Raw genomic sequence first — 112,345 nt, 5'->3', positions numbered from 1 at the left:
TTGCGCGCGCCTCGGCGCAATCGGTGGTGGCCATGGACTACATCGAGGCGGCCCGTCTGCGCGGGGAGGGGCTTGGTTGGCTTGTCGTGAAGGAAGTTCTGCCCAACATCGCGTCCACGCTGGTGGCGGAGTTCGGCCTGCGCTTCTGCTTCGTCTTCCTGTTTATCGCGGCCTTGTCCTTCCTTGGGCTGGGCATCCAGCCGCCGACGGCTGACTGGGGCTCGATGCTGAAGGAAAATGCGACCTTGATCTCGTTCGGCGACATCACGCCGCTCCTGCCGGCGGCGGCAATCGCACTCCTGACCGTATCGGTCAATTTCGTCGTCGACTGGATGCTGCATCGCTCCAGCGGATTGAAGGACTGAATGATGGAAGGCAGCCGGAAAGCGGATTCGCTGTTGCTCACGATACGGGACCTGTCCATCGAAGGCAGGTCGGCCAACGGATGGACCCGGCTGGTGGACGGGATCGACCTCGACCTGCATCGCGGCCAGGTACTCGGCCTTATCGGCGAATCCGGCGCCGGCAAGTCCACGCTGGGGCTCACCTCAATGGGCTATACCCGTGACGGATGCCGCATTGCATCGGGGTCTGTCCGCTTTGACGGAATTGATCTGGTGGCCTGCGGCGAGCGGGTGCGCCAGGATCTGCGTGGAAAGCGCATTGCCTATGTCGCCCAGTCGGCGGCCGCGTCCTTCAATCCCGCTTACCGGCTCATCCGGCAACATTGCGAAGTGCCGGTGGTGAAGAAGGTGATGACGCCTGATCAGGCGCAGGCGGATGCGATCGATCTCTACACCAAAATGCGCCTGCCGGTGCCCAACGAGATCGGCTTCCGCTATCCGCATCAGGTATCGGGCGGCCAATTGCAGCGGGCCATGACGGCGATGGCGATGGCCTGCCGACCAGACCTGATCATCTTCGACGAGCCGACCACGGCTCTTGACGTCACCACTCAGGTCGAGGTGCTGGCGGCTATCCGCAATATCGTGGAGCAGTTCGGAACCGCCGCGATCTATATCAGTCACGATCTGGCGGTGGTGGCGCAGATGGCCGACCGCATCATGGTCCTGAAGAACGGGCACATGGTCGAACAGGCCGAGACCCGCACGATGCTTGCCGCCCCGCGCGAAAACTACACGAAATCGCTATGGGCTGTACGCTCGCTCGCCCGAGAGGCCCAGGCGCCTGCGGAGCCTTCCGCGACGCCCGTGATTTCCCTGACGGGCGTGGATGCGGCCTATGGATCGGCCAGGGTTCTGCACGACGTTTCCTTCGATATTCATCGCGGGCGGACCGTGGCGGTGGTGGGCGAATCCGGATCGGGAAAATCGACGGTCGCGCGCGTGATCAGCGGGCTGCTGAAGCCTTCGCGCGGCGAAATCCGCTTCGAGGGCCACACATTGAAAGCCGACTATCTGGCGCGCGGTCGCGACGACCTGCGTCACGTGCAGATGATCTATCAGATGCCGGATACGGCGCTGAACCCGCGCCAGACCATTCGCGACATCATCGGGCGGCCGATAGAATTCTATCTTGGCCTCAAGGGGCGCGCGAAGGAAGAGCGCATTTGCGCCTTGCTCGACCAGATCGAACTTGATCCGAAGATCTATATCGACCGGCGCCCGACCGAGCTTTCAGGCGGGCAGAAACAGCGCATCGGCATTGCCAGGGCGCTGGCGGCGGAGCCAAAATTCATCATCTGCGACGAGGTGACTTCCGCACTCGACCAGCTGGTTGCAGCGGGAATCCTGAAACTGCTGGAGCGGATACAGAAGGACTTCGAACTGGCGCTGATGTTCATCACCCACGACCTCGCCACCGTAAAGGCGATCGCTGACGACGTCGTGGTGATGCAGCATGGCCGGATCGTCGAGAAGGGTCTTGTCGAGCCGATCTTCTCGAACCCCACGGATGCCTATACGAAACGGCTGTTGCAGTCCGTGCCGGAAATGGATCCCGAATGGCTGGACAGGCTGTTCGCCGGGCGACGCGAGGGTGATCGATAACTGCGGCGATCAGGTCGAACCTTCTTCATAAAAAACCTGCTGACCTGCGAGCAGCCATATGACTTTCACGCAGTGCCATCATGCTCAACAAATAGCTGGAGTCTGATGACACGTCGAGAAAACGTCATCAGACTCCAGCCATGACCGTCAGCCAGCTGCCTTTTCCATTTCCAGTCGCATGGCACGAAGGCGAGCAGTCTTTCTTTCGCGTTCCTGCTGTTCTGCAAGTATATATTGTCGTGCAATCCTGTCTGCGCGCTCGTGGCGGTTTTCGGCTCTTTTCTTATCGGGCATGGACATCAGCAATTCCTCTTTTGATCTCGACATTTAATATAGGAATTTGAAAAATTATTTCAAACTTCCAAGAAATGGCGTCACAGGAAGAGAAATTGCCGGGATAATGTCTTCATTCGAGCCGCGAAGGATCGGCAACACGAGCAATGCCGCCGGCGCTGGGGTTTGCTCGGGAGAGCAGCGTTTCACTCTCCGGCGAGGAGCATCCGGCGAGGCGTCTGCGTCAGGCGACGGCCACCCTCGGGCGTGACCACCACGCTTTCCGAGAACCCCAGCCCCTCAGCCGTCGTGTAGACGTGGAAGACCATGTTCTCTTCCAGTGGCCAGTGCTGGTCTGGCAGGAAGACGCGCGAGAAATCGCTGCTTCTGGGTGTGCGGATATAAAGGCCGAGCGTATAGGCGCTGACATTATCATACTCGGCGCGCAAGCCCGCATCGAGCACGCCCTGCCGCACGATGCGGTCGACATCGGAAGCGATGGCGCCGGGTCTCATAGCCACGATCTGGGCGTCCTGAAGCCGGACAAGTTCTTCCGCGACCTCGTTCTGGCGCGCAGTGGGCGCGCCGATCAGGATCGGGCGCATGATCCGCGCGCCGTAATGTGCGACGCGCGGGATCAGTTCGACATGCAATATGTCTCCGGGAGCGAGTTCGTCGGTGCGGAAAAGACCATGCAGGAATTCGTGGCTGCCGCTGCCGCGCACGATGGGTCCGGTCTCGCCTGTGTCCGCGCCTTCGCGCAGGAATGAAGCGGCGGCGATGGCGGCCGCCTCGCGGGTGGTGAAGCCGGGGCGCGCGGCGGCCGCGACCTGAGCCATGGCGCTGTCGGCGATGGCGGCCGCATTGGCGATCTGCGCGATCTCATGGGCGGACTTCACCCAGCGCAGCGAATCCGTTGCGCCCACGAGGTTGACGAACCGGGCTTGCGGCAACGCGGTGGTAAATACCTGCGCGCGCGCGGGGTTCCAGCTTACCGAGTTGAAATCGACCCCGATGCGCGCATCCGCAAAGCCGCGTCTGCGCAGTTCCTCGACCATGAACGTCTCGGGTGAGGCGGTATCGGGATAACCTGACACATCGGTGATCCAGCCGCCTTCACGGCAGGGCGCTTCATCGAGCGCGCGCAGGATGAACCACGGCGCGCCCTCGCGCGGCAGGAAAACCGCGCGATACATGGTTTCCGAGACCGTATAGCCCGAGATCCAGGCGAGGCTCTCGCCGCTGTCGAGGATCATCAGGTCGCAGTTCTCGCGCGCCATCAGGGCGCGTGCGCGCTCGACCCGCCAGGCATACTCCGCCGGGACGATCTCAGTCATTGTCGTCCACGCCGCAGATGTTCAGGATGGTCAGCATGTAGACCTTGATCATGTCGATATAGTCGACAATGTCCACGCGCTCGTCCGGCATGGTGTTGTAGCGGCCGCCGCAGCCGCAGACGATGCCTTCCATTCCGCCGAGTTCGTAGAGATGCCCCGCATCCGAGCCGTAGAAGCGCGTCGGCGTGATTGCTCCGGTGGGCTGGGTCTCGCCGCGGACTTCCTCATAGGCGGAATTGATCGCCTGAACGATGGGACTGTCGCGCTTCACCTCGAAGGGCGGCATCAGCGAAATGCCGTTGCGGTCCACGGTGGACAGTTCGGCCCTGAGGCCTGGGAAGCGCGCCTCCAGCGCATCGAGCTCCTTGCGCATGTCGGCCAGCACGCCCTCGCGCGTCTGTCCCGGCGCATAGCGGGCCGAACCCTTCAGGCGCACGAAATCGGCGACCTGCGGCGGCCGCCACTCTTCCAGATCGCGGCCGAGCGCGCCATGCACCACGCCGACATGGCAGCGGTTCACGCCTTCATGATCGGGGCCGAGCGCGCCCGAGAAGGTCATGGCGTTGAGGCGCGGGATCAGGTCGCAGGCCGCCACGATCGCATCGACCGATTCCTCGCGCTTGGACAGGTGACGGGTGTCGCCGGTCAGTTCGATCGAGAAGGTCAGCGCGGCGGAGTGCATGGTCACGGCGACCAGATCGCTCGGTTCGCAATTGACGAAATAGTCGGCGCGCAGCCCGTCCTTCAGCAGCGCCTCGGTTCCCACGCCGCCCTGCAACTCGCCGACGACAAAGGTCAGGATGACGTCGCCCTTCAGCTTCACGCCCGCCTGCTTCAGCGTCCTGACGGCGCAGAAATAGGCCGCGTCCGAAGCCTTCATGTTGGAGACGCCGATGCCATAGATGAACTTGTCATCGACGAGCCCGCCCCAGGGATCGACGGTCCAGCCTTCCGTCACCGGATTGGTGTCGAGATGGCCGTTGAAAATCAGGCTTTTGCCGCCACCGCTGCCCCTGAAGGTGCCGACGGCATTGGCGCGGCCCTTGTCGCCGAAGGGGCGCATGTCGGCATCGAGGCCGATCGCCTTCATCTCCTCGACCATGCGGCGGACGAGAACGGTCTCGCCCTCGGTCTCGGAATAGGTCTTGTGGCGCACCATCATCGACACGATGTCGAGGCAGGCCTTCTCGTCCACGCTTGCAAGCAGCGCCTTGCGGTCCATTCTTGGTCTCCGGGAAATCGGGGCGGGAGCCCCTTGGTCATGCAGTCAGGGTGAGTGATGCAGGCGGCGTTACCGCTGCCAGCAATTCGCGGGTGTAGGGGGCACGGTCGGGAGCGGCGATAGCCTCGGTCGCAACGACCTCGATCAGGTCGCCGCGATACATGACGGCGATCCGATGGGCGATCTGCCGGATCAGATTGATGTCATGGGTGATGAAGATATAGGCAGCACCGGTCTGTTGATGCAGTTCCATCAGAAGCTCGATCACCGAGGCCTGCACCGACACGTCGAGCGCCGATGTGATCTCGTCGCAGATCACCAGGCGCGGGTTCGACAGGAAGGCGCGGGCAATCGCGATGCGCTGCTTTTCACCGCCGGAAAGCTGATGCGGGAAGCGGTCGATATAGGTTGCGGGCAGGCGCACGCGTTCCAGCATCTCCTCGATCTGGCGGCGGCGCGGCAGCCCGTCGCGGCCGCCGTAAAGCCTGATCGGCCGTGCGAGGATTTCGGAGATGCGCTGACGGGGGTTCAGCGAAGCGTCGGGATGCTGGAACACGATCTGGACGTCACGGCGATAATCGCGGCCCATATCCGACAATCCGCGCACCGGCTTGCCGTCGAACTCGATCAGCCCGTCAAATCGGTTCAGCCCCGTCATCGCCTTCGCAAGCGTGGATTTGCCGGACCCGGATTCGCCGACGATGCCCAGGATTTCGCCTGGCTTGATGTCGAGCGTCACCGCACGGTTGCCCACGACCGGCGTGAAATCGCGGCGCAGCAAGCTGTCGAGCAGCGACTTGCGCCCATAGTTCACGCTGACGCCGCGGACCTTGACCAGAGGGGCTGCTTCGGGCGCGGGATCGGCCTTGACCAAACGGCGATCGGGGCGCGGCACGGCGCCGATCAGCGCCCGCGTGTAGGGGTGTTGGGGTGCGCGGAACAGCGTGACCGTATCGCCTTCCTCGACGATCTCACCCTTCTGCAGCACGGCAACTCGCCTGGCTGTCCGTGCCACCAGCGCAAGGTCATGTGAGATGTAAAGCGAAGCGACGCCGGTTTCGGCCTGAAGCCCGGCGAAGAGGTCGAGTATCTGGCGCGAGGTGATCACGTCCAGCGCGGTCGTCGGCTCGTCGAAGATGATGAGTTCGGGATTGCAGGCGAAAGCGGTGGCGATGACCACGCGCTGCTTTTCCCCGCCGGAAACCTCGTGCGGCAGGCGGTGCATCATCTCGGCGGGGGACTTCAGCCCGACATGGGCAAGACGCTCCTCGCCGGCCTTCCAGGCCTGCGCGGATGTCAGCCCCTGATGGCGCATCAGCACTTCGGCCAGTTGCTCGCCCAGTTTCAGGGTCGGGTTCAGCGCGGTTGCCGGGTCCTGGAAGACCATGCTGACGCGGCTGCCGCGCAGATCGGCCAGCTGGCGTGGGGTCTGCGCGCGCAGATCGGTAGCGCCCAGATGGATCGCGCCCGCATTCTCGATCGCGTTCGGCGCGAGATAGCGCATGATCGCTGAGGCCATCGAGCTTTTGCCCGAGCCGGATTCGCCGACAAGGCCAAGGATCTCGCCGCGGTTGATCGTCAAGTTGATGGTCTTCAGGACGCTCAGAGTGTCGCTGCCGACCTTGTAACCGAGCGAATAGTCGCGGACCGAAAGCACGGGTTTCTGATCTTGGGGCATGTCTGTCTCTCAGGTCCGTGGGTTCAGCGCGTCGCGCAGACCGTCGCCGAGCAGGTTGAAGCCGATGGCCGTGATCGCGATGACGACGCTTGGCCAGATCAGGATCCAGGGGCTGCGGTGCAGGTATTGCCGCGCCTCCGAGACCATCAGGCCCCAGTCGGCGGCCGGCGGCTGCGCGCCGAGGCCAAGGAAGCTCAGCGTGGCGAACAGCATCACCGCGAAGGAAACGCGGATCGTCATCTCGACCACGATCGGCGCGATGACGTTGGGCAGCATTTCGCGCAGCACGATATAGAGACTGCCCTCGCCACGCGCGACCGCCGCACTGACATAATCCTGCTTGCGCACGGTCAGGGCCACGGCGCGGGTGATGCGGGCCATGCCGGGCATGAAGGCAATGGCAACGGCCAGAAGCGCATTTGCCCCGCTTGCGCCCAGAAGCGATACGACCAGCAGCGCCATCAGAAGGGAAGGGATCGCCATGACGGCATCGACGGTGCGCATGATCGCCTCGTCCCAGCGTCCGCCAAGATAGGCCGAACCGGTTCCGACGACCGCCCCAAGCAGCGTGCCGAGCAGCGTCGCCAAAAGCGCCATGGTGACGGTCGAGCGCGCGCCGGAAAGAATGCGGCTGAGAATGTCGCGGCCGTACTGGTCGGTTCCCAGAAGATAGTCTCCTCCCGGCGCCTTGTAGCGGGCCAGCGCGGCCATTGCGTCGGGATCGTGCGGGGCAAGCCAGGCCCCGGTCAAGGCGGCAAACAGGACAAGGACCACGACCAGCGAGCCGATCAGTCCCTGCGGGGTCGCAAGCAGGCGGCGCAGGAAATCAGTCATACTGGATCCTCTTGTCGAGCCACGCATAGATGAGGTCGGCGGCGAAATTCACGATGCTGTAGGTGGCGGCCATGATGAGGACGCCGGCCTGGATCACGGGCAGGTCGCGGGCCTGGATCGCGGCCATCAGCGCACGGCCGATGCCGGGGATCGAGAAGATTTCCTCGACGACGATCACGCCGCCCAGAAGATAGCCGACATCCAGCGCAACGATCGTGATGGCCGGCAGCAGCGCGTTGCGCAGCCCATGGCGCAAAAGGATGCGGCCGCGGCTGAGGCCCTTCAGATGCGCGGCGCGGATATAGTCCGTATGCAGCACATCCACGAGTTCCGAGCGCACCATACGCGAGACATGCGCGATCATGATGATCGAGACGACCACGACCGGCAGGACGAGGTGGCGCAAGCCTTCGACCGGATTCTGGCTCAGCGGGACATAGCCGGCGGGCGGCAGGATTCCCCACCAGTCGGCGATGAACAGCACCGCGAGCGTCGCTGTCACGAATTCGGGAAGGGCGACGCCGATATAGGACAGGAAGCTCACGAAAAGATCGGTGGCTTTCCCGCGCCGGATCGCGGCGACCACGCCCATCGGCAGCGCCAAAGCGAGCATGAAGGTCAGCGAGAAGACCGCCAGCGTCAGCGAGGTTCCCAATGCGGAGAAAAGCGCTGGCCCTACCGGCTGGCCGGTGCGCAGCGACGTTCCGAAATCGCCCTGCACGACGCCGCCGATCCAGCGCAGATACTGCATCCAGATGGGATCGTTGAGGCCCATGCTGTTGCGCAGCGCCTCGAGCGCCTCGGTGGTGGCGTTTTCGCCCAGCATCATCACCGCCGCATCGGCCGGAAGCACCTGCGTGATCCCGAAAACCAGCAGTGAGACGATGAACAGCGTATAGAAGATCAGCGCGATGCGCTTGAGGATGTAGCTCGCGGACAAAGCAGTTTCCCGTTGGATGGCCCGTCGTCAGGCCCGGCCCCGGAAGGGGCCGGGCGATGGCAGGGCTCAGGCGGCCCTTGTCGGTGAATTCGCATCCAGCCAGGCGAAGTCGAGCCGGAACATCGAGGCGCGCGGATGGATCGCATAGTCATGCATCCAGGCGCGCTTGGCGCCCAGCACGTCGAAGAAGGAGGGGATCAGCGACGGCACGTCCTCATGCATCAGTTCCTGCGCTTTGGTGTAGACCTCCGTCCGCTTGACGGGATCGAGAATGCCGCGCGCTTCCTCGATCAGCGCGTCGAACGCCTTGTTATTCCAGCGCGTCTCGTTCCATGCGGCGTCCGACGTGAACAGCAGCTTGAAGATGCCGTCCGGCGTCGGCTGCATATTGTAGAAGCCGATATAGAAGGCGCCCTTGGTCCAGACCTGATCAAGGTAGGTCGCGTGCGGCATGGTGCGGACATTGATCGTAATGCCCGCTTCCTTGGCCATTTCGCGCAGCGCGATGGCGAGCTGGGTGCGGATGGCCGGGCGATCCGAGGCGATCAGTTCGGCCTCGAAACCGTCCGGGAATCCGGCTTCCGCCAGGAGTCGCCTGGCCTCGGCAATATCGGCTTCGCGCTGCGGCAGCGCCTTGAAGAACGGGTAGGATTTGTTCAATGGCGTGTCATTGCCCTTGATGCCGAACCCTTCGGTCATGAAATCGACCATTGCTTCACGGTCGATGGTCAGGGCAAGCGCGCGGCGCACGCGGGCATCGTTGAACGGTGCGATGTCGGTTCCAAAGTTCACGTTGCAGAACTGGCCGGAGGCCGCGCGCAGCGTATCTACCCCGTCCGCGCCTTCCAGACGCATGAAGTCGTTGGGCTCGACCGTCGCCACCAGATCGATGTCGCCGGCCATCAGCGAGGAAACCTGTGCGCCAAGATCGGGGAAGACCTTCAGTTCCACCCGGTCCACATAAGGACGGGCGGGATCGTAATAATCGGGGTTGCGCTCGAACACGACCAGACGGTCGGGCTCGTAGGAGACCAGCTTGAAGGGGCCGGTGCCGTTGGCAGCGCTGCGCAGGCTTTCGAAATTGCCGGCAATCACCGAAGCCGGAATGATGCGGGCATTGTTGTAGGCGACCGCGGCCGGGAAGTCGGCATAGGGCGTCGAGAGGGTGAATTTCACCGTCTGCGGGTCGACCGCCTCGACCTTCTCGATCGGGCCGACATTGTTCTTGCCGGGCGAGGCAAATTTGGGGTCCAGGATCGCCTCGAAGCTTGCGACCACATCGGCCGAGGTGCAGTCCGATCCGTCATGGAACTTGAGCCCGTCACGCAGCTTGAAGGTCCATTCGGTCAGCGTGTCATTCGCATTCCATTCCGTCGCCAGGTCGGGCTCGGCCTGCATCCCCACGGTCAGCCGGGTCAGGGAGGAATAAAGCAGTTCGGCCGCAAGATATTCCGGGTTCACGCGGCTTAGCAGCGGATGCAGCACGCTGACCGCCTGATCGATCGCGACGCGCAGCGTGCCGCCTTTCTCCGGGGTGGCCTGGGCCAGCGCCATGGCGGGAGCATATACGCTCAACGCGGTGGCGGCGGCCGTCGAAAGCAGGAAAGTACGTCTGTTGAGGCGCAAGATGAGATCTCCCTGGGGTTTGGTTTGATGTCAAAGGTCCGGGTTCAGCCGGAGCTCGAAGCCGGCGGACAGATAAGTCAGAATGGTTTTGGTCAGCGCGGCCAGATCGGCGCGGGTTGTGTGTTCCTCGGCGCCATGGGCATTGGACGAGGGGCGGATGAGGCCGCCGAGAATGATCTCCTGCGCCACACCGGCCTGCTGGACATAACCCGAATCCGAGGCGCTGGCCGCTCCCCATTTGGCAAAGTCGTCCGGCTTGTAGCCGAAGCCTTCCTGCACCGCCCTGATCCAGCGCGGATAGTGCGGGCCTTCGGGATCGGCGGTTGGGGTCAGGTGCCCGACAAGGTCGAAGCGTAGCCGGGCTCCTTCGGGCGCTGCTGCGCGAATGGCGTCCTCGATCTCGGTGCGTGCGGCAGCGAAGCTTTCCTCCGGCGCATAGCGGCGCGAGACCTGAAAGATGAACCGGTCGGGCACCTGCCCGCCGCAGGTTCCGCCATTGGCGACCGTGATCGAGACCTGCGCGGCCAGCGGCGCCGCCCCCGGTGCCGGCGGCAGGGCCGAAATCCGCGAGGCGACCGCAGGGCGCAGAACCTGCACCGCCTGCATCATCGGCAACGCCGCTTCGATCGCATTGACGCCGCGTCCGGCGCGGTTGCCGTCGGCGGCATGAACGGCGTGACCTTCGACCGTGACCTGAAGGTTGAAGCTGCCGAAGCAGCCGCCCCAGATTCGTGGTGTGGCGGAGCCGTTGAAATTCAGCAGATGCCCGGCAATCTCGCCTTCTTCAGCGAGGTAGCGGATGCCGGGATAAAGCCCGCCCTCCTCATCGGTGCAAAGCAGGAATTGCGGGCGATAGGCCAGTTCCAGCCCCGTCTCCCGCGCGATGCGCACGGCATGAACCGCAGCCGCGATCGCGCCCTTCATGTCCGCCGCGCCAAGCCCGTAGAGGACGCCGTCTTCCTCCGTCAGCCGGAAGGGGTCACGGGTCCAGCCGGTGGCCGCGCAAACGGTATCGACATGGAAATACAGCGAACAGGCCGGCTTCTCGCCGGGGATTTCGGCAACCAGGTTGATGCGCGGGCCAGAGGCCGGGCCGCCCTCGACTTTCCACAATGCCTCGGGGACGGTGACGCGGCGCATCCGGAAGCCCAGTGGCGCCAGCACGTCCTCCATCAGCGTTGCGAAGGCGTCATAGCCTTCGCCGGGCGGGAAGCTCGTATCCACGGCGATCATCCGGCCAAGCTCGGCCACGGTCCGGTCCAGGCCGGCCTCGATGCCAGCCAGCGCGTTCGCATGGGCGGTCCCGAAACAGACTGGCGCGGTTTGATCAGCCATGGTTCACCTCCCGAAAATGACTGGCTCTGATAATAACTGTAAACTATATAGAAATAGCAACAACTTTATTGAGGCGATCCACCATTGCGCAGCGCGACATGACGCCGCTAAGCTCCGGCAATTGCTTTCAACGACCCTGCGGGACCGAATTTTGCCTGACCTTTCAACACATTCGCCCATCTATCGCGCCGTCGCCGCTCAGATCACCGAAAGGATCACATCGGGCATTTGGCCGGCAGGAACCGTGCTTCCTTCGGAAACCGCGCTTGCCCAGGAGTTCCGCGTGGCGGTGGGAACGATTCGCCGCGCGCTGGGAGAGCTGACGGCCGAGGGCTCTCTAGTCAGGCGCCGTAAAACGGGCACTGTTGTGACGGGGCGAACGCCGAGGCACAATCTGCGCTTCTATTTCCACTATTTCCGTCTGAACAAGCGCTCGGGCGAAATGCAGAATTCGGTGCCTCATGTCACCGCTGTCACGCGCCGCGTTGCGACCGCCCATGAGGCGCAAAGCCTGGCCATCGACGAGACAGATCCGGTGATCCATATCCACCGCGTGCGCGCGGTGGACGGCCGCCCGGTCATGCATGAGGAAGTGATAATTCCCGCCGCGCTGGTTCCGGAATTTCCGCTCACAGCAGCTGACGTGCCCGAGCGGCTTTATCCGATGTTCTGGGAACGCTACGGGATCAAGATCGCGGCCATTCGCGAGCAGATCGAGGCCGAACTTGCGACGCAGGAAGATTGCCGCCATCTCGGCTTGACCGCCCCGGCCGCCGTGCTGGTGATCCACGAGGTCGCCTATGACGAACAGGCTCGACCGGTTCTGATGAACATTCATCGCGCGACGACGGCGAACGACGTTTACGTCAACGAAATCCAGTAACCGCCCAAGGCTCTTCGCTGTGGCGACTGCGCGTGTGGGTGCTGACAGTGTCGCGCGGCAAAGGCAGGCAGCCGCCGTTCTGCGTGGGCGGAGGGGTTTCGACAGAAGCGTGCAGCCGGTTGCCGGCTGCACTCAGCGTTTGCGGACGAACTCGGTTCGCAGCACGAGACCCTTGATCGCGTCGTGCCGGCAGTCGATCTCTTCAGGATTGTCCGTGAGCCGGATCGATCGGATGACAGTGCCTTGTTTCAGGGTCTGCCCGGCGCCCTTGACCTTGAGGTCCTTGATCAGCACCACGGCGTCGCCGTCGGCCAGCACGTTGCCGGAGGCATCACGTGCCGCATTTTTCGCCGCAGCTTCCGCGGCAAGCTCCGAAGCCGGCCGCCATTCGCCGGTCGCCTCGTCGTAAACATATTCATCGTCGTCGCTGGTCATGTGCGGTGCTATCGCAGATGCGGGTCGATTTGCCAATACTCATGGCGCAATTCCGGCCGGTGCCCGTACGCCGAGGCGATCAGCCGGCGTGGCGAAGCGCATTAAGATGAAAATATCTGATTGCATATCTGATGCATCAGTTGTAGGTAATTTCTTCCGGTCGGACCATCTGATTATCCGCTTCGTGTCTTTGCGTCAGGGTATGGCAGAATCGTCGGTGCGGGCGGCGGAAAGACACTCTGGCGCATGAGGGGGAGTCTCGCGCATGTCTTCAATCACTCGTCGTGATCTCATGGCAGCGGCCGCTGCCACCGCTTTGGCTACATCATTGGCCGCGCCGGCGCTGGCGCAAAGCCTGCCGCAAGTGGAGTTTCTCTATTCTCCCTACGCCGACTACGCGCCCTTCTTCGTGGCCAAGGAGTTCGGCTTCTTCGAGGAATTCGGCGTGGATGTCACGCTCTCGCCCAAGGGTGATACTGCCGAAACCATCCAGATGCTCGCCTCCGGCAATATCGAGGCCGGCAGCGCGACCTGGGCCTCCAGCCTTTTCAATGCGCTCGACCGTGGCGCCACGGTTGCGATCATCGCCACCTCGGCGCGCATGCCCTCCACCGTTCCTTCGCCTTCCCCTTTCATGGTCTCGCAGCTTGCCTGGGATGCAGGGGTGCGCACCGTCGCCGATCTCAAGGGCAAGCGCATCGGCATTCCCGGTCCGGGCGGCTTTGGCATGTTCTCCGTCGGCAAGGCTCTGGAGAAGGGCGGACTGACGTTCGAGGATGTCGAGCCGATCTTTTTGCCGCCGCCGGCAACCGCCGCCGCGTTTGCCAATGGCGCGCTTGACGCGGGCTGGAGCATCGAGCCTTTTGCCCAGCAGCTTGAAAAGCAGGGACTTGGTCGACGGCTGGTCGAGGACCACACTTTCGGCACCGAACTTGGCCTGATCGCCTTCAATCAGGATTTCGTGACCGAAAACGAGGATGCGGTGGTAGAGTTCATGGCGGCCTACCTAAAGGCCGCCCGCTTGCTCGACACCGGTGGCTGGAACGACGACAAGGTCCTCAGGGCCGTGGCGAAATACACCGGGACCGAGCCCGATTCCCTGCGCGGCATCCCCTACACCATCCGCTCCGAGGATGGCGCCATCGACATGGCTTCCGTGCGTGAGCAGGAGGAGTTCTTCCGCAGCCGCGGCGCCCTCGAATATGATGGCCCTGTCGATATTGAAGGGGTCTATCGTCTCGATCTTTTGAAGCGCGCCAACGAACTCCTCGCAAACAAGAAGTGATGGCTACCGTGCAGGAGACAGTGCATCCGTCTGCGGTGAAAACGGCTCCGCCGGCCATCGAGGTCAGCCATCTGACCAAGGCGTTCTATGACAGTGAAGGCGACCGCGTGACGGTTGCCGTTTCCGACGTCGGCTTTTCCGTGGCGCGCGGCGAGTTCGTCTGTATTGTGGGTCCCAGCGGTTGCGGCAAGACCACGGTCCTGCGCATTCTCGCCGACCTCGAACAGAAGCTTAGCGGCACGGTGAAACTGCACAGCGCCACGCCGCCGGCCATGGTTTTCCAGGAAGCTTCCGTCCTGCCCTGGCTGACGGTGGCGGAGAACATCGCTTTTCCGCTGAGCCTCAAGGGTGTCTCCCGTGCAGAGCAGGAAGCGCGCGTGCGCGACCTGTTGGCGCTGACTGGCCTCACCGAATTCGCCAAGGCCCGTCCCCATCAGCTCTCGGGAGGAATGAAGCAGCGCGTCTCGGTGGCGCGCGCTTTGGTCGACGACCGCGAGATCCTGCTGATGGACGAGCCCTTCGGCGCGCTCGATGAGCAGACCCGCCTCGTGCTGCAACAGGAGCTGCTGCGCATTTGGGAGACGACCGGCAAGACCGTGGTCTTCATCACCCACAGTGTCGATGAAGCGCTGACGCTGGCCGACCGCGTGCTGGTCATGTCGCCGCGTCCGGGCACATTGGTCGCCAACCTGACGGTGCCGTTCGAGCGGCCGCGCGATGTTGTCGAGATGCGCCGCGACAAGCGGTTCTGGGATATGACTTACGAGGTCTGGCGCTTGCTGGCCTCTCCTGCGAGGGACTGAGATGAACGCCGCTCCCATCACGCTGACGAAAGATGAATGGCGCCGGCTCAAGGCGCCGGCCCGCCGCGAACGGATATTCCGCCTCGCTTCCTATTTCAGCCCGCTGCTGCTTCTGTTGCTGTGGGAGCTGTCCAGCCAGTTCAATCTGATTGACCGGCGCTTCTTTCCGGCTCCGAGCGCCATTGCCGGCACCGCGTGGCGCATGACAGTGAGCTTCGAACTGTTCGAGCATATCGGTGCGACGCTGCGCCGCGTCGGCATCGGCTATATGCTGGGCGCGGTGCCCGGCATCGTCATAGGGCTCATTCTGGGTCTGTCGCTACCGGTTCGCCGGCTGCTCGGGCCGATTTTCTCGGCGCTCTATCCTGTGCCGAAGATCGCCATCCTGCCACTGATCCTGCTGATCTTCGGCGTCGGCGACGCCTCGAAATTCGTCGTTATCGCCATCGGCGTGTTTTTCCTGATGCTCTACAACACCATGGGCGGGGTGATGCAGACGCCCCAGATCTACATGGATGTCGCCAAGAATGCGGGCGCGAGCCGGTTCCAGACCTTCCGGCGCATCGCCTTCCCGGCCGCGCTGCCAAGCATCTTCACCGGGTTGAAGCTCGCCGCCGGCTCGTCCTACATCATCATCGCCGCAGCCGAATTCCTCGGCGCCCGCAATGGCGTCGGCTTCTTCATCTGGGCATCGTGGCAGACCTTCGCGGTGTCGCGGATGTTCGTCGGCATCGTGGTGATCTCGGTCATGGGCTATCTCACCATCCTCGCACTCGAGGCGCTGGAACGGCGGTTCGTGCCCTGGGCGAAGCATTGAGGGGCTGAGGCTCATGACTGCCGCCGCCACCGCCCACACACCTGTTTCGGAGCGCATCTATCTGGCGCTCCGCCAGAAGATCATGCGTTGCGAGATCGTACCGGGGACGACGCTCGACGCGGCCTCGATTGCCAGTCACTACGAGGTTTCAAAGACGCCGGTGCGCGATGCCATGCAGAAACTTGCAGCTGACGGGCTGGTGATGATTTTGCCGCGCAGCGGCTATCTCGTCGCCCCCATAACCTTCCAGGCTGTGCACGATATTCTCGATATGCGCGCGGCGATCGGGCCGCATGCGGCCCGGCAAGCGGCACGCTACGCGACGCCGGCCGAAATCGCTCTGCTGCGCCAGATCGTCAGGGAATACGACGCTCCGCTCGATATCGGCGCCATGCAACAGGTGGCGCGCCGTTTTCACATCGCCATCGCCCGCTGCAGCCGCAACAAGCGCGTCGTCGCTCTTTCGGAGAGCCTGTTCGACGAACTCGAACGTCTCTTGCGTTTCGCCATCGATTTCACGGTCAAGACAGGCGAGCATTCCGATGAACACACGGCGCTCGTCGATGCAATCGAAGCCGGCGATGGCGAGCGGGCCGCCGCGATAGAGGCGGCCCATATCAAGCACAGCCGGGAATTCCTGATCGAGCGCCTGATGACGCTGGGCTATCTGTCGGAAAGCGAGATTCGGCTTGGCGGCGCAGCGCGGAGCGCAAGCGAATGATCGCAATTCCTGATGCGGCAGGCCGGCTGTCGACCGCCCTGGGCGGCAGCCCGGCAGCCAGGCTCGCCGCTTCGGCCCTGATCGAGGCCGATGCGCTCGGCCTGTCGCGCTTCGGCATTGCCATGCTCGATGAATGGACAGCCAACGTCGCGCCCGTGCCGAAGAGCGAGAACCTGCGGGCGATAAGCTGGCTCGATTGCTCCTCCTGCTTTGCGCCGCTCGCAGTCGCAGACGCCACACTCGACCTGACCGAAACCGCCCGGCAATTCGGCATCGCCGCCGTTTTCCTGCGTGGTGTCAGGGGGTTCGGTCGGCTCGCTCCCTTCGTTCGCCATCTTGCCGATGCCGGTCTTGTCGGGATTGCAGGTGCCGAGGGTCCGCCTTTCGTCGCGGCGCATGGTGGCACGCGCCCGGTGATCGGCACCAATCCGTTTGCCTTCGCCATGGGCCAGGGCGCCGATCGCGTGGTCATCGACGTCGCCAGCAGCACCGCGACCATGGCCGATATCCGAAATGCCCGTGTTTCCGGCATGTCATTGCCGGACGGGATCGGCCTGGACGGTGAAGGACGGCCGACCAGCGTCGCCGCCGAAGTTGTGGCGCTGTTGCCGCGCGGCGGCCAGATCGGATCCTTGCTCGGGCTCGTGGTCGAACTCATGGCCGGCGTTGCCGGCGGGGGGCGCGGTGATCCGAAAGGGCGTGGCGTATTCATCCTCGCCTTCGATCCGGCCGCGGCCGAAGAACGCGTCGACTGGCAAGCCAGGCTTACCGGGTTGAAGAGCGACTGGACGGATGGTGGCGGTCACTGGCCGCGCGGCGGCGTTCTGCCGCCCGAAACCGTACTGGACGGTGATTTCGCCCAGCGTCTCGACGCTTATCTTGCCCGCATGGCCGGCCAGGCGGGCCGATGATGCGACACTTCACTTTATCTGGCTGGATGGATCCGGCTCACAGCGCCGGCGGCGTCTGTTGCTGGAACTCGATCCGTCGGCAATCACGTCAAGCAGGGCGATCGGGACAAGTCCGGCCGCTCTGCCCGCAGAGATGGACCCTGAATGACAAACCCTGTTTCCGCGCCTGTTTTTTCAATCGATCCTGTCGACGGCCTGATCGACGAGCCGCGCCGGATTGTCGTTTCCGGCCTCGTTCCAGACGAACTTGTCGCCATCTCCGCCCGCACGCAACGGGCGCGTGACGTGGTCTGGATGAGCCAGGCGACCTTCATGGCCGACGCGCAGGGCGTGATCGACCTGACCCGCGACGCGCCTGTTGGGGGAGATTATGCGCAAGTTTCGGCAATGGGCCTGATCTGGAGCCAGCAGCCGGTCGACAGCACGAGCGTCGAACTTTTCCCGGATGACGTCATGGAGCCTCTGCGAACGACGCTGACGGCCGAAACAGCCGACGGCGTCTCCGCCGAGGCAGAACTCTTCCAGCGCTTCGCCATGCCGGGTGTGGAGCGGCAGGAAATCCGCGAAGACGGATTGGTGGGCACGCTGTTCACGCCGGCGGGTCCCGGTCCTCATCCTGTGGTGGTGGTGCTCAATGGCTCCGGCGGCGGCATCAACGAACCGCGCGGCGCGCTCTATGCTTCCCGTGGTTACCAGGCCTTTGCGCTCGGTTATTTCAAGGCGCCGGGCCTGTCGCCTTTCATCACCGAAACCCCGCTCGAATATCTTGAGACCGGCCTGCAGTGGGTGCGGCGCAAACTCGCCCCCAGGGATGGCTTCGTTGCGGTCAGCGGTCAGTCGCGCGGCGGCGAACTCGCTCTCCTTCTTGGCGCAACCTTCCCGGATCTGGTCTCCGCCGTGATCGCTTTCGTGCCCGGAGCGATGGTCCACGGCGCTCAGGGCGCGGGCGACCCGGCGCGCGGGGGCTGGCAAGGTACGACCTGGACCAGGGGCGGCATTCCCCTGCCGCATCTGTGGCAGGACAACAGTGCCGTGCATTGGCACCCCTGGGCCGGTGACGTCCCGCCCAGCCGGCATCACTCGGTCTTCTTCGAGGGGTTGAAGGATACTGCCCTGGCCGCGCGTGCGCGCATTCCGGTCGAGAACATCGCAGGCCCGGTGCTGCTGATCTCGGGTCGCGACGACCGTGCCTGGCCCTCCAGCCTCTATTCGCGCATGGTGGTCTCGACGCTGCGCCGGCACGACCATCCTCATCTGGTCCGCCATCTCGACTTCGATGATGCCGGCCATGCCATCAACCTGCCCTTCGTGCCGACGACACAGTTGAGCCGTGAGCATCCGGTTTCGAAAGTGCCCTACACCAGCGGCGGTACGCCCTCCGGCAACGCCGGGGCCGACGATGGCTCCTGGCGCGGCGTTCTTGCCTTCCTGGACGAGATGACCGGCTTCGGCCCTCAAGGCGCAGCCCGCCCGCAACCTCATGCGCAAGCAGACACCTGAATCCTTCGAAGGGGAGAAGAACATGCCCACAAGAGAACATTTGGAAGGCCAGTGGCGCGAATGGCGCTATGCCCATGTCGCCACGATGTTTCGCCCGTATGGCTGGACCTCGCTGGTTGCCCAGTACTGGCTGGAAGCGGACGATAAAGAGGTAAGCTTTGACCTGCTTCCCGGCACCTGGTCGGTCGAAGACGGTCGTATCATATTCACCCCGCCCGCCTCGGGGCCGACCCTTTCGGTGAACGGCAAATATCCCACGGGCCCCGTCGAAATCATTCCGGGCCGTAACCAGACCTATGGCCATGGCAAGAGTGAGCCGGTTTACTTTGGCGTGAACGAGGTCGAAACGATCCTGCGCAGCAAGCATGATGGCCAATCCCTCTATGGCGTGCGCGTGCGCGACCCGCGCGAGGCGACGAGCGTGGAGGAAGCAGGCGTCACCGCTTTCGACTACGACCCGGCATGGCGCATCCCCGGCGTCTACACGCCGAGTGAGCTGACCGATTTCGAGGCTGAAACGGTGGAAGCCGGTGTGCGTGAATCGACACCGCGCATAGGCACTTTCACTTTCGAGTACAAAGGCAAGAGCTATAGTCTCCTGCTGATCGGCAAGGACACAGCAACCGGCGTGCAGCCCGTAGCCCACATTCGCGACCAGACCAGCGGCCCTGTCACCTATGGCGCCGGCCGGGTCATCGAACTGCAGTTCGCCGATGACACGAACACCCGCATCGACTGGATCGATTTCAACTACGCGGTTGCGCTGCCATGCGCCTTCACGAACTTCGTCACCTGTCCGCTGGTTCCTCGTGAGAACCAGCTCGATTTCGAGGTTCTCGCAGGTGAGAAGCGGCCCTTGCGGGACGTGGTGAGGACAATGACCTATCAGTCCGGAACAAACGGCGGGGCCTGACACATATCGCTGTCAACAAGTATCCATCAAAGCTTGATGGATACTTGTTGCGGCCTTGTACCCCGAGCGTAGCGCAGGCGGGGCCAAGCCTTGTCATTTCCGTCATGCGTGCGCGGCTATCACCGCCAGGAAGGCTGGGCCGTAGCGATCCAGTTTGGCTTCGCCGACACCGGGCACGTTTTCCATCTCGGCGCGTGATGCGGGCCGCGCTACTGCCAGTTCGATCAGTGTCTTGTCATGGAAGATGACATAGGGCGGCACATTCTGTGTGCGGGCGATCTCCAGCCGTTTCTGCCGTAGTGCCTGGAACAATGCGCGGTCGGTCTCCATTATGGCGGACTGCGCTGCGCTGCGCGCAACCTTGTCACGCCGGGCGCGCGCGGCCGGCGGCACGCGCAGCATCAGTGTTGGTTTGTCACGCAGGAAGTCGCGGCCGGGGGGCGCAATCGACAGGCCACCATGGCCGGTGAGGTCGACGTCGACGAGGCGCAATGCGATCAGCTGGCGCAGGATCGCCCGCCATGTGCGGTTGTCGTGCTCGGTGCCGATGCCGAAGGTGGAGATGCTATCATGGCCGAACCGGGCGCTGCGCTCGCTCTCGACGCCGAGCAGCACGTCGACGATATAGGCCTGCCCGAAGCGCTCGCCGGTCCGATAGATGCACGACAGCGCCTTTTGCGCGGCGATCGTGCCGTCGAACAGTTTTGGCGGCTCCGCGCAAGTGTCGCAGTTGCCGCAGGCCTCGCAATGATCGCCGAAATAGGACAGGAGAACCTGCCGGCGGCAGCCCGCCGTCTCGGCCAGCCCCAGCAATGCATCGAGCTTCTGGCGCTCCATGCGCTTGCGCTGCTCGGGCGCGTCCGATTCCTCGATGAAGCGGCTGCGCAGCGCGATGTCCTCATAGCCGTAGAGCATCAGCGTGTCGGATGGCAGACCGTCACGCCCTGCGCGCCCGGTCTCCTGGTAATAGGCCTCGATGCTGCCGGGTAGGTCGATATGAGCGACGAAACGCACATCCGGCTTGTCGATCCCCATGCCGAAGGCGATGGTCGCGACCATGATGACCGCCTCACCATGCTGGAAGCGTTTCTGGTTGGCCTCGCGCGCGGTCTTTTCCATGCCGCCATGATAGGCGAGCGCGTCGTAGCCGAGGCCCTGAAGCCAGGCGGCGGTTTCCTCGGTCTTTCGCTTCGAAAGGCAATAGACGATGCCGCTTTCGCCTTCGTGGCGCTTCAGGAAATCCTTCAGTTGCGCACGCGGATTGTCCTTCTCCGCAATGGCGTAGCGGATGTTTGGCCGGTCGAAGCCGGCCACGAAGGCGTCGGTTTCGGCGATGGCGAGGTGCGACAGGATTTCCGCGCGCGTCGGTTCATCCGCCGTGGCCGTCAGCGCCATGCGCGGCGTGTCGGCAAAGCGCGCGACCACCGCATCAAGCTGGCGATAGGAGGGACGGAAGTCGTGTCCCCATTGTGACAGACAATGCGCCTCGTCGATGGCGATCAGCGACAGCTTCACGCCGTCCAGCCGCTCCAGCACATCCGACCGCAGCAGTGTTTCGGGCGCCACATAGAGAAGATCGAGCGCGCCCATATTGATATCGCGCCATAAAAGGCGCCGCTCGTCCGGCGGCAGATCTGAGTTGAGAGCGGCGGCCCTCACGCCCGCCTGCCGCAAGGCCGCCACCTGATCGGCCATCAGCGCCAGCAGCGGCGACACGACAAGTCCCATGCCGGGTCTTGCGATAGCCGGAATCTGGTAGCAGAGCGACTTGCCGCCGCCCGTCGGCATCAGCACGAAGGCATTGTTGCCGGCAATCACATGCTCGACAATGCGCGCCTGTGGTCCCCTGAACGCATCATAGCCATAAACAGTCTTGAGGATTTCGAGGGCGGTGGCAGTCATCTGTATCAGCAAGGAGAATCACGAAAGTATCCTTCATAGCAGTTTCGCCATGATTGTGATCTTTGATGCCCCACTCCGTTTGCAAAGCGTTCTTGCAGTCGATCGGATAAGGAGGTCACAATTCCGCGTTCCCTTTGATGCGTTTGGAATCGTCAGTAAGTAGCGCTCGCCCGTGCCAGAAGGCCGGGCGGGAAGGTGATGCCGAGTTCCCGGGCCTTGGTGACATGAAGCTCCAGACCGGACGTATCGGGCACATGCACCGGTATCGTACCTGGATCTTCTCCATCGAGCACGCGCTTGATCAGGTCTGCGCCGACGCGGCCCAGCGTTTCGAAATCATAGGCAGCCGACAGTAGCGCGCCATATTCCATCCCTTCCCGCAGTCCGCCAAAAACCGGGATGCCGGCTTCCGTCGCAGCCCTGACGATGGCGGGCATGGCGCTCGTGGTGGTTGAATCGCCCGGTATCTGGATGGCTTCCACACCACTTGCGACAAGGGTTTGGGCAGCCTGCATGGCTTCGCCGGCATTGGCGATAGGTGCCTCCAATGGCACGAGCCCGCGTGCCTTCAGATGCGCGGCGGCCCTTTTGGCCAGATGATCGCCAGCCGGATCGCCGGACTTGTAGATTATACCCACGCGCTTGATCTTCGGTTGGACCTCGATCATCAGATCGATGTCGGCTTCGACGGGTGCAGGGTTCGCCACTCCGGTGAAATTGCCGCCTGGATACGCGATGGAGGAGATCAAGCCGGCTTCCAGTGGCGTGGCCGAGCCCAGAAATACGACCGGGATCGTATCTGTCACGCGCTTGAACACCTGGGCACCCGGCGTGGTGATTGCCAGGATGATCTCGCATCCGCTGCTGACGAAACTCTGAGCAAGCGTTTGCTGCGTGCCTGCATCGGCTTCCGGGTTCTGGATCGTCATTTCCTCGGTCGGGATGCCATGTGCTTTCAATCCGGCCGCTACGCCACGCAGGATGTCGTCTATGACGACGGCGGTGACATAACGGTTGACGCAGATCTTAGGTGCAGCGTCGGCTGCAAGCGCGGGCCCGTTAAACAAAGCCAGCCCAGATGCCAGTCCGGCAAGGAGATGCTTCTTCATTTCTTTGCCTCCATGTGTGCGGCGACGTTATCGATGGCATCTCCCAGCGCCTCCATGAACTGGCTGGCGGGGAAACCGTTAATGATGCGGTGATCGAAGCTGAGACTGGCTCCCATCAGGCTGCCGACGGCCAGCTGACCGTTGCGAACCACCGGCGCCTCGCGGATGCGCCCAAGCGCCAGTATCCCGGCCTGAGGTAGATTGACGAGGGGTGTCTGCCAGAGGGTCCCGCGCACCATGCCGACATTCGTGAGCGTGAAGGTGCCGCCCCTGATATCGGCAAGCCCGAGCTTTCCGTCTGCTGCCAGGCCGGCCAGCCGTCTCGCTTCGACAGCAATCTCGCCGATGGAAAGGCGGTCGGCATTGCGGATGACCGGAACGATTAAATTGCCGTCGGGCAAGGCTGCGGCCATGCCGATGTTGATGTCGTCCAGCACCTGAATGGCGCCATCTTCTATGCTGGCGTTGAGCAGCGGGAACTTGCGCAGCGTGTCGGCAACGAGGCGGATGAGAACGTGGGTGAGGGTCACCTTCACCCCCTCCACCTCGAACCGCCCCTGGTTGCGGGCGGCGATCAGTGCATCGACATTGAAATCGGCAAAGACGCTCACGCTTGCCACTTGCTGGTGGCAATTCGACATATGCTCGGCGATCGCCTTCTTCATTCCCGTCAGCGGTACCGATTTGCTGACGGGAATGCCCTGGCGGGAAAGGGCGCGGCCGTCGGAGCGCGCTTCACAGGTCACGCCGGACCTCCTCGATGGAAATGCGCAAGATCGAGATGATCTCTTCCAGATCGCTTTCCCTGCAGATGAATGGCGGGGCAAGATTGATATGGTCGCCATGAACGCCATCGATCCCGCCCTTGCCGGCGCCGACGATCAAGCCGTTTCTGAACGCCCGGTCGGCGATGCGGCCCGACACGTTGAGGGCAGGCGGGAAGGCGGCTCGCGTCTCCTTGCACTCGACAAATTCGATGCCCATGAAGAAGCCTTTGCCGCGGATATCGCCGACAATATCGAGTTCCAGCAATTCCTGCCCGAGTTCGAAGAAGCGCTCTTCCAGATGTGCGACATTGCCGACCAGCTGATGCTCTTCCATGTATTTCAGAACCGACGCGCCGATGGCGCAGGACAAGGGATTCCCGCCGAAGGTATAGCCATGAGCGAAACCTCGTCCCGTCCTGAACGGCTCGAACACCCTTTCATGCACGATCATGGCACCGAGCGGTGTATAGCCGCTGCTGAGGCCCTTGCCTGTGCAGATGATGTCGGGGACGACGCCCCAGTGCTCGATGCCGAAATTCCTGCCGGTGCGCCCGAACCCGGTGATCACTTCGTCCATGATCATCAGGATGTCATAGCGATCGCAGATATCGCGGATGATGCCGTAATATTCGGGCGGGGCAGTGAGCCCGCCACCGGCAGCGCCCACAACCGGCTCGGCTATGAAAGCTGCGATGTTGTCCGGGCCGGTCCGCAAGATTTCCGCCTCGAGATCATGGGCACAGCGGACCTCGCACGACGGATATTCGAGGCCGAACGGACAATGGTAGCAATTGCAGCTGGCAATATGCGGCATATCGGTGAGCAGCGGCGTGAAGATGTCGCGTCGCACGCGCATGCCTCCCGACGCCAATGTGCCGATGGTGTTTCCATGGAAGCTGTTCCAGCGAGATATTACCTTGTATTTGGAGGTGTTTCCCCGCTCCACATGGTATTGTCGTGCCAGCTTGATAGCGGACTCGTTGGCTTCTGATCCGCCCGAACACAGAAAGATCTTGGTCATGCCTTCAGGAGCAAAGCGGGCGATCCGCTCGCTCAGTTCCATATGCGGCATATTCTTCCAGTGGAACGGGTGCGCAAAGCACACCTTGTCCATCTGGGCAATGGCGGCTTCGCGGATTTCAGGAACATTGTGCCCGATGCTGACCACGCCGACACCGCCCATGCCGTCGATATAGCGCTTGCCATCGACGTCGTAGAGATAGATGCCTTCGGCCCGATCGACGACCGGATTTACCGACCCGGCGCTGCGAAAGAAGATGTGATCGTCAGTGAGGGCCCTGCCTTCAAACTCCATGTTCATTTCGTGTCGTCCTTCACCTTGCGAACCGCGTTGATGATGTCTTGCAGATCGGGCATTGAGGCGCGTGCCAGCGAAAGCGCGAAGGGGCGAGGCGTGTTCTGCAGGGCGGCGCGCGCAATGCGCAGCGGGCCCTCGCCTGCAAGTTCCTCGGCTACGCGGGCGGTCATGTCGGACAGGGGGTCACCAGTCCGCCAGCTCTCGGACACCACCACCAGGCGCCTGGTTTTGCGGACGGAAGCAAGCACGGTGTCGAGATCGAGTGGCACGAGCGTGCGCGGATCGATCACCTCCGCCGATACATCTTCGCCCGCGAGCTTTTCGGCAGCCCGCAAAGAGCGCTGGACCATCATGCCGCTGGCGACGATGGTCACATCGCGGCCATGGCGCTTGATATCGGCCTTGCCAAGCGCGATTGCTTCGCCGGCCGCCGGCACCTCCTGCCTCGGGCCATGGTAGATGCCCATATGTTCGAAGAAGACGATCGGGTTGTTGTCGCGGATTGCCGCCGTCATCAAGCCCTTGGCGTCTCCGGGGCAGGAGGGCATGACCACTTTGAGCCCGGGCACGCCTGCAACAAGGCCGATATAGTCCTCCGCATGACCGCGATGCGGACCAGCGCCACAGAGAACCCGGATGACCATCGGCACCGAAATCTGCCCGTCGGACTTGTACCACATCGCTGCCGCCTCGCAGGCGAGCGGGGTGATGGTCAGGCCAAGAAATTCCGCGAACATGATCTGGACGATCGGGCGCATTCCGCAGATCGCGGCGCCGATGCCGGCACCGGTCATCGCCGTTTCCGATATGGGTGTGTCGATTATGCGATCAGCACCGAACCTGTCGGACAGCCCCCTGGCGGAGTGCATCGCGCCATTGTAGATCGGTCCGATATCCTGTCCGAGATTGAACACGGTCGGGTCCCGCTCCATTTCTTCGACGATAGCGGCAACCACCGCTTCCTGGAAGGTCATCTCGGTCATGCTGCGGCCTCTTCGACCTGGGAGGGACTGTAGAGATCGCTGGTGCCGAGCGCGGACAGATCGGCTTCCGGATCGGCCTGCGCGGCGGCAATGGCGGCAGCGACTTCGGCATGGGCCGCAGCGCGGATTTCATTCAGACGCACCTCGTCCAGTATGCCTTGTGCGGCGAGGTCTGCGCGCAATCGCTGCACCGGATCGCGCGCTATCCATTGTTCACGCTCCTCCGCCGGCTGGTAGAAGTTGGTGTCGCCCGTATAGTGACCGCTCAGTCTGTAGGTGCGGGCATCGATCAACGTCGGGCCTTGGCCGGCGCGGGCGCGCTGCAAGGCGGACTGCACGGCCTCGAAAACCGCCAGCACGTCGTTTCCGTCGACCTGGACACCTGGAACTCCATACCCGCCAGCGCGGTCCGCCACCGAAGCGGCCTTGATTGCATATTCGGTGCGCGTCGACATCGCGTAGCCATTGTTCTGGCAGACATAGACGATCGGGAGCGAGAGGCAGGCTGCCATGTTCAGCGCTTCGTGGAAGCCGCCAATATTGCTGGTGCCTTCGCCGAAGCTGGTGACCACGGCCTTCCCATCGCGCCTCTGCTTCGCGGCAAGTGCCATGCCCGTCGCAATGTTCATCGGGTTGCCCAGGACGCCTGAGAACATGCCGAGCGTACGAAACTGGAAGGGCAGGCAAATGTCGCCCCGCACGCGGCCGCGATTGTAGGAGGTGGCCTTTCCCAGCACTCCCGCAATCAGCCGGTGCAGGTCGGCACCGCGCATGTGAGCGGCCATCAGGGCTCCACGATAGTGAGGTGCGCAGTACTCGTCTTCCGCAAGACCGAAGAAAGACCCCACGACCACGGCTTCTTCCCCCACACCGGCATGAAAGCCGGGGAGTTCGGTGAGTTGTTCCTCCAGTTCCCGGCTTTTGACGAGATTCTGGTACAAGGCCACCTTCAGGTTCTCATCTGGCTTCACGGCAGACCTCCTGACTGGTTGAAAGGATCAATCGGCAATCTCGAACCTGGCGACGAGAACGCCTGGCGATACATCGGCATCGACGTCTGTGACGATTTCCACCAGCATGCCGTCCCATGGGCTCATCACTTCGACATTGACCTTTTCCGTCATCACCTCGAGCAGAAGTTCGTCTTTGGCTACGCGCTCTCCAACGGCCTTGTTCCAGGACGTGACGGTGGCTGACGACACCTGCTCGCCAAGTTCGGGGAGTTGGAAGTCGATGATCATGGAAGGTGACCTCATGGGTTGGTTATGCTCCAGATACGCACAGGAGCCTGATGTTCAAAAGTGTTGTTGCGTTGCCTTTCCGGGTCGAGCCGCCTCAGGCGAGAACGGCGCTGTCGGGGAGCGTTTCTCCGGTAAGACTTTCGAAGCGGCGCAGCAGGTCCGCTACGGTAAGGCCTGCTTTCCCTTCCGAGCCGAGATCCATTGTGATCTGGCCCCGGTGCATCAGGATCAGCCGATCCGAATGCCTGATGGCGTGGCTCATATCATGCGTGACCATCAACGTCGCGACCTTGCGTGCCCGCACGATATCTTCGGTCTTTTCCATGACGATGCGCGCACGCGTCGGGTCAAGTGCCGAGACATGCTCGTCGAGCAGCAAGAGCCCGGGATTGCGGCAGGTCGCCATCGCGACGGAAACCGCCTGCCGCTGCCCGCCCGACAGATTGCCGGCGAGATTGTCGATCCGGTCCTCCAGCCCCATGCCGAATTGCGCGAGCGCAGTACGAGCCAGGTCGCGCACCCGCTGGGTGACCGCAGGCCTGAGATTGAAGCGCTTCGACTTTCCTGCATCCGCCAGCGCGAAATTCTCTGCAATGGTGAGCGCGGAAAAGACGTTGTTCTCTGGATTTTGCCGGACAAGCGCAACCAGCCCGGTGCGCTGCCAGGAGGGCATGTCGGTGACCTCCTGGTCGGCCACGTAGACTTCCCCCTCGTCGGGTCGCTGGCTGCCGGCGATCATCGACAGGAGCGTTGATTTTCCCGAACCGTTGGAGCCTACCATGGCAACGATTGAGCCCGGCTCTATGGTCAGGTTGACGCGGTTGACCGCGGTGAAGAACTCGTGGCGGCCCGGTGTCTTGAAGCGCTTGACAACATTGACGATTTTCAGCGCAGAGCCCACCTCATGTGATGTTGACGACACGGTCATTCTCCAGATAATCGAGATGTTCGCGCGCGGCCTTGCGCGCCCTTTCGGACCCTGGCAAGGCTATGAACCCGAAGCCGTGGCTGCGCATGGCGACGATGATGAAAACCACAATCGCGGTGGCCAGCTTGATGAAGTAGGGGGGCAGGCCGAGCTTCAGCGCGAGCGTGACGACCACGCGATAGATGAAGATGCCGAGGATCACGCCCACAATCGAGGGTACGATGCGCGGGGTTTTGAAGATGCTCATGCCGATCATCAGAGCGGCAAGGCCGATCACGATCACGCCGGTCTGAATCGAGACGTCCATGAACCCCTGGCTTTGTACCACGAGCCCGCCGGTCATCGCAGCCAGCCCGTTGGCAATGATGAGGCCCGCGATCTGGCACATCTCGGTTCGAATGCCCAGGCTGCGCGCGGTCTGAATATTGAGGCCGGCTGCGCGCAGGGACATTCCGTAATTCGTATGCAGGAGCCAGATCAGCGCCCCGGCAATCACCAGCGAAAACACCGCGCCGACGACGATCTGCGACCACTGGCTGGTGAGGCCGAACGAACCAACCCAGTCGAACAGCGTGGCCTGCGACAGGAGCGAGATGTTTCCCGCTCCCATGATGGCGAGACTGATCGACCATGCGGCAGTCGTCATCAAAATGCCGGCAAGCAGCACGTTCATATGCAGATAGACGTGAAGGCAGGCGGTCAGGAACCCCATCGCCATACCGCTCGCCACACCGCCGGCCAGGGCGGTTGCAGGGTCAAGCCCATTCACGAGAAGTATCGCCGTCGTTGCTCCGCCGACACCGAATGAACCTTCCAGTGTCAGGTCGGGTAAGCTCATGACGTTGAGCGCGAAATAGATGCCAAGCGCTAGGGGGCCATATATGAGGCCCACCTGCGCGCCGATGATGAGTGTGTTCAGGATATCCATTTTTTCAGTAAGTCCGGCTTGCGCGCGCCTTCAGATCTTCAGGAATGTCCATGCCCAGCTTGGCGGCTTTCGAAAGATTCAGCTCGAACCCGGAAGCTTTTGGGACAATGACAGGGATGGTTGCGGGATTTTCTCCCTGGAGCACCCGCTTGACGAGATCGGCCGCCTGATAGCCGACGACCTCATAGCTGTAGGATGCAGACAGCAGGCCGCCTTGCTCCACCGCTTCCGTCAGTCCGCCGAAGACCGGCAGTTTCGCATCGTCCGCGACCTTCAGGATGGCCGCCATGGCACTGAGGGTGGTCGAGTCGCCCGGGATCTGAATGGCATCGACGCGACCGACAAGTGCTTGCGCCGATTGTGTGGCTTCACCAGCATTGGCAATGGTCGCCTCGATCGCAACCAGACCCTTGCGTTCGAGATGCGCGATAGCGCGTTTGGCCAGGAAGTCGCCGGCAGGATCACCCGCCTTGTAGATGACTCCGACTGTTTTCATCTGCGGCAGGACCTGCAGCATGGCATCGATGTCCCCTTCCACCGGTGCCGGGTCGGCAACTCCGGTGAAATTGCCACCAGGGGCATCGAAGGATTCCACCAGCCCGGCCTCGACAGGTGTGGAAGAACCGATGAACACGACGGGAATGGAATCTGTCGCACGCTTGAAGGCCTGCGCTCCGGGCGTGCTGATGGCGACGATCACGTCGCAGGCGTCGCTGACAAAACTTTGGGCAAGCGTCTGCTGCGTTGCGGCGTCAGCTTCGGGATTTTGAAGGACCACGTTCGCCTTCGAGATGCCGGCGTCCCGCAGGCCGTTATCGAAACCTTTCAGGATTTCATCAATGACAGTAGCTGAAACATAGCGGTTGACGCAAATTTTGGGTGCGTCGGAAGCCAGGGCGGCATGCGAACCAAGTGCCAGATATGCAAGTCCGACCGAGCTGAGACAGCTCAATAGCGCATTTCTCATGTTCTCCTCCCGTGCCTTCGGCCGACACGACCGAAGCGCCTTTTGCCTTCTGCTATTCCACCGGGGTCCCGGTGTCTCATATCACCGATTGTCCTATTGAATGGAATTCAATCTCAATAAATGGAATACCGATAGCATGTCAATGCGGATCTTCGGTGGTCGGCTTCGAAAGTGCGTAACCATGATGTCCATTCCCGGTCCCTTCGGAGGGAAGCCATTCACTCTGTCCCATTTATCGGATATCTATCCTACTATGTGTGCAGACGATTCTAGGACTGACAGCGACCGCCTTCAGAGCATGCAAAGCCTCGATCGCGCTATGCTGATCCTGCGAGCCGTTGCAGCGAGGCGGAGCCTTGGTGCAAAACTGGCTGACATTTCAAACGAAACCGGTCTGAGCCGCTCCACCGCCCATCGCTTTCTGGGTGCGCTGGTTCAGGCGGGCCTGCTTGAGCAAGAGCCGACCGGGGGCAGCTATTTCCTTGGGCTTGAACTGTGCGAGTTTGGCGCCATCGCGGCCAATCGCTTCGGGTTGCGTGATGCTGCCCACCCCTCGATGGGTCGCCTGACGGAACAAACTCAGGATACCGTTTATATGTCGATCCGGCATAATTATGAGTCGATCTGTATCGAGCGGTTCGAAGGGGATTATCCGATCAAGACACTGACTCTTGATATTGGTGATCGCCGTCCGCTTGGCGTTGGGGCGGGAAGTCTTGCGCTCCTGGCGTTTCAGTCAGACGAATTTGTAAGTCGAGCCATCGCGCTAAATGCGACGGAAGCCGAACGCAAATGGAACCTGAGCGCTACTCAGCTTTTCGATTTTGTCGCAGAAACGCGTCAGCAGGGCTATGCGCTGAATCCCGGTCGCGTCGCACCCGGTATGACGGCGATCGGGGTGCCGATCTTGGGCGAGAAGGGTGAGGCCGTTGCCGCTCTCGGCGTAGGCGCCATTTCCAGCCGGATGGGGTCCGAGCGCTGTCGTCAGATCGTTGCATTGATGCAGGACGAGGCCGGCCAGGTCGCGGAGCGCTTATCCCGCCGCCTCGGTCCGCTAGACACCCAGGTTGTTAATCGAGCCTACCGGGCTGGATTAAGAAACCACCGTTGACAAAGGGCCAGCCGCTGGCATTTTTGTTGTTTCAGCGTTGCCCCGTGCATCTTCTGTCATGCTGAAGCGCCGCCGTCGATGACGATATCCTGCCCGACGATATAGGCGGCCTCATCGGAGGCGAGCCAGAGTGTAGCGGCAGCGATCTCGTCCGTAGCGGCTACCCGTTTAGATGGATTTGTTGCCGCCACCCGTGCATCGCGTGCAGCCCGGTCCTCTCCCGGTCGCATCGAAAGCGGGGTGTCCGTTGGCCCCGGGCAAAGGCAATTGATGCGGATACCATGTTCGACGGCCTCCAGAGCGGCTGTGCGTGTCAGGCTGCTGACAGCCGCTTTGGATGCCGCATATGCCCCCATACCCGGACGAACGATCCGGGCTCCGATGTTTGAGCCGATGTTTACGATGGCTCCGCCGCCGGATGCCTTCATCGCGCGGATTTCATGCTTCATGGCCAGCCACAGCCCCGTGACGTTGACATCGAAAACCCGCTCGAATGCTTCCGCGTTCATGTCATCCAGCGATCCCCCCTGCACGATGCCGGCCGCGTTTACAGCCAGATGAAGCGGGCCGGCATCACGGATTAACTCACTGACTGACCTTTCATTTGCAACATCGGCCGCAATGGCTACCGCCTCGCCCCCTGCAGTGCCGATCATGCGGACGGTTTCTTCCAGTTCCGGCAGCCGTCGCCCGGCCACAACCGTCCTGGCTCCGGCTTGCGAAAAGGCTATTGCAATACTGCGGCCGATACCACTGCCCGCACCGGTAATGAGAGCCGTCCTGCCCGAAAACGCGAAGCTGATCATTGCACGTCCCTTTTTGTGTCGGTCAACACACAATTAGGCAATTGCTTCATGGCTGTCGAGGTATTTATATGATGAACGACACAGAATGAGGATGATATGGCCACAAGAGGACGCCCAAGAACTTTTGACCGTACGCAGGCACTGGACCGTGCGCTGATGGCGTTCTGGCGCAACGGCTTTGAAGCTAACTCGATGAATGATCTTGTCGAGGCGATGGGCATCAATTCACCAAGCATCTATGCCGCATTCGGATCGAAAGAGGCATTGTTCGCCGAAGCGGTGCAACATTACGAGACCGCCTATGCGCATAGCCTGCTCCGGGCACTGAACGCCACGGTGGATGCAGCCAGCGGCATTGAAGCAATGTTCAATGCCGCTGTGGAATTGTTTACACGCTCAGACACACCTGGCGGGTGTTTCATGGTCAGTTCCGTCGCCAGCAATGCGCCGCAAAGTCAGGAAATGGCACAGACCTTGCTGTGTCTGCGACAGCAACGCTCGCAACAGATTTCGGAACGGCTGAGTGGGGACATCCGTAATGGCAGGCTTCGGAATGACACGCCTGTTCAGGAACTGTCCGACCTCTGTGCAGTCCTCCTGCAGGGGCTTGCCCAGGCGGCGCGGGACGGTCTGGAAAAGGAGCGCCTGACAAATCTGGCCAGACATGCCGGAAAGCTCCTTTCCGCATGGGAAATTGACCGCAATATCCCTTAGCTTGAGAGCAGTTTAACCTGCCAGCGGCGGGTTTAGCCGCGCAAAGCCCTCCTGCCGGCGATAAGGGAAATGGGGATAGGGTGCGGTGACGGTGCTGGCCTCGTCCAGCTTTGCGACCTGATCGGATGTGAGGCTCCAGCCGACAGCACCAAGGTTCTGGCGCAGTTGTTCCTCATTTCGCGCGCCGACGATGACCGAGGAAACGGTCGGGCGTTGCAGCAGCCAGTTGAGCGCGATCTGTGGGATCGTCTTGCCGGTTTCCTTCGCCACGGCGTCGAGCGCATCGACAACACGATAGAGGTGTTCGTCGTCCACCGGCGGGCCGAAGCTGGCGGTTTCGTGCAGGCGGCTGCCTTCGGGCAGCGGTGCACCGCGCCGGATTTTGCCGGTCAGCCGGCCCCAGCCGAGCGGACTCCAGACCATCGCGCCAAGGCCCTGATCCTCGCCCAGCTGCATCAGATCCCATTCATAGTCGCGCCCGACCAGCGAGTAATAGACCTGATTGGCGACATAGCGCGGCCAGCCGTAACGGTCAGCGACAGCCAGCGATTTCATGATCTGCCAGCCCGAGAAGTTGGAGACGCCCACATAGCGGACCTTTCCGGTGCGAACGAGGGTATCGAGCGTCGAAAGCACTTCCTCGACCGGCGTGCCGGCGTCGAAGGCATGGAGTTGCAGCAGGTCGATATAGTTGGTCTGGAGACGGCGCAGCGCATCCTCGACGGCCCGGATCAGCCGGAAGCGCGAGGAACCCGCATCATTGGGGCCGTCGCCCATCGGCAGGCTGGTCTTGGTCGAGATCAGCACTGTGTCGCGCCGTCCCTTGATCGCTTCGCCCAGCACTTCCTCGGAAGCACCGTCCGAATAGACGTCTGCCGTGTCGAACAGATTGACGCCGGCCTCCAGGCATATGTCCACGAGGCGACGGGCCTCGACTGCATCGGACTGACCCCAATTGCTGAACAGCGGTCCGGAACCGCCGAAGGTGCCGGCACCGAAGCTGAGAACCGGCGCCTTGAGGCCGGATTTTCCGAGGGGTCGATAGTCCATGAAAATGCTCCTTAGTGAACGGGATTGCATGAGGGCGTGAGGGTGGTGTTTCAGCTCGTCCGCACGGCGATCAGTGCCGTGATGATGGCGAGAAGGGGAAACAGCGCCGCCGTGATCGGCACCATAGCGAGCCCCGGCCCTTCATCGATGACAATGCCGCCCGCCCATGCGCCGAGTGCATTGCCGAGATTGAAGGCCCCGATGTTGATGCTCGATGCGAGACTCTGACCTGCGTCTTTGGCCTGGGAAAGAACCCACATCTGCAGGGGCGCGACGGTGGCGAAGCCGGCCGCGCCAAGCAGGCCGGTGAAGACGATGGCTGCAATCTGGTTGCCAGGGGCAAAGGACATCAGGCCGAGGATGACGGTGAGCACCGCCAGCGTGCCGATGATGGCGCGCATCAGGTTGCGGTCGGCCAGCCTGCCGCCCAGCAGATTGCCCACGACCAGACCGCCGCCGAAAACCAGCAGGATCGGTGAGACGGCGCTGTCGGCAAAGCCGCTGATCTCTGTCAGCAGCGGCGAGATATAGGTGAAGACGGCAAAAACGCCGGCATAACCGAGCACGGTCGTCAGCAGGCCGAACAATACCGGGCGGCGGGCAATGGCGCGCAGATCAGCCCGCCAGTCCGACGCTTCCGGCCGCAATCGGTCCTGCGGTACCAGCGTGGTGAGGACGACAAGCGCGACCAGTCCCACCAGCGTCACCGCCCAGAACGTCGCGCGCCAGCCATAGTGCTGGCCGAGCCATGTGCCGAAGGGCACGCCGAGCACGGTTGCGACCGTGAGGCCCGTGAACATGATGGCGATGGCAGAGGCGCGCTTGTCCTCGGAAACGAGGCTGGTCGCCACCACCGCCCCGACGCCGAAGAAGGTGCCATGCGTCAGCGCAGTCAGCACGCGCGCCGCCATCAGCCAGCCATAGGTCGGCGCGAGCGCGCAGGCCGCATTGCCGACGAAGAAAATGACCATCAACCCGATGAGCACATGCTTGCGTGGCCAGCGGGCGGTCAGCACAGTCAGGATCGGTGCGCCGAACGTGACGCCGAGCGCATAGCCGGAAATCAACACCCCGGCCGCGACGATGGTAACGCCCAGGTCACGGCTGACCTCCAGCAGGAGGCCGATGATGGCAAATTCGGTGACGCCGATGCCAAAGGCGCCGGCTGTCAGAGCATAGAGCGCCAGACGCATGATACTTCCCGATCTTCATTCGCAACGATGCCGTGAAAGATAGACGCTCGGATCCGGGTGAAATAGAATGCTGTTGGGAATATCACTTGTGAGATCAACTCATCATGGCACGACTTGAAACCAACCGATCCGGTGAGATGGAGGTGTTCGTTCGTGTGGTCGAGCTCGGTGGATTCTCACCCGCTGCTCGGGCAGCCCGCATGACGCCTTCGGCGGTCAGCAAGCTCATTGCACGGCTGGAAGCGCGTCTTGGCGCAAGGTTGCTCAATCGCTCGACCCGCCGCCTGCAGCTCACGCCCGAAGGCTGCGCCTTCTACGAACGGGCAACCCGAATTCTCGCCGATCTGGACGATGCCGAGCGCATCGCCAGCGTCGGCGAACAAGCCGTAGGCCGCGTGCGCGTCAACACCAGCGCCTCCTACTTCAATCACGTCCTCGCGCCGGCATTACCGGCGTTTCTGGCGCTGCATTCCGGTGTCACGCTCGATATTGTGCAAACCGATGCGGTGGTCGATCTTCTGGCTGAGCGCACCGACGTAGCTGTCCGGGCCGGGCCGATGAAAAGCTCCAGCCTTGTCGCGCGCAAACTTGGCGAGACGGCGCTGACAATCGTTGCTGCACCGTCCTATCTGGAACGCTATGGCGTGCCGCGCTCCATCGCCGATCTGGAAGGGCACAATCGCCTCGGCTTCGGCTATGCCCGCGCCGTCGATGGCTGGCCACTGCGGGAGAACGGGAAAACCACCGTTGTACCGGCGACAGGCCGCGTGCAGACGAGCGATGGGGAGGGTCTTCGGTATCTGGCGCTTTCCGGGACAGGCCTTGCCCGCCTTGCTGCCTTCACCGTGCGCGAGGACATTGCCGCCAAACGGCTGGTGCCTGTTCTCGATAATCTCGCCATGGGCGAGAAAGAAGCGTTCCATGCCGTCTATGTCGGCCAGGGCGGACGACTGCCCTCGCGTGTTCGCGCGCTGCTCGATTTCCTCGCCAAGCACGGAAAGGTCAGCTAAACGCTCTGATCACCCGGATAATTGCGCTTACCAGTTCTGAGAGTCATCTCCTGGCATCCTGATACCTCTGCCTGGCTGCACCTCTGTGCAGGGGTTGATGTTGCGCGAACTTCCACCAGTATTCGCTCAGGCCCAAAGCAATAAAAAAGCCACATGCCTCGTATTACCTCAGGAGGTGACCATATCTCCACGCCCGACACCGTCAACTCTCGAAAAACATGCAAATCTAAGTGGTCGATACGCATCGGTTAGCTGCAAAAAACCGATCCAGCCTTTTTCGACGCTGAAAAACTAGAGGGGTACAGGGTCATGGGCAAACGGCGTGACATCCAGGCAACATTCCTATCGCTAGGAGATCTCACCTCCTGTTCTGGAATTGCCCTGTTATGCTCACCCGCGCGATGCCTGGTCGTCAGGCGTGCAAACGCGGATGCGATGTCCATCCGGATCAAGAGCAACGAACGTGCGTCCGAAGACTGCTACGCTCGGTTCCTGCTCGATTGGCACGTCAGCGGCTCGCCAGGTGTCGTAAAGCCGATCCACCGCTGCGTCGTCGTCCACCATGAACGCAAGCTCAAAGCGATGGCCCGTTCCGGACGACACAAAGTTCGCCGCCTTCGTGGACCATAGGCCCAGGTTCGAGCCGTTGGAGAACTCGAAGGCTACATAGGTCGGAAATGATGCTGCCGGCGCTTTACCCAGCAGCTTTTCATAGAACTGGTTGCTCCGAGCCGGGTCTTCGACATAGAGAAGAATGAGGTTTGGAAGGGCCATCAAAAGTCGTCCTGTTGCGATGTTGCCGGACGAATATACGCGACGCCGCTGCCAAAAACTGGCAGTATGAGTCATGGCCCGATCTGAACGATTGCTGTCCCTCCTGCAAGCCCTCCGGCGCCATCAGCGCCCGGTGAGCGGAGCACGGCTGGCCGACGAACTCGGCATTAGTATTCGCACACTCTACCGGGATATTGCGTCACTACAGGCGCAGGGTGCGAGCATCGAGGGCGAGCCGGGCGTCGGCTACATCCTTCGGCCGGGCTTCATGTTGCCGCCCCTGATGTTCTCTCAAACCGAACTGGAAGCTCTGATGCTCGGTTTTCGGTGGGTGTCCAAGTTTGCTGATGAGCCGATGACAAAAGCTGCGTCGGATGCGCTCGCAAAAATCGCGGCGGTGCTGCCGGAGAACCTGAAAGATGAATTGGAAAGCAGTGCTCTGCTTGTTGGGCCAAGAACATTCAAAGATGCCGAAACGGTCGATCTCAGGGTTGCGCGGGCAGCGATCCGCAATGAGCAGAAGCTCCGCCTGACGTATGTTAATGTAACAGGCAACCAATCCGACAGGACCATATGGCCCTTCGCCCTGGGCTATTTTCAGAAGGTTCGGATACTCGTCGGATGGTGCGAGGAAAGAATGGCTTTCCGGCACTTCCGAACAGATAGGATAACCGTCCTCACAAACCTTGAAGAACGCTATCCAAAGCGTCGTGCGACGATGCTACGGGAATGGCGCGAAACGCAGACTGACATGCGCTACGTGCCAGATTCCTGAGAGGCTGCGGGCGGCTTCAGTCGGATCGGGGGCGCTGGCCAGCGGCCGGCATGGCGCAGCACGATATGGTCGTGGACTTGCGGGTCGGTGCCACCATAACGGACAAGGAAGGTCTCGCCGGCCAGATCGGTCCATGTGATTGCCGACTGCCCTGTACGGCGATGCCCCTTCGGCAGCACCGCCACCAGCGGTTGGTTCAGATCGAGCGGTGTGGCAGTTCGGGCCTTCCGACGCCGAACGCCACGGCCAGCCGTTCGGCGCGAAGCTGCATCACCGCATCGCCGGCCGTACCCTCGGTGATTTCGACGTCGATGCCGGGATGGTTTTCCCGATACCACACGCGCTTGATGAAGTGGCGTCCGGCCTCGGTCAGTCGGACGCCCCGAGCATGGCGCGCGAACAGGAGAACGCCAAGGTCTCCCTCCAGCGCCTTCACGCGGGCGCTGCCGCTGGATTGCGCCACGCCGAATGTGGCGCTTGGCGGAAGTTCAGATACTCGGCGCAGTGGGCGTTTGGATGAGCGACACCAAGGGAATACGCGACCCGAGTAAGGTCGGCTTCTCCCCATTGATGATCAACGATCTGTGCTGAATGCCGCCGCCGCATTTCTATTGATCACATTTGCACAGAGCCCGTTATCCATCCCGCCAACAGGACACCTGAAACAAGGAGACCTATCGCAAAGGAAGTGTGGGCAACGAGGCTACGAAATCGCGAGCGCCAGGGTTGTGGCGTGCGGCGGGCAACGATGCCCGCCCCAAGACAAGGCTGCATGACGAGAAACGGGGCGATAATGCTGCCGATGCCAACCAGCAAAGCAGGCCAGAGCGTCGGATGTCGCACCCATTCGGGCCAGATCAGGAGCAGGAGGCCGGCGAAGGCAATGCCTGTCAGGTAATGGGCCGCCCAACCAATCACGACCTCGCCCTGCACCTCATCCGCCTTCGCGATGCTGTCATGCCTGAAGCGTCCACTGGAGAAATGGCCGATCCATCGCCCGACCAGCCGATAGTCGAGAGACGGCACACCAAAAATCCGCTTCTGCAGGATCGCCCATCCATCCATAACCGCCGTCGCGCCAATTCCGATAAAAACCGCTCCAAAGACGCCGGTCACCAATTCACCACCCATCCGCAGGATCTCCTTGCTGGCACGGAAGCCATCAGACAATCATTCAATATGTTGCTTGAATGATTGTCTGATGATAGCAACCTGTCAATGACCAAAACTGACATCCATACGCAGCTGTTTACAGACCTCGCCGAGATCGCTCGTACGCTTGGCCATGCGCATCGGCTCATGCTGCTGGAGCATATTGCCCAGGGCGAGCGGCCGGTCGAAAGACTGGCCGAACTTACCGGACTGACAATCGCCAACACGTCGCAGCATCTTCAGCATTTGCGGCGAGCAGGGTTCGTAGAGACGCGCCGCGACGGCAAACGGGTTCTCTACCGCCTCGGCAGCGGACCTGTCGAAACGGTGCTGGCCTCATTGCGCGGATATGCCGAGCATATGCGCGTCGAGATACGCGAACTGGCTGCCGATCCGGCCAACGCCGGCGGCAGGCATGATTCGATCTCGCGCGACGAGCTTCTGGATCGCCTCCGCACAGGCGGGATGACGTTGCTGGACGTGCGTTCAGCGGAAGAATATGCGCTCGGGCACCTGCCTGGTGCGCTCAATATCCCGACCGCGGAACTGGAGCGACGATTGTCTGAGCTTCCGCCAGGCCAGGAAATCATAGCTTATTGTAGAGGGCCTTACTGTGTTCTCTCGACGTCAGCGGCGACCCTGTTGGAAGCACGGGGGTTCCGGGTTCGCCGACTTGCGGATGGTTTTCCCGACTGGAAGGCTGCCGGGCTCGCCGTCGAAAGCTGAGGGGCGGCGAGACTGCTCACAACTTCCCCACCACCACGAACCTGACCTGAGGAGACGCAACATGCAGGAGAAATCGTCCCAGGCTGAACCCGTGAAGGGCCCAGCGTCTTACTTCCCCTCCATCGAGAAGAAGTACGGTCGACCTGTCGGGGAATGGCTTGATCTGATCCGGAGCAGACCTGAAGCGAAACACATGGAGCTGGTCGCATGGCTGAAGGACCAGCATGGGCTGGGCCACGGATATGCCAACGCGCTTGTCGCCTACGTGCTTGCTCAGGATAAGAAGCAGACAGCGCAGAAGTAAACGAAGGGCTGATGATTAATCAGTCGGGGATGCCGAACTTGCTATCGATATCCCCGCGCCGTCAGCCGTCAGGCGCGGCTCATCCGCCGGTCCAGGAAGGCCAGGACCAGGGCGAGCACACCAAGTCCGGCGCCGATCCATCCGACGGAGGCCAGATTATAGCCGTAACTGATTGGAAGGCCGGCAAGCAGCGGCGCAACGGTCAGGCCAAGTTGAAAGGCCGATGAATTTGTTGCCCCTGCCAGAGTGGGCGCGTCGGGCGCGATAACGTAAACTCCCCCCCAAACTGCCGGGTTCAGCAGGAACCCCGCGACGCCGAGCAGAAAAACCAGAACGACGACGACGACCATGTGCGGGGCAAACAACGCGATTGCCACGGACACCAGGATCAGACCGGCAATGCCCAAGCCAAGCGTGGCGAACGGATGCCGGTCTGCCGTGCGGCCACCGATCGACAGCCCAAGGAACGCGCCAAGACCGAACAGGGACAGCACCGCAGGCAGCCAGCCGAGCGGCAGCCCGCTTACATTGAGAAGCAAGGCTCCCATATAGCTGAAGGTGCCCATATAGGCGGCGGTCGTCGCGGCCGTCGTGGCATAGGCCACCCAAAGAACGGGGCGCTTCATGGCCCTCAGTTCGCCCGCCGTGTCGGGTGCCGGCATGTTACCGCCTGTCCTTGCGGGCAGAACCAGCAGGATGGCAATCGCTGCAACGGTGGTCGCGGCAACCACGGCCCAGAACCCTCCACGCCAGCCTGCCAACTCGCTGATGAAAGTTCCCGCGGGACCGCCCAAAACCATGGCGACGGTCAGACCGCTGACCACGACCGACAACGCCCTGGCGCGACGATCCGGGGCAACGAGCCGAACGGCCGTGGATGCCGCGACCGCCCAGAAGCAGGCATAGGCCAGCCCCATGACGAACCTTGCGATCAGGATTCCCGCATATCCCTCCGCTATCAGACTGAATGCCGTGGCGGCCACAAACGCGGCCTGACTGAGAAACAGCGTGGCGCGTCCGGGCCAATGCAGCGTCATGATCGCCAGTGGTGGCGCGCCGACCAAAGCGCCGACTGCGAAAGCGGATATCAGGGTGCCTGCGGCCGGTAAGGTGATTTGCAGGTCTTCCGCAATTTTCGGGAGAATGCCTCCCATCAGAAACTCCGCGCTGCCCATGGCGAACAGCATGAGCGCGTTCGCTCACCCGGCTCCGGCAGCGGGCCGGGCCGGGTCGCGATCTGCGCAGCAAGTCGCCGGTGCTGAGAAACGCCATCGAACTTATGGCCAAAAATGTTGAGAGTCCAATGAGCATCGCCGCTCTTGCCAACGCCGTCGGCCTTTCTCTCCGGCAACTAGACTAGAGCGCGCCTGTTCGATCGGGAAATGCAGACAATGCCGAGCCGTTACTACCTGATGCTCCGGCTCGAACGCGCCCGCGGGCTTTTGCGCCAAACGCCAATGTCGATCCTCCACGTGGCGCTGGCAAGCGGCTTCGCATCCCAGTCCTATTTCGCACGCTGCTACCGCGCCAATTTCGGATGTTTGCCATCCGACCACCGGCAGGCACTGTGAACACCTCACGCGAAAGCACGTCGGTCCAGAACAGCTCACCCCCTGACGCACCGGGCGGAGCGAGTAAAGACGTCAGAGGCCCACTTGGATAACCGCTCAGGCAAGATGCCCCTTATCACGCGCTCGCCAGCGGGAATCGACTTGGCATCCCAATGGCCGGCATCGGGTACGCCCGATCTTACTCTGGAATAGCGCATGTGTGCTGAGTTCAAGGATTTCCGCTTCCCCCGAACTGTGTTTACGCCTCTGACTGGAAACACCGTGCCGTCTGATGCCCTCGTCAGGAGTCTGCGATCCCATCATTCGGTCTCGTGATGAAAGTTACACTGCCGTTGGAAGGGCGGATAACATCGCTATCGTCAATGCACTCGCAATCATAGCGATTGACCGGCCTTCGTCCTGGCGTAGTGTTTCACAAACCTCTGCCCACTCGCGAATGGCCGCTCTTGCGACGGAGCCGTGAGGCGGGTCTATGATCGGGCAAACAAGTTTCGTGGGCTGCGGCCAGATCGCTGGAATTGCACTGGCGTCTGGCCGGCGAGATGGCGGAATGCGCGGGAGAAGGCAGCAGTTTCGCTGAACCCCAGCATGAGGGCAACGTCTGTCACCGAATTTTCTGTGTCCGTGAGAAGCTCCTTTGCACTGTGAAGCATGACGGAGTTTCGCAAGTCGCGAAAGTTCGATCCGAAGAGTGCAAGCTGCCTGTGAAGCGTTCGGGTGCTGATGCCGAATTCATTGGCGATGCAGACCGCCGTGGTTAGCTCTATTTCATGGCGACTGAAACCGCTCGTCAGCGCTTCCGTGACCATGCTCACGAAACTCCGGCGAGTGGCAAGATTGCGATGGTCCTCGACCACTCGCCTTGCGACAACGCCGTAAAGATACGCGTCGGCGAAGCATCCAGGTTGGTCCAACATCTTGCTGGGAACAAGTACGGCGTTGCCGGCCGAGCTTGGTCGAATGTCTGTCTTCAACCATGCCGGAGCGGCGTCCAGATGCCAGTTCGGGCGATATTCCAGATCCACCCGGCATACATCGGAACCTTTGCTCCAACCGGCTCCAAGCGCCGCCGCCAGCATGGCTACGGAGAATTCCGCATCCGGCGCTTTGTCCTCCGGGCTACCGCCGTGCACCGAATAGGTGATGCGCGCTAGATCGCCATGCGTTTCCAGGCCGATCTCAGTGTTGTCCTGAACGAGTTCGAAATACGCGCAGAAATCTCGGAGAGCCGTACCCAAGTCCGGAGCAAGCTGGAAAAGATAGCCGATAGCACCCAGAGACCGGACATCAAAAGCATGAGCAAATTCGACGCTAAAGGTCGGCAGCCGACATTCAGTTGCGGCAGCGCGCAGAAAAGATGAGAAAGCACCAAGCGTAATCTGAGGAGTTTGCGACTTGGACGGGGCGCTGGCAAAAGCAGGCTTCAGCCCCGACGCTTCGATGACCCTGTCGGGCTCGCCACCGTGCCGTCTGACGATCTCATCGAATCCGGCGGTTACGCCGAGTTGCACCATGCCCAAATGCTCCACCAACCGAGGGTGGCCAAAAGGTTGGTGACCGGGCACCGGTCTCACGCAGGTGTCCTCAGGCAAGGGCTCTGTCTTTCGAAATCGGGCATGCCGAAGAGTGGTGCAGAACCCATTCGTACTAAATCCGCCAAATTGGCCGAAACCATCAGGCCGTCGACCGAAGTTGTCAAGCGCGGCCAAGGCGCCTGTGGCACGCTCCCACCGTTTGGGAGGACTTTCGATGTCAAATAATCAAGTACCCACAGCGGGTTTGCGGCGCAATGCGCTTGGCGCTGCAAGTATTGTCTTTTTCGTTATCGCTGCGGCCGCACCGCTGACCGCCATCGTCGGTGCCGCACCGCTGGCCTTTTCGATCGGCAACGGTGCCGGCGCCCCGGCGGCATATCTTCTAGCGGGGCTCGCCTATCTCATCTTTGCCTCCGGCTTCACGGCCATGAGCCGTTATATCGGCAGCGCCGGCGCGTTCTACGTGTTCGTGTCGCGAGGGCTTGGAAAGTCCTGGGGTTCCGCGACCGGCGCCATGACCCTCCTTACCTACATAACGATCCAGATCGCGGTCTATTCGTTTTTCGGAATTGTCGCCGCCGGCATCGGGGAGAGCGCAGGGCTGGTTCTCCCGTGGTGGGTCTGGACGGCCATTTGCATGATTGCCGTCGATATTTTCGCAACCCGAAGTATCGAACTCTCCGGCAAAGTGTTGGGAATCTGCATGATCGGCGAGGTGACGGTCCTAATGATCCTCAACATTGCCATTCTCGCTCAGGGCGGTGGTCCCGAAGGCATAAATCTGGCGTCGTTCAATTCGCAGACCGTGTTCTCGACCGGCCTGGGTGTCAGCCTGCTGTTTGCCGTAGCTTCGTTCATCGGATTCGAGGCGACGGTGATCTTTTCCGAGGAAGCAAAGAATCCACGCCGCACGATCCCCACGGCGACCTATGTCGCAGTGCTCGTGATCACCGCATTTTACGCCTTCTCTGCATGGTGCATGGTTGTCGCCTACGGGTCGTCCAGTATCCGTGAGATCGCCACGGGCGACCTCTCGGACCTTTTCACCAATACGGCGGCCGACCGTGTCGGCGAATGGCTGAAGCTCGTCATGACGGCTCTGCTGGTAACGAGCCTCTTCGCCTGCGTCCTTTCCTTCCAAAACACAATCAGCCGCTATCTGTTCGCGTTGGGCCGCGACGGTCTCCTGCCGAAGGCGCTCGGACAGACGGATACGGCGTATCAGGCACCGCGTCTGGCCTGCCGCTCCTACACGGCCTTCGCGCTGGTCTCGATATGTGTCGCGGGGATTGTCGGGCTCGATCCCTACGCGATCCTGTATTCCTGGTTGGCTGCGTCCTCGGCACTGGGTGTGCTGATCGTTCAGGTTCTGGTCTGCCTCTCGATCATAAGGTTCTTCCGGACCAATCCGCATGAGACAACGGTCTGGCAAAATCTTTTGGCACCAATGATCGCCACTATCAGCCTTGGTGGCTTTCTGATTCTCGCCCTGACGAATCTGCCGCTGCTCACAGGCGACGAAACATGGCGGGTATGGCTCATTCCTGGCGCTTTCGTTCTGGTCGGTCTTCTTGGCTGGGGGCGTTCCCTCCAAGTGAAGGCAACCGATCCCGCAGCCTACAACCAACTCGCTTGGAGCCACCTTCAGGACTGAGCAGGGCGGGCTTCCTTCTGCCTCGCCCGTTACATCATCGGGTGGGCTTCGCCGGGAGCGGCGAAGCCTCTCAATCACAGTCAATTCTCCATGCGGAGCCAAGTATGTCCCCAATTACATCCTATAAACGTCGATACATATCGTTACCAGACGGCAAGACCCTGGAATACGTGCGCAGGCCCGGCGGAACCGAACCGCTCATACTCATCCACGGATATGCCGACAGCTGGTACTCGTTCAAAGGCGTGCTGGATTATCTACCGTCCCGCTTTGCAGCTTTCGCTCCAAGCCTGCCCGGACACGGTGGATCGTCGAAACCGGAGGGGGGCTACTCAATCGACGGCTATGCGTCCGACATCCTCGCCTTCATGACGGCGATGGGCGTGCCGAAGGCAGCCATTGTCGGCCATTCGATGGGCACCTTCATTGCGCAGAGCATCGCGCTCACTGCCCCTGATAGGGTGTCGCGCATGGTGCTGATCGCCACCGCGCCGACCGCCGACAATGCTGTTCTTCGCAGCTTTCACCGCGAGACGCAGGGGCTCTCCGATCCCGTTGGTCAGGATTTCGCGAGGTCTTTCCAGAGTGGCACCTGCGTCAATCCCATCGACTCCACCATGTCGATGGAAGACATAGTACGGGAGAGCAGCCTCTTGCCGGCACATGTCTGGTCGGCGGCGCTTCAGGGATTGATCGACTACAGGCCGGCGGATTTTGATAGCTCTGCCCTGTACACGCTACGTACTCCGACTCTCGTGCTTGGCGGGTGTCTTGACGAGATTTTTGATGAATCGGCCCAAAGGAAGCTTGCCAGCGCGCTACCGAATGCAGAAATCTGGCTGGATCTCAATTCTGGCCACTCCATAAACTGGGAAAGCCCGGAACGTACAGCATCTCAAGTAGCCCAATTCCTAGCGGTTGGTTCAGGTACATAAGGCGATCGGAAAGATTTCGAAGATCGACGATCTGACCCTCAGGCTGAGAGACGCGACACAGGAAAACGTCGAGATGCGACGCTATGCACCGTGCCCGGCGTGGGACCCGTGACGGCCGGTGCGGTGATGGCGTTTGCACCTGATCTGCGCACCTTCGCCAGCGGCAGGAATTTTGCCGCGTGGCTCGGCCTCGTGCTGTGGCAGCGATCCACCGGCGCCAAGACACCACTCGGCGGGGTTAGCAAGATGGGACAGACCGACATTCGCAAGCTGTTGATCGTCGGCGCGATGAGCCGGATCCGGTGGGTCATTCGAAAGGCATTATGCCGGACAATTGGCCTGGGCAAATCGTCGGACGCAAGCCTCGGATGGTCGCGGCGGTCGCTCTGGCGAACAAGATGGCCCGGATCATGTGGGTGATCATGACGAGGGAGCAGAATTACCGAATGGCGTGAGCGGTGAACTCCTGGCGGAGGAAAACGGCGAACGTCTCGGGGGCGGTTGACCCCGGCAAGGAGATCCACTGACGACCTATGCGGCGGACTTCAATGTTCAGGACGGGGAGAACCAGTCCCGGGGCTCGAGCACAAAGCTCTCTGAACCGATGTGGACCCTTGTTCTTCGAACTGCATACCGGCCCCGTGGTGAAGGCCACGATCAGAGGCCTGACACACGACCGATAGAAGCACCGTGCTGCAGAAGGAGTTGGAAGAAAATCCTTGCAAAGTGGGGGGCATCCACATACGCCCCACCCCGATCGGTCCCACGGATCTGGAAGATTCGCTTGACGAGGTCGATCGCCAGAATGTGCAGGTTTGACATGCTTTCCTCCTTCGGCAGCGCCACAATGGCGCGGACAGCATCATACGATGCCGGGCGAAGGGGGCATCCACCGCATCAGTTCAGTTAGTCTTCTGATCCAACTCCTGGAGATCTCGTCCTGAGCGACAAGCGTTGAGACTGGTGGATTGATAGATCTGCCTCCATAGAAGCGCTACCAGTACAAGATTGGCGATGGCGAGAGCGGTCAGCACGATAAGAGCTTGGCCGGTCCCGGTGATCGATAGCAGGAACGCGCCCACGGTCGGACCGAGAGCCTGAGCGATAAGGCTGGGTCGCGCGAGGCGTCCTATGATCGGTGCATACCGAGAAGCACCGAACGGGGCGAGCGGTAGCGCGCCTTTGGCGATTGAGAAGATACCATTTCCTGCCCCATACAGAACCAACGACAGGCCGATGACGCGAAAGCCGGATGCAAGCATCGCCATTCCCGTGGCGGTCAAAGCGCAGGCGGCCGCGAGCATCCAGACAGGGTGATGCCGTCCGCCGCTCGCCATTTCCCCGATCCGGCCAGCGACCTGGGCGAGGCCGATCAGCGCCCCGAGCGCCACCGCTTCCGCCAGCGACAAGCCGCGCTGTTGCAACATGGTCAGCAGATGCACCGATACGATGGTAACGCCTAGCCCCGACAGCACCAAAACCGCCATGATGACCGGTAGGCTCGCCGCTCCCTGCCGTGCAGGAGCTTCTTTCCACCTGCCGTCAGGCTTGCCCCTGCCATTCCCCGGCAGGACGAAAAGGACCAGCGGCAACGAGACAACGAGATGGATGGCCGTGTAGGTCAGGCATGCCCGGCGCCATCCCATATGTTCGAGGAAGAAGGCTGAGAGCGGCCAAGAGACCGTACTTGCGAAGCCACCTCACAAGGTCAGCGTTGTGATCGCCGACCGGGCAGACTGTCCGTAGTAGCCGCCGAGGGTGGCGAACGCGGCATCGTAGAGGCCAGCCCCATGCCAACGCCGAGGACCACCCACCCGACGACGAGCACCCACAGGGACGGCGCAGCCGCGAGGATGACAAGGCCGGAAGCGAGCAGCATGCAGGCTAGCGCCAGCATGGGCCGCCCGCCGTGCCGGCCGATGGCATCGCCCACGCGCGGCGAGACGAACGCTTGCCGCAAGCAGGCCGATAGACAGCGCGCCGACGATCCATGCCACCGGCCATCCGGTATCCGCCGCAATCGGCGCGGCGAAGACGGCGAGCAGGTAGTACGAACTGCCTCATGCGAATATCTGGACGATGCGAGCGCCGAAATGACCTGCCAGCGCGGCCGGGCAAGAGGCTCGCTTGCAGGCGCTTCAACAGCCATGGTTCAGTGTTCAGCCTCGACAGGAATGGCATTGCTTTCACTGCGCTCATACCATCCCTTTGAGCGATTCACGATCCAGACCACCGACAGCATTACCGGAACCTCGACAAGGACACCCACGACCGTCGCGAGGGCCGCTCCGGAGTGGAACCCGAACAGGCTTATGGCAGCCGCCACGGCCAGTTCGAAGAAGTTCGACGCGCCTATCAGCGCGGACGGCCCCGCCACGCAATGCCGCTCGCCCACGGCCCGGTTGAGCAGGTAGGCCAGCCCCGAGTTGAAATAGACCTGTATCAGGATCGGGACGGCTAGCAGGGCAATGATGATGGGCTGCGCAATGATCTGCTCACCCTGGAAGCCGAACAGCAGGACGAGCGTTGCCAGCAGTGAGACGAGCGACAGCGGCCCCAGCTTCGCCGGCAAGGCCGCGAGTGCCGGAGCGCCGCCCGAGGCAAGGAGCCGCCGCCGGACGGCTTGCGCCACGATCACCGGAATGACGATGTAGAGGACGACTGACAGAACCAGCGTTCCCCATGGCACCGTAATCGCCGACAGACCGAGCAGCAGGACGACGATGGGTGCGAAGGCGACCACCATGATAGCGTCGTTGAGCGCCACCTGTGACAGTGTGAAATGCGGCTTGCCCTTCGTCAGGTTCGACCACACGAACACCATTGCCGTGCAGGGCGCGGCGGCAAGGATGATAAGGCCAGCAATGTAGCTATCTATCTGGTCGGCGGGCAGGTAAGGTCGGAACAGCCAGCCGATGAACAGCCACCCGAGCAGCGCCATGGAGAACGGCTTGACGGCCCAATTGATGAACAGGGTCACGCCGATGCCGCGCCAGTGCTGCCCGACTTCCCGCAGCGCGGCGAAGTCGATCTTGAGCAGCATCGGCACGATCATCAGCCAGATCAGCATCGCGACAGGCAGATTCACATTGGCGATTTCGAGCGCGCCGACCGCCTGAAAGAAACCCGGCATCAGATGCCCGAGGACTATGCCGACGACGATGCACAAGACTACCCACAGCGTCAGGTAGCGTTCAAAGGTAGACATGGGAAATTCCTGTAACCGTAGACCTATGCCGCGTTGCCGCGAGCCGAGGTCGTGCCTTCCGACTGGCCGATTTCGACAAGGCGGGTGCGGAGCGTTGCCTTGTCGAGGCTGGAGACGGGCAGAGCCGTGAACGCGGCGATCCGATTCCGGAGATAGCCGAATGCGGTCACGAAGGCGGTGCGCCGCTCCATCTCCGTCCCGGTGACGGAGGCGGGATCTTCGATGCCCCAATGCGCCGTCATCGGTTGCCCCGGCCAGACCGGGCAGGACTCCCCGGCCGCGCTGTCGCAGACGGTGAACACGAAATCCATCACGGGGGCATCGGGGACGGCGAATTCGTCCCACGGCTTCGACCGCAGGCCTTCGGTCGGGTAATCGAAGTCCGCGAGCATCTTGAGTGCCAGCGGGTTTACTTCGCCCTTCGGCTGGCTCCCCGCCGAGAAGGCATGGAAGCGGCCCGCGCCTTCCTTGTTCAGGATGCTTTCGGCGAGGATCGAGCGGGCGGAGTTCCCGGTGCAGAGGAACAGGACGTTGAATATCCGTCCGGAAGCGTTGTCAGCAGGCATTGGCTTTTTCCCTTGTGGGTTCGCAGCAGGCGTTGAGCTTGTCCACGACGGGGCTGCACACGTCCGGATGGCCCTGGCAGCAGTCGCGCATGAGGAAGTCGAGCAGGCCGGAGAGCGCTGGATAGGCGGCGCTGTAGATGATCGAGCGGCCTTGCCGACGGGATTCGATGAGGCCTGACTGTTCGAGGTGGCTCAGGTGGAAGGACATGCGGGACGACGACGCACCGTCCATCGCTTCGCCGATCGCGCCCGCCGGCATGCCTTCCGGCCCAGCCGTCACCAGCATGCGGACAATGCGCAGCCTGGTTTCCTGCGAGAGCGCCGCGAAGGCGGAAAGGGCTTGCTTTTCGTTCATGGATATTTCAATCTCTCAAGAGTTGTTGAAATATGGATACACGCTCATGAACGTTCACGCCAGCCCCCGCAAGACAGATTTTCACGGCGATGCCTCGCTCGGGGTCTTCCTCGACGCACTGGAGACCCATGCGGACAAAGCCCTTGTCCTCGCATATGACGACGGGCAGCGGGTGCAGCCCGGCTATCACGTCACCGAGGTAAAGGCGGGCTCCTTCGTCACGCTGGATTGCGGCGGCAATCCCGACGCATGGCAGGAAACCGTTCTACAGGTGGAGGACATTCCGGCGGGCGAAGGCGGTATGCCCATGACCGTCGCCAAATTCCGGACGATCCTCGCGAAGGTCAGCAGCAGGGTCGCGCTCGACCACGCCGCACGACTGACATGGGAGGTGAGCAGGCCGGGCGAGCCCATGAAGGTCTACGACGTTGGCGGCCTCGACATCGAGGGCGACCGGGTGACTGCGCACCTCGCTCCGCGCCCTGCCATCTGCAAGCCAAGGCACCGAGCGCAGCAGACCGGAGCCGCGTCCTGTTGCGGATAGTATCGTCTCGGCAATCGACCTTCTTGCGGACGCTTCGGGGAGCCGAACGCAGACCTGCAAGGGCGCTTGTTGATTTGCCGCTATTGTATCCTTGATGCATCAATAAGGAATGACCAAGTATCTCATCTCCTTCCCGAGCGAAGCTATGGTGCTCACGGGCGAAGAGTTCCCGATCGTCTCCGCCGAGGCTCGTGCGGTGATCGAGGAAGCCAAAGCAGCCGGTGTCTACGTGTTTGGGGGGAGGAATCGATGAGCAGGTCGATCCCGTGTTGGTCTCCGGCGACGGATCGGTGTCCACTGAGATTTATCCGGGGAGCCAACTCAAGGGTGGGCTCACAGTGTTGGAATGGCCGACCCGCGAGGATGCTGTGCAATGGGCGAAGAAGATCGCGATCGCCTGCCGTTGCTCGCAAGAACTCCGCGAGTTCATGTACGATCCGGCGAGTTAGAGGTGAAGCAACTGCTGGGGCTGCGAGCGCGCAACTATCCATGAGACGCATGTTCGGAGGGCGGATTGCGTTTCGACCACTGGCTGATGAGCGGCACTTTGGAGCTCGGCCAGGGCGGAACAATCATTTTACAAAGGCTGCTGGCCACCGGCTCGTTTTCTTTCTGCTGCTGAGGGACGCGCACGCACGCGCGACCTGCTTGAGAAGGTCGCGCTGCCCGTCGACGTGCTCGGCCGCTATCTGCGTTCCCTCTCCGGGGGCCAGAAGCAGCGCGTCTGCATCGCATGCGCGCTGGCGAGAGCCTCCACGGGCTACCATCGGCGTTGACGCAATGATTTTCGGCCGTCGCGGAATATAATGCCGCCTGAGACGTCTACATGCGCATGATGGATGGACGGACAGGCCCGCGCCGCCGTGGAAGCGGCGGGAAAACGTCTGGAACTCCGAATTGCGACGACGTGAACCTCAAAAGGCCGAAGCCGACCCGGCTATCTCGAAAGGACGACAAATGCGCCGCTATCGCCCCACTCCGGTGCCCGCATCCGAAATCACCCCCCGCCAGGTCTATCTGGGAAGACGGGAATTTCTCACCGGGGCCATGGCGGCGGGCCTTGCGGCTTATACGACGCCAGGGTCGGCCCGGTCGCTTCAGGCCACCCGGAGCACATATTCGGTCGATGACAAGGCGACACCGTTCGAAGATGTGACGACCTACAACAATTTTTATGAATTCGGTCTCGGAAAGGATGATCCTTCCGAAAAATCCGGCGCGTTCAAGCCTTTGCCCTGGACCATTCAGGTGGACGGAATGGTCGCCAAGCCCGGCACCTTCGATATCGACCAACTCATCAAATCGTTTCCTGTCGAGGAGCGGATCTACCGCATGCGGTGCGTAGAAGCATGGTCGATGGTCATTCCGTGGGATGGCTTTCCGCTGGCATCTCTTCTCGACAAGGTCGAACCGCTCGGCAGCGCGAAATATGTCGCATTCGAAACCGTGGTGCGGCCATCCGAAATGCCGGGCCAGAGTGGTCTGTTCCAGTCGCTTCCATGGCCCTATGTCGAGGGCCTGCGGCTGGACGAGGCGCGCCATCCGCTGACATTGTTGGCCGTCGGGCTTTATGGGCAGACGCTGCCGAACCAGAACGGCGCGCCCATCCGGCTCGTGGTGCCATGGAAATACGGCTTCAAGGGCATAAAATCGATCGTGCGGATCACACTCACCGACAAGCAGCCCAAGAACACCTGGCAGGTCGTCAACCCGACGGAATACGGGTTCTATGCCAATGTGAACCCGGCCGTCGATCATCCCCGCTGGAGCCAGGCGACGGAAAGGCCGATAGGGGAAGGCGGTTTCTTTGGTGCGAGCCGCCGGCCGACATTGCCGTTCAACGGCTATGCCGACGAGGTGGCGAGCCTTTATAGCGGCATGGACCTCGGGAAATACTTCTGATGGCGCTTCTTCGGTCCGGAATTGCAAGGCGATGGCGCCCGGCATCGGTCTGGATGCTGTATGTCGCGGGCCTGCTTCCCGCCGCATGGGGCTTCTATCTGGGCGCGACGGGCAATCTGGGAGCCGATCCCGTCAAGACATTCGAGCATCATCTGGGCCTGTGGGCGCTGCGCTTTATCGTCCTGACGCTGGCCGTATCGCCCCTCCGCGATCTTGGCGGGCCGAATTTGATCCGCTATCGCCGCGCCCTCGGATTGTTGAGTTTTTACTACGTCCTCATGCATTTTGCCGTCTATCTGGTTCTGGATCAGGCGCTTGTGCCGTCGGCGGTGCTGGCCGACATTGTGAAACGCCCGTTCATAACCCTTGGCATGGCCGCGTTGTTGCTGCTCGTGCCGCTGGCTTTGACCTCGAACAGCTTTTCGATCAAACGCCTGGGCCGTAACTGGTCCCGCCTGCACAGGCTTGTCTACGTCATTGCCGGCCTGGCGGGGCTGCATTTTGCGCTTTCGACCAAGGTGCTGGCAGCCGAGCACTATTTCTATCTGGGGCTGCTGGCTGTCCTGATCGCCTATCGGATCGTCCGCAGCCTGCAACCACGCCGCGGCCGCAGGCGCGCCATGCAACCGGTTGCAACGGAGTGATGCGTATTCATATCCCGCGCGCGAGGATCACCCCGGCACGATCCCGGTGATCGCTGCCGCCTTGTCTCAGGCGTCCTGATGCCCCGCGGCAACTGCCGGTTGGCGCCGGTCCATCCGCTTCAGTGCGTCGGCGAAATAGGGCCGGAAGGCCTCGGGATGCTCCGACATCGGAAAATGCCCGAGTTCCGGCATGACGGACAGAGTTGCGCCCTCGATGGCGTCGGCTGTGCGGCGGGCATCCTCCGGGGTGCAGGTGAGATCATAGGCCCCGACCAGGAAATGCACCGGCGTATGTGCCGTATCGATGAGATGCAACCGCTCGATCAGGCTCCTGTCCTGCGTGTAGAAGGACAGGTCGCCGCGGAACACGCCGGGGCCGGACTGCATGAACATCCACAGCGTCGCCCAGCGATCCGGCGCCGGCGCATGTGGTGATATGTTGGTCGAGACAAGGGCGGCCCCCATCTCGCCGCCATGGGCATCGGGGCGGTGGAACCAGTCGATGTCGTACCAGGCGGGCTGGAAGTCGGAAGCCTCGATGGCGATGAAGCCGGAAAAGCGTTCCGGATGCAGCGCTGCGATCTGCAAGGCGATGCGCCCGCCCATCGAGCAGCCGGCCAATATCGGGCGCTCCAGCGCCAGCGCGTCGGCCACCGCCAGCACCGTCTCGATATAGGTTTCGGTGGTGAGCAGATATTCTTCCGTTTCGAAACCCCGGGGCGGCAGGGACTTGCCGTGCCAGGGCATGTCGAAGGCGAAGAAGCGGTTGCCGCTGGTCAGTTCGGCATCGTTCAGGATATGCCGCCACTGGCGGGTGTCGGCACCGGCCGTGTGCAGGCACAGGACCGGCCGGCCTTCGCCGGCCATCTCGACGAAGACGCGCAATGCGCGGCCGCCGACGGTGATGTTGATGTAGCCGCCGGTGATCGGTTCGAATGTCATGCCGGCTGCTCCCTGCTGTCCGTAGCGCGGCCGAGCGCCATGAATTCCTTGAAGAAGCGCAGGTTCTTCACCAGCGCCAGGATGTCGCCGTCGATGCGGCCCCGGCCGATCTTCACCAGCCCGAATATGTCGTGGAAACCTGGGGCCGGCAGCGGTTGCCAGAAGGCCTCGAGCGCGGCCGTGTCGGTGTGCAGGGCAAAGCGCCAGGGGGTCTTGCTGCTGGGGCCTGGCGTCACCGATACAAGGTGCCCGTCGCGGAATTGCAGATAGAACGACTGGTCCTCGACCTCGATGAGGACGGTTTCGCAAAACAGCCTTCCAAGGCGCAGAAGATGCGGTGTGGCGTTGAGCCTTTGCTGCATCGTCAACAGGGTGTCCAGCATGGTGCCTCTATCCTCCATCCGGCATCGACCAATCGAGCGCGATGCGGCATCATTCCATCAAGGACAGGGCGCTCCTTCCTGGCAATGCCGGGCAAGGTATGCCTTCATACCGGCAAGAATGGAGCGCAAAGGTCGGGTATCGGGCGATACCGGCCGGTGCATTGGCGTGGCCGGGCAGGACGTGGATAGTCGGGACGGTTCAGGGGGCAGGCAGGGCTCCCATCGCACACCGGGAGGAAAGGCATGCGCAACGTAACCATTGAAAACGTCACCGATGTCGTCGTCGAATCGCTCGGCCGGCATGGCGAGGTCTCGCCGCGGCAGCGCGAGATCATGACGTCTCTGCTCAAGCATTTGCACGGCTTCTGCCGCGATGTGAAGCTGCAGCATCACGAGTTCCTGCAGGCTTGCGATTATCTGGCTCGTGCCGGCAAGGTCTGCGACGACAGGCGGCAGGAATTCATCCTTCTGGGCGATATTCTCGGCGTCGAGGTGCTGGTCGACATGCTGTCGAACCCGATCGACGGGGACGAAAGTGAATCGACCGTGCTCGGGCCGTTCTATCGCGAAAACCCGCCGGTCCTGCCCAAGGGCGCATCGACCGTGCAGAAGCATTTCGACGGCGAGGAAAGCGTCCTGGTGGAAGGATATGTGCGTGACACCGATGGCAAGCCGCTCGCCGGCGTCACGCTCGATATCTGGGAGGATGCACCGAACGGCCTTTACGAGAACCACGACCCCAATCAGCCCGAATACAATCTGCGTGGCCGGTTCGAAACGGACGAGGATGGTCATTTCGCCCTGCGCGCGGTGCGGCCGGTGCCATATCCGATCCCGGACAACGAAACGGCCGGCGAACTCATCCGCTATATGGGGCACCACCCCAATCGGCCCGGACATCTTCACTTCATCGTGGCCAGGGACGGCTACCGCACGCTGGTCAGCCAGGTATTCGACGCCGACAGTCCATGGCTCGACGAAGACTCGGTGTTCGCAGTGAAGAACAGCCTCGTCGCCAGGTTCGAGCCGGGCCGGCCCGGCGACGATACCGACCTCTATGTCCGCTTCGACTTCACGCTGAAGCCGCAGGCGCAGGAACAAAGACTGGCAGCCGAATAGATTTCATCTCCCAAGCAAAAATGCCGCGCCCTCAGGGGCGCGGCATTTTTGCGTTGTGCCGCCGCTTGCCATATCCCGGCGCGCGTATCAGCTTGGGGCGCGGAGAACGCCGATGAACCTGAAGCAGATCGAATATTTCATTGCCCTTGCCGAGGAGCTGCATTTCGGCCGCGCCGCCGAGCGGCTGGGCATGGCGCAGCCGCCGCTGTCGCGCCAGATCCAGCAGATCGAAAGTGATCTCGGCGCGCAGCTCATCAATCGGGGCCGCAATGCGATTTCGCTGACGCAGGCGGGCGAGCGCTTCTACCAGCGCGGATCGGCATTGCTGGCCGAGCTCAGCGACATCAGGCTGGAGATCAGGCGCATTGGGCAGGGGGCCGAGGGACGGCTGCGCATCGGCTTCGTCGGCTCGGCCACCTACGGCATGCTGCCAACGATCCTGAAATCCTTCCGGGCGTCCTGGCCGGAAGTCAACCTGTCGCTGGCGCCAATGAACAATGCGCAGCTACAGCGGTCGCTGATCCGGCGCGACATCGACATCGCCATTGCGCGGCCAGCGCTCAACGACAGCGAGATCGTCACCCGCAAACTGGTGGATGAGCCGCTGGTGCTGGCCGCACCCGATGCGCTGATCACCACGCAAGGTCCGGTGTCGTTGCCGCACCTCGCGCAGTCGACTTATATCCTCTACCCCGAATATCCGCGCCCCTCATTCGCCGATGTCGTCATCGCCGCCTGCGAGAGCGTGGGCGCGGATACTTCCCGGCGCGTCTTCACCATGGATTTCCAGACGGCGATCGCGCTGGTTTCGGTGGGCGAGGGCGTGGCGCTGGTTCCGGCCTCGGTCGGCGCGGTGCAGCGCAACGGCGTGCGCTATCACGAGATCGCCGACCTGACGATACGCACCGGCATTTCCGTCAATCATCGCATCGACGAGCAGGGCATCCACGTCCACAATTTCGTGACGCTGGCCCAGAAGGTGGCGCGCAAGGTGGTGTAAATCAGGCGGTGCCGACCGCCATCAGCGAGCCGGGCCGGTCGCGACGGTAGAATTTCACCTTGTCGGGATCGGGCACGGTGCCAATTCCGGGGCCATCCGGCACGGCGACGGAGAAATCGCCATAGCGCAATGGCTCGGCGAGGATTTCCTCCGTCAGCAGCAAGGGGCCAAACAGCTCAGTGCCCCAGGCCAGTTCGGGCACCGTGGCGAAGAGCTGCACGGCCGCGGCCGTGCCCAGTCCGCTTTCCAGCATGGTGCCGCCATAGAGCCCGATGCCGGCGGCGCGCGCAATGGCGATGACCTCGGCGGCCGGCATCAGCCCGCCCGATTGGCAGACCTTGACGGCAAACACGTCGGCGGCGCGCTCAGCTGCGACGCGCATGGCGTCGGCCGGTCCTTGCAGCACCTCGTCGGCCATGATGGCGATCTCGTAGCCTTGGGTAAGCGCACGCAAGCCGTCTAGCCGTTCGCGCGGCACCGGCTGCTCGATCAGCACGCAGCCGATTTCCTGCAGGCCCCTCACGCCGTAGCGGGCCTCGGTCAGGCTCCACGCCTGGTTGACGTCGACGCGGATGGTGCCCCGGTCACCGACGGCGCGGGCAATGGCCGCGACATGGGCAAGGTCCTCCTTCACCTTGCGCTTGCCGATCTTCAGCTTGAAATCGCGGTGCCGGCGCTCTGAAAGCATCCGCTCGGCCTCGGCTATGTCGGTCTCGCTATTTCCGGAGGCGAGCGTCCAGGCCACCGGCAGCCGGTCGTGGATGCGGCCGCCGAAGAGCTGCGCGACCGGAACGCCGAGGCGACGGGCGAGCCCGTCCCACAGCGCTGTTTCCACCGCCGCGCGGGCTGCGTGATTGCCCTTGACCGCGCGCGCCATCAGCCCGGAAGCGGCGGCGATACGGTCGGCATCCCTTCCCATCAGCACCGGCGCGATATAGCTGTCGATGGCGAGCTTGATGCTTTCCACGCTTTCGGGACCGTAGGAAAGGCCGCCGATGGAGGCGCCTTCGCCCCAGCCTGCCGATCCGTCCGAGAAGCGGACACGCACCAGCACCACGGACTGGGTCATCATCGTCGTCATCGACAGGACATGGCCGCGCACTGTGGGCACGTCGATGATGATGCTCTCGATATGGTCGATGGTGGTGGTCACGTTACGCTCGTTTCTTCACTGCAATTGATGGTCGGAGTTTCGAGGCGGCGGCGCCGATTGTCCAATACTCGCCGGGTCTGACGCGATACCGCACGATGTCATGCCTCCGCTTGCGCGCTGGCGATGCTGCGCGCGAAGGAGCGCGCAAAATCGAGGAACTTGAACACCTGGGGGCTTTGGTTGTCGCTGCGCGCGCAGATCGACAGGCGGGTACGCGCCTGATCGTCGCTGAGGTGGCAGAAGCTGACGCCGGGCCGGTTTGCCGCCTCACAACAGGCGGGCACGATGGAAATGCCTTCGCCCACTGCCACCAGGCTGATCGCGGTCTGGTAATCCGGCGCCCACACGATCTGCGGCGGCTGGAAGCCGGCTTCGGCGCACAGGCCGAGCACCATGTCGGCAAAACAGGGGCGCGGCTTGCGCGGAAAGAGCACGAAGGGATGGTCCTTCAGCGCCGCCAGGCGGATCGAGGGGCCAAGTTCCTTCGCCGCACTCTCATGCACCGCTGCCACCAGCGGCTCCTCGACGAAAAGCTGCTGGCGCAAGGTGGCGTCGTCCAGGCTCGGCCGCACCAGCGCCACGTCGATGGCGCGGGTGATGAGCTGCTCGTGGGATTCGGCGTTGTTCATGGCGCTGAGCCGCAGGTCAACTTCCGGGTAGGCACAGCGGAAGCGCTTGATGAGCGTCGGAAACGGGCCATGTGTGGCCGAGCCGACGAAGGAGACGCGCAGCACGCCCGAGCCGCCCTTGCCGATGAGGCGGACATCGCGCACGGCGCGCTCGATTTCCTCAGTGATATAACCCGCCCGCGTCTTCAGCAGTTCACCGGCCTGGGTGAGGGCGATCTGGCTGCGGCTGCGGTCGAAGAGCTGTACGTCGAGATCGCGTTCGAGCTGGGCGATCATGCGCGACAGCGGCGGCTGGGCGATGCCCAGCCGGTCGGCGGCACGGCCGAAATGCAGCTCGCGCGCCACGGCAAGGAAATAGCGCAGCCGCCTTATGTCGAACGGCTGTGCGGTGTTGGCGCCATCCTCGGCACTCATTGGACGAACCTCGTCATCAGGCCATCGCCGGCAGGCTGGCGAAGCGTCCGCCGTGGAAGACCAGCGGCCGTGCGTACGGGTCGCACTGCATGGCATGGACATGGCCGATGACAATGACATGGTCGCCGGCCGCCACCTCGCTGTGCACGTCCGCGACGAAGACCGAGGCGGCGTCACCGATGACAGGCAATCCGCCAAGCTCGATGAAGGGCGCCGGCCCCTCGAAGCGGGGTTTGCCGGCGAAATGCCAGGCGATGTCCTCCATGTCTTCGCGCAGCACGCTCACCGCGAAGGCTCCCGCTGCCCGCAACCGCGGCAACATGCGCGCGGTGTCGGCCAGGGAAATGGCGATGAGCGGCGGGTCGAGCGAGATCGACATGAAGGCATTCGCCGTCATGGCATGATCGCCTTCGCCGCAGCGCGTGGAAATCACCGTCACGCCGGTGCTGAAACCGCCGCAGGCATTGCGGAATTCGCGGGCGTCGAGAACTGGGGCCATGGTGGTCATGACAACATCTCCAGATCGAGGGGAGAGAGGGTCTGGACGGCTGCTTCCTGCGCAAAGGCGAAGGCGCCAGGCAGGAGGCCGAGCAGCGCGCGGGCAGCGCCGGCCTCGCCGCCTGCGCGCAGGCGGCGTATCCGTGTCGAGGAAATGCGCTCGCCTCGCGGGCAGGTCACGCTTTCGGCGGTCGTTACCCGGAAGCGCGTGGCCAGCAGCGCAAGATCGCCGCTGCGGCCGCGCCCAAAGCGGAAGTCGTCACCGACATAGACTTCCCGAACGTCCAGCCCGGTCAGGTCGTCGAGAAAGGCCTCGGCCGGGCGGGCGGCATAGTCGGAGGTGAAATTTGCAACATGCACCCTGTCGACGCCGAGCGCATAGAGGCGGGACATGCGCTCGGCAAGCGGGCAGATCGGCCGTCCGCGCCCGAACGCCACCTTCGGCAAGGGATCGAAGGTCTGGACGAGCGCGGCCATGCCTTGCGAGCGGGCCTGGCGCAGCATGGCGCCGACCACCGCCTGATGGCCGAGATGGACACCGTCGAAGGCGCCAATGGCGATGCAGGCGCCGGCCGTGCGGCCTGTGGCGGCTGGGGTACGCGATAGCGGTGCTGGCATCCGGACTCCTCCTTCCCGACGCTGGCGGCATGATCGCCGAATGGTTCCAAGCTGGCGAAGGAGGCGGTTTGCGGCAATGCCCGTGCAGGTAAGGCACGATACCTTATCGAAGAGCCAAGGTGATGAGACACTTCCCGCCGATCCAGCACGGGAGGAAACCTTGGACCAGATCAACCCCACAGCCACTGCCGCCATCGACGCCTATACGGGCAGCGAGTTCCTGGAAAGCATTCGGGACGGCCGCGAAATCTACATCTACGGCGAGCGCGTCAAGGATGTGACCACCCATCCGGCATTCCGCAATTCGGCGCGCATGGTGGCGCGCTGGTACGAGCGTTTCCATGACAACGCGGCCGAGATCGGCGTGCCCTGCGACAACGGATCGGGCAAGATCACCCATCCCTTCTTCCTCGGCTCGAAAACGTCGGAAGCCCTTGTGAAGTCGAAACAGGCGATCATGGATCTGCAGCAGCCAGCTTTCGGCTGGATGGGGCGCTCGCCCGACTACAAGGCGAGCTTCCTCGGCACACTGGGCGCCAATTCGGCCTTCTACGGCGAATATGCCGGCAATGCCCGCAACTGGTACAATCGCACGCAGCAGCGGCTTGATTATTGGAACCACGCCATCGTCAACCCGCCGATCGACCGCGACCGACCCATCGAGGAAGTGGCGGACGTGTTCATGCATGTCGAGCGCGAGACGGATGCGGGCGTGATCGTGTCGGGCGCCAAGGTGGTGGCGACCGGCTCGGCGCTCACCCACTACAATTTCATCGCCCACTACGGCATTCCGATCAAGGACAAGAAGTTTGCCCTGATCTTCACGGTTCCGATGAATGCCGAGGGCGTCAAGCTCATTGCCCGCCAATCCTATGAGGCGCAGGCGGCGGTGATGGGCAGCCCCTTCGACTATCCGTTGTCCTCGCGCCTCGACGAAAACGATTCCATCCTCGTCTTCGACAAGGTGCTGGTGCCGTGGGAGAACATCTTCATCTATGGCGACGCCGAGAAGGTGAACGCCTTCTTCCCGGCCTCCGGCTTCGTGCCGCGCTTCACCCTGCATGGCGTGTCGCGCTTCGCGGTGAAGCTCGATTTCATCGCCGGTCTGTTTTCCATGGCGGTCGAGGCGACCGGCTCGTCCACCTTCCGCGGCGTGCAGGCGGCGGTGGGCGAGGCGCTGGCCTGGCGCAACACCTTCCACGGTCTCGCCGACGCCATGGTGAAGTCGCCGATCCCGTGGCAGGGTACGGATGGCTACAACCTGCCCAACATGAACTACGGCCTCGCCTATCGCGTGCTGGCCCCGCTCGCCTATCCGCGCATCAAGGAACTGATCGAGCAGAATGTCGCGTCCGGCCTTATCTATCTGCCGTCCTCGGCGGCGGATTTCGCGAGCCCGGCGATCCGGCCCTATCTCGACCGCTTCGTGCGCGGCTCCAACGGCTATGCGGCCATCGACCGGGTGAAGCTGCTCAAGCTCCTGTGGGACGCCATCGGCTCGGAATTCGGCGGCCGTCACGAACTCTACGAGCGCAACTATGCCGGCAATCAGGACAATCTGCGCATCGAGACCCTGCTGACCGCGCAGGCGACCGGCGAACTGGAAATGCTGCAGGACATGGCGCGCCGCTGCATGGCCGAGTACGATCTCAACGGCTGGGTTGCCAGGGACCTCGTCAATCCGGGCGATGTCTCGGCCCTGCGCACGCTGGCCACGATGTGATCCGTGTGCCCGCCGCCTGTTGCCGGCGGCGGGCCTCTTTCCTTCAGGTCGGGCAGACGTGGCTTTCTGCCGGATGCCGCAAGAGACCTTTGCGACGACGGTTCAATCCCCGGGCGACCTTCCAAAGACGCGGCGGAGTTCGTCTTTTGCATCCTCGAGCACTTTCTTCCGGTCTGCCGGAAGATTTTTCCCCGCGCGATTGATGTAGAAGGTCAGCATGGACATGGCCGAGCGAAACGGCCGGGCCTTGCGCCTGTCGCTCCGTTCGGCAGAACGCTTCAGCGACGCGGCGATTTCCTTCGGATCGTCTTTCTCGAAGACATGCTCTTCCAGGTCGAGCGCGTCGCTGTGCCCGGTTACGTCGGCCGACCATTTTTTCTGTTTCCTGCTCATCGAAACGTTCCCGGTCCGGCACTCCCGATGCGGGATGAACAGGCCGAGACGTCGATGGTTCCGCCGCGCAAGCCAGTTGCTACGCAGCCATGTGGCGCATCAGCGACCGCTCGGTGAGCCGCAGCAGCACGATCATGACGACATTGATGAACAGATAGATCGCGCCGGCCATCGCAAAGACCTCGATCACCGCGAAGGTCTGGCTCATCAGTCTCTTGGCATGACCGGTTATTTCGAGCACTGCGATCGTGGAGGCGAGGCTTGAGCCCTTGAGGGTAAGGATCACCTCGTTTCCGTAGGCCGGCAGCGCCTGGCGCATGGCGATCGGGAACTCGATGCGCCTGAATTGCAGCCACTTGGACATGCCACAGGCGCGGGCGGCTTCCAAGGCACCCTTGGGAACGGACATGAAACCGCCGCGCAGAATCTCCGAGGTGTAGGCTGCGGAATTCAGCGCAAGCACGAGTATGGCGCAACGCACCCCATCCCCGATCACCCACCACGCCAGCGCACTGTCCCTGATGAAGGAAAGCTGTCCCAGGCCGTAATAGAACAGGAAGAGCTGCACCATCAGCGGCGTGCCGCGGAACACGCTGCTGTAGCCTTGCGAGAAGGCGGCGAGCATGAAACTGCCCGAGATGCGGGCAATTGCCAGGCCCAGTCCGATGAAGAAGCCGATCACCACCGCGAAAATGCTGATCTTGAGGGTAAGGAGCAGACCGGAAAGCAGCAGCGGCATCGACAGTTGAATGAGTTCCATCTTTATCCCGCCCTGTTGCTCTTGTTCAGAATGCGTTCAATGACACCGAACACGATCTGGCTGACGATGGTGATGCCGAGATAGACGACTGCCGCGACCGCGTAAAAAAGCAGCGGCTGACGCGTGGAGCCGGCGCCGATCGACGAAATGCGCATGAGTTCCTGCAAGCCCACCACCGAGATGAGGGCCGTGTCCTTCATGGTGGACTGCCAGATATTGTTCATGCCCGGCACCGCCAGCCGCAGCATCTGCGGTGCGATGATGCGCCGGAAGATGCGCCCGCGCGACAGGCCGAGCGCGCGGCCCGCCTCGATGTGTCCCCTGGGAACGGCCACCAGCGCCCCGCGCACCACCTCGACGGAATAGGCCCCCGAAATGACGCCGATGGCGACCGTGCCGACGACGAAGCCATAGGCGCTGTCGTCGGCCCCGCCATAACCGAAGGCGGCAGTGACCTGCGAGACGAATTCGGCGGAACTGAAGAACAGGAGATATATGACCAGCAGCTCCGGCACGCCGCGGATGAGCGTGGTGTAGCCGTCAATTGCCAGCGTGAAGGGAAACAGCCGCGCCCATTTCACGAGGCCGCCGATCGTGCCGATCACGATGCCCAGGCAGATGCTGCACAGGCCGATGGCGAGCGTGACCGACGCGCCGCGCAGGATGGCTGCGGGCCAGCCTGCTTCCCACAATTCCCAAAATGCTGATCCCACGTAAGGTATCCCCATGTCGTGTTGCCGGGTGGGCGTCATACCGGCGCAGAAGTCATGCCGGACAAATGCGCGTTCGGTTCAGTCGGCGCCGGGGCCCCCGGCGGCGCGGGCGAGAAACTGCCGCAGCCGCGCGGATTTCGCCTCCTTGAATATGATCTCTGGCGCTCCCTTTTCCTCGACGCGTCCCTGATGGAGGAACATGATCTCGCTGGAGACCTCGCGCGCGAACTGCATTTCATGAGTGACGATGATCATCGTGTTGCCTTCTTCGGCGAGCTGCCGGATGACGCGCAGCACTTCACCTACCAGCTCGGGATCGAGCGCCGATGTCGGTTCATCGAAAAGGAGGAGCCGGGGCTTCATCGCCAGGGTGCGCGCGATGGCCGCGCGCTGCTGCTGGCCGCCGGAAAGCTGGCTCGGATAGTGGCCGGGCTTGTCGGCCAGTCCGACCTTGCGCAGCAAGGCATGCGCTTCTTCTTCGGCTTGCTGGCGCGGGATTTTCAGGACATGGACCGGGGCTTCCACGATGTTCTGCAGAACCGTCATATGCGGCCAGAGATTGAAGTTCTGGAACACCATTCCGACCTTGCTGCGGATGCGCTCGACCTGACGCCGGTCCGCCGGCTGCCATTTGCCGTTCCTGTCCTGTCTGGTGCGGACCAGCTCGCCATTTATGGTGATGGTTCCGCCATCAGGCTGCTCAAGCAGATTGATGCAGCGCAGGAACGTGCTTTTGCCCGACCCCGAGGACCCGATCAGCGTGACGACGTCGCCGGAATGGGCGGTGAGGCCAAGGCCTTTCAGCACCGAGAGGGAGCCGAAGCTTTTCTCTATTCCTTCCACGCATACGGCGGGTATCTCGACGCTCATTATCCATCCTCCTGCAGCCGCGGCGCTGGCCAGCTCGCGGTGTTGGTCCCCTTCCGCCGGCATGCCTCTGCGGGCTTTCAAGGCGGAAATTATTGAATGCAAAAATAACTAGATTGCATTCATTGATGCGACGCTTGCATCCATGTCGCGCTCTGTCAATGAGCCCCCATCCGCGGCGGGCGGCTGCATTCGAATGCGGTTTGGAGGCGGAAAAAGGCAGCGGATCGCCCGTAAAATCGGCCGTTTAGGGGTTTCCGGCCAGGTGCGTGCGACGCTCGATCCCGCTGCGTGGCGGCGAGCGGATTTAGTTTTTCTAAAAGACAACCCAGTTATATTCACTGTGCTGGCGCAGACCGCCACCATACGATCCCCACCAACAACGGCGAGACAGCATTTCGGCGTAGCGGGGAGGGCGTGCCGGCCAGATATCAGATCCATTCCAGCGGCGGGCGCTTTTGAGGAACGCCGGGTCGGCGCGCTCGCGGCCTGTCCGGGGCAAGCCTCATCCGGCCGAAGCCCTTATACGAACTGCAACTGCACATCCCGCTGCTGGATGCGTTGCGAGGCTTGCCGGCCCGGTTTTGGAGCCGGCAACGACTTCAAGCCGGGAGCACGGCGGATTTGACGTGCCCCCGGCACGGTGCAGCCGGCTGGCAAGCCGCACACCAATCGACTTTATCAACCGGAGCATCAATCAATGAAAAGAACGACATTCGTCGATGCGGTCTATACCCAGACGGAAGGTGAAACCACCTGCATCATCAACGGGCAGTTTCTGTTTCCCGGCGGAACGACGCTTCTCGAAAAGCGCGAGCACTTCAGGAAGCGCTTCGACTGGGTCCGCAAGGCGATCCTCAATGAGCCGCGAGGGCACAACGACCTGTTCGGCGCGCTGATCGTGCCGTCGTCGTCTCCGGACGCCGATGTCGGTATCATCTGGCTGGACGGCGAAGGTTATGGCGACATGTGCGGCCACGGCACGATCGCCACCTCGATGATCATGACCGCCTTCGATCTGACGCCCAACGCAAGCACCCCCAACAGGATCCGCATCGAGACGCCGGCCGGCATCGTCGTGTCGGAAGTGGAGGTCAATGGCGACGAGGTCGAGTGGTGCCGGTTCGAGAACGTTCCTGCCTTCCTCGCCGAGCGGGACATTCCTGTCGAACTGCCGGGACTGGGAACGGTGGAGGCCGACATCTCCTTCGGCGGCAATTATTTCATCACTATCCCACTGCCGGAAAGCTTTCTGCGCATCGCACCCGAAAACGGCGCGCAACTGGCCCGGCTGGGCGTTCTGGCCAAGCAGCAGATCAACGAGAAGATCAAGCTCGTACACCCGGAGAAGCCGCATATCACCGAGGTCGATCTGGTGACTTTCTACCAGGACTCCGAGCGTGAGGGCGCCTTTTATCGCTGCGTCCATACCTATCGCAACGGCAAGATGGATCGCTCGCCCGGCGGCACCGGAACATCGGCGATGCTTGCCATGCTCGAGGGCCGTGAACGGATCAAGGTCGGGCAGCCGATCCTGGCCGAAGGCCTGCTCGGGTCCGGCACCTTCGAGGGTTGCATCGTGCGCGAAACCACGGTGGCGGGAAACCGTGCGGTCGTGCCGACGGTCAAGGGCCGCTCCTCCATCGTCGGCTTTGCCAAATGGCACCTCGATCCGAACGACGAGGGCGGCAAGGGCTACGTTATCAGCACGGTTTGATCCGGCGGCGGTTCGAAGCAAGCCGGGGAAGTCAGCCACCAGTGCGGCACTGCGCTGCGCCGGAGCCGCACGCGCTCCAACGATCGGAACGGTCGCACGCACTATCGCCGGAATTGTCCGGCGGTGGTGCAAGGCGCGGCCGGTGGAGAGATGTCATGAAGTCACCGTCGTCGCTGCGCAAGGTGCGCAACATCGCCGATCTTCGCGAAATGGCGCGCCGGCGCGTGCCGCGGTTTTCGTTCGAATATGTCGACGGGGGCGCCGATGACGAGCTGACGCTCGCCGGGAACCGCGCGGCATTCGCCGGTCTGCAGATCCTGCCGCACCAGCTCGCCGGCCTTGGCGAGATCGATCTTTCCACCAATGTCCTGGGCCGAAGAACGGAGCTGCCGATCGCCATCGGCCCGACCGGCTACAACGGCATGCTTTCCAGGGATGGCGACCTCGCGCTCGCGCGGGTCGCGCTTGGCGCCGGCATTCCGTTCACCCAGAGCACCATGTCGAGCAGTTCCATCGAGGAGGTAGCCAGCGTGCTCGCCGGAGGAAGGCACTGGTTCCAACTCTACATGCTCAACGACGTGTCGATCACCGAACGGCTTGTGCAGCGTGCAAGCGATGCGGGCTGCGAAGCGCTGGTTCTCACCACGGATGCCATAGCGGTCGGCAATCGCGAGGGCGACAAGCACAATTATTCCGGCCCCGGCCGGCTGGCCTGGCGCGCCAAGCTCGATGTGGCGATGCGCCTGCCATGGGTGCTGGACGTGGTCGTGCCGAAAGGGCCGCCCAGCTTCGGCAATCTGCGTGAGTTTCTGCCCAAGGGACAAGCCAGCGCCATCGATGGCGCGCGCTTCATTTCGGCACAGATGGACAGGTCCATCTCCTGGAAGTCGGTCGAATGGCTTCGCTCGATCTGGCCCGGCAAGCTGATCGTGAAAGGAATCATGCGACCCGAAGACGCCCTCACGGCTGCGGAATGCGGCGCCGATGCCGTCGTTGTCTCCAACCATGGCGGCCGACAACTCGACGGCGCGCCGAGCACCATGCATGTGTTGCCGGCAATTCGCGACCGGCTGCAGGGAAGCTGCGAAATCCTGATCGACAGCGGCTTTCGCCGGGGCAGCGACGTTTTCAAGGCGCTCGCGCTTGGGGCCGGTGTGGCGCTTTGCGGCCGGGCGATCCTGTTCGGGCTAGGCGCGGGCGGCGAGGCCGGTGCGTTCAAGGCCGTCGAAATCCTGCGCGGCGAATTCGAACGTACAATGATACTGGCGGGTTACGGCTCAGTCGCAGACGTAGATGAAATGGCGCTGGCGGGAGACGCGCGCCGGTTCGTCAATGATTAGGGCTGGTGGTTGAAACGGACCCGGTTTCACCGGTGCGGAAGCGCGATGGCAGACGATAGTTAGACAATATCCGCCAGCCCGGCGGATGCTGCGCTCTGGCTTTTCGAGATAGAAATGATCCAGGCACGCAGGTCGGGACCGAAAGGCTTCGACAGGGCAGACCGGTCCCAGGCCAGAAAATATGCCTGAGAGAGTTTCACCCGCAGGTCGAAGGGGACAACGAGGCGGCCGGCTTCAAGATCGTCCGCAACCATCGCGATCTGAGCCAGGACAAAGCCGCGCCCGTTGATCGCCGCGTCGATGGCTGAACTCGACAGGGAAAAAGCCATTTCCCCGCGCGTCATACGCGGCTCCGCGCCGATCCTTACGGCCCAGTCGGACCAGGTCGGAGCCGCCTTGTGATCGCGGTCCCACTCTATGCCGAGCAAGGGCATGGTGAGAATATCGATCGGCTTGGCGACCGGATTGGCCTTCAGAAACGCCGGCGAGCATGCCGGCACCACCCAGTCGGTGAAGATCTCGATATAGTGATCGAATTTGCGGATGCGGTCTCCGTAGGAAATACGGAAGTCGATCGAATCTTCCCCGAGCTGCGGTTCGGAACCCTTTCCCAGCAGGCGCACATTCGCATCGGGATGCGACATTTGCCAGTCGGCCAGCCGCGGCGCCAGCCATTTGCCCGCAAGGGATGGAAGGCAGCTGATGACGATGCCGCTGGTGCTTCTTATCCGGCTCAGCTTTTCCTGCGCGATGCGCAGTTGCTCGAAGGCGGGGCGGATTTCAGCATAATAGATGCGTCCCCACGACGTCAGTTCGACGCTGTTGCCGCGCCGTTCCAGCAGGCGCAGGTTCAGTGCCTCTTCCGCCTTGCGCAATTGCTGGCTGACCGCGCCGGGCGTCACGCCGAGCTCGGCGGCGGCGCCGGCGACGTTGCCCAGCCGTCCGAATGCGTCGAACGCCTGCAGTGCTTTCAAAGGCGGTAGCTTGGCCAACGTTTCCCTCCCCGGTTACGTCGCTTCGCACATTAGTATTTCTAAATCGCAATGCAATTCTAATCGCTGTGTCCGGTGTCGGCCCGGCAGTATCGTGAATCTCACGAGCCGGCCTTCTCGCACTCAACGGGCCGAAATTCATTGGAGGACAAAAATGGTGGATGTCAGGAACGTACGTGGCGGCGATGGGCTGGTCGGGATCAGCGACGAGGTCGATGAGATTCTGGATTCCGTCGTCGAATCCACCAGACAGGCGACCGAAGCGTTTTTCGAAACCTACGATAAGAACCCCGACCCCAGGGTCCTGGCAGCCTGGCTTGAGCCGCGTGCGTGGCGGGAAATCGATTATGTTTTCCTGCTGAACGAACAGATCCGGCGCTACGGGATGGGCTTTTCGCGCACCCATATCACGCTGCTGGCAAAGCAGTCGTTCCAGGAGGCTGAGCACTATGAGGCGGTTGGCAAGGCGATTGAATCGCTCGGCGGCACCGTTCCGGTCTCGGTGCCGGAGGAAGCCCGTCCATGGAGCGAGTTCCTGTGGGACTGTCTCGAGCGCCATCCGCTGGCGGCGATCGCTGCGTGGAACGTGTCGGAAACTTCGGCGTCGGGCAGCTTCGAGCCAACCTTCCGCGCCGGCGAGCGGCATCAGTTCGACGAGGTCGTGCGCGTCTATCGGCAGATCGAGATCGACGAAAAATTCCATGTCGGCCTCGGGCGGCAGATCCTGTCCAGCTATGCCAGGACAGATCACGATCGCGAGGAGATACTGCGGGCGATGAGGGGCATGCGTGACATTGCCTGGAAGACCTTCACCCCTGAATCCGTCGCCCAGCGCCGCCGTGCCTGACGCGGCCGCACCCCATGCGGCGCCCGGCAGATACCCGGACAATGCCGCCGTTGAGGTCGTCCATTCGGGAGGTTTGGTTCAATGAACGACATAACAATGAGGGACTCCATGGATCTGATGGAGGCCGGTGCGGTCTTCAATGTGGATGTGGCCGCGGTCAAGACCGAGGCCGACGGCGTGGTTTCGCTGGAACTGAAGTCCTCATACGGACAGTCCCTGCCGGGTTGGACCCCCGGCGCTCATATCGACGTCATCCTGCCAAATGCTCTGGTGCGGCAGTACTCGCTGTGTGGTGATCCGCAAAATCCGGAGGCCTGGCGCATCGGGGTGCTGCGCGAGCCTGCCAGCCGTGGCGGTTCGAGTTGCATCCATGAGGATGTTCGCGTTGGCGACCGGCTTCAGGTCACGACGCCCCGAAACAATTTCGCCCTGGTCGATGCCGAGCGCTACCTGTTCATTGCCGGTGGCATCGGCATCACGCCGATCCTGCCGATGATCCGTCAGGCGGCGGATGGGGGCAAGCCATGGACGCTGCTCTATGGCGGCCGCACCCGCAATTCGATGGCTTTCCTGGACGAGATCTCCACCTGTCGCGGCGGCGAGGTCCATGTCATGCCGCAGGACGAGTTCGGCCTCCTGGACCTGCCGCGCTTCCTGGGCGCGCCGCGCACCGACACGGCCGTCTATTGCTGCGGCCCAGGCCCGTTGATCGATGCGGTTGAAGAAAATTGCCGGGCCTGGCGCGCGGGCGCACTGCATCGCGAGCGCTTTGCGCCGAGCGTCAAACCGCGGCTCGAGACGGGCGCTTTCGAGGTGGAACTGGCACGCTCCGGGCAACGTTTGACGGTGCCGCCCCACACCAGCCTGCTTTCGGTACTCGAGAATGCAGGCCACAAGATCACGAATTCCTGCAGGGCCGGCATCTGCGGAACCTGCCTCGTCAAGGTTCTGGCCGGAACCCCGCAACACAATGACGACGTGCTCAGCGATGCCGACCGGGAGTCGGGCGCGGTGATGCTCGTCTGCGTATCGCGTTCCGAATCCGAACTTCTCGTACTCGATCTTTGAGGACCAATTCATGAAGTCACGCGCAGCGATAGCCTGGAAGGCGGGCGCGCCGCTCACCATAGAGACCATTGACGTCAGGGGGCCGAAAGCAGGCGAGGTGCTGGTGGAGATCATGGCCACGGGGGTTTGCCATACTGATGCCTACACGCTTTCCGGCCTGGATTCGGAAGGCCGCTTCCCGGCCATTCTCGGGCATGAAGGTGCGGGCATCGTTCGCGAAGTCGGCCCCGGCGTCAGCGGCCTGAAGCCCGGCGACCACGTTATCCCCCTCTACACGCCCGAGTGCCGCGAATGCAAAACCTGCCTTTCGCAACGCTCCAATTTGTGTACCTCCATCCGTGCCACGCAAGGGCAGGGGTTGATGCCGGATGGAACCAGCAGGTTCTTCTGCGAGGGCGAGGACATCTTCCACTATATGGGCTGTTCGACGTTCTCGAACTTCACCGTGTTGCCGGAAATCGCGCTGGCGAGGGTTCGCCAGGACGCGCCCTTCGACAAGATCTGCTACATCGGCTGCGGCGTCACCACGGGCATCGGCGCGGTGCTCTATACGGGCAAGGTATGGCCCGGCGCGAATGTGGTGGTATTCGGTCTCGGCGGCATTGGGCTGAATGTCATCCAGGGCGCCCGCATGGTCGGTGCCGACAAGATCATCGGCGTGGACATCAACCCTGACAAGGCCGCCATGGCCGCGAAGTTCGGCATGACCGATTTCGTCAATCCCAAGGATGTCGGCAACGACAAGGTGGTTGCAGCCATTCAGGACCTTACCGACGGCGGGGCCGACTTCACGTTCGACTGCACCGGCAATGTCGGCGTGATGCGACAGGCGCTGGAAGCGTGCCATAGAGGCTGGGGCACCAGTGTCGTCATCGGGGTCGCGCCCGCAGGGGCCGAGATTTCCACGCGTCCGTTCCAGCTCGTGACGGGGCGCACCTGGAAGGGGACCGCGTTCGGTGGTGCCAGAGGGCGGACTGACGTTCCCAGGATCGTCGACTGGTATATGGAGGGCAAGATCAATATCGATGACCTGATCACCCACACCATGCCTCTTGATGAAATCAATACCGCATTCGATCTGATGCACGACGGTAAGTCGATCCGCTCCGTGGTCACGTTCTGACCCGGACGGATCGGCCTCAGCGAGCCCCTCTGCAATCGACGCATGCGGACCGTTATTGGTCTTTTGCATATCGCCGGTGCTTCGGCGGCGACAAACAGTCCGGCGGCGGGAGGCCGCCATGGCGTTCCGGCGAGCACAACGGGGCGCGAAATTTCATAGGGAGCGAGCAATGTCGAAGACGATCCAAATTCATCCTTCGGTGGACCACGGCGTAAAACCGGGCGCGCCGGACTTCGTGGGAGGAACCCTGACCTGCAAATGCGAGGAGGCTCCGGTCAGGGTCGCCGTCTCCAGCCAGGTCGCCCACAACCATGCCTGCGGCTGCACGAAGTGCTGGAAGCCCGATGGCGCGACATTTTCGATGGTGGCCGTCGTGCCGCGCGAGAAGGTCGAGGTCAGGGAAAACGGCGACAAGCTGGCCGTCGTCGATGCCGGCGCAACGATCCAGCGGCATGCCTGCAAGGCGTGCGGCGTGCATATGTACGGTCGCATCGAGAACAGCTCGCATCCCTTCTACGGGCTGGACTTCATCCATCCCGAGCTTTCGGCGGAAGCGGGCTGGGCAGAACCGGAATTCAGCGCCTTCGTGTCGTCCGTCATCGAATCCGGCGTCGAGCCGGAAAACATGGGAGCGATCCGCGCGCGTCTGACGGAACTCGGCCTCACTCCCTATGACTGCCTTTCGCCCGCGCTGATGGATGCGATTGCAACGCATGTCGCCAGGGCCTCCGGCGCGCTTGCGCGCTGAAGGGTTGCCTTGGCGTCACGCTGACACTTCACCACGCAATCGGCCGCTCCAGGGATCGGGGCCCGAACGGCGGTCGCGTTGCGAGACTTAAGAGGGAGGAAAACCAAATGACAAGGCAGAAAGACATAAGCCGATCCAAGGTCGCGGTTGCGAGCCTGGTCGGCACGACCATCGAGTTCTATGACTTCTATATCTACGGCATTGCCGCGGCGCTGGTGTTCAAGACCGTCTTCTTCCCCACGCTCGATCCGGTCACGGGCACGATCGCGGCTTTCGCCACCTTCGCCGTGGGGTTTGTTTCCCGGCCGCTTGGCGCGATCGTGTTCGGCCATTTCGGCGACCGCATAGGACGCAAGGCGATGCTTGTCGCCTCGCTCCTGACCATGGGCATCGCCACGGTTCTGGTCGGATTGCTGCCGACCTACTCGTCCATCGGCGTCATGGCGCCGGTGGCGCTTTGCGTTCTGCGCTTTGCGCAAGGGTTCGGTCTGGGCGGCGAATGGGGAGGCGCGGCCCTGCTGGCGACCGAGTATGCGCCAAAGGGCAAGCGCGGCCTGTTCGGCGCGCTTCCACAGCTTGGCAGTGCGCCCGGCTTCCTGCTGTCGAATGGCATCTTCCTGCTCCTGAGCGTGACGCTGCCGGAAGAGCAGTTCCTGGACTGGGGATGGCGCATCCCGTTCCTGCTCAGCATCGTCCTGATCATGTTCGGCCTCTACATCCGCCTCACCATTGCCGAGACGCCGGTGTTCCAGAAGGTGCTTGAGCAGGAAAAGCAGTCCAAGGCACCTGTGATGGAGGTGATGAAGACCCATTTTCTTCAGGTCGTGCTGGGCGGCATGGCAACCGCCATCACCTATGTCCTGTTTTTCACCACCGGCACCTTCGGCCTGAGCTATGGCGTGGATGTCCTGGGCTTCAGCCGCTCGCACATGCTGACCCTGACGATGGTCGCTGTCATTGCCATGGCGGCGTCCACCTTGTTGTGCGGGATGTTGAGCGACAAATACGGCCGCTCCCGCGTGATCGTCATCTCGGCGATGATTGCGGCGGTCTGGGCGTTCTTCTTCTTCCCGCTTCTCGACACCAGGAACACCGTAGTCATCATGCTGGCGATGTCGGGCACGCTGGCGATCATGGGGGGTGTCTACGGACCCATGGGCGCCTATCTGCCAGAGCTGTTCAAGGCGAATGTGCGCTATACGGGGGCAGCCCTTTCCTACAGCCTGGGCGGCATCTTCGGCGGGGCGCTCGCACCCATCATCGCAACCGATCTGGCAGCCAACTACGGGTCTCATTCCATCGGCTGGTACATGGCGGGTATGGCCCTGTTGAGCATCCTGTCGGTCTCCATCCTGCGCGGCCGGATGCCGAAGAATTTCGAGGATACCAGCCATGAAGAACCGAACCCTGCCGTAAGGGTTCCTGCCGCCGCGACCGGCGTCCGGTAGCACCCACGAGATTGTCGCCTTGCCCTGGGGCGGGGCGGCAACAGGTCGTCGCGATAGCGACCGGCCTGCCCATGGAGCGCGCCCTTTGCTCTGGCTGCCCGCTGTTTGGACGGCCCGCGATCCGGAAACGACAGATCAATCAACGATAAATGGGAGTGAATTCAATGAGGAAAGCCATTCTGGCACTTTGTTCGTCCGTGATGGTCTTCGCTTCGGCGGCTCAGGCAAGCGCCCTGGAGCTTCGGATCGGCACCGAGGGCGCCTATCCGCCCTGGAGCATGGTCAATCCCGCCGGAGAGGTAACGGGTTTCGATGCTGATACGGGCGCCTTGCTCTGCGCCAAGCTGGAGGCGAAGTGCAAATTCGTCGTCCAGGATTTCGCCGGCCTGATACCCGCGCTTCAGGCCAATCGGGTGGACATCATCATTTCGGCGCTGTCGATCACGGATGACCGGCGCAAGAAGATCGAATTCAGCATTCCCTATGCGGAACTCACCAGCTATTTCGTGGCTCCAAAGGATTCGGACCTGATGAACGTCACGGATCTGGAGACGCTTCGCAGCGCGTTGACCGGCAAGCGCGTCGGCGTGCAGCAAGGCACGGCCCGCGGTGCCTATGTCCAGGCTACGATGCCGGGGGTGGACCTCAAGACATATGAATCCCTCGACCAGATGCAGATCGACCTGGAGGCCGGACGCCTCGATGCAGGCTTTTCCGACGTGTCGGCCGCCGATGATTTTCTCGGCCGTCCGGCGGGCGCGAATTTCGCCCTCGTAAACGTCAAGATATTGAGTTCCTCGCATCCGACGCTCGGTGAGGGCGTGGGGGTCGGGATGCGGCATGAGGACACGGAACTGAAGGCGAAGATCGATGCCGCGCTTTGCGAGCTCATCAAGGATGGCTCGCTGGCCAAGGCAAGCGAGAAATGGTTCGAGGCCAACATCCTGGCGTCGTGCAAGTGAAGTTTGCCGGGGCGATCGTGAAGCCGTAGCTGCGATTGCGTTCAGGCTCCGCTGGGAAGCGATATGAAATCGGTTCTCGGCCCGGTGCGATAGCGTTTCCATCAGGCGTTAGCGCTCTTCCGCGAAAACCTTCATTTGCCGCGTCGGCAACCGGCTCTGGTCCAAAAGGGCGCTATCCTGTCTGGGTGGCGCCCTTTTTCGTGGTCGATCTACATAGGTATTTCCTATCTTATTCACCAGATAAAACTACTTTATTGATGTTGCCGTCTGTACCAATATTGACCTTGCAGAGCGTGGCGCTGCGATGGGCGGCGGGAGGAAACCGGGGCCGGAAGAGACGCCGCGCAGATATGAAAAGCTCGAGGGAGATCGGCGATGGCTTCTCAGACACTGGCGACCGCAAGGGCGCAGCACCGACCTTTGTTCCGCTATGATGGCGATGGTTCGCTGGCACGCATCGGTCTCATCTATATGGCCTCCAGCGTCGTGATGGAATCGGAGATGTGGGCGATGGCGGCCGAGGGCGTGTCGATCCACACCACGCGCATCAAGCTCCCCAAAGTTACGGTCGAAGGCATCGAGCAAATGATGAATGCGCCGCAGCTTGAGGAAGCCGCACGGCTGCTCGGCTCGGCGCCGATCGACGTCCTGTGCTTCGGCGGCACCAGTGCCTCCTTCCTGCACGGTACGGCTTATGACCACGCGCTGACGGAGAAGCTGAAACTGTGGGCGCCCGGCAAGAAGATCAACACGGCCTCCACGGCTACGCTCGCGGCACTGCGGGCGGTCAGGGCGGGGCCGATTGCTCTTGCGACGCCTTATGTGGACGGCGTGCATCAGCGGGCCATCCGCTTCTTGGAAGAGAACGGGCACGAGGTTCTGCGTCACCGCAACCTGGGCATCGACAAGGATACCGAGCTCGCGCAAGTGTCGCTGGACGAGGTCTATGACCTGGTGCGCTCGGTCGATCATCCCGACGCCACGGCCGTCTTTATCAGCTGCACGAATTTCCGCAGTGCCGGCGCCCTTGAGGCGATGGAAACGGCGCTGGGCAAGCCCGTCATCTCGGCGATCCAGGCTTCGTTCTGGCATTGCCTGACCATTGCTGGTGTCAAGGGTGCCAGGCCCGGCTTCGGCAACCTGATGCGCGACGTCACGGCGTGAGGACGAGGTCTGCAAGCATGCAAAACGCCGACACGACCAGCCAGAGCCTCGCTCACATCCATGCCGAGCCGCCGCAACGGGACTATGGTGCCGTGCTTTTCTACAGCGAGTTCGATGATCCCAGGGCCTGGGGCGACGCGCTCAAGGCCAATCTCCCCGGTCTGGACTTTCGCGTCTATCCGGATGTGGGCGACCCCGACGACATTCGCCACGTGCTTGCGTGGAAGGCCTATCCGGGTTTCTTCGCACCGTTCCGGAACCTCGTGCAGGTGGTCAATCTGGGGGCCGGCGTGGACGCGCTGGTCGGGCGCACGGACCTGCCCGACGTGCCGATCTCGCGACTTTCCGATCCGGGCATGATGGCGCTGATGAAGAGCTATGTGCTGTTCTCCGTCATTCGCTATGCGCGCGACATTCCTGCCTTCGAGCAGGCCCAGCGCCGCCGCGAGTGGCACTATATCCATCCCCGCCCGCTTCACCAGATCAAGGTCGGCGTGCTCGGCCTCGGTCATCTCGGCACCGCTGCCGCGTCCGGCCTTGCCGCCGCCGGCTTCGACGTGCGCGGATGGGATCATGCTCCCCGGACGATCGCCGACGTTCGATGCTATGGCGCGGACGAGCGGGGCGCTTTTCTCCGGGAGGTCGAGATTCTCGTCAATATGATGCCGCTAACACCCGCCACCACCGGGCTGATAGATGCCGAACTCCTCGGCTCGCTGCCGCGTGGCGCGAAGTTCGTCAATGCATCGCGCGGAGCTGTGGTCGACGAACCGGCACTGGTCGAGGCACTGCGCTCGGGCCAGATCGGAGGCGCGACGCTGGATGTATTCTGCGTCGAACCTCTGCCCGACGAGCATCCGTTCTGGCAGATGGACAACGTGCTGATAACGCCGCACCTGGCTTCGATCACGGTGCCGGAGGCGGCCGCGCGCGACGTTGCCGAAAGCATACGGCGCGTCAGCGCCGGTGGCGAACCGCTGCATCGCATCGATCCGCAGCGGGGATACTAGGCGATCAAGGACACCGCGTTCCGTGGGACGCGGCGCGAGGGCACCGATGAATGCGGTGCCGGAACCGGCAAACGTTGAACGTTGCGAAGATCGACGGGCGGCGCCGGATTGGGTGAACACTGGCAAAGGAGAGAAAATTGACCAACGCTATTCTGAAATGGTCGCTGGCGACGGCAATGCTGCTGGGCGCAACCGCAATGGCAACGGCAGAAAAGCTGGTGCTGGGCAATGAAGGCAGCTACCCGCCTTTCAGCATGGTTGATGCGAGCGGCAAGCTGACGGGTTTCGAGCCGGAACTGGCGCGCGAGATGTGCAAGCGCATGAATGTCGAATGCGACATCGTCGTGATGGACTTCAAGGGACTCATTCCGGCCCTGCTCCAGAACAAGCTCGATGCGGTCGCCACGCAAACCAAGCCGTTGCCCGAGCGCAAGGCCAAGGTGCTGTTCGGGCGTCCTATCCTGTTCAATCCCGATTCCTATGTGGTGAAGGCCGACAAGGACTACACCTTCACCAGGGAGGGCATGAAGGGGGTGCGGATTGGCCTGCAGCGCGGCTCGGCGCAGGCCAAGTATATCGACGAGCAGTTCGGCGACGCCGTCGAAGTGGTGTTTTACGACAATCCCGACCAGATACGGCTCGACCTCACCAGCGGTCGCCTCGACATGAGCCTGGGCCCGAAGATCAGCTGGACGAACGAGTTCCTGACCAAGCCTCAGGGCCAGGGCTGGAAATTCGCAGGCGGAGACCTGTGGACCGGCGGTGGCGAGCAGGGGTCGAGCTGGATCGCCCGCAAGAACAGCCAGGAACTGCTCGACCGGATGGACAAGACCATCGACACCATCATTGCCGATTGCACGTTCACAAAGTTGCGCAAGCAGTTCATGGAAGTCGAGCTTCTGCCGGAAGAGGCCGCCTGCAGGTAGCCGGCGGCATTCCGGAGCGCGGCTTTGCGGTCGCGCTCCCTTTCCGGTCAGGCCGGCCCGACATCTCGAATCGTGAGGAGGACGACGTCGATGCCGCAGATGGGCTTCGTTGAACAACTTGGGATCGGGGCGCTGATGACCATCCAGGTCGCGGTGCTTTCCTATCTGCTTGCGCTGGCGATCGGCACCGTGTTTGCGCTTGCAACGCTGAAGCGCAGGCTGCCGGTGGATGTCATCTGGCAAACCTATGCTTCGATCTTCACCGGCGTGCCGTCGCTGCTGGTCGCCTTCCTGTTTTACTATGCGGGATCCGGCATGATCGCGAGCCTGTTCTCGCTGGTCGGCCTTTCGGTGACGGTCGACGTTTCGCCCTTCGCGGCAGCGGTGGCGGCTTTGGGAATGGTATACGGCGCCTATCTGGCCGACATCATCCGCAGCGCCATCCAGAACGTTCCGCCGGGCCAGTTCGAGGCGGCACGGGTGCTGCTTGTCCCGAGGCCCACCGCCTGGCTGTTCGTCATCCTGCCGCAGGTGCTGAGGCTGGCCCTGCCGGCCATGACCAATATGTGGATCGTGGTCCTCAAGGACACGGCACTGATCTCGTTGATCGGACTCAAGGAGATCATGGCCTATGCCAAGCTCGCCTCCGGCGTCACCAAGGAACCGTTCATCTACTATATGCTGGCGTCGGTGTTCTTCCTTGGCATGACGGCGCTGACCTACGTCGTCTCCCAGCGCATCGAGCAGTGGACGCAGCGCGGCTACAGGCCGGTCGCCGCGAAGGAGCGCGCCCATGCATTATGATCCCATCCTTGCCTGGCAGAGCATGCCGGACCTGCTGGCCGGCACCGCAACCACGTTCGCGGTTCTCCTGCCGGTGCTCGTGCTTGGCCTTCTGCTTGCGTTGCCGATAGCGCTAGCGCGCCTGGAAACGGGGCCGAAGGCAAAGGCGGCGGCAGGTTATATCGCCTTCTTTCGTGGCGTGCCCAGCCTCGTGCTGCTCTATCTCGTCTATAGCGGGTTGCCGCAGCTTTCGATCGTGCGCGATACCTTCCTGTGGACCTTTTTCTCCAACGCATATTTCTGCGCCTGGGTCGGCCTGACGCTTACCCATTCCGGCTACATGGCGGAGATCATTCGCGGCGGCCTGGCGGCGGTGCCGACCGGCGTGATCGAAGCTTCGACCGCGCTTGGCCTCACGCCCCGGCAGACGCTGTTCCGGCTGCGGCTGCCCATGGCGGCCAGATATGTGCTGAAGGCCTACCAGAACGAGCTTCTGATCATGGTCAAGAGCACGTCGGCGGTTTCCGCCATCACGCTGGTGGACCTGACGGCCGCCGCCAACACGGTGTTCGACTACACCTACGATCCGTTCACGCCGCTGGTGACGGCGGCCGCGATCTATTGGTGCATCGTCAATCTCATGCGTACCGGTTTCACGCTGGCTGACCGGAAGCTCAACCGTCATCTTGCCAGGACCTGACACGACGGTTTCAATGAAAGGATCGTTTCCCGTGAACGCTATCGTCCAGATCCCTTCAACCGCAGACGCGGGCCGCAGGGCGGCCGGCCTGCAACCGGCCATCTCGGTGAACCGGCTCAACAAATTCTATGGCAGCTTCCACGCCTTGCGCGACATCGACTTCCAGGTGGCGCAAGGAGAGATCGTGGTGCTGTGCGGCCCGTCCGGGTCGGGAAAGTCGAGCCTCATCCGCTGCATCAATCATCTGGAGCGGCACGATTCAGGCAGCATTCATGTCAACGGCATGGAACTGACGCGCAAGGCCTCGGACGTCGCGCGGGTCCGCCGTCAGCTCGGCATGGTCTTTCAGAGCTTCAACCTGTTTCCCCACATGACCGTGCTCGACAATTGCACCTTCGCATTGCGCCGGGCGCTGCGTATGCCGGCGGCTCAGGCCGAGGCCCTGGCGCGGGAATATCTGGCGAAAGTCAATGTCGCCAATCAGGCCGACAAATATCCGGCAGGGCTCTCCGGTGGGCAGCAGCAGCGCGTGGCCATCGCGCGGGCGCTGTGCCTGAAGCCTTCGATCATGCTGTTCGATGAGCCGACCTCGGCGCTCGATCCGGAATCGGTCGGGTCGGTGCTGCGCATCATGGAAGAGCTCGCCGCCACCGGCATCACCATGGTGTGCGTCACGCACGAGATGGGGTTTGCACGCCGGGTCGCTCATCGCTGCGTCTTCATGGAGAATGGCGCAATTGTCGAGGATGCGCACAGTGCCGAGTTTTTCCGGAACCCGCGCAGCGACAGATTGAAAGGTTTTCTCGCGCAGGTGCTGTGATCGCGGCCGTACGGCCTTCCATGTAAAAGCCCCGGCCATGCCATCATGGCCGGGGCTTTCCTTTGGGCACTATCCACCTTGCCTGTTGTTACGGCATCGGGTGATGGATGGCGATGTTCTTGACCTGCTGATAGGCGGCCAGCGCCTCCAGTCCTTTCTCGCGGCCGTAGCCCGACAGCTTGTAACCGCCGAAGGGGAATTCCACGTCGAGCCCGACGCCGAACGAGTTGATCCACACCTGCCCGACGCGCAGCTTCTCGCCAACGCCAAGCGCCTTGTTGATGTTGGTGGTGTGGATGCCTGCGACCAGGCCGAAGGGCGAGTCGTTCGCACCATCGACGGCCTCGGCAGCGGTGTCGAAGGGAATGACCGTCAGGATCGGGCCGAAAATCTCCTCGCGGGCGATGCGGGTCCGGTTGTCGGCCCCGACGACCAGTCCGGGGCGAACGAACGCGCCATCGGCGAGCGCCGGGGCGGTCGGCAATTCCGCGCCCAGCAGCAGCTCGCCGTCCTTGCGTGCGACTTCGTAGTAGGCCTCCACGTCCTGGCGATGGCCCTTGTTGATGAGCGGGCCCATGTCCGGATCGTCGACGCCGGCGCCGAGCTTCATGGCGCTGATGCGGGCATGAAGCTTTTCCACCACCGTGTCGTGGATCGAGCGCTCGACGAACAGGCGCGTGCCGGCATTGCAGACCTGCCCGCAATGGGTGAGAAACCCTCCGGCGATGATCGGCAGCGACTTGTCGAGATCCGCATCGGCAAACAGGATCTGGGGCGACTTGCCGCCAAGCTCCATGTTGCACGGAACGGCATGCGAGGCGGCCGCAATGAGCACGCGTTCGCCGGTTGGCACCGAACCGGTAAAGGTGATCTGGTCCACACCCTGGTGGCGTGCGAGCAGATCGCCGGCCAGCGAGCCGCGCCCATTGACGAGGTTTACCAGACCTTCCGGCAGGCCGGCCTCCCGGCAGATTTTCACGAATTCATAGGCGGTGACGGGCGTGTCGGCCGAAGGCTTGATGATAACCGCACAGCCTGCCGCCAGGGCCGGGGCAACGCCGCGGGCGATGAGCTGGAAGGGATAGTTCCACGGAATGATATGGAGGCTGACGCCGACAGGCTCCTTCACCGTCCAGTCCGACCAGTCCGGGCCGAGCGGGATGGAGCTACCATGCAGCTTGTCGGCGGCGCCGCCATAGAATTCGAAGAAGCGGGCCGAGCAGTCGACTTCCCAATAGGAATCGCGCAGCGGCTTGCCGCTGTCGGTGCTTTCCTTGATCGCGATCTCGTCGCGGCGGGCAAGCATCAGCTCGCCGATGCGTTGCAGGATACGTCCCCGCTCGAACGGGCGCATGCGTCGCCATGGACCATTGTCGAAAGCCTCGCGGGCGGCGGCGACCGCCATGTTCACCTCGGCCTCGCCCGCACGGACATATTCAGCGACCAGCGCGCCGGTGGCGGGGTCGAACGAGCGGCCCACACCGTCCGAGCCTTCGGTCAAGGTCCTGTTTCCCACGACAAGCGGGATCAGCGGCGTATCGGTCATTCGAGTCTCCTGAGCTTGGGCGCGATGCGCCTTCTGGTGCTTTCTCCTTCCTCTATTTGTATGCAAAATAAAAAAGATTGTCTACATGAATTGACACCATGTTTACACGCTGATAGTCAGATTTGAGTGAGGATTGCCTGAGGAGAGGGGCGAATGGAGCTTGGGTTGACGGGTAAGCGGGCGCTGGTCACGGCGGCATCCCGCGGCTTGGGGCGGGCTTCGGCTCTGGCTTTGGCGGCGGAAGGTGCGTGTGTCGCCGTCGCCGGGCGAAATCCCGACGCGCTCGGCGATCTGGTGGAGGAACTGCGCGCGGCTGGTGCGAGCGATGCCTGCGCCGTGCGTATGGACCTGACCGAGCGGGACACGCTGCGGTCGGGGGTCGACAAGGTCGTGGAGGCGTTCGGCGGCCTCGATATTTTCGTTGGAAATACCGGCGGGCCGGTGTCGGCGCCATTCCTCGACGTTCCGCGCGAGGGCTGGGACGAGGCGCTGAACGAAAGCCTGCTGCCGCTGGTGGATCTGTGCCATGCGGTGCTGCCGCACATGCAGGCCAATCGCTGGGGGCGCATCATCTTCATCACCACCGTCGGGGTGAAGGTCGTCCAGCCGAACATGGTGCTTTCGGACTCTGTGCGCCTCGCCGTGGTCGGGTTGGCCAAGTCACTGTCGATCGAGTTCGCCCATGAAGGGATCATGGTCAACTGCCTGTGCCCCGGACCCTTTGCCACGGACCGCATGGAATATCTGGTCCAGTCGAGCATGGACCGTGACGGGCTGGACCGTCAGGCTGCCGAGAGGCTGTGGCTGGAGGAGGTTCCGGTTGGCAAATTCGGCGATCCCAAGGATTTCGGCGCAATCGTCGCCACACTGGCTTCCGAACGTGCGGGTTTCATCACCGGCACCGCGATAGCCCTCGATGGAGGAAAGTCCCGTGCTTACTAAGAACAACGCATCCGACGCTGCCGTCCTCGATGGCGGTGCGGCCATCGTCGCCTGGTTCAAGGCGGTTGGCGTTCGCAATGTCTTTTCCGTTTCGGGTGGCCCGATCAACGCGGTCTACCGCGCCTGCGCCAGGCAGGGCCTGCCGCTGATCCACACCCGGCACGAGGCGGCCGCCTGCTTCATGGCCGAGGCGCAGTCGCGCGTGACGGGCCAGGCCGGCGCCGCCGTCGTAACGCTCGGGCCGGGCGTGACCAATGCGGTGACGCCGGGCCTCGTTGCCATGCTGGCCGGAACACCGGTCATCATCGTTGGCGCGCAGGCAGGCACCGCTTCGTCCGAGCGCGGCGCCGGCATGGCCTATGACGTGCTGCCGATCATGAAGGGCGTGACCAAATGGGCCGCCCGATGCACCGACCCCAACCGTCTGCAGGAATATCTCGACATCGCCTGGCGCAAAATGTGGGCGGGCCGCCCCGGCCCGGTGTTCATCGAAGTGCCGACCGATATCCTGTCCGCGCCACTCAGATGCGAGCCGCAGACGAGCGTGCCGCCCATGCCGGGCCGTCCGGGGCTGGATAAGGAGGATGCAGAGGCGGCCGGGGCAGTGCTCTCGAGCAGCCGCAAGCCCTTGCTCATTCTGGGCGACGAGCTGTTTTTCGATCGTTCGCAGCGCATCGCCGAGGTGGTCGAGAAGCACGGCCTGCCCTTCGCCACCATGCGTCTTGCCCGCGGCATTGTCGATGAGCGCCATCCCAACTGGATGGGCCCGGCCTATGCGCCCTGCAACGAGACGCTGCGCGCGGCCATGAAAAAGGCCGACAGCATCATCCTGCTTGGCCATCACTTCGAATTCGATCTCGAATTCGGCGACACCGTCGGAAAGGACGTGCGCATCGTGCAGGTCTGCTCGGATCCCGAGTTGCTACACCGCAATCGCCGCGCCGACGTGGCGCTGGCCGCTTCGCCTGCGACGTTCATCGACCTGCTTGCCGAACTTCCCGCGATGGATGTCGCAAGCGACTGGACGGCGGGGCTGGTGTCCGAATGGGGCAGGGAACGCGACGCCCAACTGGGCGAGGGCGACAATTCCGGCATCCACCCCATCGCGGCCGTCGATGCGGTGACTGAAGCCGCGCCGCAAAACACCATCTATGTAACCTCGCACGGCAATGTCGATTTCTGGGCCGATGCCCGGCTGCGCATATCCGCGCCCGGCCGCTATCTGCGCGCGGGCCAGTCCGGCGCCCTGGGAGCCGAAGTGCCTTATGGAGCGGGGGCAAGCTTTGCCGACCCGGAAGCTCCGGTCATCGTCTTCGTCGGTGACGGCGGCGTCGGTTTTCATGTCGCCGAACTGGACACGGCCGAACGTTATGGTCGCGCCTTCATCATAGTCGTACTCGATGACGAGATGTGGGGCGCTATCGCGCTGCCCCAGGAGATGAGCTTCGGCGAAACCTACGAGATGCACCTGCCGCGCCGTGACTGGAGCAAGGTGGCCGAAGGCCTTGGTGGCCGCGGCTATCTGGCCCGCGATGCCGCGGCAATTCAGGACGCCGTCAGGGACGCCATCGCCAGCGGCAAGCCGGCCATCATCCAGGTTCCGGTGCGCAGCGTCATCAGCCCCTACATGGCCTACATCTCGTAGGCCTGTCACAGATTGGAGAAGCAGATATGAATATCTGGAAGAACGCCGCGGCGACCGGCGTTACCCCGCCTGCCCATTTCGGCGGCCTCACCGTGCTCGATATCGTGCCGTTCAAGGGCAGCAATTTCTCGGTCCAGCTTTCGAGAGCCCCCAAGGGCGGCGGCGGCGAATTGCATCATCACGACGACTGGTCGCAGGTTTTCTATATGATCAAGGGTCAGATGACCTTCGATACGGGCAAGGAGCGCTTTACGCTCGCCGCAGGAGAGTCGGTTTTGTTCGAGCCGGGCGACCCGCACTACACTATCAATGAAGGCGATGAAGAGAGCGATTATCTGGTCATCACCGTTCAGCAGTGACAAAGTCGACAATATCGACGCTTGCAACAAGCTGAATGAATCTGCATCTAGCAGATTGTATGCAAGATTGGAGATTTGCCGGTGAGCGAAGTCGTGCAGGACGAGCGGGAGACCAGATTGTCGGCCGACAATCTGATACGCCTGCTTGAGGATGACATTCTCAACAGCATTCTGAAACCCGGCGACAAGCTGGATGAGCAGTCGCTGGCCCGGCGCTTCGAGGTCTCGCGCACACCCGTGCGCGAGGCCTTGCGTCATCTGGCGTCGAGCGGGCTGGTCGATATCCGGAAGAACCAGGGTGCTACGGTGCGCCGTCTTACGACCGGCGAGCTCATCGAGATGTTTCAGGTCATGGCCGAATATGAGGGCCTGTCGGCGCGCCTGTCAGCCCGCCGGATGAGCCGCGACGAGATCGCGGAAATGCGCCACTGGAACGAAGAGTGCCGGGGGCATGCCGAGAAGGAAGATCTCGACAAGTTCTACGAGGCCAACAATCTGTTCCACGACACCATCTTCCGCGGTTCGCGCAACACCTTCCTGCAGGAAGAAAGCCGCAAGCTGCGCAACAGGCTGCATGTCTATCGCCGTCATATCACCAATCCGCGCAGTATGGCCAAGTCGATCCTGGAACACAGCCGGATTGCCGATGCAATCGTTGCCGGCGACGAGGACCTGGCCCACGGCCTGATGCGCCAGCATGTCGATCTGCTCGCCGGAACGGCCGCGGACGTGCTTCTGGCGCTCGAAAGCGAGAACATCGGCTAAAAAGACCAACCTTATTTGCGTCATGCCGTGCATGGCGCAGTAAGGTACGTTTACGCGCTCTCCACAGACGCGGCGTGCTGCCTTGCTTTCCGGCAAGGTGGGGCATGGTCCGCAGCACACGGAAAAAGAGCCGTGTGGCGCGCCCGACTTTCAACCAAATGATTTGAAGCGGTTTGGTTGGGAGCCGTCCTCTTTCCAACCAACGCCGGATCGCTTTGCGCCGCCCCTGGCATCGGTTGCGGTCCTGAAAGGCGGGGCATGGGCTGCCCCGCCCATCCTTTCAGTTCGCGTCGCGAATATGCTGCGCCAGCTTCCACACCGCATTGGTGTTGAGCGGCGTGCTGGCCACGCTCACGCCAAGCGCATTAGCAACGGCGTTTGCGATGGCCGCTGCCGGCCCGATGGCGCCGCCTTCTCCCAGCCCCTTGGCTCCAAGCGGCGTCAGCGGGGTCGGGGTCTCGATGTGGTGCACCTCGATATTCGGGATTTCGGGCGCCAGCGGCATCAGATAGTCGGCAAAGCTGGTGGTCAGCGGCTGGCATTCCTCGTCATAGATGAAATGCTCGAACATGGCCGAGCCGATGCCTTGCACGACGCCCCCGCGTACCTGCCCGTCCACGACCAGCGGATTGAGTATCGTGCCGCAGTCCTCGACGACCACGAAGCGGCGCAGTTTGGTCTTGCCGGTCTCGATGTCGATTTCGACCACGGCTGCATGCACCGCGTTGGCATAGCTGCCATCGGCCGGTCCATCCAGGCTGGCATGGGCCTCCAGTCCCGGAGTCATGCCCTCGGGCAACTGCTCGACATTGCGTTGCGCAATGCGGGCCAGCTTGCGGATTTCGATGAAACTTCCGGGATTGTCGCGCACCGAAGCCTTGCCGTCGGACAGCTCGATCTGGTCGGGCTTGGCCTGGAGCAAATGACCGGCGATGGCACGCAGCTTGTCGGCGATCTTCGTCGCTGCGATGTGGACTGCGCCGCCGCCGAGCGGGCCGCCGCGGCTGCCCCAGGTGCCGACCGAATAGGGTGTCGTCATGGTGTCGCCGTGGCGCACGAAGACATTCTCCGGGCCTATGCCCAATGCATCGGCCGCCACCTGCGCCATGGTCGTTTCCAGTCCCTGACCGTGGTTCTGCAGGCCAAGATCGATGGTGACTTCGCCGTCGGGCGACATGTCGAGGCGGGCAGCGATATAACCGGTCTCGATCGGTACACGCCGGCGCGTGAAGTCCGGCGTGCCATGTGCCGTCTGCTCGATGAAGCAGGCGATGCCCACGCCGATGCGCGTTTTGGCGCAGGAGTGCGAAGCCTTCGCCTCGGCAACGTCATTGGCCACGAGTTCGCGAATCTGTTCCAGCGCCTCGGCATAGGAGCCGGGATCGTAGGTGAAACCCAGCACATTGCGGTAGGGAAACTGGCGGATGATGTTCTTCAGCCGAAATTCGACAGGGTCGAGGCCGAGTTCGGCGGCGATGTCGTCCATCAGCCGCTCTTGCGAGAACACGGCGGAGGGGCGGGCGACGCCGCGATAGGTTCCGATGGCGCATTTGTTGGTGGCCACGGCCCGGAATGTGGCCTCGTAGGCCTGGAAATCATAGGGGCCGGGAAGCACCTTGCCCACCATGCCGGGCTCCCCGGCGGAGGTGAACGGATAGGTCGAGTATGCGCCGTTGTCGACCGTGATGTCGGCCGTCAGGCCCAGCAGGCGTCCATCGGCGGAGACATAGGCTTCCAGCGTGTGCTCGTGATCGCGGGCATGGATGGAGGCGATCAGATGCTCGCGGCGGTTTTCGATCCACTTGACCGGGCGGCCGGTCTGCATGGCGAGCCAGGCGATCAGGATTTCGTCGGCGAAGACCTGCCCCTTGACGCCGAAGCCGCCTCCGACATCCGGCGCAACGACGCGAATGCGCGATTCCGGCAGGCCCAGTTCTTCGGAAATATAGGTGCGCACCAGATGCGGCATCTGCGTGGACGACCAGACCGTGAGAACGCGGGTGGCCTTGTCGAAACTGGCCACCACACCGCGCCCTTCCATCGGTACACCAGCCTGGCGCTGGGTCCGGTAGGTGCGGCGGATGACATGCGCGGCCTGCGCCTTCGCGGTTTCCAGATCGCCGCCCTTCATCTGGCGCTGGACGATGACGTTACCGTTCCAGCCCTCGAAGAGCGGGGTGCTTTCAGGGTCGCGCGCCTGTGCCATGTTGCCGACCACGGGCAGCGGATCATAATCGACGAAAACCAGCTCCGCGGCGTCCTCGGCCTTGTAGGCATCTTCGGCCAGAACCACGGCGACCGGTTCGCCGACGAAACGCACCTTGCCTTCGGCCAGCAGCGGCTGTTCGGAATATTGCATTTCCGGATAGTCCTGGTGCGCCTTCATCGACAGGCCGGCGGTGTCCTTGCCCGTGAAGACCCAGGTCGGGAAGTCCAGATCGGCAAGGCCGGAAGTATCGACTTCAAGGATGTTGGCATGGGCCGTTTCCGCACGCACGAAATTCAGGTGCAGCATGTCGGGCAGGCGAATATCGTCGATATAGCGCGCCGAGCCCGAGAGCAGGCGGATGTCCTCGAAACGCTGGATGCGCGCGCCGATATGTCTTGGTCGTTCCGCTTTCATGTCAGACTCCAGATTCCAGACCGGTGCCGACGGCCTTGCGCACGGCCGCGACGATGCCGTGATAGCCCGTGCAGCGGCATATGTTCCCGCTCATCGCCTCGCGGATTTCGGCGTCATCCGGGATGCGCTTCTGCCCGACCATCTCCTCCACGAAAGGAACCAGCGTCATGATGAAGCCGGGCGTGCAATAGCCGCATTGCAAGCCATGCTCGCTCTTGAAAGCCTGCTGCAGCATGTGCTCGGCGTTGGGGCCGCCAATGCTTTCCACCGTGCGGATTGACGCGCCGTCGCATTGCGCGGCAAAAGTCAGGCAGGAAAGGCGCGGGGTGCCGTCCAGATGCACAGTGCAGCAGCCGCACGCGCCATGCGCGCAGCCGATATGGACGCCGGAAAGGCGGAATTCCTCGCGCAGCACGTCCGCCAGCAGCCGGCGCGGCTCCACTTGCAGCGTCTTGGTGACGCCGTTCACTTCAAGGGTGATGTCGATCATCATTTGTCCAGAGCCCTGTTGCAGGCCGCCTCGATGGCGCGCTGGGTAAGTTTTCCGATCAGGCCGCGGCGATAGTCGGCGGAAGCGATATGGTCGTCGACCGGATCGATGGAGGTTGCAAAAAGCCGCGCGGCTTCACTCGCCTCGGCTGCGTCCAGAGGCTTTCCCTGAAGGAAATCTTCGGCTTCGCGGGCGCGGATGGGGACCAGGTCCGCGCCCGAGCAGACGATGGCGGCTCTCGTGATGCGTCCGGAAGAAAACTCGATGGAGACGCCGATCGCGGCCGTCGCGAAGTCACCGCTGCGTTCGGCCAGTTCAATGAAGCTGCCGGTGGAGGATGAGGGCGGCACCGGGAGTTCCACCCCCACCACCATCTCGCCCGGCTCCAGCGCCGTCACATAGGCGCTGAGGAAGAAGTCAGTCGCCCTTATGCGCCGTTCGCCGGCGGTTGATCGCGCAATGATCTCAGCATCGTAGAGCACGCAGACCGCGGCCAGTTCCGCGGTCGGGTCGGCGTGCGAAATGCTGCCGCCAATCGATCCGTTCCGGCGGATCGTCGGGTGGCCGATATAGTGAACGGCATCGAGAAAGGCCGGGAAATGCCTGGCGATAAGGGGATTGTCGAAATAGGCTATGTGGCGGGTCAGTGCGCCGATTCTCAGCATCTGCCCGTCGCTCTCGATGGAGTTGAGAGGCAGCTTGTTGATATCCACCAGATGACCCGGACGGGCCAGTCGGAAGTTCATCATCGGCACAAGGCTTTGGCCGCCGGCGATCGGGCGTCCGTCCTCTCCGAATTCCGCGAGCAGTTCGAGCGCATGCTCAAGAGAGGTGGCCCTATGATATTCGAAAGAAGCTGGCCTCACCTGTTATCTCCCAGAACGCCAATCCCTCCGCAGCGCCTTTTTCAGCCAAGCCTGCGATTGCGGATCCATTGGCAGCAAACTAGGCGACGGCATCTTTGTATGCAATAGCAAAAAAATTGTAGACAAGTGCAAAGGCGTCGCATTAAGGTGCCCTGGCGATCGGGAGGAAGCCGATGGCTGGGTAGTTGATGACGCTGGCGCCGGTCAGTTCCGCGCCGCTGGTCCATGGGGAGGAACAATGTCTTTCAATATCGGCTTTACGCGGGGCTGGGGTGCCGTGGCTTTCGGCTTTGCGTTGCTCGGCAGCGCCGTCGCTCATGCCCAGGACGCAGTCACGCTGAAGATGGTCGGCGCCTGGGCGCCCGGATTCTCGCCGACGGCCGAGGTCGGCAAAAACTTCATGGAGAATGTGAACCGGCTTGGCGAAGGCAAGGTCAAGGTCCAGTATATCGGTGCCGACGACGTGCTGCCGCCGTTCGATCAGCCGGAAGCGCTGGTCAATGGGGTGTTTGACGTCTGGTATGGCGCCCCGAACTATTGGGCCGGCATCGTTCCGGGAGGCGACATCACCGAGCTTTCGCCGCTGACCATTCCCGATGGCGGGCCGGGCTCGCCTCTTTATGATTACATCGTCGGGCTCTATGCCGAAAAAGGTGTGCGCCATCTCGGTCATGCCGCCGGCGATCCGGGTGAGGGCGCCCACTACGTCTCGACCAATTTCCCGGTCAAGTCGGTCGACGATCTCAAGAACATGAAGCTGCGCGTCGCGCCGCTGACCCGGCATTTCGTGAAGGCTGTCGAGGCGGAGTCGATCACCCTGCCTCCGTCGGAAATCTTCCTCGCCATGGATCGCGGCACCGTGGAGGGCTTCTCCTGGCCCGTGGCCGATGCGTTCACCCGCTATGGCTGGCAGAGCGTCACCAAATACATGATCAACCAGCCCATGTATCGCAGCGGCGGCAGCGTGGCGATGAACCTCGACAAGTGGAACAGCCTGTCGCCCGAGGTGCAGGACATTCTGCTGAAGGCCATCGCCGAGACACAGACCTTCGCCCTCGACTGGTTCCAGAAGAATCAGAAGGAGCAGGAGGGCATCATGACCGAGGCGGGCATGCAGATCCTTACTCTTTCCGAGGAGGAATCCGCGCGCTGGAACAAGACCGCCAACGACTCCTTGTGGGCTTACTACGGCACCGTGCTCAGTGCCGAGCGCATCGGCGAGATCAAGGCGCTTTTCGCGGCCGACTAGCGCCTGTCATGCCGGCGGGCATCGCCCCCGCCGGCCTCAAAATCTCCTCGTACATTTGACGGACAACATGAAACTGTTCGGACGAATTCTGGACCGTATTGTCGACCTGGGTGCGCTGCTCGCCAGCATTGTCCTTCTGGTGATGATGCTCGCGACCGTGATCAAGGTGGCGCTGCGAACCTTCTTCAACCACGGTCTGCTGGGCATCGACCAGGTCAGCGGCACGATGATGGTCTATCTCACCTTCCTCGGTGCGGCCTGGGTGCTGCGCCGTGACGGACACGTCAGCGTGGACATCATCACGAGCAATCTGCCGGCAGGTGCTCAACGCGTCGTGATGGTCGCAAGCTCGCTCATCGGCGCCGCCGTGTGTTTCCTGCTCACCTGGTTCGCGACAAAGGCCGTTCTGCTGTCCCTGAGCCGGGGCATCGTGGTCGCGGCCGAGCTTGAAATCCCTCGCGCCGTCAATCTCTGGGTCATTCCGCTGGGTTGCTTTCTGCTCGGGCTGGAGTTCCTGCGTCGTACGCTTCGCTTCTACCGGGGCGAGTTCGCTATTTCCGATACCCCCCGACTGGAGGCCTGAATCCGATGGAATGGTGGCAGTTTCTTCTTCTTTTCTTTGTCGGTCTCGGGGCGTTGATGGCCGTCGGTCTGCCGGTCGCGATCGCGTTCCTGCTCGTGAACCTGGCAGGCGTGTACTACCTGTGGGGCGGTGTGTCCGGCTTCAACCAGCTCATCCTCAGCATCGACAGCTCGATCTCCACCTTCGTGCTCGTGCCGGTGCCGATGTTCATCCTGATGGGTTCGATCATGTTCTATTCGGGCATTGCCCAGCGCATGATCGAAGTGCTCGACCAGTGGCTGGGTTTCGTCGGCGGCCGCCTGTCGGTGCTGGCCATCGGTGCCGGGGCGCTGCTGGGCACGCTGACCGGAATGGCCATGGGTTCCGTCGCGATGCTGGGATCCACGCTGACGCCGGAAATGGAGCGGCGCGGCTATGCCAAATCGATGTCGCTGGGGCCCATTCTTGCCAGTGGCGGCCTTGCCATCCTCATCCCGCCAAGCACGCTGGCCATCGTTCTGGCCAGCCTCGGGGGCTTCTCGGTCGCAAAGATCCTGATCGGGATCATCGTGCCGGGCATCCTGCTTGCGATCCTGTGCATCGGCTACATCGTTATCCGCGCAACGCTGCGGCCACAGGATGCGCCCTCCTATGAAACGGTGCGCGTACCGTTCGACCAGCGTCTGCGCGATGCCGCGCTTTATCTGGTGCCGCCGATGTGCGTGGTGGTCATGATCATCGGGCTGATTTTCTTCGGCACCGCGACGCCCACCGAAGCTGCAGCCATCGGCACCTTCCTGACCTTCGTTCTTGCCGCCCTCTACCGTCGCCTCAACTGGCAGGTGCTGATCAAGGGCGTTACCCAGGCAATGCAGCTTTCCGTGATGATCCTGATCATCCTGACGGGGTCCGCTGCATTCAGCCAGCTTCTGTCGTTTTCGGGAGTGACGGGCGCGATCACCAGCCTGGCGGGCGATCTGCCGGTGCATCCGCTTGTGCTTCTCATCCTCATGCAGCTGATCGTGATGTTCCTCGGCATGTTCATCGAGCAGACCTCCATCGTGCTGGTGACCATCCCGATCTTCCTGCCGATCGTGCACCAGATGGGTTGGGACCCGATCTGGTTCGGCATCATCATGATGGTCAATCTGGAGATGGCCACCATCACGCCTCCCTTCGGCCTGTCGCTGTTCGTCATGAAGGGCATCGCGCCCCGCAACACGACCATGGGCGACATCTATCGCGCAGCCATTCCCTTCATTCTCATCAACATGCTGCTGATGGGGATCATGATCGCCATGCCCGACATCGTGCTGTGGCTTCCAAACCAGATGAACTGACGGCTGACCAACGCCAGCCGCATATCCGAGCCTTACCGGAGAACTGACTATGACCGATGCAACGCGCCAACGCCTATTGGACAAGATCGACGCCTCGCGTGACAGCGCCGTCGAATTCCTGCAAAAGATGGTCTCGATCCCCAGCGTGACCGGCGACGAGGCCGCGATCCAGGCCTTCCTGGGCGACTATCTGAAGGGCATCGGCCTCGATGTCGACATGTGGGAGACGGATTGGGAGGAACTGAAGAAGCATCCCGGCTATCGCCCGGTCGATCGCGGCTATGAAGGCCGCCCCAATATCGTCGCCACGGCGAAGGGCACGGGCGGCGGCCGCTCGCTGCTGCTCAACGGCCATACGGACGTGATCCCGGTCGGCAATGGTGAGGGCTGGAGCGACAACCCATGGTCGGCCTCGATCAAGGACGGGCGCATCTATGGCCGCGGTTCCTGCGACATGAAGAGCGGCGTGGCGAGCCACATTCTTGCCGTGCAGTACCTGAAGGAGCTCGGCATCGAGCTCAAGGGCGACGTGCTCATCAACATCGTCATCGACGAGGAGGTGAGTGGTCACGGCACGTTGGACACGGTGATCCGCGGCTACACGGCCGATGCGGGCATTTCCGGCGAGACCAGCGACCTGCATGTGCAGCCGGCCTGCATCGGCCGTATCTGGTTCGAGATCGAGATCCAGGGCAAGCCCGCCGGCATCCAGCAGCGCTATCTGGGCGTAAGCGGCATCGCGCTTGGCCAGAAGATCGTGGAAGCGGTGCAGGAGCTGGAGGACGAGCGCGTGGCGACCGTGACGCATCCGCTTTACCCCAGCGCCATCGACTCGTTGCCGTGCATCATCGGGTCGTTCCAGGCGGGCAACTATCCGAGCGCCTTCCCCGCAACGGCTCTGCTGAAGGGCTCGATCGGCACGGTGCCGGGCGAGGATCATGAGGGCGTCAAGCAGAGCCTGGTGAAGAAGATCGCCGAGGCGGCGGCCAGGGATCCCTGGATGAAGGACCATCCGCCGGTAGTGCGTTTCGTGGGCTATGACGCCGAGGCTTCCGAAATTCCCCGCGAGCACGCCATCGTGCAGACGGTGTCGCGCAACTACACCGAAATCACGGGCAAGCAGCCGGTCATCAGCGGCCGTCAGGGCGCTGCCGACACCCGCTTCCTCAACAGCTACGGGGAAACGCCAACGGTGATCTTCGGGCCCGGCTCCACCGCCGTCATGCACGCCAACGACGAGTATGTGTCGATCGACGATTACATCGCCGCCATCAAGGTCATGGCGCTGTCGATCTACGACTGGTGCAACGCAAGCGCCCTGAACAAGGGCTGAGCCTGTACGCGGAAGGAAAATCCAATGCCGGAATTGAAACAGAATTTTTCAGTGAACCATCCCCGCGCCCTGGTGTGGGAGCGGTTCCAGGACTTGCCCAATGTGGTCCAGTGCATTCCTGGCGCCTCGCTGACCGAGCAGTCCTCGCCGACCAGGGCGAAGGGGCGCATGACGGTCAAGCTCGGACCGGTGAAGGCGGATTTCGGCGGCGAGATCGACATCGAGGCCGATGAAAGCTCCTATACGGGCAAGATCATCGGCACGGGTATCGACAAGAGCCATGCCTCGCGTGCCAAGGGTAATGTGGTTTACACGCTGGTCGAGACCAGGGGTGGAACTGCTACCGATGTCGAAGTGGCGGTGGACTATACGCTGTCGGGCTCGCTGGCGCAGTTTGCGCGGGGCGGCATCGTCGAGGCGGTGGCCGAGCAAATCTGCCGCGAGTTCGCCCGCAATCTGGAGGACCAGCTGAACGTGACCGCGCCCGCCGCCGAAGCTGATGTGGCCACAATCGGTTCGGCCGGCGAAGCTGCCGTCGCAGCCGCTGCCCACCCCACGCCGCGCAGGCCCGCGCCGCCAAACGAACTCAACATGATCAAGATCATGATGGCTGTGATCCGGTCGAAGTTTCGCAAGATGACGGCAGCCGTAACCGGACGCTGATCGGCAAGGCGACCCGCTCCCGGCTCAACCGCGAGCGGTGCCGACCCTTCCGGCTCATGGGCGTGCCGGCGGAGTTCCGAACAAGCCGCCGGGGGCGAAGGCTTCCCGCAGATAATCTGAAAACATCCTCGCGGCCGGACGCATGGTCTGGCGGCGCAGGCTGAGGCTCATGACATGGACCGGCGGCAGCTTGTCCTCGATCGGCAGCACGGCGATGCGTGATCCGTCATAGCCGACGGTGGTGCCCGGCACGGCGTTGTGGATCGTATAGCCGTGGCCGTGGCCGACGAGCCCGCGGATCAGCTCATAGGAGCGGCTGCGGTAGACGATGCGCGGCTCGATCTTGCAGGCCAGAAACAGGCTGAAGAAATATTCGCGCGAGTGCGGCAGGTCGAGCAGGATGAACGGATCGGCTGCGAGTTCCTTCAGCCTGACCGAACTGCGCCCCGCCAGCGGATGGTCTGCCGAAACCAGCACATAGGGCGGCAGCTCCACCAGCACCTCGCCGACGACCTCGTCGGAAAGCGCGTAGGCGTAAGACAGTGCCATCTCCATGCGCCCTGAAACAAGCCCATCCAGAATTTCCTGCTGGTTTCCTTCCTCCAGGTTGATCGAGATGCCGGGAACGCGTTGGGCGAACTCGGCAAGCAAGCCGGGCATGAAACGCGTGGCGAGGGTGACGAAGCTTCCCACCGTGATCTCGCCCGACAGGCCGTCGCTCAGCGAGCTTATGCTGCGCCCGAAATCGCGGGCATGGTTGAGCAGGAGCCGGGCATCGTTGACGACCCGGCGACCGGCCACCGTCAGCGTCACGCCGCGGGCATGATGGCGTATGAAGATCTGCGCGCCGATTTCCTCTTCCATATGGGCTATTGCCGCCGAAATCGAAGGCTGTGAGACATGCAGCCGCCGCGCCGCTTCGGTGACGCTGCCGGTGTCTGCCGTGGTGACGACATAGTTCAAGGTGCGCAGCGAAAGACGCATAGGCTAAATCTTGCGAAAACAAAGATGAGATTATTATTTGCAATAATAGTGCGATCAAGCCCTTTCAGGGAGCGAGCGGCGTGTCGTCCGGCGCGGACGGCGACAACGTGATGACCCAATCAGTGCACCGGCGAGGTGGCCGGGTTTCAAGATCGGGTTTGAGGAAACAGATGGAGCGTGATGACGGTTTCAACGTCACCACGCTCCACTTGTGTTCCGGATGCGGGCATTCGTCCCGTATTCCGGGCATGATCCCGAACCGAAGGACCGCGTCAGCGAAAACTGAAAAACGGCTTTCGGAAAAGATCAGGCTTTATCGTCTCAGGCGGCCAGCTGGTCGGGCGATATGCCGACCAGCTTCTCGTAGAGGGCCGGATCGGTCGCACCTTCGGTGTTGATGAGGAATATCCTCGAGGTCTCGGTCAGGCCCGCCGCCGCGCGCAAGTTTTCGTCCTTGGCCACCTTTATCAGGGCCGCGAGACCGACGCCGCCGCTTTCACCGGCAACGACGGCAGGATCGCCGCCGGTGGGCCGGGCCAGGCGGTTCATGACCGAGATCGCATCCTCTTCATCGACCGTCATGAAAGCGTCGGCGGCGCGCGACAGGATGCGCCACGCCACCAGCGAAGGCTCGTAGCATTCCAGCATGGCCATCACGGTCGCTTCGCCATGCTCCACCTTCACGGCCCGGCCGGCCTTGGCGCTTTCGAACAGGCATGCGGCGCGGGCCGGATCGACAACCGTCAGGAACGGACGCTTGTCTCCGTACAAGACGGAGAAATGGCCGGCAACGGCGGCGGCTATGCCGCCAACGCCTGCCTGCACGAATGCGTGGGTCGGCGGCTCGGGCATCTCGCGCAGCGCCTCGCTCATCAGCGCCGTGTAGCCCTGCATCACCAGGCTGGGAACCCGCTCGTAGCCCGGCCAGGAGGTGTCGGAAACGGTCGTCCAGCCATTGGCTTCAGCGGTTCGTGTCGCTTCGGCAACGGAATCGTCGTAATTGCCTTCGACCCGGATCATCTTCGCACCGAAACTGGCGATCGCGGCGATCCGCTCATCGCTGACGCCGGAGTGCACGAAGATGGCGCAGTTTGCGCCGACCAGTTGCGCGCCTTGCGCCACCGAGCGGCCGTGGTTTCCGTCCGTCGCGCAGGAAACGGTGATCTTTTCCGCCACCGCCTTTACTTCCGGCGACTGGACTTCCGAGATGTCGACCTTGCGACCGAGCTGCTTGCCAGCCTCTTCGAGCACAAGACGGATCACCGCATAGGAGCCGCCGAGCGCCTTGAAGCTGCGAAGCCCGAGACGATGGCCTTCATCCTTGATCCGGATTGCGCCGACGCGCAGTTCCCTGGCAAGAGCGGGCAGGGAAACCAGCGGCGTGGGCTTGTGCCCCTGGCGAAAGCCGAGGAAGCGCTCGACTTCGCGTGCTTCGGCTACGCTCAGCGTTTCGGCGTCCGCCGGATCGAGCGCCTTGCGATAATCGGGATTGGGGTTGAGCATGAACATCGGCACCTCCTCAGTTTGTTCAGCGCAATATTATTGCACTCATCCCGAAAAATATGCTGATATTTGCCAGATTAATTGCAAGTTTGTTTCATATGGAGAGGGCGTTGAGCAAGTTGGGCAAGCCGGCCAGTCTGGATGAATTCGACCGAAAGATCCTCTCCGTGCTGCAGCGCGACAACACCACGCCGCAGCGGACAATCGGCGAGGCGGTCAACCTGTCTGCCCCCGCAGTCCAGCGGCGCATCAAACGCATGACCGAGGAAGGGGTGATCGAAGCCAATGTGGCCGTCGTCGATCCCGGCGCGGTGGGCCAGTCGATCACGATCTTCGTGGAGGTCGAGGTCATCAGCGAAACCCTGGAGCAGATCAGGAAGGCGAAGCGTGAATTCGTCGACGCGCCAGAAGTACAGCAATGCTACTACGTGACGGGCGAGGCGGATTTCATCCTGATCGTGATCGTTTCCTCCATGGCCGAGTATGAGGCCCTTACCCACCGGCTTTTCTTCGACAACCCCAATGTCAAACGCTTCCGCACCTTCGTTGCCATGGATCGCGTTAAGGTCGGTCTGGCCGTTCCGGTCTGACGCGAGCGGCCGGCAAGATTTCTATTGAGAGTTGCCGTTCAAGCATCTAGTTTTGCCGCATGGCGATGCTCAGGGACATTGGCGGCCTGCTGTCATTGACTGTCAGCCTTCTGGCCCGTTTCTGGCCGCAGCTTCTTCTTGTCGGGGCGGTCGGCTATATCGCGCGCGATCTCCTGCTCGACGCGGCCGTTGCCACCGGCCTGAAATTCCCGCTCGGCGGCATGGTCGTGCTGTCGCTCGTGGTGCTTGTCAAGCTTCTCACCGTGGTGACGATGTTTGCCGTGCTGCGTCCGGGATTGCCGGCGCTTGCCGCGCTTCGGCAGGATGCCGGACCGCAGGGCGCGCCGTCGCCACGGAATCGCGGTGCCGATCGCATGCTGATGGTGACGGCGGCGGCCATCCTCCCCTTCTTTGCATATTATGCGGCATGGGGATTTCTCGGTGACACCGTCCGGGAATATTCGAGATTGGCGCTCGACCGCGTCGCCTTTGGCGAAAAACTGCAGATCTTCGATCTCGTCCGTTCCCGCAGCCTGATTGCCGCGATCCTGTTCTGCTGGTTCGTGCGCTGGCTGGCCAGGCGCGCCAACCTGCGCTTTCAGTCGCCGTGGCTGCGGCTGGTGATCGTGGCGGTGGACGCAAGCTGGATTTTCATCGGCCTCTATGCGCTCGACAAATGGAAGAACGATTTCATAGGCTGGATCGGGGCGGGCTCGCTGCTGGAGAATATGGAAGCAGGCGCGGTGTGGTTGTCGATGAAGGCTTACGCGGCCGGGGGCTTCGTGCCGGTCGAGTTCCGGCAGCCCGGTTTGGCTGAACAGGCGCAGAATCTGTTCTTCTACGCCCTGTTGCCGATGGTCTGGCTGGTCATGGCAGCGATCATCTATGGCTACGATCTGTCTGCGAAACCTGCGACCGCACCGCCTGTGCCGTCGCGCGCGACCACGTGGCGCAAATGGCTGCACGACTTCGCCGCGCATTTTCTCGGCGGCTATCGCACGCGTTACCGTCCGGTCTGGACCTGCCTCAGGCTGGTCGCCGGGGCAGGACTTGCGACCCTGCTTTCCTTCATCGTGCTCTATCGCGCGACGACCTGGCTCAGCGCCTGGATCTGGTACGGCACGCTGCACAATCTCGGGCCATACGATCTCGAAACATGGCAGCGGATCGGAGATGTGCTGTCGGTCCTCGTGGGGAGTCCGGTCGAACTGGACGGCGGGATCGTGTTCAACGCCATCCGCATCGCGCTGCTGGCGGCGGTTCTCGAATATGCCGTGTCCGGACGTAGCTTCCGCGCTACTCCAGAAGCAGGCGCAACGGCTGTTCCCCAGTCATAGACACGGAAAGTGCAAGCCCTTCCGCATCGTGCGGAATGAGGAATGTTTCGAACATCTGCACCGTTCCGGCGCGGGCGATCTCGGGAAGATTGAAGCAATGTGGCTTTCCCACCGCATCCGGGCGCATCTGCCGCACGACAGGCTCGGACAGGAAAGCGGGCTCCCAGCGGCGGCCGTCCTTGTCGATCAGCCAGATGGAACACGGCAAGGCCTGCTTGATGCGCACGGGATCGTCGATGGCGATTTCCAGTTCGGCCAACAGCACGTTCGTGTCCGGTAGCCTGCCGGGAAGCGGGCTGAGGTCGACAAGGCGCCAGTTGCCGCCGGCATATGGCTGGCTCTTGCCGCGCTCGACGGTGATGGGTTCCTGACTTGCTTGCGCGATCCATTCGATAAATGCCCCGCGCGAGTGCATGAGAATGGCTGCGGGTATGAGCACCAGCAGCAGGACCAGGCAGATCCAGTAGTGTTTGCGCGTGTTGGGATATTCAGTCGCCATCACCGGAACCCCAGCTTCCAGGGCAGGATGTGCCCGCCGCGTTCGATGGTGATCGACGGATGGATATTGGCTGCCTCGATGGGCGTCATGGTGATCTGGAGCTGTTCTGAAAGCGGTGCGAGGACGCTTTCGGCAACCAGCAATGTGCCGCCCTCGATCTGGTTTTCAGGCAGTTCGAAGACCAGCAGGATAGGGCGTGGAATACCCGGTTCCAGCCGCTCGGAGCCGAGCAGGCCGGGCGTGGTGGAAAGGCGCCGGGTCATCGCGTAGCGTATGCCGTCCGGCCCGCGCCATTGTGCGGAGGTCAGCGCGATGCTTTCGCTGCTGGCTTTCGCGGCCGCCTCGATAACCAGCCATCTGCCGGAGGTCGTATAGGTGCGCGTGCCACCGAGCCCCGGCGCGGTGAGTTCCTGCGCCAGATAGACCTTGACGATACCCATCACGAATCTGGCTGTCTTGGCGGGTTTGCCCTGCACACCCGGTACCGCCACCGGCGAGACGATTTCGCTGTAGAGCGGCGTCGAAAGCCGCATGCCGTAAAGGGCGGCTATGGCAAGGCACAGAGCGACGGCATTTTTCAGCCCGCCGCTCATCGCCTGGCCTCCGCGCCTGCGTCGGGCAGATCGAGGTCGACCGCCGCCACCGGCTCGCGGTCGAACCAGTTGGAAGCGCCGTAAAGATTGTCGCGCTCCTTGTAGATCTGGCTGCCGACCAGTAGACGCAGCTCGGGCGGCGGGGCATAGTCTTGTGGCAGTTGCCATGCGGCGGTGAGTTTTTCCGGCATCCTGGGATTGACCGGGCCAGCGATCCAGCGATCCCTGACGAGATAGATCGTCGGTTCGGGAAGTTCGGGGATCGCCGGGTCGAAACTGAAAAGCGCCGAGGGAATGAAGGTGGACGCCGCAGAGCGGTTGTCGGCCTCGAAATCCACCAGCAGGAAAGTTTGCGGCTCGGTCGGCTTGATGCCGGTCGGCGGTTCATTGCTTATCCGGGCGCCGGCGATGGTGATGTGCCATTGGCCGGTGTCGATCATTTCGCCGGTTGCCGCCGTGCGCAACGGTGCGGGGTTGGCCGCATGATAGATGGCCGCCGCGTAGGAAATCACGCTTGCCGCCGCGCTGCCGATACCGGCAATCAGAATGGCGAAGAGGCGCTGACGAAGGCTTCTTCGTTGTTCGTTCGCCATGACACCTCCTCGTTGTGCGGCGATTCAAACGACGACCAAGCCCCTTGGACCGATGCTTTTAGCATCCGGAAGAGGATTTGTCAGTCCGCGACTGGAGGAGCATGTGGTCTGCGTCGGCAGAGAAGATCCCGCTCGACAAAAGAGGGAGCGCGGGGGCGGTTTTGCAAGCCGTCATCGCGCTCCGGTTTTCGCTTCTGCACGAAAGCGGTTCCCCGAACCGCTTTCGTGCAGGAATTGGGATCAGGCCTTGCCGTAGCCGCCGCCGGTCGGGGTGACGATGGTGAAGGCTTCGCCGGCTTCGAGAACGGTCTGGGCGCAGCCGCCCAGCGTCTCGACCGAGCCGTCGACGCGGCGCACGAGGTTCTTGCCGAGCTGGCCCGGTTCGCCACCCTCCAGCCCGAAGGGCGCGACGCGGCGATGGCCGCTCAGGATCGCGAATTCGAGCTTTTCACGCGCGCGGATGGTGCGCTGCGTGCCGTTTCCGGCCGACCATTTTCCGCGACCGCCGGAATCCGGGCGGATGTGGAAATCTTCCAGCACCACGGGGAAGCGCGATTCCAGTATTTCCGGGTCGGTCAGGCGTGAATTGGTCATGTGGGTATGAACCGCATTCGCGCCAGAGAAGCCGGGTCCGGCAGGTGCGCCGGAACAGATCGTCTCGTAATACTGGTATTCGTCGTTGCCGAAGGTGAGATTGTTCATGGTGCCCTGCGCGGCGGCCATCGCCCCGGTGGCGCCCAGCAGGCAGTTGGTCACCGCCTGGCTCACCTCGACATTGCCGGCCACGACCGCCGCCGGATAGTGCGGCGCCAGCATCGAGCCTTCCGGCACCACGAGGCGGATCGGCCGCAGGCAGCCGGCATTCATCGGAATGTCGCCATCGACCAGCAGGCGGAAGACGTAGAGCACGGCCGCCCGCGTTACCGGCTGCGGCGCGTTGAAGTTGTCGGGTCGCTGATCGGAGGTGCCGGTGAAATCGACGGTGGCCTCGCGCGTTTGCCGGTCGATCGTTATCTTCACCCTGATCCACGACCCCTGGTCCATCTCATAGGCGAATTCGCCATCCGGAAGCTGGTCGAGCACGCGGCGCACGCTTTCTGCGGCATTGTCCTGCACGTGGCCCATATAGGCCTCGACCACCTCCTCGCCGAACTGCGCGATCATCTTGTCGAGCTCGGCCACGCCCTTTTCATTGGCCGCGATCTGCGCCTTCAGGTCGTTGACGTTCTGGATCAGGTTGCGCACCGGGTAACGCCCGCCGGTGAGCAGGGCCGAAAGCTCGGCCTCGCGGAAGCGGCCGGCATCGACGAGCTTGAAATTGTCGATATAGATGCCTTCTTCCTCGATATTGGTGGCCAATGGCGACATGGAGCCGGGCGCAATGCCGCCGATGTCGGCATGGTGGCCGCGGCTGGCCACCCAGAAGCGTATCGTGCTGCCCGCCTTGTCGAACACAGGCGTGCAGACGGTGAGGTCCGGCAGGTGGGTGCCGCCATTGTAGGGTGCGTTGATGAGGAACACGTCGCCGGGGCGGATCACCTTGTTTTCGCGGATCGCGGTGGCCACGGAGGCATCCATCGAACCGAGATGCACGGGCATGTGCGGCGCATTGGCCACCAGATTGCCGGCTGCGTCGAAGACGGCGCAGGAGAAATCCAGCCGCTCCTTGATGTTGACCGAATAGGCGGTGTTCTGCAGCGTGACGCCCATCTGTTCGGCGATCGACATGAAGAGATTATTGAAGATCTCCAGCATGATCGGATCGGCGTCCGTGCCGATGGCGGCCTCGGTAGCCAGCGCTTTCACGCGCTTCAGCACGATGTGGTCCAGCGCCGTCAGTTCGGCCTGCCAGCCATCCTCGATGACGACGGTCTGGTTCTGCTCGATGATAATGGCCGGACCGGACACGAGATGGCCGGGGGCAAGCTCGTCGCGCAGGATTACAGCCGCGTCGTGGAACTTCCCTTGCGAGAAGAAGCGCGTGCGCCGCGTGGCCGTAACCTCTTCGGAGGTACTTGCGGCAAGGGTCGTTTCGGGGTCGTCCCCGCCGCCGCCGACAGTCTCGACCTCTACGGCATCGATCACCAGCGCCTTCGTTTCGTCCACGAAACCAAAGCGACGCTTGTGCAGCATCTCGAACTCGCCGCGCAGGCGGGCGGCCGTCTCGCCGGCATCGAAACCAGCTTCGACGGGGATGATGGTGTCGGTGCCGGCGTAGCGGATATGCGCACGCAGATAGGTGTGCGTCTTGGCCTCGGCGATGCCCTGGGCCGCGAGATCGGCAAGGCATTCGCGCTTCAATTCCGCGCCCAGCGTGTGGAGCGGGGCAACTACATCCTGCTCCAGCGCGGCGTCGAGCGCCTTCTGGCGGGTGGCGCGGATGTCGGCCAGGCCCATGCCATAAGCCGACAGCAGGCCCGACATGGGATGCAGGAGGATGTTCTTCATGCCCAGTGCATCGGCCACCAGGCAAGCATGCTGGCCGCCGGCGCCACCGAAGCAGTTCAGCGCATAGCGCGTCACGTCATAGCCGCGCTGGACGGAAATCTTCTTGATGGCCTCGACCATATTGGCGATGGCGATGCGGATGAAGCCGTCGGCGACCTCTTCCGGCGCGCGCCCGTCGCCCAGTTCGTCGGCCACCCCGGTGAACAGGCGGCGCACGGTCTCGGCATCCAGCCGCTCGTTCTGCTCCGGCCCGAAGATCGCCGGGAAATATTCCGGCATCAGCTTGCCCAGCATCACATTGGCGTCGGTGACGGTGAGCGGTCCGCCATGACGGTAGCAGGCCGGGCCGGGGTTGGCGCCGGCCGAATCCGGACCGACGCGGAAGCGTCCGCCATCGGCATGCAGGATCGAGCCGCCGCCGGCCGCGACCGTGTGGATCAGCATCATCGGGGCGCGCACGCGCACCCCGGCCACCTGCGTCTCGAAGGCGCGTTCATATTCGCCGTCGAAATGGGCGACGTCCGTGGAGGTGCCGCCCATGTCGAAGCCGATCACCTTGGGGAAGCCCGCCGCCTCGCCGGTGCGGGCGAGCCCCACCACGCCGCCGGCCGGGCCGGAGAGGATGGCGTCCTTGCCCTGGAACATGTCGGCCGCCGTCAGGCCGCCCGACGACATCATGAACATCAGGCGCGCGCCGGTGCGGTCGATGTCGAGTTCATCGGAAACCTGCGCGACGTAGCGGCGCAGGACCGGCGACAGGTAGGCGTCCACGACCGTGGTGTCGCCGCGCCCGACGAACTTGACCAGCGGCGAAACCTCATGGCTGACAGAGACTTGCGAGAAGCCCAGCGAGCGGGCGATGCGCGCCGCCGCCTGCTCGTGCTCGGGATAGCGATAGGCATGCATGAAGACGATGGCGATTGCGTCATAGCCTTCCGCGCGCAGTGCCTGCAGCGCCTGCGTGGCGGCCGCCTCGTCCAGCACGCGCTCGACGGTGCCGTCGTTCAGGACGCGCTCGTCGATCTCCACGACCGAATCGTAAAGCGCCTCGGGTTTGTGGATTTCGCGGGCGAAAATATCCTTGCGCTCCTGGTAGCCGATGCGTAGCGCATCGCGGAAACCGCGCGTGGCAAGCAGTGCCAGCCGTTCGCCCTTGCGCTCCAGCAGCGCGTTGGTGGCGACGGTGGTGCCCATGCGGATTTCGCCGATGACGCCGGCCGGAATGGCGTCGTCGCGGCCGAGCCCCAGAAGGGTGCGGATGCCATGGACGGCGGCGTCGCGATAGGCTTCCGGGTTCTCCGACAGCACTTTGCGGGCATGCAACCTGCCTTGCGGGTCCTTGCCGACGATGTCGGTGAAGGTGCCGCCGCGATCGATCCAGAAATCCCAGGAGCCGAGCTGAGCGTTCATGTAGGGCTACCCCGCTTTTCCTGCCGCATAGGAGGGCAGGTTTCAAAAAATGAGTGTCGTCATTGACAAAATATCGATAAAATGGTGACAATAATTCGTCAAGATGACAGAAACAGGTTCACCGGATGGCATCGGAAACGGACGATCTTACGAGCACCGCAGGCAAAAAGGAGGCGCAGGCCGAGACGGTCCTGCCCAGGCACCTGCGCCCGGTTCCCTCGATCGGGCCTATCGTTTCCTCCGCCCATCTGGCCGAAGGCAGCTCGCCCGGCCTGTCGGAGGTCGAGTACGGGCTGATCCTGGCCTCGCATTCCTTCTCGCGCTGGATGGTGCGCTGCATGGCAGCAGCAGGCCTGCCGGGGCTTTCTCCCATCGAAGTGCTGATCCTGCATTCGATCCGCCATCGCGGCCGTGAAAAAAAGCTCGCCGATGTCTGTCTCATCCTTGACATCGAGGACACGCATATCGCCAGCTATGCCATCCGCAAGCTTGAGGCGGCGGGCTTGCTGACCACCGGCAAGGCGGCCAAGGAAAAGACCATTCGCATTACCGACAAGGGTGCCGAGGCCTGTACGCGCTATGCCCAGATTCGTGAACGCCTGCTGGTCGAATCCACTGCCAATGCGCGGCCTTCGGAAGAGACGCTGTCGGAAATCGCTTCGGTGCTGCGCTTTGTTTCGGGAGCCTTCAATCAGGCGGCGCGTGCCGCAACCACGCTTTAACGGGTCATGGAGCGCCGCTTGAACGAGGTTACGTCAACCCCGCTGCTTTCCGTGGAAGGCCTGTCCGTTGAATTCGGCGCCGCCCGTGTCGTGGAAAATCTCGACTTTTCCGTTGCGCCGGGCCGCACTCTGGCGATAGTCGGTGAATCCGGTTCCGGAAAATCCGTCACCTCGCTGTCGATCATGCGCCTTGCCGACATGATGGGCGCGCGCTTTCCCGCCGGGCGTATTCTGTTCGGTGGCGAAAACCTTCTCGACAGGTCGCAGAAGCAGATGCGGGCCATCCGCGGCAAGGAGATCGCCATGATTTTCCAGGAGCCGATGACCTCGCTCAATCCCGTCTTCACCATCGGCGACCAGATTTGCGAGGCGCTGACCCTGCACGAAAAGCTCGCCAGGCCGGCGGCGATGGCGGAGGCCAGGCGTCTGCTGGAAATGGTGCGCCTGCCCGACGCAGGGCAATTGCTGAACCGCTATCCACACCAGCTTTCAGGCGGCATGCGCCAGCGTGTCATGATCGCCATGGCGCTGGCCTGTCGGCCCAAGCTGCTGATCGCAGACGAGCCGACGACCGCGCTCGACGTCACCATCCAGGCGCAGATCCTCAACATCATGCGCGACCTGCAAAAGCAGCTTGGCATGGCCATGATCTTCATCACACACGACATGGGCGTGGTGGCCGAGATGGCCGACGACGTGGTGGTGATGTGGAAGGGCAAGAAAGTCGAGCAGGGACCGGTGGCCGAAATATTCGCCAGTCCGAAGCATCCCTATACGCGCACGCTGCTGGCCGCCGTGCCGCAGCTCGGCAGCATGACCGGGCAGGATTTCCCCAAGCGCATGCCGCTGACCGTGCTGGAAGACGACGAGCCCAGGCTGGTGGGCGAGGAGCGCGTGCAGGACACTCCCAAATATGACGCTTCGCCGCTGCTTTCGGTGCGCGATCTGGTCGTGCGCTTCAACGCGCGCAAGAACATGTTCGGCCGCGTCACCCACCGCGTGCACGCGGTGGAAAATGTCAGCTTCGACATCCATCCTGGCGAGACACTGGCGCTGGTGGGTGAATCCGGCTCGGGCAAATCCACCATCGGCCGCACCATCCAGCAGCTTCAGGCCGCCACGGCGGGCCAGATCACCTTCTCCGGCAAGCGTTATGCCGACATGAGTTCTGTCGAGCGGCAACGCCTGCGTCAGGACGTGCAATATATCTTCCAGGACCCGTTCGCCTCGCTCGACCCGCGCAAAACGGTAGGCTTTTCCATCGCCGAGCCGATCAACACGCACGGTCTGATCCCGGGCAGCGCGGCGGTGCGCAAGCGCGTCGACGAGCTTCTCGAGCGCGTCGGCCTTACGTCGGCGCATGCCGACCGTTATCCGCACGAATTCTCCGGCGGCCAGCGCCAGCGCGTCTGTATCGCCCGCGCACTTGCCTCCGACCCCAGACTGATCATCGCCGATGAGGCGCTTTCAGCGCTTGACGTGTCGATCCAGGCGCAGATCATAAACCTGTTCATGGACCTGCAGGCCGAGCGGGGTCTGGCCTATCTGTTCATCAGCCACGACATGGCGGTGGTGGAAAAGATGAGCCACCGCGTCGCCGTGCTCTATCTTGGTCAGATCATGGAACTGGGCAGCAGGCGCCAGGTGTTCGAGACGCCCTCGCATGATTATACGCGCCGGCTGCTTTCGGCCGTGCCGGTGGCCGATCCGGGCCGGGCGCGCAAGACCGCGCTGATGGAAGGCGAGATTCCGAGCCCCGTCCGTGCGGTCGGCAATGAGCCGGCCATCGTGCCGCATGAGGAAATCGGCCCCGGCCATTTCGTCGCCACCGCCGCATGAAGACTGAACTTTCATCTGAAGAGGAAACGGATGCAATGAAGAAGATACATCGGGGTGTACGCGCAGCCTTTCTGGCAATCGCCATGTCGGGTGCCGCCGTCTTCGCGGCCCAGCCGGCGATGGCGGCGGGCAAGCTCACCGTTTCGTCGCCGCAGGATCCGGGCAGCTGGGATCCGATCGACACTTTTCTGGTGCAATGGGCAGCCGTTGCCACGAACATCTTCGATGGGCTGACCTATCGTGGCCCGGACCTCAAGCTCGTTCCGGGCCTTGCCGAATCCTGGGAAGAGCTGGATGAGGGCAAGCGCATCCGCTTCAAGCTGCGCCAGGGCGTAAAATTCCATGACGGCGAGCCTTTCAACGCGGAAGCCGTGAAGTTCACCTTCGACCGGCTGCTGGGCGACGAAGGGGCCAAGGGGCCGCAGCGTTCCAACTATGCGGCAATCGATTCCGTCGAGGTCATTGACGACTACACGGTGGACATGAAGCTGAAGGCGCCGGACCCGGTGCTGCTGACCAAGCTTGCCGGCTATGGCGCGATGATCGTGCCGCCGAAATATATCCAGGAAAAGGGCGAGGAGAACTTCAACACCAATCCGGTCGGCACCGGCCCGTTCAAGTTCGTGTCCTACGCGCCCAAGGTGAACGTCAAGCTTGAAGCCAACCCCGACTATTGGGGCGGCGCGCCGAAGCTGTCGGAACTCGAATATCGCTTCATCACCGAGCCCGCGACGGCGGTTGCCGAGCTGCAGGCCGGCCGCGTCGACATCGTCATTCCGCCGACCATTCCGATCGGCATGATCCCGGTGATCCAAGGTGATCCCAGGCTGGAACTCGCCAGCGTGCCGGGACCCACGGTCGATGCGCTGCGCTTCAACACCAGGTCGGGCATCTCCGCCGATCCGCGCGTGCGCAAGGCGCTGATCATGGCCGTCGACCGTGCTGCGATCGTCCAGTCGATCCTGGCCGGGCAGGCCTCCGAGATCGCCAGCTTCCAGGGCGAGCTGTCCTTCGGCTACGACCCGGAGATGAAGCCGCTGCCCTACGATCCGGAAGGCGCCAAGAAGCTCTTGGCCGAAGCCGGCGTGAAGCCGGGCGCGACGGTGCAGATCGACATTCGCGGCAACGACGCGACCATGAACGAAGTCGTGCAGGCCGTTGGCAGCTATCTGCAGATGGTCGGCATAACCGTCACCATCAAGCCCTATGAAACCAACGTGCTGCTGAACGACATCATCCCGCAGGGCAAGACCGGCGCGATGTTCCAGCAGAAGTGGGGCGGCTGGACCTTCGATTACGACAACACCGCCTATGCGATGTATCACACCGGCGAGAAGTGGAACCCGTATGACAGCGATCCGAAGATGGACGAGCTGCTGGAATCGCAGCGTCCGCTGACCGATCGCGCCGAGCGTGAGCGCATCCTGCGCGAGATCGCCCGCTACGCCGCCGACAAGGCGCTGGAAATGCCGCTCTACAACACCAACGCGATCTACGGTGTCAGCAAGCGCGTGAAGGGCTTCGTTCCCGCGCCGGACAACCGCATGAAACTGACCGACGTCAGCGTCGAATAGCAACGAAGGGATGCCGCCCGGATCGAGGGCGGCGTCCTGATCTCTTTCTGGAAGGATCGACCCCTCTTGGCCGGATTTCTGATCAAACGCGTGCTGCAAGCGATCTTCGTCGTCATCGTGGTGACGCTGGTCGTATCGTTTGCCATCCGCCTTACCGGCGACCCGGCGCTCATGCTCACGCAAGGCGCGGGCAGTGTGACGGAGGAGGACCTGCAGCGCATCCGTACGGCTCTCGGCGTCGATCAACCCTTCCTTGTCCAGTATTTCAGCTTCCTCAAAGGCCTGCTGACACTGGATTTCGGCCGCAGCTTCCTTGGCGGCACGCCCGTGTCGCGGCTCATCGCCGATGCGCTGCCGGCCACGCTGCTGCTTGCCTTCATCTCGATGGTCGTTTCGATCGTGCTGTCGATTCCGCTCGGCATCAAGGCGGCCACCACGCGCGGCAAATGGGCCGACCAGGCCATCCGCATCCTGTCGCTGGTCGGACTTTCCTTCCCCAATTTCTGGCTGGCCATCATGCTGGTGCTGCTGTTCAGCGTGACGCTGAACTGGCTGCCGCCAAGCGGCATGGGCGGCATCGAAAGCTATATCATGCCGGCGGTCACGATGGGCGTCATCCTTACCGCCACCAATGTGCGGCTGGTGCGCACGGCCATGCTGGAGACGCTGCAATCCCAATATATCATGGTGGCTCGCGCCAAGGGCCTCAGCGAAAGCAAGGTGCTCTACAAGCATGCGCTGCGCAATTGCGCGATCCCGCTCATCACCTATTTCGGCCTGCAGTTCGGCGGCCTGCTCGGCGGCATCGTCGTCATCGAGCGGGTGTTCAACTGGCCGGGCATGGGCACGCTCGCCTTTGACGCGGTCGGCGCGCGCGATTATCCCGTGCTACAGGCGGTCATCACCGTGCTGGCGCTGCTTATCATCGGCATCAATCTCATTGTCGACATCGCCTACGGGCTTGTCGATCCGCGCATCAGGACGGAGTGAGCGCATGGCTTCCTCGACAACTTCCACCGCGCGCTCCCGCTTCCTCAGCCTGGAATTCATCCTCGGCGCCTTCCTCACCGGCACGATCTGCCTGGCGGTGCTGTTCGCCGACGTGCTGTTCCCCGGCGGCTTCGACAGAATAGACCTGATGGCGCGGCTGACCCCGCCCTTCGTCGATGCCGCGCATCCGCTCGGCACCGACCCGCTCGGTCGCGACGTGCTGGCGCGCGTGGTGGCGGGCGGACGCATCTCACTCACGGTCGGCTTCGTGTCCGTTGCGGGTGCGGTGGTCATCGGCGTGCTGATGGGGCTGGTGGCCGGCTATTATCGCGGCTTCTGGGACATGGTGCTGATGCGCTTTGCCGATGTGCAGCTTGCGTTGCCCTTCATCCTTTTGGCCATCACCTTCATCGCCATCCTCGGCGGCAGCCTCACCAACACCATCATCCTGCTCATCGTGTCGCAGTGGGTGCAATATGCGCGCCTGGTGCGCGGCTCGGTGCTGGCGCTGCGCGACCGTGAGTTCATCCTGTCGGCGCAAGCCATCGGCGTGCGCGACCGGCGCATCATCTTCCAGCACCTGCTGCCCAACCTGCTGGGTCCGGTGATCGTGCTGATGACGCTCAACGTCGCCACCAACATCCTGCTCGAATCGAGCCTCACCTTCCTCGGTCTCGGCGTCGATCCGACGATCCCGAGCTGGGGCGGCATGCTGGCCGACGGGCGCACCTATCTCCAGCTTGCCTGGTGGGTCAGCGTGTTTCCGGGCCTCGCCATTCTCCTGACCGTTCTCGGTCTCAACCTCCTGGGCGACTGGCTGCGCGACAGCCTCGACCCGACCGGCCGGACTTCCAGATGACAGTAATCCACGCGCGCGAATTCGAACGTACCCTCGACCGGCTGGTTGCCGAACATTCGGGTGACGGAAACTATCTGCGCGCCTGGACATTCGACGACCGAGCAAGCCGCGTCGCGGCGCAGCAGCGCCTCGCCGCTGCGGGCATGGATGCGGAAATCCGCAGTGCCTACAAGCCGCTGCTGCACTTTTTCGTTGAAGAGGTGGACATTGCTTCGCTGAAGACGGTCCGGGTTTCCTATCCGGTCCACCCGGATGCCCCGCGCAACCGCTTTCGGCTGGAGGCCTATCCGCTGGCCGCCCTGGTGGGCGACGCGGAGATCGAGTTCGTCGAACGGGAAGATGCCGGCCTGTTCTATGAGGTCGTGCTTATCGCCAAGGACGGTTCGAGCGAAAATCACCGCGTTTTCGCGCCCAACCGCGTGCATGTCGATCTCGTCGGCGAGACGAACCTGTCGCCCACAGGCTGGATCGTCACCTCGCCCGGCGAGGCAGGCGAACGGCTGGAGACCGATTATGAGGCGCTGTTTGCTTCCACGCTCGAAGCGATAGCGGGTCACGACTGGGGGGCTTCGGAACCCTATTTCGAAGAACTGAACATCCGCGTCGAACTGCCCGCGGCGGACGAAAAACTGGCTCATGACGAGGAAGTCGTCAGCCTGCGCGAGGCGCTGCACGAGGATTTCTATTTTTCGCTGCTGGAAATCTTCCAGAAGAAGTCCGGCCGGCCGCTGGGCGACCGTGGCCTGAAGCCCGGCCAGATCGTGCCGGAAATTGTTCAAAGCGAGGGCGGGCCGTCAGTGCGTGTGGAAACGCGTCCGCTCTTGGGTGTGAACGCTGCAGAAGCCGCACAGGATCTCGACACTGCCGAGCGGCCGCTTTCCGCGGAACAAATTGCCTCCGAACTGGAAGCGATCGGTGGTGCGCCCTTCGAGGCGCATACGCGTTCCGGCCGGCGCGTCGCGGCGCGCTATGTGAAGGGCACGGACGCCGCCATGATGATCAGCGGCGGCCAGCATGCCAACGAAACCACCGGTGTGGTCGGTGCGCTGCGGGCGGCCAGGGTGCTTGCGGGCCGCGAGGGGGCGCATTTCACCATCTCGCCGCAGGAAAACCCGGACGGCTATGCACTGCACCAGCGTCTGCGCGTGGACAATCCGCTGCACATGCACCATGCCGCGCGTTACACGGCGCTGGGCGACGATCTCGAATACCGCACGGCGGAAAACGCCGGCGTCGATCTGAATGAGAAGGCGATCCGCTTCGAAGCGAAGCAGCTGAGCGGCGCGAAGCTGCATGTCAATCTGCACGGCTACCCCTCGCATGAGTGGACCCGGCCGCTGTCAGGCTATGTGCCGCGCAACTTCGCCATGTGGACGCTGCCGAAAGGCTTCTTCCTCATCGTGCGCCATCATGAAGGGTGGGAAGCCCGGGCCGAGGAACTGCTGGACCGCGTGACCCGGCATCTGGGCGCCATACCGGACCTGCTTGCCTATAATGACGCACAGATTGCGCTCTTCGAGACCCATGCCGGCGAGACAGGCTTCCGCATCATCAACGGTTTTCCCTGCTTCTCCGGGGTGGATGAGCGGCATGACGTGCCGCTGACGCTGATCACCGAATATCCGGACGAGACGATCTATGGCGAGGCCTTCGTGAAGGGCCACACGGCGCAGATGCAGACCGTGCTTGCTGCCTATGACGCGCTGCAGGCCATTCTTGCGCACGAGTCGCTGGTTTCATGAACCGGACTGGCGCGGAAAAGCGCGGGTAACGGAAGCGAACAGATACTCGCACGTGATCGACGCGGCGGGACGTTACTGCTTGTCAACAAATCGTGATGCCTTGCAGAGCACGGTTTGCGCCGCCGTGGAGGCATTTGACACGATCCTGAGGCGCTTCAAATCTTGATTCAAAGTCGATCAACGGCCATATTGGGGCAGCACCTCTCTACAATTCGAGAGTGACCGCGCTTTTGCGGATGTCGCCCGAAGCGGGTTTTTCGGCATCCTCTATTATATCGGCCGGCAAGCGTTTGAGTGCCCGTTCGGCCGATCTCTGTATCTGGAGGCAAAATGGCTACAACGCCCTCTGCACTGCCTGAGGCAGTGCTTGCTGCAATATCTGCAGGAAAAAACATTATCCGTGCTTATCGGGAGCACCTTGGCTACGCAATCGAAGACGTCGCCGTGACGAGCGGCCTGACCGTCGAGGAAATCGAACTGATCGAGACGGGTCATCGTTTCGACAAGGGCTATCGGGACAGGCTCGCCCGCGCCCTCGGCCTGCCTGAAGGAACTTTCGTAGAGGACTCCGATATTCCCGACGCAGCCTGATCGTCAAACCGGCCCCGCAGGCATTCGGCCATGATAGATCGCCGAACTCCGAATGCGGGGCCATCGCGCTGCCCGCGCGCCAATCCCCTTTTCCGAACCCGCTTTGACATAGCCCGCGTACAGCCTGATCGCGCCGATCAGGCCTTCGCAAGCGCGCGCGCGCGCTGCCAGTCCCAGAGGTTGCGCACAAGGATGCCGATCACGGTAAGCGAGATCAGGATCACCGAGATCGCGGCGATTGCCGGATCGACATTGTCGCGCATGCCGTTCCACATCTGGCGGGGCAGGGTGATGACGTTGAACGAGGTGATGAACAGCGTCACCGAAATCTCTTCCCACGACAGGATGAAGGCGAAGAAGGCTGCCGAGAGGATGCCGAACTTCGCATTGGGCAACACCACCCAGAAGATCGACTGCCACAGCGACGCGCCAAGCCCCCGCGCGGCCATGTCGATGCGCTTGTCGATCTGGCTGAGCGCGACCATGAAGGTGACGAGCGCGAAGGGTGTCGCAACCACGACATGGGCGAGGATGACGCCGCCGACGCTGTCGAAGCCGATCCATGGCGCGACATCGATCAGCGATGTCTCGAAGAAATAGAGGATGATGGCCGAGACCACCGGCGGCATCACCA

112 protein-coding genes and 1 pseudogene (2 of these 113 only partly in view) are annotated in these 112,345 nt (G+C 62.5%); 60 read left to right on the top strand and 53 right to left on the bottom strand.

What is annotated here, in order from left to right; genetic code table 11:
* Positions 1-365, top strand: partial view of an ABC transporter permease gene (locus C7441_RS09370; RefSeq protein WP_109612634.1) — the 3' portion only. It extends 463 nt beyond the left edge of the window; the window shows 365 of its 828 coding nt (coding positions 464-828); its start codon lies off the left edge, out of view; the stop codon is at positions 363-365.
* 3 nt (positions 366-368) lie between these two features.
* Entirely contained in the window at positions 369-2,009 is a 1,641-nt protein-coding gene (locus C7441_RS09365; protein WP_425326572.1) for an ABC transporter ATP-binding protein, read from the top strand.
* Positions 2,010-2,156: 147 nt separating this feature from the next.
* On the opposite strand, the gene C7441_RS24025 is transcribed toward C7441_RS09365, so the two are convergent.
* The 8 genes from C7441_RS24025 to C7441_RS09330 all read right to left on the bottom strand — a co-directional run bounded on the left by C7441_RS24025 (position 2,157) and on the right by C7441_RS09330 (position 11,254).
* Positions 2,157-2,309: a hypothetical protein gene (locus C7441_RS24025; RefSeq protein ID WP_170125067.1), complete on the bottom strand. Its 153-nt coding sequence runs from the start codon at positions 2,307-2,309 to the stop codon at positions 2,157-2,159.
* A 179-nt stretch (positions 2,310-2,488) separates the two neighbouring features.
* On the bottom strand, positions 2,489-3,619 hold the full coding sequence (locus C7441_RS09360; RefSeq protein WP_109612632.1) for a M24 family metallopeptidase: 1,131 nt from the start codon (positions 3,617-3,619) through the stop codon (positions 2,489-2,491).
* Positions 3,612-4,841, bottom strand: coding sequence for a M20 family metallopeptidase (locus C7441_RS09355; protein WP_109612631.1), 1,230 nt, complete (start codon positions 4,839-4,841; stop codon positions 3,612-3,614). The genes C7441_RS09360 and C7441_RS09355 overlap by 8 nt, the downstream gene beginning before the upstream one ends.
* A 37-nt stretch (positions 4,842-4,878) precedes the next feature.
* Complete coding sequence (locus C7441_RS09350) at positions 4,879-6,519, bottom strand: dipeptide ABC transporter ATP-binding protein (RefSeq protein WP_109612630.1); 1,641 nt, start codon at positions 6,517-6,519, stop codon at positions 4,879-4,881.
* Positions 6,520-6,528: 9 nt separating this feature from the next.
* A complete protein-coding gene (locus C7441_RS09345; protein ID WP_019170050.1) occupies positions 6,529-7,353 on the bottom strand; it encodes an ABC transporter permease in 825 nt (274 codons plus the stop codon).
* Entirely contained in the window at positions 7,346-8,293 is a 948-nt protein-coding gene (locus C7441_RS09340; RefSeq protein WP_109612629.1) for an ABC transporter permease, read from the bottom strand. Before C7441_RS09340 ends, C7441_RS09345 begins: the two co-directional genes overlap by 8 nt.
* A 66-nt stretch (positions 8,294-8,359) precedes the next feature.
* Positions 8,360-9,922, bottom strand: a complete 1,563-nt coding sequence (locus C7441_RS09335) for an ABC transporter substrate-binding protein (protein ID WP_109612628.1) — start codon at positions 9,920-9,922, stop codon at positions 8,360-8,362.
* Positions 9,923-9,949: 27 nt separating this feature from the next.
* The gene (locus tag C7441_RS09330) at positions 9,950-11,254 is read right to left on the bottom strand and encodes a M20 family metallopeptidase (protein WP_109612627.1); all 1,305 of its coding nucleotides are present in this window, start codon (positions 11,252-11,254) and stop codon (positions 9,950-9,952) included.
* 16 nt (positions 11,255-11,270) lie between these two features.
* On the opposite strand from C7441_RS09330, the gene C7441_RS09325 reads away from it, so the two are divergent.
* Positions 11,271-12,137, top strand: a complete 867-nt coding sequence (locus C7441_RS09325) for a GntR family transcriptional regulator (RefSeq protein WP_244916097.1) — start codon at positions 11,271-11,273, stop codon at positions 12,135-12,137.
* Positions 12,138-12,269: 132 nt separating this feature from the next.
* Here the strand turns inward: C7441_RS09325 and C7441_RS09320 are convergent, their stop codons facing one another.
* Entirely contained in the window at positions 12,270-12,572 is a 303-nt protein-coding gene (locus tag C7441_RS09320; protein ID WP_109612625.1) for an alkylphosphonate utilization protein, read from the bottom strand.
* Between the two features lie 265 nt (positions 12,573-12,837).
* On the opposite strand from C7441_RS09320, the gene C7441_RS09315 reads away from it, so the two are divergent.
* From C7441_RS09315 to C7441_RS09285, 7 genes are all read left to right on the top strand, one after another.
* Entirely contained in the window at positions 12,838-13,857 is a 1,020-nt protein-coding gene (locus C7441_RS09315) for an ABC transporter substrate-binding protein (protein WP_244916096.1), read from the top strand.
* The gene (locus C7441_RS09310; RefSeq protein WP_109612623.1) at positions 13,857-14,660 is read left to right on the top strand and encodes an ABC transporter ATP-binding protein; all 804 of its coding nucleotides are present in this window, start codon (positions 13,857-13,859) and stop codon (positions 14,658-14,660) included. Before C7441_RS09315 ends, C7441_RS09310 begins: the two co-directional genes overlap by 1 nt.
* A 1-nt stretch (position 14,661) precedes the next feature.
* Complete coding sequence (locus C7441_RS09305; protein ID WP_109612622.1) at positions 14,662-15,477, top strand: ABC transporter permease; 816 nt, start codon at positions 14,662-14,664, stop codon at positions 15,475-15,477.
* A gap of 13 nt (positions 15,478-15,490) precedes the next feature.
* Positions 15,491-16,198, top strand: coding sequence for a GntR family transcriptional regulator (locus C7441_RS09300; RefSeq protein WP_109612621.1), 708 nt, complete (start codon positions 15,491-15,493; stop codon positions 16,196-16,198).
* Positions 16,195-17,109 (top strand): Ldh family oxidoreductase, encoded by a 915-nt coding sequence (locus C7441_RS09295; protein WP_109612620.1) that lies wholly within the window; start codon positions 16,195-16,197, stop codon positions 17,107-17,109. The genes C7441_RS09300 and C7441_RS09295 overlap by 4 nt, the downstream gene beginning before the upstream one ends.
* Before the next feature lie 144 nt (positions 17,110-17,253).
* A complete protein-coding gene (locus C7441_RS09290; RefSeq protein ID WP_109612619.1) occupies positions 17,254-18,609 on the top strand; it encodes an acyl-CoA thioesterase/BAAT N-terminal domain-containing protein in 1,356 nt (451 codons plus the stop codon).
* 22 nt (positions 18,610-18,631) lie between these two features.
* A complete protein-coding gene (locus C7441_RS09285; RefSeq protein WP_170125066.1) occupies positions 18,632-19,522 on the top strand; it encodes a DUF1684 domain-containing protein in 891 nt (296 codons plus the stop codon).
* Between the two features lie 102 nt (positions 19,523-19,624).
* Here C7441_RS09285 and recQ read toward each other — a convergent pair whose 3' ends face one another.
* From recQ to C7441_RS09235, 10 genes are all read right to left on the bottom strand, one after another.
* Positions 19,625-21,424: a DNA helicase RecQ gene (recQ, locus tag C7441_RS09280; protein ID WP_109612617.1), complete on the bottom strand. Its 1,800-nt coding sequence runs from the start codon at positions 21,422-21,424 to the stop codon at positions 19,625-19,627.
* Positions 21,425-21,576: 152 nt separating this feature from the next.
* Positions 21,577-22,533 (bottom strand): ABC transporter substrate-binding protein, encoded by a 957-nt coding sequence (locus tag C7441_RS09275; RefSeq protein WP_109612616.1) that lies wholly within the window; start codon positions 22,531-22,533, stop codon positions 21,577-21,579.
* Positions 22,530-23,378 (bottom strand): 2-oxo acid dehydrogenase subunit E2, encoded by an 849-nt coding sequence (locus C7441_RS09270; protein ID WP_280523564.1) that lies wholly within the window; start codon positions 23,376-23,378, stop codon positions 22,530-22,532. Before C7441_RS09270 ends, C7441_RS09275 begins: the two co-directional genes overlap by 4 nt.
* A complete protein-coding gene (locus tag C7441_RS09265; RefSeq protein ID WP_109612615.1) occupies positions 23,269-24,621 on the bottom strand; it encodes an aminotransferase family protein in 1,353 nt (450 codons plus the stop codon). Before C7441_RS09265 ends, C7441_RS09270 begins: the two co-directional genes overlap by 110 nt.
* On the bottom strand, positions 24,618-25,601 hold the full coding sequence (locus tag C7441_RS09260; protein WP_109612614.1) for an alpha-ketoacid dehydrogenase subunit beta: 984 nt from the start codon (positions 25,599-25,601) through the stop codon (positions 24,618-24,620). The genes C7441_RS09265 and C7441_RS09260 overlap by 4 nt, the downstream gene beginning before the upstream one ends.
* Positions 25,598-26,572: a thiamine pyrophosphate-dependent dehydrogenase E1 component subunit alpha gene (locus C7441_RS09255; protein ID WP_109612613.1), complete on the bottom strand. Its 975-nt coding sequence runs from the start codon at positions 26,570-26,572 to the stop codon at positions 25,598-25,600. Before C7441_RS09255 ends, C7441_RS09260 begins: the two co-directional genes overlap by 4 nt.
* A 27-nt stretch (positions 26,573-26,599) precedes the next feature.
* Positions 26,600-26,857 carry a biotin/lipoyl-containing protein gene (locus tag C7441_RS09250; RefSeq protein ID WP_109612612.1) on the bottom strand — a complete coding sequence of 86 codons (258 nt, stop codon included), beginning with the start codon at positions 26,855-26,857 and terminating at the stop codon, positions 26,600-26,602.
* Positions 26,858-26,936: 79 nt separating this feature from the next.
* Positions 26,937-27,764, bottom strand: coding sequence for an ABC transporter ATP-binding protein (locus C7441_RS09245; protein WP_170125064.1), 828 nt, complete (start codon positions 27,762-27,764; stop codon positions 26,937-26,939).
* Entirely contained in the window at positions 27,745-28,698 is a 954-nt protein-coding gene (locus tag C7441_RS09240) for an ABC transporter permease (protein WP_109612610.1), read from the bottom strand. Before C7441_RS09240 ends, C7441_RS09245 begins: the two co-directional genes overlap by 20 nt.
* Positions 28,699-28,702: 4 nt before the next feature.
* Positions 28,703-29,665, bottom strand: coding sequence for an ABC transporter substrate-binding protein (locus C7441_RS09235; RefSeq protein WP_109612609.1), 963 nt, complete (start codon positions 29,663-29,665; stop codon positions 28,703-28,705).
* 100 nt (positions 29,666-29,765) lie between these two features.
* Here C7441_RS09235 and C7441_RS09230 point away from each other — a divergent pair, with 100 nt between their 5' ends.
* The gene (locus tag C7441_RS09230; RefSeq protein ID WP_210205621.1) at positions 29,766-30,776 is read left to right on the top strand and encodes an IclR family transcriptional regulator; all 1,011 of its coding nucleotides are present in this window, start codon (positions 29,766-29,768) and stop codon (positions 30,774-30,776) included.
* A 56-nt stretch (positions 30,777-30,832) separates the two neighbouring features.
* Here the strand turns inward: C7441_RS09230 and C7441_RS09225 are convergent, their stop codons facing one another.
* Positions 30,833-31,582 carry an SDR family NAD(P)-dependent oxidoreductase gene (locus C7441_RS09225; RefSeq protein ID WP_109612608.1) on the bottom strand — a complete coding sequence of 250 codons (750 nt, stop codon included), beginning with the start codon at positions 31,580-31,582 and terminating at the stop codon, positions 30,833-30,835.
* A gap of 96 nt (positions 31,583-31,678) precedes the next feature.
* Here C7441_RS09225 and C7441_RS09220 point away from each other — a divergent pair, with 96 nt between their 5' ends.
* Complete coding sequence (locus tag C7441_RS09220; RefSeq protein WP_109612607.1) at positions 31,679-32,296, top strand: TetR/AcrR family transcriptional regulator; 618 nt, start codon at positions 31,679-31,681, stop codon at positions 32,294-32,296.
* 12 nt (positions 32,297-32,308) lie between these two features.
* On the opposite strand, the gene C7441_RS09215 is transcribed toward C7441_RS09220, so the two are convergent.
* Complete coding sequence (locus C7441_RS09215) at positions 32,309-33,346, bottom strand: aldo/keto reductase (RefSeq protein ID WP_109612606.1); 1,038 nt, start codon at positions 33,344-33,346, stop codon at positions 32,309-32,311.
* Between the two features lie 50 nt (positions 33,347-33,396).
* Positions 33,397-34,539, bottom strand: a complete 1,143-nt coding sequence (locus C7441_RS09210) for an MFS transporter (protein ID WP_109612605.1) — start codon at positions 34,537-34,539, stop codon at positions 33,397-33,399.
* Positions 34,540-34,643: 104 nt separating this feature from the next.
* Here C7441_RS09210 and C7441_RS09205 point away from each other — a divergent pair, with 104 nt between their 5' ends.
* On the top strand, positions 34,644-35,549 hold the full coding sequence (locus C7441_RS09205) for a LysR family transcriptional regulator (protein WP_109612604.1): 906 nt from the start codon (positions 34,644-34,646) through the stop codon (positions 35,547-35,549).
* 390 nt (positions 35,550-35,939) lie between these two features.
* On the opposite strand, the gene C7441_RS09195 is transcribed toward C7441_RS09205, so the two are convergent.
* On the bottom strand, positions 35,940-36,398 hold the full coding sequence (locus C7441_RS09195; RefSeq protein ID WP_425326570.1) for a VOC family protein: 459 nt from the start codon (positions 36,396-36,398) through the stop codon (positions 35,940-35,942).
* Between C7441_RS09195 and C7441_RS09190 the strand changes: the two genes are divergently transcribed.
* Positions 36,397-37,098: a helix-turn-helix transcriptional regulator gene (locus C7441_RS09190; RefSeq protein WP_109612602.1), complete on the top strand. Its 702-nt coding sequence runs from the start codon at positions 36,397-36,399 to the stop codon at positions 37,096-37,098. The two genes, C7441_RS09195 and C7441_RS09190, sit on opposite strands and share 2 nt — an antisense overlap.
* A 196-nt stretch (positions 37,099-37,294) precedes the next feature.
* Here C7441_RS09190 and C7441_RS24360 read toward each other — a convergent pair whose 3' ends face one another.
* Together C7441_RS24360 and C7441_RS09180 are read right to left on the bottom strand one after the other, a co-directional pair.
* Positions 37,295-37,561, bottom strand: a complete 267-nt coding sequence (locus C7441_RS24360) for a LysR family transcriptional regulator (RefSeq protein WP_244916094.1) — start codon at positions 37,559-37,561, stop codon at positions 37,295-37,297.
* Positions 37,562-37,713: 152 nt separating this feature from the next.
* Positions 37,714-38,229, bottom strand: coding sequence for a DUF2938 domain-containing protein (locus tag C7441_RS09180; RefSeq protein WP_109612709.1), 516 nt, complete (start codon positions 38,227-38,229; stop codon positions 37,714-37,716).
* 87 nt (positions 38,230-38,316) lie between these two features.
* Between C7441_RS09180 and C7441_RS09175 the strand changes: the two genes are divergently transcribed.
* Both C7441_RS09175 and C7441_RS09170 read left to right on the top strand, forming a co-directional pair.
* Positions 38,317-38,976, top strand: coding sequence for an ArsR/SmtB family transcription factor (locus C7441_RS09175; RefSeq protein ID WP_109612601.1), 660 nt, complete (start codon positions 38,317-38,319; stop codon positions 38,974-38,976).
* Between the two features lie 61 nt (positions 38,977-39,037).
* The gene (locus C7441_RS09170; protein WP_109612600.1) at positions 39,038-39,280 is read left to right on the top strand and encodes a DUF4287 domain-containing protein; all 243 of its coding nucleotides are present in this window, start codon (positions 39,038-39,040) and stop codon (positions 39,278-39,280) included.
* Positions 39,281-39,348: 68 nt separating this feature from the next.
* Here the strand turns inward: C7441_RS09170 and C7441_RS09165 are convergent, their stop codons facing one another.
* Positions 39,349-40,434 (bottom strand): MFS transporter, encoded by a 1,086-nt coding sequence (locus tag C7441_RS09165; RefSeq protein ID WP_210205620.1) that lies wholly within the window; start codon positions 40,432-40,434, stop codon positions 39,349-39,351.
* 213 nt (positions 40,435-40,647) lie between these two features.
* Here C7441_RS09165 and C7441_RS09160 point away from each other — a divergent pair, with 213 nt between their 5' ends.
* Positions 40,648-40,851 carry a helix-turn-helix domain-containing protein gene (locus C7441_RS09160; RefSeq protein WP_280523565.1) on the top strand — a complete coding sequence of 68 codons (204 nt, stop codon included), beginning with the start codon at positions 40,648-40,650 and terminating at the stop codon, positions 40,849-40,851.
* 470 nt (positions 40,852-41,321) lie between these two features.
* Here the strand turns inward: C7441_RS09160 and C7441_RS09155 are convergent, their stop codons facing one another.
* Positions 41,322-42,365 (bottom strand): AraC family transcriptional regulator, encoded by a 1,044-nt coding sequence (locus C7441_RS09155; protein ID WP_109612597.1) that lies wholly within the window; start codon positions 42,363-42,365, stop codon positions 41,322-41,324.
* A gap of 235 nt (positions 42,366-42,600) precedes the next feature.
* Between C7441_RS09155 and C7441_RS09150 the strand changes: the two genes are divergently transcribed.
* The 3 genes from C7441_RS09150 to C7441_RS09140 all read left to right on the top strand — a co-directional run bounded on the left by C7441_RS09150 (position 42,601) and on the right by C7441_RS09140 (position 45,395).
* Positions 42,601-44,040, top strand: a complete 1,440-nt coding sequence (locus C7441_RS09150; RefSeq protein ID WP_109612596.1) for an APC family permease — start codon at positions 42,601-42,603, stop codon at positions 44,038-44,040.
* A 104-nt stretch (positions 44,041-44,144) separates the two neighbouring features.
* The gene (locus C7441_RS09145; RefSeq protein ID WP_170125062.1) at positions 44,145-44,975 is read left to right on the top strand and encodes an alpha/beta fold hydrolase; all 831 of its coding nucleotides are present in this window, start codon (positions 44,145-44,147) and stop codon (positions 44,973-44,975) included.
* Positions 44,976-45,101: 126 nt separating this feature from the next.
* On the top strand, positions 45,102-45,395 hold the full coding sequence (locus C7441_RS09140; protein WP_244916108.1) for a transposase: 294 nt from the start codon (positions 45,102-45,104) through the stop codon (positions 45,393-45,395).
* A 482-nt stretch (positions 45,396-45,877) separates the two neighbouring features.
* On the opposite strand, the gene C7441_RS24585 is transcribed toward C7441_RS09140, so the two are convergent.
* The 4 genes from C7441_RS24585 to C7441_RS09115 all read right to left on the bottom strand — a co-directional run bounded on the left by C7441_RS24585 (position 45,878) and on the right by C7441_RS09115 (position 49,104).
* Positions 45,878-46,621: an MFS transporter gene (locus C7441_RS24585; RefSeq protein ID WP_425326569.1), complete on the bottom strand. Its 744-nt coding sequence runs from the start codon at positions 46,619-46,621 to the stop codon at positions 45,878-45,880.
* Positions 46,622-47,127: 506 nt separating this feature from the next.
* Positions 47,128-48,183 (bottom strand): ACR3 family arsenite efflux transporter, encoded by a 1,056-nt coding sequence (gene arsB / locus C7441_RS09125; protein ID WP_109612593.1) that lies wholly within the window; start codon positions 48,181-48,183, stop codon positions 47,128-47,130.
* Positions 48,184-48,206: 23 nt separating this feature from the next.
* Entirely contained in the window at positions 48,207-48,749 is a 543-nt protein-coding gene (locus tag C7441_RS09120) for an arsenate reductase ArsC (protein ID WP_109612592.1), read from the bottom strand.
* Positions 48,739-49,104, bottom strand: coding sequence for an ArsR/SmtB family transcription factor (locus C7441_RS09115; protein WP_109612591.1), 366 nt, complete (start codon positions 49,102-49,104; stop codon positions 48,739-48,741). The genes C7441_RS09120 and C7441_RS09115 overlap by 11 nt, the downstream gene beginning before the upstream one ends.
* 46 nt (positions 49,105-49,150) lie before the next feature.
* Here C7441_RS09115 and C7441_RS09110 point away from each other — a divergent pair, with 46 nt between their 5' ends.
* The 5 genes and pseudogenes from C7441_RS09110 (at position 49,151) to msrQ (ending at position 52,194) form a co-directional block, all read left to right on the top strand.
* A complete protein-coding gene (locus C7441_RS09110; protein WP_109612708.1) occupies positions 49,151-49,648 on the top strand; it encodes a DUF6428 family protein in 498 nt (165 codons plus the stop codon).
* A 109-nt stretch (positions 49,649-49,757) separates the two neighbouring features.
* On the top strand, positions 49,758-49,901 hold the full coding sequence (locus C7441_RS24230) for a hypothetical protein (RefSeq protein WP_210205619.1): 144 nt from the start codon (positions 49,758-49,760) through the stop codon (positions 49,899-49,901).
* Between the two features lie 382 nt (positions 49,902-50,283).
* Positions 50,284-50,424 (top strand): annotated as a pseudogene (locus C7441_RS09100) (ATP-binding cassette domain-containing protein); the annotation flags it as partial.
* Between the two features lie 181 nt (positions 50,425-50,605).
* Entirely contained in the window at positions 50,606-51,550 is a 945-nt protein-coding gene (msrP, locus tag C7441_RS09095) for a protein-methionine-sulfoxide reductase catalytic subunit MsrP (protein ID WP_109612589.1), read from the top strand.
* The gene (gene msrQ / locus C7441_RS09090; protein WP_109612588.1) at positions 51,550-52,194 is read left to right on the top strand and encodes a protein-methionine-sulfoxide reductase heme-binding subunit MsrQ; all 645 of its coding nucleotides are present in this window, start codon (positions 51,550-51,552) and stop codon (positions 52,192-52,194) included. Before msrP ends, msrQ begins: the two co-directional genes overlap by 1 nt.
* A gap of 66 nt (positions 52,195-52,260) precedes the next feature.
* Here the strand turns inward: msrQ and C7441_RS09085 are convergent, their stop codons facing one another.
* Positions 52,261-53,136: an alpha/beta fold hydrolase gene (locus C7441_RS09085; RefSeq protein ID WP_109612587.1), complete on the bottom strand. Its 876-nt coding sequence runs from the start codon at positions 53,134-53,136 to the stop codon at positions 52,261-52,263.
* Entirely contained in the window at positions 53,133-53,519 is a 387-nt protein-coding gene (locus tag C7441_RS09080) for a hypothetical protein (protein WP_109612707.1), read from the bottom strand. Before C7441_RS09080 ends, C7441_RS09085 begins: the two co-directional genes overlap by 4 nt.
* 243 nt (positions 53,520-53,762) lie before the next feature.
* Here C7441_RS09080 and C7441_RS09075 point away from each other — a divergent pair, with 243 nt between their 5' ends.
* The gene (locus tag C7441_RS09075; RefSeq protein WP_019170143.1) at positions 53,763-54,638 is read left to right on the top strand and encodes a dioxygenase family protein; all 876 of its coding nucleotides are present in this window, start codon (positions 53,763-53,765) and stop codon (positions 54,636-54,638) included.
* 112 nt (positions 54,639-54,750) lie between these two features.
* Complete coding sequence (locus C7441_RS09070) at positions 54,751-55,638, top strand: LysR family transcriptional regulator (RefSeq protein ID WP_109612586.1); 888 nt, start codon at positions 54,751-54,753, stop codon at positions 55,636-55,638.
* A gap of 1 nt (position 55,639) precedes the next feature.
* Here the strand turns inward: C7441_RS09070 and C7441_RS09065 are convergent, their stop codons facing one another.
* The 4 genes from C7441_RS09065 to C7441_RS09050 all read right to left on the bottom strand — a co-directional run bounded on the left by C7441_RS09065 (position 55,640) and on the right by C7441_RS09050 (position 58,950).
* The gene (locus C7441_RS09065) at positions 55,640-56,791 is read right to left on the bottom strand and encodes a muconate/chloromuconate family cycloisomerase (RefSeq protein ID WP_109612585.1); all 1,152 of its coding nucleotides are present in this window, start codon (positions 56,789-56,791) and stop codon (positions 55,640-55,642) included.
* 98 nt (positions 56,792-56,889) lie between these two features.
* Positions 56,890-57,834: a LysR family transcriptional regulator gene (locus tag C7441_RS09060; protein WP_109612584.1), complete on the bottom strand. Its 945-nt coding sequence runs from the start codon at positions 57,832-57,834 to the stop codon at positions 56,890-56,892.
* Positions 57,835-57,850: 16 nt separating this feature from the next.
* Positions 57,851-58,342 carry a flavin reductase family protein gene (locus C7441_RS09055; RefSeq protein ID WP_109612583.1) on the bottom strand — a complete coding sequence of 164 codons (492 nt, stop codon included), beginning with the start codon at positions 58,340-58,342 and terminating at the stop codon, positions 57,851-57,853.
* Entirely contained in the window at positions 58,339-58,950 is a 612-nt protein-coding gene (locus C7441_RS09050; protein WP_109612582.1) for an FAD synthetase family protein, read from the bottom strand. Before C7441_RS09050 ends, C7441_RS09055 begins: the two co-directional genes overlap by 4 nt.
* A 160-nt stretch (positions 58,951-59,110) precedes the next feature.
* Here C7441_RS09050 and C7441_RS09045 point away from each other — a divergent pair, with 160 nt between their 5' ends.
* Entirely contained in the window at positions 59,111-60,673 is a 1,563-nt protein-coding gene (locus C7441_RS09045) for a 4-hydroxyphenylacetate 3-hydroxylase N-terminal domain-containing protein (protein WP_109612581.1), read from the top strand.
* Between the two features lie 102 nt (positions 60,674-60,775).
* On the opposite strand, the gene C7441_RS09040 is transcribed toward C7441_RS09045, so the two are convergent.
* The 4 genes from C7441_RS09040 to C7441_RS09025 all read right to left on the bottom strand — a co-directional run bounded on the left by C7441_RS09040 (position 60,776) and on the right by C7441_RS09025 (position 63,409).
* Entirely contained in the window at positions 60,776-61,066 is a 291-nt protein-coding gene (locus C7441_RS09040) for a DUF3175 domain-containing protein (protein WP_109612580.1), read from the bottom strand.
* Between the two features lie 79 nt (positions 61,067-61,145).
* Complete coding sequence (locus tag C7441_RS09035) at positions 61,146-61,832, bottom strand: ABC transporter permease (RefSeq protein WP_170125078.1); 687 nt, start codon at positions 61,830-61,832, stop codon at positions 61,146-61,148.
* Positions 61,829-62,539 carry an ABC transporter permease gene (locus C7441_RS09030; protein ID WP_244916092.1) on the bottom strand — a complete coding sequence of 237 codons (711 nt, stop codon included), beginning with the start codon at positions 62,537-62,539 and terminating at the stop codon, positions 61,829-61,831. The genes C7441_RS09035 and C7441_RS09030 overlap by 4 nt, the downstream gene beginning before the upstream one ends.
* Positions 62,540-62,617: 78 nt before the next feature.
* Complete coding sequence (locus tag C7441_RS09025; RefSeq protein ID WP_109612706.1) at positions 62,618-63,409, bottom strand: ABC transporter ATP-binding protein; 792 nt, start codon at positions 63,407-63,409, stop codon at positions 62,618-62,620.
* Between the two features lie 697 nt (positions 63,410-64,106).
* Between C7441_RS09025 and C7441_RS09020 the strand changes: the two genes are divergently transcribed.
* The gene (locus C7441_RS09020; protein ID WP_109612577.1) at positions 64,107-65,123 is read left to right on the top strand and encodes a proline racemase family protein; all 1,017 of its coding nucleotides are present in this window, start codon (positions 64,107-64,109) and stop codon (positions 65,121-65,123) included.
* Positions 65,124-65,278: 155 nt separating this feature from the next.
* Positions 65,279-66,463 carry an alpha-hydroxy acid oxidase gene (locus tag C7441_RS09015; RefSeq protein WP_109612576.1) on the top strand — a complete coding sequence of 395 codons (1,185 nt, stop codon included), beginning with the start codon at positions 65,279-65,281 and terminating at the stop codon, positions 66,461-66,463.
* 59 nt (positions 66,464-66,522) lie between these two features.
* Here the strand turns inward: C7441_RS09015 and C7441_RS09010 are convergent, their stop codons facing one another.
* Positions 66,523-67,455: a LysR substrate-binding domain-containing protein gene (locus C7441_RS09010; RefSeq protein ID WP_244916091.1), complete on the bottom strand. Its 933-nt coding sequence runs from the start codon at positions 67,453-67,455 to the stop codon at positions 66,523-66,525.
* Between the two features lie 154 nt (positions 67,456-67,609).
* On the opposite strand from C7441_RS09010, the gene C7441_RS09005 reads away from it, so the two are divergent.
* From C7441_RS09005 to C7441_RS08950, 12 genes are all read left to right on the top strand, one after another.
* Positions 67,610-68,302 (top strand): hypothetical protein, encoded by a 693-nt coding sequence (locus tag C7441_RS09005; protein WP_019171711.1) that lies wholly within the window; start codon positions 67,610-67,612, stop codon positions 68,300-68,302.
* Positions 68,303-68,383: 81 nt separating this feature from the next.
* A complete protein-coding gene (locus C7441_RS09000; RefSeq protein WP_244916090.1) occupies positions 68,384-69,370 on the top strand; it encodes a PDR/VanB family oxidoreductase in 987 nt (328 codons plus the stop codon).
* A gap of 10 nt (positions 69,371-69,380) precedes the next feature.
* Entirely contained in the window at positions 69,381-70,493 is a 1,113-nt protein-coding gene (locus C7441_RS08995) for an S-(hydroxymethyl)glutathione dehydrogenase/class III alcohol dehydrogenase (protein WP_109612573.1), read from the top strand.
* A 169-nt stretch (positions 70,494-70,662) separates the two neighbouring features.
* Positions 70,663-71,241, top strand: coding sequence for an S-(hydroxymethyl)glutathione synthase (gene gfa, locus C7441_RS08990; RefSeq protein ID WP_109612572.1), 579 nt, complete (start codon positions 70,663-70,665; stop codon positions 71,239-71,241).
* Between the two features lie 107 nt (positions 71,242-71,348).
* Positions 71,349-72,689, top strand: coding sequence for an MFS transporter (locus tag C7441_RS08985; protein WP_019171708.1), 1,341 nt, complete (start codon positions 71,349-71,351; stop codon positions 72,687-72,689).
* Between the two features lie 164 nt (positions 72,690-72,853).
* Positions 72,854-73,651 (top strand): transporter substrate-binding domain-containing protein, encoded by a 798-nt coding sequence (locus tag C7441_RS08980; protein WP_109612571.1) that lies wholly within the window; start codon positions 72,854-72,856, stop codon positions 73,649-73,651.
* A gap of 375 nt (positions 73,652-74,026) precedes the next feature.
* The gene (locus C7441_RS08975) at positions 74,027-74,815 is read left to right on the top strand and encodes a maleate cis-trans isomerase family protein (RefSeq protein WP_109612570.1); all 789 of its coding nucleotides are present in this window, start codon (positions 74,027-74,029) and stop codon (positions 74,813-74,815) included.
* Positions 74,816-74,832: 17 nt separating this feature from the next.
* Positions 74,833-75,825 carry a 2-hydroxyacid dehydrogenase gene (locus tag C7441_RS08970; RefSeq protein ID WP_019171706.1) on the top strand — a complete coding sequence of 331 codons (993 nt, stop codon included), beginning with the start codon at positions 74,833-74,835 and terminating at the stop codon, positions 75,823-75,825.
* Positions 75,826-75,962: 137 nt separating this feature from the next.
* Positions 75,963-76,751, top strand: coding sequence for a transporter substrate-binding domain-containing protein (locus C7441_RS08965; protein ID WP_019171705.1), 789 nt, complete (start codon positions 75,963-75,965; stop codon positions 76,749-76,751).
* A 90-nt stretch (positions 76,752-76,841) separates the two neighbouring features.
* Positions 76,842-77,555 (top strand): ABC transporter permease, encoded by a 714-nt coding sequence (locus C7441_RS08960; protein ID WP_109612569.1) that lies wholly within the window; start codon positions 76,842-76,844, stop codon positions 77,553-77,555.
* On the top strand, positions 77,545-78,234 hold the full coding sequence (locus C7441_RS08955; RefSeq protein ID WP_019171703.1) for an ABC transporter permease subunit: 690 nt from the start codon (positions 77,545-77,547) through the stop codon (positions 78,232-78,234). The genes C7441_RS08960 and C7441_RS08955 overlap by 11 nt, the downstream gene beginning before the upstream one ends.
* Positions 78,235-78,265: 31 nt before the next feature.
* Positions 78,266-79,054, top strand: coding sequence for an amino acid ABC transporter ATP-binding protein (locus C7441_RS08950; RefSeq protein WP_280523563.1), 789 nt, complete (start codon positions 78,266-78,268; stop codon positions 79,052-79,054).
* Between the two features lie 88 nt (positions 79,055-79,142).
* Here C7441_RS08950 and C7441_RS08945 read toward each other — a convergent pair whose 3' ends face one another.
* A complete protein-coding gene (locus C7441_RS08945) occupies positions 79,143-80,600 on the bottom strand; it encodes an aldehyde dehydrogenase family protein (protein ID WP_019171701.1) in 1,458 nt (485 codons plus the stop codon).
* A gap of 153 nt (positions 80,601-80,753) precedes the next feature.
* Here C7441_RS08945 and C7441_RS08940 point away from each other — a divergent pair, with 153 nt between their 5' ends.
* The 4 genes from C7441_RS08940 to C7441_RS08925 all read left to right on the top strand — a co-directional run bounded on the left by C7441_RS08940 (position 80,754) and on the right by C7441_RS08925 (position 84,311).
* Positions 80,754-81,542: an SDR family oxidoreductase gene (locus C7441_RS08940; RefSeq protein ID WP_019171700.1), complete on the top strand. Its 789-nt coding sequence runs from the start codon at positions 80,754-80,756 to the stop codon at positions 81,540-81,542.
* A complete protein-coding gene (locus C7441_RS08935; protein ID WP_170125060.1) occupies positions 81,532-83,187 on the top strand; it encodes a thiamine pyrophosphate-binding protein in 1,656 nt (551 codons plus the stop codon). Before C7441_RS08940 ends, C7441_RS08935 begins: the two co-directional genes overlap by 11 nt.
* A 26-nt stretch (positions 83,188-83,213) precedes the next feature.
* The gene (locus C7441_RS08930; RefSeq protein WP_019171698.1) at positions 83,214-83,546 is read left to right on the top strand and encodes a cupin domain-containing protein; all 333 of its coding nucleotides are present in this window, start codon (positions 83,214-83,216) and stop codon (positions 83,544-83,546) included.
* An 81-nt stretch (positions 83,547-83,627) separates the two neighbouring features.
* The gene (locus C7441_RS08925; protein WP_210205618.1) at positions 83,628-84,311 is read left to right on the top strand and encodes a GntR family transcriptional regulator; all 684 of its coding nucleotides are present in this window, start codon (positions 83,628-83,630) and stop codon (positions 84,309-84,311) included.
* Between the two features lie 280 nt (positions 84,312-84,591).
* Here C7441_RS08925 and C7441_RS08920 read toward each other — a convergent pair whose 3' ends face one another.
* From C7441_RS08920 to C7441_RS08910, 3 genes are read right to left on the bottom strand one after another with little or no spacing between them, the layout of a single operon-like run.
* Positions 84,592-86,934, bottom strand: coding sequence for a xanthine dehydrogenase family protein molybdopterin-binding subunit (locus C7441_RS08920; RefSeq protein WP_109612567.1), 2,343 nt, complete (start codon positions 86,932-86,934; stop codon positions 84,592-84,594).
* A 1-nt stretch (position 86,935) separates the two neighbouring features.
* Entirely contained in the window at positions 86,936-87,424 is a 489-nt protein-coding gene (locus C7441_RS08915; protein WP_342353267.1) for a (2Fe-2S)-binding protein, read from the bottom strand.
* On the bottom strand, positions 87,424-88,290 hold the full coding sequence (locus tag C7441_RS08910; RefSeq protein ID WP_109612565.1) for an FAD binding domain-containing protein: 867 nt from the start codon (positions 88,288-88,290) through the stop codon (positions 87,424-87,426). The genes C7441_RS08915 and C7441_RS08910 overlap by 1 nt, the downstream gene beginning before the upstream one ends.
* A gap of 238 nt (positions 88,291-88,528) precedes the next feature.
* Here C7441_RS08910 and C7441_RS08905 point away from each other — a divergent pair, with 238 nt between their 5' ends.
* From C7441_RS08905 to C7441_RS08885, 5 genes are all read left to right on the top strand, one after another.
* The gene (locus C7441_RS08905; RefSeq protein WP_109612564.1) at positions 88,529-89,539 is read left to right on the top strand and encodes a TRAP transporter substrate-binding protein; all 1,011 of its coding nucleotides are present in this window, start codon (positions 88,529-88,531) and stop codon (positions 89,537-89,539) included.
* A gap of 67 nt (positions 89,540-89,606) precedes the next feature.
* Positions 89,607-90,122 carry a TRAP transporter small permease gene (locus C7441_RS08900; protein ID WP_109612563.1) on the top strand — a complete coding sequence of 172 codons (516 nt, stop codon included), beginning with the start codon at positions 89,607-89,609 and terminating at the stop codon, positions 90,120-90,122.
* 5 nt (positions 90,123-90,127) lie between these two features.
* Positions 90,128-91,441, top strand: a complete 1,314-nt coding sequence (locus C7441_RS08895) for a TRAP transporter large permease (protein ID WP_109612562.1) — start codon at positions 90,128-90,130, stop codon at positions 91,439-91,441.
* A gap of 49 nt (positions 91,442-91,490) precedes the next feature.
* Complete coding sequence (locus C7441_RS08890) at positions 91,491-92,774, top strand: ArgE/DapE family deacylase (RefSeq protein WP_109612561.1); 1,284 nt, start codon at positions 91,491-91,493, stop codon at positions 92,772-92,774.
* A gap of 24 nt (positions 92,775-92,798) precedes the next feature.
* The gene (locus tag C7441_RS08885; protein WP_109612560.1) at positions 92,799-93,437 is read left to right on the top strand and encodes an SRPBCC family protein; all 639 of its coding nucleotides are present in this window, start codon (positions 92,799-92,801) and stop codon (positions 93,435-93,437) included.
* Positions 93,438-93,491: 54 nt separating this feature from the next.
* Here the strand turns inward: C7441_RS08885 and C7441_RS08880 are convergent, their stop codons facing one another.
* Together C7441_RS08880 and C7441_RS08875 are read right to left on the bottom strand one after the other, a co-directional pair.
* Positions 93,492-94,421: a LysR family transcriptional regulator gene (locus tag C7441_RS08880; protein ID WP_109612559.1), complete on the bottom strand. Its 930-nt coding sequence runs from the start codon at positions 94,419-94,421 to the stop codon at positions 93,492-93,494.
* A 321-nt stretch (positions 94,422-94,742) separates the two neighbouring features.
* Positions 94,743-95,930, bottom strand: coding sequence for a diaminopropionate ammonia-lyase (locus C7441_RS08875; RefSeq protein WP_109612558.1), 1,188 nt, complete (start codon positions 95,928-95,930; stop codon positions 94,743-94,745).
* Between the two features lie 104 nt (positions 95,931-96,034).
* On the opposite strand from C7441_RS08875, the gene C7441_RS08870 reads away from it, so the two are divergent.
* Together C7441_RS08870 and C7441_RS08865 are read left to right on the top strand one after the other, a co-directional pair.
* On the top strand, positions 96,035-96,514 hold the full coding sequence (locus tag C7441_RS08870; RefSeq protein WP_109612703.1) for an Lrp/AsnC family transcriptional regulator: 480 nt from the start codon (positions 96,035-96,037) through the stop codon (positions 96,512-96,514).
* Between the two features lie 59 nt (positions 96,515-96,573).
* Positions 96,574-97,851, top strand: a complete 1,278-nt coding sequence (locus tag C7441_RS08865) for a hypothetical protein (RefSeq protein ID WP_170125059.1) — start codon at positions 96,574-96,576, stop codon at positions 97,849-97,851.
* On the opposite strand, the gene C7441_RS08860 is transcribed toward C7441_RS08865, so the two are convergent.
* The 4 genes from C7441_RS08860 to C7441_RS08845 all read right to left on the bottom strand — a co-directional run bounded on the left by C7441_RS08860 (position 97,811) and on the right by C7441_RS08845 (position 103,394).
* Positions 97,811-98,350: a hypothetical protein gene (locus tag C7441_RS08860; RefSeq protein WP_109612557.1), complete on the bottom strand. Its 540-nt coding sequence runs from the start codon at positions 98,348-98,350 to the stop codon at positions 97,811-97,813. The two genes, C7441_RS08865 and C7441_RS08860, sit on opposite strands and share 41 nt — an antisense overlap.
* Positions 98,350-98,943: a hypothetical protein gene (locus tag C7441_RS08855; RefSeq protein ID WP_109612556.1), complete on the bottom strand. Its 594-nt coding sequence runs from the start codon at positions 98,941-98,943 to the stop codon at positions 98,350-98,352. Before C7441_RS08855 ends, C7441_RS08860 begins: the two co-directional genes overlap by 1 nt.
* Positions 98,940-99,536, bottom strand: coding sequence for a hypothetical protein (locus tag C7441_RS08850; protein ID WP_109612555.1), 597 nt, complete (start codon positions 99,534-99,536; stop codon positions 98,940-98,942). The genes C7441_RS08855 and C7441_RS08850 overlap by 4 nt, the downstream gene beginning before the upstream one ends.
* Positions 99,537-99,776: 240 nt before the next feature.
* Complete coding sequence (locus C7441_RS08845) at positions 99,777-103,394, bottom strand: hydantoinase B/oxoprolinase family protein (RefSeq protein ID WP_109612554.1); 3,618 nt, start codon at positions 103,392-103,394, stop codon at positions 99,777-99,779.
* A gap of 125 nt (positions 103,395-103,519) precedes the next feature.
* Here C7441_RS08845 and C7441_RS08840 point away from each other — a divergent pair, with 125 nt between their 5' ends.
* From C7441_RS08840 to C7441_RS08810, 7 genes are all read left to right on the top strand, one after another.
* Positions 103,520-104,116, top strand: coding sequence for a winged helix DNA-binding protein (locus tag C7441_RS08840; protein WP_170125058.1), 597 nt, complete (start codon positions 103,520-103,522; stop codon positions 104,114-104,116).
* A gap of 18 nt (positions 104,117-104,134) precedes the next feature.
* Complete coding sequence (locus tag C7441_RS08835; RefSeq protein ID WP_483407030.1) at positions 104,135-105,955, top strand: ABC transporter ATP-binding protein; 1,821 nt, start codon at positions 104,135-104,137, stop codon at positions 105,953-105,955.
* A gap of 35 nt (positions 105,956-105,990) precedes the next feature.
* Entirely contained in the window at positions 105,991-107,529 is a 1,539-nt protein-coding gene (locus tag C7441_RS08830) for an ABC transporter substrate-binding protein (protein ID WP_109612700.1), read from the top strand.
* A gap of 66 nt (positions 107,530-107,595) precedes the next feature.
* Positions 107,596-108,519, top strand: a complete 924-nt coding sequence (locus C7441_RS08825) for an ABC transporter permease (RefSeq protein ID WP_109612552.1) — start codon at positions 107,596-107,598, stop codon at positions 108,517-108,519.
* 4 nt (positions 108,520-108,523) lie between these two features.
* Complete coding sequence (locus C7441_RS08820) at positions 108,524-109,378, top strand: ABC transporter permease (protein ID WP_109612551.1); 855 nt, start codon at positions 108,524-108,526, stop codon at positions 109,376-109,378.
* On the top strand, positions 109,375-111,120 hold the full coding sequence (locus C7441_RS08815) for a M14 family metallopeptidase (RefSeq protein ID WP_109612550.1): 1,746 nt from the start codon (positions 109,375-109,377) through the stop codon (positions 111,118-111,120). Before C7441_RS08820 ends, C7441_RS08815 begins: the two co-directional genes overlap by 4 nt.
* A 330-nt stretch (positions 111,121-111,450) precedes the next feature.
* A complete protein-coding gene (locus tag C7441_RS08810; protein ID WP_170125057.1) occupies positions 111,451-111,711 on the top strand; it encodes a helix-turn-helix domain-containing protein in 261 nt (86 codons plus the stop codon).
* Positions 111,712-111,848: 137 nt separating this feature from the next.
* On the opposite strand, the gene C7441_RS08805 is transcribed toward C7441_RS08810, so the two are convergent.
* Positions 111,849-112,345, bottom strand: partial view of an ABC transporter permease gene (locus tag C7441_RS08805; protein ID WP_109612549.1) — the 3' portion only. It continues 337 nt past the right edge of the window; 497 of the gene's 834 nt are visible here — the last part of the coding sequence; the start codon falls outside the window, past its right edge; its stop codon occupies positions 111,849-111,851.

Origin of the sequence: Pseudaminobacter salicylatoxidans, assembly GCF_003148475.1 — a bacterium.
Classification (GTDB): domain Bacteria; phylum Pseudomonadota; class Alphaproteobacteria; order Rhizobiales; family Rhizobiaceae; genus Pseudaminobacter; species Pseudaminobacter salicylatoxidans.
The sequence above is the reverse complement of the archived record's forward strand: the minus strand, read 5'-3'. Positions and strand labels throughout refer to the sequence as shown.

Excerpts from the sequence above, each read along its gene's own strand:
- C7441_RS09365 (WP_425326572.1), top strand. The coding sequence starts at position 369 with ATGGAAGGCAGCCGGAAAGCGGATTCGCTGTTGCTCACGATACGGGAC.
- C7441_RS24025 (WP_170125067.1), bottom strand. The coding sequence starts at position 2,309 with ATGTCCATGCCCGATAAGAAAAGAGCCGAAAACCGCCACGAGCGCGCA.
- C7441_RS09360 (WP_109612632.1), bottom strand. The coding sequence starts at position 3,619 with ATGACTGAGATCGTCCCGGCGGAGTATGCCTGGCGGGTCGAGCGCGCA.
- C7441_RS09355 (WP_109612631.1), bottom strand. The coding sequence starts at position 4,841 with ATGGACCGCAAGGCGCTGCTTGCAAGCGTGGACGAGAAGGCCTGCCTC.
- C7441_RS09350 (WP_109612630.1), bottom strand. The coding sequence starts at position 6,519 with ATGCCCCAAGATCAGAAACCCGTGCTTTCGGTCCGCGACTATTCGCTC.
- C7441_RS09345 (WP_019170050.1), bottom strand. The coding sequence starts at position 7,353 with ATGACTGATTTCCTGCGCCGCCTGCTTGCGACCCCGCAGGGACTGATC.
- C7441_RS09330 (WP_109612627.1), bottom strand. The coding sequence starts at position 11,254 with ATGGCTGATCAAACCGCGCCAGTCTGTTTCGGGACCGCCCATGCGAAC.
- C7441_RS09325 (WP_244916097.1), top strand. The coding sequence starts at position 11,271 with ATGACTGGCTCTGATAATAACTGTAAACTATATAGAAATAGCAACAAC.
- C7441_RS09320 (WP_109612625.1), bottom strand. The coding sequence starts at position 12,572 with ATGACCAGCGACGACGATGAATATGTTTACGACGAGGCGACCGGCGAA.
- C7441_RS09315 (WP_244916096.1), top strand. The coding sequence starts at position 12,838 with ATGTCTTCAATCACTCGTCGTGATCTCATGGCAGCGGCCGCTGCCACC.
- C7441_RS09310 (WP_109612623.1), top strand. The coding sequence starts at position 13,857 with ATGGCTACCGTGCAGGAGACAGTGCATCCGTCTGCGGTGAAAACGGCT.
- C7441_RS09305 (WP_109612622.1), top strand. The coding sequence starts at position 14,662 with ATGAACGCCGCTCCCATCACGCTGACGAAAGATGAATGGCGCCGGCTC.
- C7441_RS09300 (WP_109612621.1), top strand. The coding sequence starts at position 15,491 with ATGACTGCCGCCGCCACCGCCCACACACCTGTTTCGGAGCGCATCTAT.
- C7441_RS09295 (WP_109612620.1), top strand. The coding sequence starts at position 16,195 with ATGATCGCAATTCCTGATGCGGCAGGCCGGCTGTCGACCGCCCTGGGC.
- C7441_RS09290 (WP_109612619.1), top strand. The coding sequence starts at position 17,254 with ATGACAAACCCTGTTTCCGCGCCTGTTTTTTCAATCGATCCTGTCGAC.
- C7441_RS09285 (WP_170125066.1), top strand. The coding sequence starts at position 18,632 with ATGCCCACAAGAGAACATTTGGAAGGCCAGTGGCGCGAATGGCGCTAT.
- recQ (WP_109612617.1), bottom strand. The coding sequence starts at position 21,424 with ATGACTGCCACCGCCCTCGAAATCCTCAAGACTGTTTATGGCTATGAT.
- C7441_RS09275 (WP_109612616.1), bottom strand. The coding sequence starts at position 22,533 with ATGAAGAAGCATCTCCTTGCCGGACTGGCATCTGGGCTGGCTTTGTTT.
- C7441_RS09270 (WP_280523564.1), bottom strand. The coding sequence starts at position 23,378 with ATGGCGACCATATCAATCTTGCCCCGCCATTCATCTGCAGGGAAAGCG.
- C7441_RS09265 (WP_109612615.1), bottom strand. The coding sequence starts at position 24,621 with ATGAACATGGAGTTTGAAGGCAGGGCCCTCACTGACGATCACATCTTC.
- C7441_RS09260 (WP_109612614.1), bottom strand. The coding sequence starts at position 25,601 with ATGACCGAGATGACCTTCCAGGAAGCGGTGGTTGCCGCTATCGTCGAA.
- C7441_RS09250 (WP_109612612.1), bottom strand. The coding sequence starts at position 26,857 with ATGAGGTCACCTTCCATGATCATCGACTTCCAACTCCCCGAACTTGGC.
- C7441_RS09240 (WP_109612610.1), bottom strand. The coding sequence starts at position 28,698 with ATGGATATCCTGAACACACTCATCATCGGCGCGCAGGTGGGCCTCATA.
- C7441_RS09235 (WP_109612609.1), bottom strand. The coding sequence starts at position 29,665 with ATGAGAAATGCGCTATTGAGCTGTCTCAGCTCGGTCGGACTTGCATAT.
- C7441_RS09230 (WP_210205621.1), top strand. The coding sequence starts at position 29,766 with ATGGAATTCAATCTCAATAAATGGAATACCGATAGCATGTCAATGCGG.
- C7441_RS09225 (WP_109612608.1), bottom strand. The coding sequence starts at position 31,582 with ATGATCAGCTTCGCGTTTTCGGGCAGGACGGCTCTCATTACCGGTGCG.
- C7441_RS09220 (WP_109612607.1), top strand. The coding sequence starts at position 31,679 with ATGGCCACAAGAGGACGCCCAAGAACTTTTGACCGTACGCAGGCACTG.
- C7441_RS09215 (WP_109612606.1), bottom strand. The coding sequence starts at position 33,346 with ATGGACTATCGACCCCTCGGAAAATCCGGCCTCAAGGCGCCGGTTCTC.
- C7441_RS09210 (WP_109612605.1), bottom strand. The coding sequence starts at position 34,539 with ATGCGTCTGGCGCTCTATGCTCTGACAGCCGGCGCCTTTGGCATCGGC.
- C7441_RS09205 (WP_109612604.1), top strand. The coding sequence starts at position 34,644 with ATGGCACGACTTGAAACCAACCGATCCGGTGAGATGGAGGTGTTCGTT.
- C7441_RS09190 (WP_109612602.1), top strand. The coding sequence starts at position 36,397 with ATGGCCCGATCTGAACGATTGCTGTCCCTCCTGCAAGCCCTCCGGCGC.
- C7441_RS09195 (WP_425326570.1), bottom strand. The coding sequence starts at position 36,398 with ATGACTCATACTGCCAGTTTTTGGCAGCGGCGTCGCGTATATTCGTCC.
- C7441_RS09180 (WP_109612709.1), bottom strand. The coding sequence starts at position 38,229 with ATGGGTGGTGAATTGGTGACCGGCGTCTTTGGAGCGGTTTTTATCGGA.
- C7441_RS09175 (WP_109612601.1), top strand. The coding sequence starts at position 38,317 with ATGACCAAAACTGACATCCATACGCAGCTGTTTACAGACCTCGCCGAG.
- C7441_RS09170 (WP_109612600.1), top strand. The coding sequence starts at position 39,038 with ATGCAGGAGAAATCGTCCCAGGCTGAACCCGTGAAGGGCCCAGCGTCT.
- C7441_RS09165 (WP_210205620.1), bottom strand. The coding sequence starts at position 40,434 with ATGGGAGGCATTCTCCCGAAAATTGCGGAAGACCTGCAAATCACCTTA.
- C7441_RS09155 (WP_109612597.1), bottom strand. The coding sequence starts at position 42,365 with ATGGTGCAACTCGGCGTAACCGCCGGATTCGATGAGATCGTCAGACGG.
- C7441_RS09150 (WP_109612596.1), top strand. The coding sequence starts at position 42,601 with ATGTCAAATAATCAAGTACCCACAGCGGGTTTGCGGCGCAATGCGCTT.
- C7441_RS09145 (WP_170125062.1), top strand. The coding sequence starts at position 44,145 with ATGTCCCCAATTACATCCTATAAACGTCGATACATATCGTTACCAGAC.
- C7441_RS09140 (WP_244916108.1), top strand. The coding sequence starts at position 45,102 with ATGGCGTTTGCACCTGATCTGCGCACCTTCGCCAGCGGCAGGAATTTT.
- C7441_RS24585 (WP_425326569.1), bottom strand. The coding sequence starts at position 46,621 with ATGGGATGGCGCCGGGCATGCCTGACCTACACGGCCATCCATCTCGTT.
- arsB (WP_109612593.1), bottom strand. The coding sequence starts at position 48,183 with ATGTCTACCTTTGAACGCTACCTGACGCTGTGGGTAGTCTTGTGCATC.
- C7441_RS09120 (WP_109612592.1), bottom strand. The coding sequence starts at position 48,749 with ATGCCTGCTGACAACGCTTCCGGACGGATATTCAACGTCCTGTTCCTC.
- C7441_RS09115 (WP_109612591.1), bottom strand. The coding sequence starts at position 49,104 with ATGAACGAAAAGCAAGCCCTTTCCGCCTTCGCGGCGCTCTCGCAGGAA.
- C7441_RS09110 (WP_109612708.1), top strand. The coding sequence starts at position 49,151 with ATGAACGTTCACGCCAGCCCCCGCAAGACAGATTTTCACGGCGATGCC.
- C7441_RS24230 (WP_210205619.1), top strand. The coding sequence starts at position 49,758 with ATGACCAAGTATCTCATCTCCTTCCCGAGCGAAGCTATGGTGCTCACG.
- msrP (WP_109612589.1), top strand. The coding sequence starts at position 50,606 with ATGCGCCGCTATCGCCCCACTCCGGTGCCCGCATCCGAAATCACCCCC.
- msrQ (WP_109612588.1), top strand. The coding sequence starts at position 51,550 with ATGGCGCTTCTTCGGTCCGGAATTGCAAGGCGATGGCGCCCGGCATCG.
- C7441_RS09085 (WP_109612587.1), bottom strand. The coding sequence starts at position 53,136 with ATGACATTCGAACCGATCACCGGCGGCTACATCAACATCACCGTCGGC.
- C7441_RS09080 (WP_109612707.1), bottom strand. The coding sequence starts at position 53,519 with ATGCTGGACACCCTGTTGACGATGCAGCAAAGGCTCAACGCCACACCG.
- C7441_RS09075 (WP_019170143.1), top strand. The coding sequence starts at position 53,763 with ATGCGCAACGTAACCATTGAAAACGTCACCGATGTCGTCGTCGAATCG.
- C7441_RS09070 (WP_109612586.1), top strand. The coding sequence starts at position 54,751 with ATGAACCTGAAGCAGATCGAATATTTCATTGCCCTTGCCGAGGAGCTG.
- C7441_RS09060 (WP_109612584.1), bottom strand. The coding sequence starts at position 57,834 with ATGAGTGCCGAGGATGGCGCCAACACCGCACAGCCGTTCGACATAAGG.
- C7441_RS09055 (WP_109612583.1), bottom strand. The coding sequence starts at position 58,342 with ATGACCACCATGGCCCCAGTTCTCGACGCCCGCGAATTCCGCAATGCC.
- C7441_RS09050 (WP_109612582.1), bottom strand. The coding sequence starts at position 58,950 with ATGCCAGCACCGCTATCGCGTACCCCAGCCGCCACAGGCCGCACGGCC.
- C7441_RS09040 (WP_109612580.1), bottom strand. The coding sequence starts at position 61,066 with ATGAGCAGGAAACAGAAAAAATGGTCGGCCGACGTAACCGGGCACAGC.
- C7441_RS09025 (WP_109612706.1), bottom strand. The coding sequence starts at position 63,409 with ATGAGCGTCGAGATACCCGCCGTATGCGTGGAAGGAATAGAGAAAAGC.
- C7441_RS09020 (WP_109612577.1), top strand. The coding sequence starts at position 64,107 with ATGAAAAGAACGACATTCGTCGATGCGGTCTATACCCAGACGGAAGGT.
- C7441_RS09015 (WP_109612576.1), top strand. The coding sequence starts at position 65,279 with ATGAAGTCACCGTCGTCGCTGCGCAAGGTGCGCAACATCGCCGATCTT.
- C7441_RS09005 (WP_019171711.1), top strand. The coding sequence starts at position 67,610 with ATGGTGGATGTCAGGAACGTACGTGGCGGCGATGGGCTGGTCGGGATC.
- C7441_RS09000 (WP_244916090.1), top strand. The coding sequence starts at position 68,384 with ATGAACGACATAACAATGAGGGACTCCATGGATCTGATGGAGGCCGGT.
- C7441_RS08995 (WP_109612573.1), top strand. The coding sequence starts at position 69,381 with ATGAAGTCACGCGCAGCGATAGCCTGGAAGGCGGGCGCGCCGCTCACC.
- gfa (WP_109612572.1), top strand. The coding sequence starts at position 70,663 with ATGTCGAAGACGATCCAAATTCATCCTTCGGTGGACCACGGCGTAAAA.
- C7441_RS08985 (WP_019171708.1), top strand. The coding sequence starts at position 71,349 with ATGACAAGGCAGAAAGACATAAGCCGATCCAAGGTCGCGGTTGCGAGC.
- C7441_RS08980 (WP_109612571.1), top strand. The coding sequence starts at position 72,854 with ATGAGGAAAGCCATTCTGGCACTTTGTTCGTCCGTGATGGTCTTCGCT.
- C7441_RS08975 (WP_109612570.1), top strand. The coding sequence starts at position 74,027 with ATGGCTTCTCAGACACTGGCGACCGCAAGGGCGCAGCACCGACCTTTG.
- C7441_RS08970 (WP_019171706.1), top strand. The coding sequence starts at position 74,833 with ATGCAAAACGCCGACACGACCAGCCAGAGCCTCGCTCACATCCATGCC.
- C7441_RS08960 (WP_109612569.1), top strand. The coding sequence starts at position 76,842 with ATGCCGCAGATGGGCTTCGTTGAACAACTTGGGATCGGGGCGCTGATG.
- C7441_RS08955 (WP_019171703.1), top strand. The coding sequence starts at position 77,545 with ATGCATTATGATCCCATCCTTGCCTGGCAGAGCATGCCGGACCTGCTG.
- C7441_RS08945 (WP_019171701.1), bottom strand. The coding sequence starts at position 80,600 with ATGACCGATACGCCGCTGATCCCGCTTGTCGTGGGAAACAGGACCTTG.
- C7441_RS08940 (WP_019171700.1), top strand. The coding sequence starts at position 80,754 with ATGGAGCTTGGGTTGACGGGTAAGCGGGCGCTGGTCACGGCGGCATCC.
- C7441_RS08930 (WP_019171698.1), top strand. The coding sequence starts at position 83,214 with ATGAATATCTGGAAGAACGCCGCGGCGACCGGCGTTACCCCGCCTGCC.
- C7441_RS08920 (WP_109612567.1), bottom strand. The coding sequence starts at position 86,934 with ATGAAAGCGGAACGACCAAGACATATCGGCGCGCGCATCCAGCGTTTC.
- C7441_RS08915 (WP_342353267.1), bottom strand. The coding sequence starts at position 87,424 with ATGATCGACATCACCCTTGAAGTGAACGGCGTCACCAAGACGCTGCAA.
- C7441_RS08905 (WP_109612564.1), top strand. The coding sequence starts at position 88,529 with ATGTCTTTCAATATCGGCTTTACGCGGGGCTGGGGTGCCGTGGCTTTC.
- C7441_RS08900 (WP_109612563.1), top strand. The coding sequence starts at position 89,607 with ATGAAACTGTTCGGACGAATTCTGGACCGTATTGTCGACCTGGGTGCG.
- C7441_RS08895 (WP_109612562.1), top strand. The coding sequence starts at position 90,128 with ATGGAATGGTGGCAGTTTCTTCTTCTTTTCTTTGTCGGTCTCGGGGCG.
- C7441_RS08890 (WP_109612561.1), top strand. The coding sequence starts at position 91,491 with ATGACCGATGCAACGCGCCAACGCCTATTGGACAAGATCGACGCCTCG.
- C7441_RS08885 (WP_109612560.1), top strand. The coding sequence starts at position 92,799 with ATGCCGGAATTGAAACAGAATTTTTCAGTGAACCATCCCCGCGCCCTG.
- C7441_RS08880 (WP_109612559.1), bottom strand. The coding sequence starts at position 94,421 with ATGCGTCTTTCGCTGCGCACCTTGAACTATGTCGTCACCACGGCAGAC.
- C7441_RS08875 (WP_109612558.1), bottom strand. The coding sequence starts at position 95,930 with ATGTTCATGCTCAACCCCAATCCCGATTATCGCAAGGCGCTCGATCCG.
- C7441_RS08865 (WP_170125059.1), top strand. The coding sequence starts at position 96,574 with ATGGCGATGCTCAGGGACATTGGCGGCCTGCTGTCATTGACTGTCAGC.
- C7441_RS08860 (WP_109612557.1), bottom strand. The coding sequence starts at position 98,350 with ATGGCGACTGAATATCCCAACACGCGCAAACACTACTGGATCTGCCTG.
- C7441_RS08855 (WP_109612556.1), bottom strand. The coding sequence starts at position 98,943 with ATGAGCGGCGGGCTGAAAAATGCCGTCGCTCTGTGCCTTGCCATAGCC.
- C7441_RS08850 (WP_109612555.1), bottom strand. The coding sequence starts at position 99,536 with ATGGCGAACGAACAACGAAGAAGCCTTCGTCAGCGCCTCTTCGCCATT.
- C7441_RS08845 (WP_109612554.1), bottom strand. The coding sequence starts at position 103,394 with ATGAACGCTCAGCTCGGCTCCTGGGATTTCTGGATCGATCGCGGCGGC.
- C7441_RS08840 (WP_170125058.1), top strand. The coding sequence starts at position 103,520 with ATGGCATCGGAAACGGACGATCTTACGAGCACCGCAGGCAAAAAGGAG.
- C7441_RS08830 (WP_109612700.1), top strand. The coding sequence starts at position 105,991 with ATGAAGAAGATACATCGGGGTGTACGCGCAGCCTTTCTGGCAATCGCC.
- C7441_RS08820 (WP_109612551.1), top strand. The coding sequence starts at position 108,524 with ATGGCTTCCTCGACAACTTCCACCGCGCGCTCCCGCTTCCTCAGCCTG.
- C7441_RS08815 (WP_109612550.1), top strand. The coding sequence starts at position 109,375 with ATGACAGTAATCCACGCGCGCGAATTCGAACGTACCCTCGACCGGCTG.
- C7441_RS08810 (WP_170125057.1), top strand. The coding sequence starts at position 111,451 with ATGGCTACAACGCCCTCTGCACTGCCTGAGGCAGTGCTTGCTGCAATA.